At 72.0% G+C, this 82,933-nt stretch carries 81 protein-coding genes, 1 tRNA gene and 2 pseudogenes; 39 read left to right on the forward strand and 45 right to left on the reverse strand.

All coding sequences use genetic code 11. From position 1 onward, the window contains the following. Positions 1–115 precede the first annotated feature (115 nt). A pseudogene (locus KBB57_RS09725) lies at positions 116–681 on the reverse strand (IS630 family transposase); the annotation flags it as partial. A 254-nt stretch (positions 682–935) separates the two neighbouring features. On the opposite strand from KBB57_RS09725, the gene KBB57_RS09730 reads away from it, so the two are divergent. The 7 genes from KBB57_RS09730 (at position 936) to KBB57_RS09760 (ending at position 6,259) form a co-directional block, all read left to right on the forward strand. Then, positions 936–2,066, forward strand: coding sequence for an ABC transporter permease (locus KBB57_RS09730; RefSeq protein ID WP_290749256.1), 1,131 nt, complete (start codon positions 936–938; stop codon positions 2,064–2,066). Positions 2,067–2,116: 50 nt separating this feature from the next. Beyond that, positions 2,117–2,914, forward strand: coding sequence for an ABC transporter ATP-binding protein (locus KBB57_RS09735; RefSeq protein ID WP_290749422.1), 798 nt, complete (start codon positions 2,117–2,119; stop codon positions 2,912–2,914). 22 nt (positions 2,915–2,936) lie between these two features. After that, positions 2,937–4,637, forward strand: coding sequence for an MlaD family protein (locus KBB57_RS09740; protein WP_290749259.1), 1,701 nt, complete (start codon positions 2,937–2,939; stop codon positions 4,635–4,637). Next, positions 4,634–5,290: an ABC-type transport auxiliary lipoprotein family protein gene (locus tag KBB57_RS09745; protein WP_290749261.1), complete on the forward strand. Its 657-nt coding sequence runs from the start codon at positions 4,634–4,636 to the stop codon at positions 5,288–5,290. Before KBB57_RS09740 ends, KBB57_RS09745 begins: the two co-directional genes overlap by 4 nt. 291 nt (positions 5,291–5,581) lie before the next feature. Further along, positions 5,582–5,658: transfer RNA gene (locus KBB57_RS09750), tRNA-His, on the forward strand. Between the two features lie 129 nt (positions 5,659–5,787). Further along, entirely contained in the window at positions 5,788–5,973 is a 186-nt protein-coding gene (locus tag KBB57_RS09755) for a hypothetical protein (RefSeq protein WP_290749264.1), read from the forward strand. Positions 5,974–6,034: 61 nt separating this feature from the next. Continuing rightward, complete coding sequence (locus KBB57_RS09760) at positions 6,035–6,259, forward strand: hypothetical protein (RefSeq protein ID WP_290749265.1); 225 nt, start codon at positions 6,035–6,037, stop codon at positions 6,257–6,259. A gap of 177 nt (positions 6,260–6,436) precedes the next feature. Here the strand turns inward: KBB57_RS09760 and recF are convergent, their stop codons facing one another. Beyond that, positions 6,437–7,528, reverse strand: a complete 1,092-nt coding sequence (recF, locus tag KBB57_RS09765) for a DNA replication/repair protein RecF (RefSeq protein ID WP_290749267.1) — start codon at positions 7,526–7,528, stop codon at positions 6,437–6,439. Positions 7,529–7,551: 23 nt separating this feature from the next. Beyond that, entirely contained in the window at positions 7,552–8,670 is a 1,119-nt protein-coding gene (gene dnaN / locus KBB57_RS09770; protein ID WP_290749269.1) for a DNA polymerase III subunit beta, read from the reverse strand. Positions 8,671–8,868: 198 nt separating this feature from the next. On the opposite strand from dnaN, the gene KBB57_RS09775 reads away from it, so the two are divergent. After that, complete coding sequence (locus KBB57_RS09775) at positions 8,869–9,423, forward strand: hypothetical protein (RefSeq protein ID WP_290749271.1); 555 nt, start codon at positions 8,869–8,871, stop codon at positions 9,421–9,423. Here the strand turns inward: KBB57_RS09775 and dnaA are convergent. The 5 genes from dnaA to mutM all read right to left on the reverse strand — a co-directional run bounded on the left by dnaA (position 9,420) and on the right by mutM (position 13,963). After that, positions 9,420–10,811 (reverse strand): chromosomal replication initiator protein DnaA, encoded by a 1,392-nt coding sequence (gene dnaA / locus KBB57_RS09780; RefSeq protein WP_290749273.1) that lies wholly within the window; start codon positions 10,809–10,811, stop codon positions 9,420–9,422. The two genes, KBB57_RS09775 and dnaA, sit on opposite strands and share 4 nt — an antisense overlap. Before the next feature lie 462 nt (positions 10,812–11,273). Beyond that, the gene (gene rpsT, locus KBB57_RS09785; RefSeq protein ID WP_290749276.1) at positions 11,274–11,540 is read right to left on the reverse strand and encodes a 30S ribosomal protein S20; all 267 of its coding nucleotides are present in this window, start codon (positions 11,538–11,540) and stop codon (positions 11,274–11,276) included. A gap of 116 nt (positions 11,541–11,656) precedes the next feature. Beyond that, positions 11,657–12,433 carry an enoyl-CoA hydratase gene (locus KBB57_RS09790; RefSeq protein WP_290749279.1) on the reverse strand — a complete coding sequence of 259 codons (777 nt, stop codon included), beginning with the start codon at positions 12,431–12,433 and terminating at the stop codon, positions 11,657–11,659. A 56-nt stretch (positions 12,434–12,489) separates the two neighbouring features. Next, on the reverse strand, positions 12,490–13,086 hold the full coding sequence (locus KBB57_RS09795; RefSeq protein WP_290749281.1) for a Uma2 family endonuclease: 597 nt from the start codon (positions 13,084–13,086) through the stop codon (positions 12,490–12,492). Positions 13,087–13,117: 31 nt separating this feature from the next. Next, positions 13,118–13,963, reverse strand: coding sequence for a bifunctional DNA-formamidopyrimidine glycosylase/DNA-(apurinic or apyrimidinic site) lyase (gene mutM / locus KBB57_RS09800; RefSeq protein ID WP_290749284.1), 846 nt, complete (start codon positions 13,961–13,963; stop codon positions 13,118–13,120). A 69-nt stretch (positions 13,964–14,032) separates the two neighbouring features. Between mutM and KBB57_RS09805 the strand changes: the two genes are divergently transcribed. Continuing rightward, positions 14,033–14,779, forward strand: coding sequence for a class I SAM-dependent methyltransferase (locus KBB57_RS09805; RefSeq protein ID WP_290749285.1), 747 nt, complete (start codon positions 14,033–14,035; stop codon positions 14,777–14,779). 2 nt (positions 14,780–14,781) lie between these two features. Further along, positions 14,782–16,308 carry a 2-polyprenylphenol 6-hydroxylase gene (gene ubiB, locus KBB57_RS09810; RefSeq protein WP_290749287.1) on the forward strand — a complete coding sequence of 509 codons (1,527 nt, stop codon included), beginning with the start codon at positions 14,782–14,784 and terminating at the stop codon, positions 16,306–16,308. Between the two features lie 214 nt (positions 16,309–16,522). Here ubiB and KBB57_RS09815 read toward each other — a convergent pair whose 3' ends face one another. Further along, positions 16,523–16,756 (reverse strand): sulfurtransferase TusA family protein, encoded by a 234-nt coding sequence (locus KBB57_RS09815; RefSeq protein ID WP_290749288.1) that lies wholly within the window; start codon positions 16,754–16,756, stop codon positions 16,523–16,525. 162 nt (positions 16,757–16,918) lie between these two features. Here KBB57_RS09815 and KBB57_RS09820 point away from each other — a divergent pair, with 162 nt between their 5' ends. After that, positions 16,919–17,671: a cytochrome c biogenesis CcdA family protein gene (locus KBB57_RS09820; protein ID WP_290749289.1), complete on the forward strand. Its 753-nt coding sequence runs from the start codon at positions 16,919–16,921 to the stop codon at positions 17,669–17,671. A gap of 3 nt (positions 17,672–17,674) precedes the next feature. On the opposite strand, the gene KBB57_RS09825 is transcribed toward KBB57_RS09820, so the two are convergent. From KBB57_RS09825 to fumC, 4 genes are all read right to left on the reverse strand, one after another. Next, positions 17,675–17,902, reverse strand: a complete 228-nt coding sequence (locus KBB57_RS09825) for a ribbon-helix-helix domain-containing protein (protein WP_290749291.1) — start codon at positions 17,900–17,902, stop codon at positions 17,675–17,677. After that, positions 17,899–18,075 carry a DUF4169 family protein gene (locus KBB57_RS09830; RefSeq protein WP_290749293.1) on the reverse strand — a complete coding sequence of 59 codons (177 nt, stop codon included), beginning with the start codon at positions 18,073–18,075 and terminating at the stop codon, positions 17,899–17,901. Before KBB57_RS09830 ends, KBB57_RS09825 begins: the two co-directional genes overlap by 4 nt. Then, entirely contained in the window at positions 18,072–18,911 is an 840-nt protein-coding gene (locus KBB57_RS09835; protein ID WP_290749295.1) for a neutral zinc metallopeptidase, read from the reverse strand. Before KBB57_RS09835 ends, KBB57_RS09830 begins: the two co-directional genes overlap by 4 nt. A gap of 453 nt (positions 18,912–19,364) precedes the next feature. After that, positions 19,365–20,759 carry a class II fumarate hydratase gene (gene fumC, locus KBB57_RS09840; protein ID WP_290749297.1) on the reverse strand — a complete coding sequence of 465 codons (1,395 nt, stop codon included), beginning with the start codon at positions 20,757–20,759 and terminating at the stop codon, positions 19,365–19,367. Positions 20,760–20,872: 113 nt separating this feature from the next. Here fumC and KBB57_RS09845 point away from each other — a divergent pair, with 113 nt between their 5' ends. Continuing rightward, positions 20,873–21,283 carry a DUF3775 domain-containing protein gene (locus KBB57_RS09845; RefSeq protein ID WP_290749300.1) on the forward strand — a complete coding sequence of 137 codons (411 nt, stop codon included), beginning with the start codon at positions 20,873–20,875 and terminating at the stop codon, positions 21,281–21,283. 77 nt (positions 21,284–21,360) lie between these two features. On the opposite strand, the gene KBB57_RS09850 is transcribed toward KBB57_RS09845, so the two are convergent. Beyond that, complete coding sequence (locus KBB57_RS09850; RefSeq protein WP_290749302.1) at positions 21,361–21,900, reverse strand: DUF3035 domain-containing protein; 540 nt, start codon at positions 21,898–21,900, stop codon at positions 21,361–21,363. A 32-nt stretch (positions 21,901–21,932) separates the two neighbouring features. Next, a complete protein-coding gene (lspA, locus tag KBB57_RS09855) occupies positions 21,933–22,427 on the reverse strand; it encodes a signal peptidase II (RefSeq protein ID WP_290749304.1) in 495 nt (164 codons plus the stop codon). Between the two features lie 371 nt (positions 22,428–22,798). Between lspA and KBB57_RS09860 the strand changes: the two genes are divergently transcribed. After that, entirely contained in the window at positions 22,799–23,269 is a 471-nt protein-coding gene (locus tag KBB57_RS09860; protein WP_290749306.1) for a tellurite resistance TerB family protein, read from the forward strand. 14 nt (positions 23,270–23,283) lie between these two features. Here the strand turns inward: KBB57_RS09860 and KBB57_RS09865 are convergent, their stop codons facing one another. Next, positions 23,284–23,721, reverse strand: coding sequence for a nuclear transport factor 2 family protein (locus tag KBB57_RS09865; RefSeq protein WP_290749308.1), 438 nt, complete (start codon positions 23,719–23,721; stop codon positions 23,284–23,286). After that, positions 23,718–25,160: a D-alanyl-D-alanine carboxypeptidase/D-alanyl-D-alanine-endopeptidase gene (dacB, locus tag KBB57_RS09870; protein ID WP_290749311.1), complete on the reverse strand. Its 1,443-nt coding sequence runs from the start codon at positions 25,158–25,160 to the stop codon at positions 23,718–23,720. The genes KBB57_RS09865 and dacB overlap by 4 nt, the downstream gene beginning before the upstream one ends. Positions 25,161–25,367: 207 nt before the next feature. Here dacB and typA point away from each other — a divergent pair, with 207 nt between their 5' ends. The 3 genes from typA to hisN all read left to right on the forward strand — a co-directional run bounded on the left by typA (position 25,368) and on the right by hisN (position 28,649). Continuing rightward, positions 25,368–27,188 carry a translational GTPase TypA gene (gene typA / locus KBB57_RS09875; protein WP_290749315.1) on the forward strand — a complete coding sequence of 607 codons (1,821 nt, stop codon included), beginning with the start codon at positions 25,368–25,370 and terminating at the stop codon, positions 27,186–27,188. Positions 27,189–27,409: 221 nt separating this feature from the next. Continuing rightward, positions 27,410–27,781, forward strand: coding sequence for a helix-turn-helix transcriptional regulator (locus KBB57_RS09880; protein WP_290749318.1), 372 nt, complete (start codon positions 27,410–27,412; stop codon positions 27,779–27,781). Positions 27,782–27,848: 67 nt separating this feature from the next. Next, a complete protein-coding gene (gene hisN, locus KBB57_RS09885) occupies positions 27,849–28,649 on the forward strand; it encodes a histidinol-phosphatase (RefSeq protein WP_290749321.1) in 801 nt (266 codons plus the stop codon). A 280-nt stretch (positions 28,650–28,929) separates the two neighbouring features. Here the strand turns inward: hisN and KBB57_RS09890 are convergent, their stop codons facing one another. Further along, positions 28,930–29,880, reverse strand: a complete 951-nt coding sequence (locus KBB57_RS09890) for an alpha/beta fold hydrolase (RefSeq protein ID WP_290749323.1) — start codon at positions 29,878–29,880, stop codon at positions 28,930–28,932. Beyond that, positions 29,877–30,167, reverse strand: a complete 291-nt coding sequence (locus tag KBB57_RS09895; RefSeq protein WP_290749325.1) for an SCP2 sterol-binding domain-containing protein — start codon at positions 30,165–30,167, stop codon at positions 29,877–29,879. Before KBB57_RS09895 ends, KBB57_RS09890 begins: the two co-directional genes overlap by 4 nt. Before the next feature lie 66 nt (positions 30,168–30,233). On the opposite strand from KBB57_RS09895, the gene KBB57_RS09900 reads away from it, so the two are divergent. From KBB57_RS09900 to KBB57_RS09925, 6 genes are all read left to right on the forward strand, one after another. Continuing rightward, complete coding sequence (locus KBB57_RS09900) at positions 30,234–30,827, forward strand: hypothetical protein (protein WP_290749327.1); 594 nt, start codon at positions 30,234–30,236, stop codon at positions 30,825–30,827. 125 nt (positions 30,828–30,952) lie between these two features. Further along, positions 30,953–34,171, forward strand: a complete 3,219-nt coding sequence (locus KBB57_RS09905) for a helicase-related protein (RefSeq protein ID WP_290749329.1) — start codon at positions 30,953–30,955, stop codon at positions 34,169–34,171. A 9-nt stretch (positions 34,172–34,180) separates the two neighbouring features. Next, the gene (locus KBB57_RS09910) at positions 34,181–34,477 is read left to right on the forward strand and encodes an RNA-binding S4 domain-containing protein (protein ID WP_290749331.1); all 297 of its coding nucleotides are present in this window, start codon (positions 34,181–34,183) and stop codon (positions 34,475–34,477) included. A gap of 81 nt (positions 34,478–34,558) precedes the next feature. Then, positions 34,559–34,897 carry a ferredoxin FdxA gene (gene fdxA / locus KBB57_RS09915; protein WP_290749333.1) on the forward strand — a complete coding sequence of 113 codons (339 nt, stop codon included), beginning with the start codon at positions 34,559–34,561 and terminating at the stop codon, positions 34,895–34,897. Positions 34,898–35,175: 278 nt separating this feature from the next. Further along, entirely contained in the window at positions 35,176–35,691 is a 516-nt protein-coding gene (locus tag KBB57_RS09920) for a CarD family transcriptional regulator (RefSeq protein ID WP_290749335.1), read from the forward strand. Between the two features lie 215 nt (positions 35,692–35,906). Beyond that, positions 35,907–36,728: a VPLPA-CTERM sorting domain-containing protein gene (locus tag KBB57_RS09925; RefSeq protein ID WP_290749337.1), complete on the forward strand. Its 822-nt coding sequence runs from the start codon at positions 35,907–35,909 to the stop codon at positions 36,726–36,728. A gap of 57 nt (positions 36,729–36,785) precedes the next feature. On the opposite strand, the gene KBB57_RS09930 is transcribed toward KBB57_RS09925, so the two are convergent. After that, entirely contained in the window at positions 36,786–36,929 is a 144-nt protein-coding gene (locus KBB57_RS09930) for an entericidin A/B family lipoprotein (RefSeq protein ID WP_290749339.1), read from the reverse strand. A gap of 67 nt (positions 36,930–36,996) precedes the next feature. Continuing rightward, complete coding sequence (locus KBB57_RS09935) at positions 36,997–37,887, reverse strand: cation diffusion facilitator family transporter (RefSeq protein WP_290749341.1); 891 nt, start codon at positions 37,885–37,887, stop codon at positions 36,997–36,999. Between the two features lie 279 nt (positions 37,888–38,166). On the opposite strand from KBB57_RS09935, the gene KBB57_RS09940 reads away from it, so the two are divergent. Then, the gene (locus KBB57_RS09940) at positions 38,167–39,351 is read left to right on the forward strand and encodes an RsmB/NOP family class I SAM-dependent RNA methyltransferase (RefSeq protein WP_290749343.1); all 1,185 of its coding nucleotides are present in this window, start codon (positions 38,167–38,169) and stop codon (positions 39,349–39,351) included. A gap of 110 nt (positions 39,352–39,461) precedes the next feature. Continuing rightward, positions 39,462–41,702 carry an ATP-binding protein gene (locus KBB57_RS09945; RefSeq protein WP_290749345.1) on the forward strand — a complete coding sequence of 747 codons (2,241 nt, stop codon included), beginning with the start codon at positions 39,462–39,464 and terminating at the stop codon, positions 41,700–41,702. Positions 41,703–42,054: 352 nt separating this feature from the next. On the opposite strand, the pseudogene KBB57_RS09950 reads toward KBB57_RS09945, so the two are convergent. Both KBB57_RS09950 and KBB57_RS09955 read right to left on the reverse strand, forming a co-directional pair. Beyond that, a pseudogene (locus KBB57_RS09950) lies at positions 42,055–42,360 on the reverse strand (DUF488 domain-containing protein); the annotation flags it as partial. Between the two features lie 37 nt (positions 42,361–42,397). Continuing rightward, positions 42,398–42,970: an NADPH-dependent FMN reductase gene (locus tag KBB57_RS09955; protein ID WP_290749347.1), complete on the reverse strand. Its 573-nt coding sequence runs from the start codon at positions 42,968–42,970 to the stop codon at positions 42,398–42,400. A 204-nt stretch (positions 42,971–43,174) separates the two neighbouring features. On the opposite strand from KBB57_RS09955, the gene recA reads away from it, so the two are divergent. The 6 genes from recA to KBB57_RS09985 all read left to right on the forward strand — a co-directional run bounded on the left by recA (position 43,175) and on the right by KBB57_RS09985 (position 50,799). After that, complete coding sequence (gene recA / locus KBB57_RS09960) at positions 43,175–44,239, forward strand: recombinase RecA (RefSeq protein WP_290749349.1); 1,065 nt, start codon at positions 43,175–43,177, stop codon at positions 44,237–44,239. A gap of 274 nt (positions 44,240–44,513) precedes the next feature. Further along, positions 44,514–47,171, forward strand: a complete 2,658-nt coding sequence (gene alaS, locus KBB57_RS09965; protein WP_290749351.1) for an alanine--tRNA ligase — start codon at positions 44,514–44,516, stop codon at positions 47,169–47,171. A gap of 11 nt (positions 47,172–47,182) precedes the next feature. Continuing rightward, positions 47,183–47,473, forward strand: coding sequence for a DUF1330 domain-containing protein (locus KBB57_RS09970; protein ID WP_290749354.1), 291 nt, complete (start codon positions 47,183–47,185; stop codon positions 47,471–47,473). Positions 47,474–47,510: 37 nt separating this feature from the next. After that, entirely contained in the window at positions 47,511–48,476 is a 966-nt protein-coding gene (locus KBB57_RS09975) for a Gfo/Idh/MocA family oxidoreductase (RefSeq protein WP_290749355.1), read from the forward strand. A gap of 133 nt (positions 48,477–48,609) precedes the next feature. Next, on the forward strand, positions 48,610–49,251 hold the full coding sequence (locus KBB57_RS09980; protein ID WP_290749357.1) for a L,D-transpeptidase: 642 nt from the start codon (positions 48,610–48,612) through the stop codon (positions 49,249–49,251). Between the two features lie 69 nt (positions 49,252–49,320). After that, positions 49,321–50,799 carry a carboxypeptidase M32 gene (locus KBB57_RS09985; RefSeq protein WP_290749359.1) on the forward strand — a complete coding sequence of 493 codons (1,479 nt, stop codon included), beginning with the start codon at positions 49,321–49,323 and terminating at the stop codon, positions 50,797–50,799. Positions 50,800–51,295: 496 nt separating this feature from the next. On the opposite strand, the gene KBB57_RS09990 is transcribed toward KBB57_RS09985, so the two are convergent. The 5 genes from KBB57_RS09990 to KBB57_RS10010 are packed head-to-tail and all read right to left on the reverse strand — an operon-like array spanning position 51,296 to position 55,023. After that, positions 51,296–52,348 (reverse strand): AbrB family transcriptional regulator, encoded by a 1,053-nt coding sequence (locus KBB57_RS09990; RefSeq protein ID WP_290749361.1) that lies wholly within the window; start codon positions 52,346–52,348, stop codon positions 51,296–51,298. After that, positions 52,345–53,019, reverse strand: a complete 675-nt coding sequence (locus tag KBB57_RS09995) for a thiamine diphosphokinase (protein ID WP_290749363.1) — start codon at positions 53,017–53,019, stop codon at positions 52,345–52,347. The genes KBB57_RS09990 and KBB57_RS09995 overlap by 4 nt, the downstream gene beginning before the upstream one ends. Beyond that, on the reverse strand, positions 53,016–53,465 hold the full coding sequence (locus KBB57_RS10000) for a CreA family protein (RefSeq protein WP_367272673.1): 450 nt from the start codon (positions 53,463–53,465) through the stop codon (positions 53,016–53,018). The genes KBB57_RS09995 and KBB57_RS10000 overlap by 4 nt, the downstream gene beginning before the upstream one ends. Before the next feature lie 23 nt (positions 53,466–53,488). Next, positions 53,489–53,734, reverse strand: a complete 246-nt coding sequence (locus tag KBB57_RS10005; RefSeq protein ID WP_290749365.1) for a DUF2842 domain-containing protein — start codon at positions 53,732–53,734, stop codon at positions 53,489–53,491. Then, on the reverse strand, positions 53,731–55,023 hold the full coding sequence (locus KBB57_RS10010; RefSeq protein ID WP_290749367.1) for an adenylosuccinate synthase: 1,293 nt from the start codon (positions 55,021–55,023) through the stop codon (positions 53,731–53,733). Before KBB57_RS10010 ends, KBB57_RS10005 begins: the two co-directional genes overlap by 4 nt. A 130-nt stretch (positions 55,024–55,153) precedes the next feature. On the opposite strand from KBB57_RS10010, the gene KBB57_RS10015 reads away from it, so the two are divergent. Next, entirely contained in the window at positions 55,154–55,591 is a 438-nt protein-coding gene (locus KBB57_RS10015; RefSeq protein ID WP_290749369.1) for a universal stress protein, read from the forward strand. A gap of 111 nt (positions 55,592–55,702) precedes the next feature. After that, on the forward strand, positions 55,703–55,963 hold the full coding sequence (locus tag KBB57_RS10020) for a hypothetical protein (protein ID WP_290749371.1): 261 nt from the start codon (positions 55,703–55,705) through the stop codon (positions 55,961–55,963). 423 nt (positions 55,964–56,386) lie between these two features. Here the strand turns inward: KBB57_RS10020 and KBB57_RS10025 are convergent, their stop codons facing one another. The 4 genes from KBB57_RS10025 to KBB57_RS10040 all read right to left on the reverse strand — a co-directional run bounded on the left by KBB57_RS10025 (position 56,387) and on the right by KBB57_RS10040 (position 58,885). Continuing rightward, entirely contained in the window at positions 56,387–57,244 is an 858-nt protein-coding gene (locus tag KBB57_RS10025; RefSeq protein ID WP_290749374.1) for an amidohydrolase, read from the reverse strand. A 55-nt stretch (positions 57,245–57,299) separates the two neighbouring features. Next, positions 57,300–57,920: a ParA family partition ATPase gene (gene parA / locus KBB57_RS10030; protein ID WP_290749375.1), complete on the reverse strand. Its 621-nt coding sequence runs from the start codon at positions 57,918–57,920 to the stop codon at positions 57,300–57,302. A gap of 140 nt (positions 57,921–58,060) precedes the next feature. Beyond that, complete coding sequence (locus tag KBB57_RS10035) at positions 58,061–58,267, reverse strand: hypothetical protein (protein ID WP_290749378.1); 207 nt, start codon at positions 58,265–58,267, stop codon at positions 58,061–58,063. Between the two features lie 93 nt (positions 58,268–58,360). Next, positions 58,361–58,885, reverse strand: coding sequence for a hypothetical protein (locus tag KBB57_RS10040; RefSeq protein ID WP_290749381.1), 525 nt, complete (start codon positions 58,883–58,885; stop codon positions 58,361–58,363). Positions 58,886–59,026: 141 nt separating this feature from the next. Between KBB57_RS10040 and KBB57_RS10045 the strand changes: the two genes are divergently transcribed. Then, complete coding sequence (locus tag KBB57_RS10045) at positions 59,027–60,664, forward strand: alpha-glucosidase (protein ID WP_290749383.1); 1,638 nt, start codon at positions 59,027–59,029, stop codon at positions 60,662–60,664. Positions 60,665–60,812: 148 nt separating this feature from the next. Here the strand turns inward: KBB57_RS10045 and mtnK are convergent, their stop codons facing one another. Beyond that, positions 60,813–62,072: an S-methyl-5-thioribose kinase gene (mtnK, locus tag KBB57_RS10050; protein ID WP_290749386.1), complete on the reverse strand. Its 1,260-nt coding sequence runs from the start codon at positions 62,070–62,072 to the stop codon at positions 60,813–60,815. A gap of 319 nt (positions 62,073–62,391) precedes the next feature. On the opposite strand from mtnK, the gene KBB57_RS10055 reads away from it, so the two are divergent. The 4 genes from KBB57_RS10055 (at position 62,392) to KBB57_RS10070 (ending at position 68,756) form a co-directional block, all read left to right on the forward strand. Then, positions 62,392–63,447, forward strand: coding sequence for a sugar ABC transporter substrate-binding protein (locus KBB57_RS10055; RefSeq protein ID WP_290749388.1), 1,056 nt, complete (start codon positions 62,392–62,394; stop codon positions 63,445–63,447). Positions 63,448–63,514: 67 nt separating this feature from the next. Continuing rightward, on the forward strand, positions 63,515–64,972 hold the full coding sequence (locus tag KBB57_RS10060; protein ID WP_290749391.1) for a sugar ABC transporter ATP-binding protein: 1,458 nt from the start codon (positions 63,515–63,517) through the stop codon (positions 64,970–64,972). Between the two features lie 13 nt (positions 64,973–64,985). Continuing rightward, on the forward strand, positions 64,986–66,011 hold the full coding sequence (locus KBB57_RS10065) for an ABC transporter permease (protein WP_290749392.1): 1,026 nt from the start codon (positions 64,986–64,988) through the stop codon (positions 66,009–66,011). A gap of 294 nt (positions 66,012–66,305) precedes the next feature. Next, a complete protein-coding gene (locus KBB57_RS10070; protein WP_290749394.1) occupies positions 66,306–68,756 on the forward strand; it encodes a peroxidase family protein in 2,451 nt (816 codons plus the stop codon). Positions 68,757–68,855: 99 nt separating this feature from the next. Here KBB57_RS10070 and KBB57_RS10075 read toward each other — a convergent pair whose 3' ends face one another. The 8 genes from KBB57_RS10075 to tkt all read right to left on the reverse strand — a co-directional run bounded on the left by KBB57_RS10075 (position 68,856) and on the right by tkt (position 78,234). Further along, positions 68,856–70,178 carry a pyruvate dehydrogenase complex dihydrolipoamide acetyltransferase gene (locus tag KBB57_RS10075; RefSeq protein ID WP_290749397.1) on the reverse strand — a complete coding sequence of 441 codons (1,323 nt, stop codon included), beginning with the start codon at positions 70,176–70,178 and terminating at the stop codon, positions 68,856–68,858. Between the two features lie 10 nt (positions 70,179–70,188). Beyond that, positions 70,189–71,565 (reverse strand): pyruvate dehydrogenase complex E1 component subunit beta, encoded by a 1,377-nt coding sequence (locus tag KBB57_RS10080; RefSeq protein WP_290749400.1) that lies wholly within the window; start codon positions 71,563–71,565, stop codon positions 70,189–70,191. A 13-nt stretch (positions 71,566–71,578) separates the two neighbouring features. After that, positions 71,579–72,574, reverse strand: coding sequence for a pyruvate dehydrogenase (acetyl-transferring) E1 component subunit alpha (pdhA, locus tag KBB57_RS10085; RefSeq protein ID WP_290749402.1), 996 nt, complete (start codon positions 72,572–72,574; stop codon positions 71,579–71,581). Positions 72,575–72,671: 97 nt separating this feature from the next. Then, positions 72,672–72,989 carry a septum formation initiator family protein gene (locus tag KBB57_RS10090; RefSeq protein ID WP_290749404.1) on the reverse strand — a complete coding sequence of 106 codons (318 nt, stop codon included), beginning with the start codon at positions 72,987–72,989 and terminating at the stop codon, positions 72,672–72,674. Positions 72,990–73,050: 61 nt separating this feature from the next. Further along, on the reverse strand, positions 73,051–73,875 hold the full coding sequence (locus tag KBB57_RS10095; RefSeq protein ID WP_290749405.1) for a hypothetical protein: 825 nt from the start codon (positions 73,873–73,875) through the stop codon (positions 73,051–73,053). 179 nt (positions 73,876–74,054) lie between these two features. Continuing rightward, the gene (locus KBB57_RS10100; RefSeq protein ID WP_290749407.1) at positions 74,055–74,984 is read right to left on the reverse strand and encodes a class I fructose-bisphosphate aldolase; all 930 of its coding nucleotides are present in this window, start codon (positions 74,982–74,984) and stop codon (positions 74,055–74,057) included. A gap of 30 nt (positions 74,985–75,014) precedes the next feature. Further along, a complete protein-coding gene (gene pgk, locus KBB57_RS10105) occupies positions 75,015–76,205 on the reverse strand; it encodes a phosphoglycerate kinase (protein ID WP_290749409.1) in 1,191 nt (396 codons plus the stop codon). 10 nt (positions 76,206–76,215) lie between these two features. Further along, entirely contained in the window at positions 76,216–78,234 is a 2,019-nt protein-coding gene (tkt, locus tag KBB57_RS10110; protein WP_290749410.1) for a transketolase, read from the reverse strand. Positions 78,235–78,542: 308 nt separating this feature from the next. On the opposite strand from tkt, the gene KBB57_RS10115 reads away from it, so the two are divergent. Both KBB57_RS10115 and zapA read left to right on the forward strand, forming a co-directional pair. Beyond that, positions 78,543–78,797 (forward strand): hypothetical protein, encoded by a 255-nt coding sequence (locus KBB57_RS10115; RefSeq protein WP_290749412.1) that lies wholly within the window; start codon positions 78,543–78,545, stop codon positions 78,795–78,797. 1 nt (position 78,798) lies between these two features. After that, complete coding sequence (gene zapA, locus KBB57_RS10120; protein ID WP_290749413.1) at positions 78,799–79,230, forward strand: cell division protein ZapA; 432 nt, start codon at positions 78,799–78,801, stop codon at positions 79,228–79,230. A 270-nt stretch (positions 79,231–79,500) separates the two neighbouring features. On the opposite strand, the gene KBB57_RS10125 is transcribed toward zapA, so the two are convergent. From KBB57_RS10125 to purL, 4 genes are all read right to left on the reverse strand, one after another. Continuing rightward, complete coding sequence (locus tag KBB57_RS10125; RefSeq protein WP_290749414.1) at positions 79,501–79,959, reverse strand: GFA family protein; 459 nt, start codon at positions 79,957–79,959, stop codon at positions 79,501–79,503. After that, positions 79,959–80,333 carry a Grx4 family monothiol glutaredoxin gene (gene grxD / locus KBB57_RS10130; RefSeq protein WP_290749416.1) on the reverse strand — a complete coding sequence of 125 codons (375 nt, stop codon included), beginning with the start codon at positions 80,331–80,333 and terminating at the stop codon, positions 79,959–79,961. The genes KBB57_RS10125 and grxD overlap by 1 nt, the downstream gene beginning before the upstream one ends. Before the next feature lie 8 nt (positions 80,334–80,341). Then, positions 80,342–80,584 carry a BolA family protein gene (locus KBB57_RS10135; protein WP_290749419.1) on the reverse strand — a complete coding sequence of 81 codons (243 nt, stop codon included), beginning with the start codon at positions 80,582–80,584 and terminating at the stop codon, positions 80,342–80,344. Positions 80,585–80,729: 145 nt separating this feature from the next. Next, positions 80,730–82,907, reverse strand: coding sequence for a phosphoribosylformylglycinamidine synthase subunit PurL (gene purL, locus KBB57_RS10140; RefSeq protein ID WP_290749425.1), 2,178 nt, complete (start codon positions 82,905–82,907; stop codon positions 80,730–80,732). Positions 82,908–82,933: the final 26 nt, after the last annotated feature.

An 82,933-nucleotide genomic window follows, 5' to 3' on the forward strand; every position in this document is an offset into this window, starting at 1 on the left:
CTCAGTTCAAGCGCGAGGTAGACGGTGGACTCGGCTCCGGGAATGATCATCGACATCTGCGGCTCCATCGGATGTGAGGGGCCGTCATCATCCGCGGCGCCCCACCTCATAGCATCTGGAACCAGACTTCCAGCGGCCTGCCGCGCGCCGCCTCGGGCAGCGCGGCGGCTACCGCCTCGGGGAAGCTTTTTTAAAGCCCTCCTGGGCCGCGGGATCGGTCTTCGGATGCCGCGGGCGCACGGACAGCCGCCGGTAGCCGAGCGCCGCCAGGTACTTGCCGACCGTCCGCTCGTGGACCTTGACCCCGAACCGCTCCGCGATCCGCCGCTCGAGGTCCTGCCGCCGCCAGCGCACCACGCCGTCCACCGCGGGATCAGGGCCCGTCTCCACCCAGGAGGCGAGCTCGGCCATCTGCGCGGGCGAAAGCCGCCGCGGCTTCGTCCCACCCGCCAGGTTGGCGAGCCCGGCCAGCCCCTCGGTGTTGTAGCGGTGCACCCAATCCCGAAGCGTCTGCCGGTCCATCCCACAGGCCTCGGCCGCGGTCTTCCGGTCGACGCCCTCCAGCACCAGCGCGATCGCCAACATCCGCCGCGCCGCCTTCGCGTCCCGGCTCTTGCCCGCCGCCCGCCTCAGTTCCGCCGCTGTCAGATCCGTCCTCGTAACCCTCACCGCAGACGACATCCCCGCCTCCCCCTGCCTACATGCAGTGAGTCAGAGATCACCCCGCTTGGGAATCCCCCGAGAGTCAGTCAACGCGGCCGCTGGTATGAGAGCGCGCAACGGCGCGCAGGGGGTCCGCCTGCGCTTGTGCGGGCGGGGAGTCCGGCTCCGGGGCGCAAAGGCGCCCCGTCCTTCCTTCAAGACCAGGGCGCGGGGTTGCGGGCGGCGCGCGCCGGCGGCTAGGGTCCGCGCGAGCAGGACGGCGGCAGGAGCCGATGGCGGACGCGCAGGTGACGATCGAGGCCGCGGACGCGGCCGGCGGCGGTTCGGTCGTCCGCTTCGCCGGGCCGATGGTCGTCGCCGACGTCGAGGCGCTGCGCGACCGCGTCCGCGAACTCCCCCCCGGAGGCCCGGTCACCCTCGACCTCCGCGGCGCGAAGGAGATCGACACCGCCGGGGCCTGGCTCCTCGTCACCCTGCGCCGCCGCCTCGCCGCGGAGGGCGTCGAGACCCGCATCGAGGGGGCCGACGAGAAGCAGGCCCTCATCATCGACACCGTCGAGAAGGCCCTGCCAACCGAGCCCGCGCCGCAGCGCAAGGGCCATCCCTTCGTCGACTGGGTGGCCCGCCTCGGCGAGCACACCCACGCCCTCCTCACCGGCGCGGTCGAGATGACCGCCTTCGGCGGCGAGATCGTCGCCTGCCTCGGCGGCACGCTGGTCCGGCCCTGGCGGCTCCGCTTCACCGCCCTCGTCCATCACATGCAGGACGTCGGGCTCAACGCGGTGCCCATCGTCGTGCTGATGGCCTTCCTGATCGGCATCGTCCTGGCCTTCATGGGCGCGGTGCAGCTCCGCCAGTTCGGGGCCGAGGTCTTCGTCATCGACCTGATCGCCATCACGCTCCTGCGCGAGCTCGGCATCCTGATGACGGCGATCGTCGTCGCCGGCCGCACCGCCTCGGCCTACACCGCCGCCATCGGCTCGATGAAGCTCCGCGAGGAGATCGACGCGATGCGGACGCTGAGCCTCGACCCGATGGAGACGCTGGTCCTGCCGCGGGTGCTGGCGCTGGTGCTGACCCTGCCGCTCCTCGGCTTCCTCGCCAACATCGCCGGCCTCCTCGGCGGCGGGCTGATGTCCTGGAGCGAGCTCGGCATCTCGCCCGCGCTCTTCATCGCGCGGCTGCGCGACACCGGCGACGCCTGGACCTTCCTGACCGGCATGATCAAGGCGCCGTTCTTCGCCGTCGTGATCGGCCTCGTCGGCTGCTACGAGGGGATGAAGGTCGAGAAGAGCGCCGAATCCCTCGGCCAGCGCACCTCCGACTCGGTGGTGATCGCCATCTTCCTCGTCATCGTCCTCGACGCCGCCTTCGCGGTGTTCTTCATGGAGGTGGGGATTTGACCGACGCCTCCGCCCCGACCGACGCGGCGGCCGGCGGCGTGACGGGCGGCTTGGCCGACGCCCCCGCCCCCGCCGCGGAGCGCGAGGCCGTCATCAAGGTGCGCGGCCTCGTCACCCGGTTCGGGCCGGCGGTGATCCACGACGGGCTCGACCTCGACGTCTGGCGGGGCGAGGTGCTCGGCGTCGTCGGCGGCTCGGGCACCGGCAAGTCGGTGCTGCTCCGCGAGATCGTCGGGCTCCTGCGCCCCGCCGAGGGCTCGATCGAGGTCTTCGGCGTCGACATGCTCCACGCCGACGCGGCGCAGCGGCGGGCGGTCGAGACGCGCTGGGGGGTGATGTTCCAGGACGGGGCGCTCTTCTCCTCGCTCACCGTGCGCGAGAACGTCGAGGCCCCGATGCGGATCATGGCGCATCTCGCGCCCGACCTGCGTGCCGCGCTGGCGGAGCTGAAGGTCGCGCTCGTCGGCCTGCCGGCGAACGCCAACGACAAGTACCCGGCCGACCTCTCCGGCGGCATGAAGAAGCGCGCCGGCCTCGCCCGGGCGATGGCGCTCGACCCCGAGATTCTGTTCCTCGACGAGCCGACCGCTGGGCTCGACCCGATCGGCGCCAGCGCCTTCGACGAGCTGATCCGCTCGTTGCAGCAGGCGCTGGGGATCACCGTCTTCCTCGTCACCCACGACCTCGACACCCTGCACGCCACCTGCGACCGGGTGGCGGTGCTGGCGGAGAAGCGCGTCCTCGTCACCGGGACGATGGCGGACATGCTGGAAGTGGACCAGCCTTGGGTGCATGAGTACTTCCACGGGCCGCGCGCCCGCGCGGCGCTCGCAGGCGCGGCAGACTAGCGCGGGAGGCTAGGGAGCGGCCATGGAAACCCGGGCGAACTACGTCCTGATCGGCGCGGTGACGCTCCTCGGGGTGCTCGCGACCTTCGCCTTCTTCCTGTGGTACGCGAAGATCTCGGTCGACCGCCGCTTCGACTACTACGACATCGTGTTCGAGAGCGTGACCGGGCTCAGCCAGTCGGCCGACGTGCGCTTCAACGGCATCACCGTCGGGCGGGTGCTCGATATCGGCATCGACCCGACGGACGCCTCGCGGGTGCGGGTGCAGATCGAGGTGGCGGCCGGCACGCCGATCCGCTCGGACACGGTGGCGACGCTGCAGGTGCAGGGGGTCACCGGCGTCGCCTTCGTGTCGCTGTCGAACTCCGACCCGGACGCGCCGCCGCTGGAGCCCGACGAGAAGACCGGGACCTACACGATCCGCTCCGAGCCCTCGGTGCTCGACACGCTGCTCGACACCGCGCCGCGGCTGCTGAAGGAGGCGACCGAGCTCCTGCGCCAGCTGAGCTCGTTCACCGGGCCGGAGAACCAGGAGCGGGTGGCGAAGATCCTCGACAATGCCGCCAACGCCTCCGCCGGGCTCGACACGGCGCTGAAGGACTTCTCCTCGATCTCCGGCTCGGTGCGGACGGGAGTGGAGCAGATCGCCGGCTTCACCGACCGGCTCGCCGGCATCGCCGAGCGGGCGGAGACGACGCTCGCCACCGCCGAGACGACGCTGGAGAGCGCGCGGACGGCGTTCGAGGCCTCCAGGCAGACGCTCGCCTCGGGCACGGCGGCGCTCGACGCGGCGAAGGGCGCCTTCGCCCACGCCGACACGCTGCTGACCGAGAAGGGGCCGGCGGTGGTCGACGGCTACGGCGCGCTGGCGAGCGCGGCGACGGCGGCTGTGGAGGATCTGCGCGGTCGGGCCGGGCTCACGCTCAACCGGGTGGACGGCGCCGTCGACCTCGCGGCGGCGCGGCTGCGCGAGGCCGAGGGGCCGATCGCCGCGGCCGGGCCGATGATCGCCGCGGTCGAGGAGGCGGCGACCTCGGTCGACGAGCTCTTCGACGGCGACGGCGCGGCGATGGTCGCCGAGGCGAAGACCGCGCTCGAGACGGCGAACCGTCTCCTCGAGACCGACGCGCCGCTGATCCTCGCCGACCTGCGCACCGCCGCGGCGACGGTCAACCGCGTGGTCGCCGAGGTGGGCGCGGACGCGACCGGTTTCTCCGGCCGGCTCGACGGGCTCGCCGCCTCGGCCGGGACAACCCTCGCCGACGCCGGCGCCGCCTTCCGCAGCGCCAACGCCCGGCTCCAGGACATCGCGCCGGCCGTCCTCGCCGCCCGCGGCGCGGTCGAGGCCGCGGAGCGCGCCTTCGGCTCGGCCGACCGGGTGATGAACACCGACATCGAGCCGGTGGTGACCGACCTCCGCGCCGCGATCGCCCGCTTCGACACGGCGCTCGCCCAGGTGACCGACGACCTGCCGCAGATCACCGCGGAGGTCCGCGGCGCCGCCGAGAGCGCCAACCGCGCGGCGGGGCAGTTCGAGACCATCGTGGCGCGCAGCGCCCAGCCGGTGCAGGACTTCACCACCGCCGGGCTGCCGCAGTTCGCCCGCCTTGCGACGGACGCGCGGGCGCTCGTCGCCTCCCTCGAACAGCTCGTCAACCGCATCGAGCGCGACCCCGCCCGGTTCTTCCTCGGCGGCGGCCGGCTCCCGGAGTACTCGCGATGACCGACAAGGCGCACAAGGGGCGGGCGGGCGTCGCCGCCGGGCGGATCGCCCGCATGGGCGCGCTCGTGCTGGCGCTCGCCGCCACCGGGGGCTGCGCCGCGGTCTCGGCGCTCTCCAGCGCCTCGCAGCCGCTCGACGCCTACGCGCTGACCCCGCTCGCCGGCGCGAGCGGCGCGGCGCGGGGGAGCCGGCACATCGTCGTCGAGACGCCCTCGGCCTCGGGCGCGATCGCCACCGACCGCATCCTGGTCAAGCCCTCGCCGCTCCAGGCCGCGTACCTGCCGGGCGCGCGCTGGGTCGACCCGGTCCCGGTGATGGTCCAGACGCTGCTGGTGCAGTCGCTGCAGGCGAGCGGGGCCTTCCGCCTCGTCGGCCGGACGCCGCTCGGGCTCTTCCCCGACAACACGCTCCTGACCGAGATCCGCGCCTTCCAGGCCGAGCCGGACGGCGAGGCCTACCGGGTGCGCGTCGCCCTGACGCTGACGCTGATCCGCGACGTCGACGGGACCGTGCTCGCCAGTCGCAACGTCGAGCGCGCCGCCCTGTCGCCGACCGCCCAGCCCCTCGCCATCGCGGCCGCCTTCGACGCGGCGATGGGCGCCGCGCTGCGCGAGGCGGTCGCCTGGACCGCCGGCGGCGGCGCCGGGGCCTGAGCGCCGGGGTGCGAGGCGCGCCGCGCCGGCTGGCGTGTTCACGCGTGAATATTCATCAAGTCATTGATATCATTGAGGGCTATCTTGACGGAACCTTACCTGGCGCACGGCCCCACACCGGGGCCGGGCACCCTCGTGGCCATCGCCCACGATGCTTGCGCCCTCCCTGTCCGAACCGCTCCGCGTGGAGAAGGTTGACATGCGCATGGCAACCTGCGGCCTCGCCCGCGGCTCCCCGGCGCGCGGCGGGGCTTGCATTCCGGCAGGCCCGGAGATACGTGCATCGGCGGCGCCGACGTAGCTCAGTTGGTTAGAGCACCAGATTGTGGATCTGGGGGTCCCCCGTTCGAGCCGGGGCGTCGGTACCATTCAAATCAATCACTTGCCGCCCTCTCCGGCCTGAGCTGGAAAACTCGGCGCCGTTCGCGCAGCGCTTGAGGCGGTCGGCGTGGAGTCGGTTGTCGGGAACGGTGAACGGGTGAGGCCGGGAGAGAACCATGATGGATTGGCGTGGCCAGTCTGACGAGCAGGTTTTTGAAACCGGCGGTGAGATGCCGGGCTTGTTGAATGCATACGATCGCGGCCTTGAAATCAGTCGACGGCGGTTTCAGTTGGAGAAGGACGTAGCCGCGGCGCAAATTTCCGCCGCCAAGGCGCAAAATCTGCGGCCTTTCGGACAATGATCTCCGCAATAGCTGTTGCCGTCACCGTTGTTCTTACGGGGACAAGTCTGTGGATTAATTCATGGCGACCCTGATCCACAACGAGAGGACGAAGCTGACCGCCACGTTCATCAACGGCATGGCCTTGACGGTCTTCGCCGTCGGCGGGCTGGCGCCTTTCATCGCCGCCGCTTACGGGGCAGAGGGGCCTCGGCCGGTGCTGCTCCTCATGGCGCTTTATTGCCTGGGCGTGTCGTTCACCCTACATTATCTCGCACGGCGCGTTCTCGGAAAGCTGACGCCATGACTGGAATTGAGCTGACGCTGCTGATCTTCCCGACCGCCGCCCTCGCCCTCGGCGGGTTGGTCTACTGGCTCGCGACGCGCGAGGAGCGGCCGAGTCGCCGTCACCCCGCGGAATAGTCCGCACTCCGGCCGATCCCGGCCCCCGCGGGGGGCGGATCGCAATCACGCGAATGCGGCCTCACGCCGCCGCGATGCGCGAGGCGCCGTCGGCGTCCGCCACCGCGAGGCGCGGCGTCGAGGCGGGCAGCTCGGCGAAGAGCTCGGGGCCGGTGCCGGTCAGGAAGGCCTGCGCGCCCAGCCCGGCCAGCGCGGCGTAGAGCGCGGCGCGGCGGCCGGCGTCGAGATGGGCGGCGACCTCGTCGAGGAGCAGGATCGGCGCGGCCCCCGCGGCAGAGGCGACCGCGGCGGCGTTGGCGAGGGTCAGGCTGATCAGCATCGCCTTCTGCTCGCCGGTCGAGGCGAGGCGCGCCGGCATCGCCTTGGCCGCGTAGAAGGCGGCGAGGTCGTCGCGGTGCGGGCCGGTCAGCGTTCGCCCCGCGGCCATGTCGCGGCCCCGCCCGGCGCGCCAGGCGGCGGCCAGCGCCTCGGCGGTCTCCGGACCTTCCCGCTCCAGCGCCAGCTCGGCGGCGGGAAAGCCCTCGGCCCGCGGCGGGGCGGCGAGGAGCGCGAGCGCGGCGCGGCGGTTGGCGATCACCGCGGCGCCCGAGGCGGCCATCCGCGCCTCGATCGCCTCGAACCAGGCCGGGTCGCGCACCCCGTCGCGGATCAGCCGGCCGCGCTCGCGCAAGGCGCGGTCGTAGGCGGTCGCCGCCTCGGCATGGCCGGGGATCAGGCTGAAGGTGGCGCGGTCGAGGAAGCGGCGGCGCTCGGCGGCGGCGTCGACCCAGAGCCGGTCCATCGCCGGGGTGAGCCACAGCACCCGCAGCGCGCCGCCGAGCGCCGCCTGCGACGCGGCCTTGCCGTCGATCTCGACGCTGCGGCCGCCGCCCGCGCCGGCGGTGACGACCTCGCGCTGGCCGCCGAGGCCGGCGACCTCGGCCGCGACGCGCCAGCCGAGCGGGTCGCCGCCGCGCGCCAGCTCCTCGGCCCCGGCGCCGCGCAGGCCGCGGCCGGGCGAGAGCAGGGAGATCGCCTCGATCAGGTTGGTCTTGCCGGCGCCGTTCGGCCCGTGGATCGCCACCGGCCCGGCCGGGGGCAGGTCGAGGCTGGCCTCGGCATAGGAGCGGAAGCGCCGCAGCGCCAGCCGCCGGACCGCGAGGGCGGCCGCCACCGCCGCCCCTGCCGCGGCGGCGGTCAGACCCGCATCGGCATCACGACGTAGACGGCGCTCTCGTCGTTGCCCTCGCGCATCAGCGTCGGGTCGCCGGCCGAGTTGAACAGGAAGACCGCGTTCTCGCGGTCGACCTGGCCGGCGATCTCGAGGAGGTACTTGGCGTTGAAGCCGATCTCCAGCCGCTCGTCGGCATAGGCGACGGCCAGCTCCTCGTCCGCCGCGCCGCTGTCGGGGGCGTTGACCGAGAGGACGAGCCGGTCGTCCTCCAGCGCCATCTTGACCGCGCGGCTGCGCTCGGAGCTGACGGTGGCGACGCGGTCGACCGCCTGGGCGAACTCGGCGGCGTCGACCTCGAGCCGCTTGGCGTTGGCGGTCGGGATGACGCGGGCATAGTCGGGGAAGGTGCCGTCGATCACCTTCGACGTAAGGGTCACCTCGGGCGTGGCGAAGCGGATCTTGGTCTCGGAGACGGAGACGGCGATCTGCGCCTCGTCGTCGTCGAGGAGCTTGCGGAGCTCGCCCACGGTCTTGCGCGGCACGATGACCCCGGGCACGTCGGCCGCGCCCTCCGGCAGCGCCGCGTCGATGCGGGCGAGCCGGTGGCCGTCGGTGGCCACGCAGCGCAGCACCGGGCCGTCGGCCCCCTTGGCGGCGTGGAGGTAGACGCCGTTGAGGTAGTAGCGGGTCTCCTCGGTCGAGATCGCGAACTTCGCCTTGTCGAAGAGCCGGCGCAGCACCGGGGCGGGGCAGGCGAAGCTCGTCTGGTACTCGGCGCTCGCCATGAGCGGGAAGTCCTCGCGCGGCAGCGTCGCGAGCGAGAAATGCGAGCGCCCGGCGCGCACCTCGAGCCGGCCGGCGAGGCCGTCGTCGTGCAGCTCGACCATGGCGCCGTCGGGGAGCTTGCGGACGATCTCGTGGAGGGTGTGCGCCGAGACGGTGGTCGCGCCGGCGCGGGCGACCATGGCGGGGGCGCGCTCGACGACCTCGATGTCGAGGTCGGTGGCGCGGAAGCTCACCTGGTCGCCCTCGGCCTCGATCAGCACGTTGCCGAGGATCGGGATGGTGTTGCGCCGCTCGACCACCGATTGCGCGCGGCTCATCGCCTTCAGGAGGGCGTTGCGCTCGAGGCTCAGTTTCATGGGCTCACCCGTCAGCGAGAAGCGGCCCGCGGTTCCGTTCCGGTCGCGCGGGCCGTGACGTTAGCGAATTGCCCGGAAAGGGCAAGGGGCCGACCGGCGCGGATCGGGGCGCGGATGGCGGCGGCCGGCTTCATTGACCGGAATCGGGGCATGTGAGCTGATTGCGCATTTCCGGACCTCATTCTGCGGGAGACGCCCATGCATGCCATCCAGCCCATCCTCGTCGCGCTCCTCTGCGCCGCAGGACCGGCCGCGGCCGCGACGCTCGACTTCCACACCGCCTCGGGCCGGGGCGACGGCTACGTCGTCGACACGTCCAATCCGGCCGCGAGCCTGCCCTTCTCCTTCGTGATGGTCGGCAACGACCGCGAGACGGAGGCGATCGAGATCACCCGCTACTTCGCCACGGCCGGAGCGCGCGCCCTGCGGGTCTCCGGCGAGTACGCGTTCCTGAGCAAGGAATACGCCTCCGATCTGGAGATGTTCGGGTATTTCAACGGCGCGGACTACCGGCCGCTGACCACGATCGACTACGGGATCCGGACCCAGACCGGGGCCTTCGCCTTCCTCGTCCGGCCGAACGCCACGTTCGGCTGGTACGAGCAGTCGGTCTATGGCGGGGACGGCGGGGCCGTGGTCACCGTGGGCGCCTCGATCGTGCCCGTGCCGCTGCCGGGGGCGCTCTGGGCGGCGCTCGCCGGGCTCGGCGCGCTGGCCGCAGCGGCGCGGCCGTGGCGGCCCGGGCGCGCCTAGGCCTCCAGCATCCGGCGCAGGAGCTCGACGTCCTCGGCGATCTGGCTGTCGCTCTGGCGCAGCTCCTCGATCTTCCTCACCGCGTGGATCACCGTGGTGTGGTCGCGCCCGCCGAAGCGGCGGCCGATGTCGGGGAGCGACTTCGAGGTCAGCGTCTTGGCGAGGTACATCGCCACCTGCCGCGGCCGCGCCACCGCCCGCGCCCGCCGGGCGGAGAGCAGGTCGGCCATGCGCAGGTTGTAGTGGTCGGCGACCTTGCGCAGGATCTCGTCGATGGTGACCTTGCGCTCCGAGGCGCGCAGGATGTCGGCGAGGCATTCCTGGGTCATGTCGAGGTCGATCCGCCGCCCCACCAGCGAGGCGAAGGCGAAGAGGCGGTTGAGCGCGCCTTCGAGCACGCGGACGTTGGAGCTGATGCGCTGGGCGAGGAACTCCATCACCCCCGGGCCGATCGCCACGCCGGGATGCTCGGCGAGCTGCGCCTCGGCCTTGGACTGGAGGATCCCGAGGCGCAGCTCGTAGTCGGTCGGGTGCAGGTCGACGACGAGGCCCCATTGCAGCCGCGACTTGATCCGCTCCTCGAGCCCGTCGATCTCGCCGGGCGCGCGGTCGGCGGAGATGACGATCTGCTTGTGCTGGTCGATCAGCGCGTTGAAGGTGTGGAAGAACTCCTCCTGGGTCGAGTCCTTGCCGGAGATGAACTGCACGTCGTCGACCATCAGCATGTCGACGGAGCGGAACAGCTCCTTGAACCCGTGCATCTCCTTGAAGCGCAAGGCGGAGATGAAGCGGTACATGAACTGCTCGGCGGAGAGGTAGAGCACCCGCGCCGTCGGGTCGGCGTTGCGGACCTCCCAGGCGATGGCGTGCATCAGGTGGGTCTTGCCGAGGCCGACGCCGCCGTAGAGGAACAGCGGGTTGAAGCTCACCTGCCCGCGCTCGGCCACCCGCCGCGCCGCGGCATGGGCGAGCTCGTTCGGCTTGCCGACCACGAAGCTGTCGAAGGTGAAGCGCGCGTCGATCGGCGAGGTCGGCAGCTCGACGTCGCCGCCGGGATCGGCGGCGCGCGACTCGGCCGGGGGGGCCGACGGGGCGGCGGGACGCTTCGGCGTCGCGGGCCGCCCCGCGTCGGCGGCGGGCGCCACGCCGAACTCGAGGCGGGCGACCGCCTCGCCCTCCTGGAGCAGCAGCTGGCGGATCGTCTCGCCGTAGTTGCGCAGCACCCAGGTGCCGATGAAGCCGGTCGGGGCCTCGAACCGGCCGACGCCCTGGTCGGAGCCGAGATAGACCAGCGGCTCGATCCAGTTCCGGCAGGCGTCGGGTCCGAGCTGGGCGCCGAGTCGGCCGCGCAGCCGGTCCCATGTGTCGCCCGGCGTTCCGTCGCTCATGTGGGCCACGGCGGGAATCACGGCCAGACCGGGCGGAGGTCGTCAGCACACCAGGACGCGTATCCTATCCCAGCAACGTCCGACATCCGCCACTCTCCTCGTCCCTGTCGGTCCTGTTGACCGGACCATATGCCGACTCGCAAGGTCGGCGACTATAAGCGACAAGCCCATCGCGCCTTAAGCTACGAAGCGCCGCTATCGCACCAGAATCGTTCGGGAATGATCACGACACGGTCTGCCTTCTTCATTGGCTCGTCAAAGCCTGCACTGCCTTATTTGTTGCGCGGTGCTTCGCGAGGCTGCGTCGCGAGATTCGAACCGTCACGCCAGACCATAGCGAAGGGCGGCTGGCCGAACAACCGGACCGAAGGCGGAACATGTCCGGCGCCCCCCGAAACGCAAGAACGCGCCGAAGCCGGCGCGTTCTGTCGGAAGGTCGGACCCGCCTTGGCGGGGGGACGATCAGGCCTGGAGCGCCTTCACCCTGCCGGCGAGGCGGGAGATCTTGCGCGAGGCGGTGTTGCGGTGGGTCACGCCCTTGCTCACGCCGCGCATGATCTCCGGCTGGGCGACCTTGAGCGCCTCGGCGGCCGCCGAGAAGTCGCCGGTGGAGATCGCCTCCTCGACCTTGCGGATGAAGGTGCGGATGCGCGAGCGGCGCGCACGGTTGACGGCGGTGCGGCGCTCGGTCTGGCGCGCGCGCTTCTTGGAGGACGGCGAGTTTGCCATGTCGTTTCTTGTCCGGTCCGTATCATCGCGGGAAATCAGGCGCGGTCCCTACGCGCTCGCGGCGCCCGAGTCAACCGCCGCCCTGCCCGCGCCTGCGAAGCCGCGGCGGCGGCGCCTCACCTGCCGCGGAACTGCGGGCTGCGCTTCTCGACGAAGGCGGCCATGCCCTCGGCCTTGTCCTCGGTGGAGAAGAGCGCGTCGAAGAGCCGCCGCTCGAAGAGCAGCCCCTCGCGCAGCGTGGTCTCGAGGCTGCGGTTGACCGCCTCCTTGGTCGCCATGACGGCGAGCGGCGCCTTGGCGGCGATCTTGGCGGCCGTCTCCTGCGCGTCGCGCAGGAGATCCTTCGCCGGCACGACCCGACTGGCGAGCCCGGCGCGCTCGGCCTCGTCGGCGTCCATGAAGCGCCCCGTGAGGCACATCTCCATCGCCTTCGACTTGCCGACGAGCCGGGCGAGCCGCTGGCTGCCGCCCATGCCCGGGATCACCCCGAGGTTGATCTCGGGCTGGCCGAACTTCGCGGTGTCGGCGGCGATGATGAAGTCGAGCATCATGGCGAGCTCGCAGCCGCCGCCGAGGCAGTAGCCGGCGACCGCGGCGATGATCGGCTTTCGCACCCGGCCGATCGCCTCGGTCGGGGCGGTGAAGTAGTCGACCGCATACATCTCGGCGAAGCCCTTGGCCGACATCTCCTTGATGTCCGCGCCGGCGGCGAAGGCCTTCTCCGAGCCGGTCACCACCATGGCGCCGACGCTGCGGTCGGCGTCGAGGGCGCCGAGCGCGGCGGCGAGCTCGTCGAGCACCTGGGCGTTGAGCGCATTGAGCGCCTGCGGCCGGTTCAGCGTGACCGTGCCGACCCCGTCCGCGACCTCCACGACGATGGTCTCGTAGGCCATGCGCATCCTCCCCCGCTCGCTTTGCGCGGCCAGCAATAGCATCGCGCGGGGCGGGTTCAACCCTGCGGGGTGGGCTCCGGGTCCGGGTCGGGCTCGGGATCCGGCCAGAGCGCCGCGAGCGGGAAGGCGTGGCTGGCGAACGGCGCGGCCCGCACGTCCTCGCCGTCCTGCACCGCGGCGACGAGCGTCCAGAAGCCCTCGGCGAGGGCGAAGGCCTCGAGCGTGCGGGCGTCCGGGTCGACGAGCCACAGATGCCCGACCCCGTTCGCGCCGTAGATCGTCCGCTTCTCCGTCAGGTCGAACCGCCGCGTCCCCGGCGAGACGATCTCGCAGGCCCAGTCGGGCGCGAGGGTGAAAAACGGCGCGTCCGGATAGGCCGGCATCCGCTCCAGCCGCCACCCCGCCAGGTCGGGGACGACAATGTCCGGCCCGAGGTGAAGCTCCGGCTCGATGGCGAGCTGCCAGCCTCCGGGTTGGCCGAAGAACGGCCCGTCGAGCTGCCCGGCCATGCGGAAGCTCGCGCGCGCATGGCGCATCGGCGGCCGGGGGTGCAGGTGCAGGAGGCCGTTCGCCACCTCCGCGACCATGTGCGGGGGCGCATCGAGGACGTCCCGATAGGTCGCGGCGCGGGCGGGACCGGAATGCGCGGTCATGCCGTCACCCTAGCCCTTCCCCGGCCCGCTGTCACCGCTGGCAGGCGGGGCAGAAGAAGCTCGAGCGGCCCGACTGGACCACCCGGGCGATCTCGCCGCCGCAGCGGCGGCAGGGCTCGCCCTCGCGGCCGTAGACGGCGAAGCTGTGCTGGAAGTAGCCGAGCTCGCCGTCCGGCTGGCGATGGTCGCGCAGCGACGAGCCGCCGGCCTCGATCGCCTCGGCGAGGACGGCGCGGATGGCGGCGACCAGCCGCTCGGCCTCCTCGGCGGTCACCTCGCCGGCGAGGCGCAGCGGCGACACCCCCGCCCGCCACAGCGCCTCGCAGACATAGATGTTGCCGAGCCCCGCCACGGCGCGCTGGTCGAGGAGCACCGCCTTCACCGGCGCGAACCGGCCCGCCATCAGCCCCGCCAGCACGCGGGCGTCGAAGGCGTTGCCGAGCGGCTCCGGCCCGAGCCCGGCGAGGAGGCGGTGCGCCTCGACCTGCGCCGTCGGCGCGAGGTCCATGGCGCCGAAGCGGCGGGCGTCGTTGAAGGTCACGCGCGCCCCGCCCTCGACGTCGAGGATCACGTGGTCGTGCTTGCCCGGGGTGGCGAGATCATGATGGAAGGCGCCGAGGACCGCGCCCGAGACCAGCATCCGCCCCGACATGCCGAGATGGACGATCAGCGTCTCGCCGCGGTCGAGATCGGCGAGCAGGTATTTCGACCGCCGCCGCAGCCCGAGCACCCGCGCGCCGGTCAGCCGCGCCGCGAAGCCCTCCGGCAGCGGCCAGCGCAGGTCGGGGCGGCGGGCCTCGGCCCGGACGATCACCCGGCCGGCCAGCACGGGCTCCAGCCCGCGGCGCACCGTCTCGACCTCGGGCAGCTCCGGCACGATCCCTCCAGCGGTTGTCACCCGCGCGCCCGCGCTTATAAGCAGGGCGACGAGCTGACCGGAAGCCCCATGACCGAGCCCCGCACGACCCATTTCGGCTTCGAGACCGTGCCGGAGGACGAGAAGGCGGGCCGCGTCCACGGCGTGTTCTCCTCGGTCGCGCGCCGCTACGACCTGATGAACGACGCGATGAGCCTCGGCGTCCACCGGCTGTGGAAGGACGCGATGCTCGACTGGCTGGCGCCGCGGCCGGGGATCGCCGCGCTCGACGTCGCGGGCGGGACGGGCGACATCGCCTTCCGCCTGCTGCGCCGGGCCGCGGGCGCCCGCGTGACCGTGCTCGACCTCACCGAGGCGATGCTGGTCGAGGGCCGCGCCCGCGCCGCGGTGCTTCCCTTCGCCGACCGGCTCGACTGGGTGGTCGGGGACGCGATGCGGCTGCCCTTCCCCGACGGCGCGTTCGACGCCTACACGATCGCCTTCGGGATCCGGAACGTCACCCGGCCGGAGCAGGCGCTGGCCGAGGCGTTCCGGGTGCTGCGCCCCGGCGGCCGGCTCCTCGTGCTGGAGTTCAGCCGGGTCGCGCCGGAGGGGCTGCGGCGGCTGTACGACGCCTATTCCTTCAACGTGATCCCGCCGATGGGGCAGGCGCTCGCGGGCGACCGGGCGTCCTACCAGTACCTCGTCGAGTCGATCCGGCGCTTCCCCGACCAGGAGACCTTCGCCGGGATGATCCGCGACGCGGGCTTCGGCCAGGTCGGCTTCCGCAACCTCTCGATGGGGATCGCCGCGCTCCATTCCGGCTGGAAGCTCTGAGGTTGCGCGGCCCGCACAACCTCTGGCGGCTCATCCGCACCGGCGCGACCTTCGAGCGCACCGGGGCCATGGCGCAGGCGCTCGCCGCGCTCGACGCGCCGCCGGCGATCCGGGCGGTGGCCCGCGTGCTCGGCTGGCCGTTCCAGTGGCTCGGCCTGCGCGGCGACCCGTCGCAGCCGCCGGTGCTGCGGGCGCTGACCGCGCTCGGGCCGGCCTACATCAAGTTCGGCCAACTCCTCTCCACCCGGCCGGACATCGTCGGCCCGGAGCTCGCCCGCGAGCTGACCGTGCTCCAGGACAGCCTGCCGCCCTTCCCGATGGCCGAGGCGCGCGCGGCCATCGAGCGCGAGCTCGGCCAGCCGGTCGACGCGCTCTTCGCCGAGCTCAGCCCGCCGGTGGCCGCGGCCTCGCTTGCGCAGGTCCACCGCGCGACGCTGATCGCCACCGGCCGGCCGGTGGCGATCAAGGTGCTGCGGCCCGGCATCGAGCGGGCCTTCCTGCGTGACGTCGACGCCTTCTGGCTCGCGGCGCGCATGGTGGAGGTCTTCGCCCCCTTCACCCGCCGGCTGCGGCCGCGGGCGGTGATCGCGCATTTCGAGGGCGTGGTGCAGGGCGAGCTCGACCTGCGCATGGAGGCGGCCGCCGCGGCCGAGTTCGCCGCCGGCGCCGCCGACGACCCGGGCTTCCGGGTGCCCGCGGTGGTCTGGCCCGCCTCGGGGCGGCGGGTGCTGACGCTCGAATGGGTGGACGGCATCCCGCTCGGCGACGTGCCGGCGCTCGCGGCGAGCGGCGCCGACCTCGTGGCGCTCTCCGAGCGGATCATCCAGACCTTCCTGACGCACGCTCTCAGGGACGGGTTCTTCCATGCCGACATGCACCAGGGGAACCTCAAGCTCGGCCCCGACGGCGCGCTGGTGGCGCTCGACTTCGGGATCATGGGGCGGATCGACCCCTATACCCGCCGCGTCTACGCCGAGATCCTGATGGGCTTCCTGCGCCGCGACTATCGCCGGGTCGCCGAGGTGCATTTCGAGGCGGGCTACGTGCCGCGCGACCGCGACATGGCGGCCTTCGCGCAGGCGCTGCGCTCGATCGGCGAGCCGATCTTCGGCCAGGACGCCACGCAGATCTCGATGGCCCGGCTGCTCGCGCATCTCTTCGAGGTGACCGAGCGCTTCGGCATGGAGACGCGGACCGAGCTGATCCTGCTGCAACGGACCATGGTCGTGGTCGAGGGCGTGGCGCGCAGCCTCAACCCGGCGATGAACATGTGGGAGACGGCGCGGCCCGTCGTCACCGACTACATCGCCGCGAATCTCGGGCCCCGCGCCGCGGCGCGCGACCTCGCAGCGACGGTGCGCGTGCTGTCCCGGTTCGGCCCGCAGCTGCCGCACATGGCGGAGGCGGCGCTCGTCCGGCTCAACGCCCCGCCGCCCCCGCCGGAGCGCCGGCGCTTCCCCGGTTGGGCCTACGCGCTCGCCGGGGCGGCCGTCGGCGCCGGGCTGGTCGCGCTCGGGACGCTGCTCTGACCCGATCCGCCGGGGGAAGCGCCGGCCTCGGGGAGCCGCAAGGGCTCCCGCTCGGCCGGCGCTGACGACCGGCCGCCTTTGCGGCCGGCCGTCCGGAGCGGCCGCAGGCGGCCGCGAGTCCTTGTTTCCTCCCCGCCCTTTGGCGGGGAGGCGCCTGCTCGATAGATTTCAAGCCAGTATGAATGCCTGAAGGGGGATTGCTGCGCCGGAGCCGCTAAGCGCGGCGCCGGATCAGCCAGGCCCGGCGTCGGCCGTCCAGGCGCGTCTCGGCCAGGAGCGCGTGCCCCTGCTCGGCGCAGAAATGCGGCACGTCCACCACCGCCGCCGGATCGTCCGCCAGCAGCCGCAGCACGGCCCCCGGCGGCAGCGCAAGCAGGCGCTTGCGGGCGCGCAGCACCGGCAGCGGGCAGAGGAGCCCGGTCGCGTCGATCTCGTCGTCCCATTCCATGGGCGCCCGTCCGTCGTCCCATTCCATGGGCGTTTGCCCGTCGTCGCGGTCCATCGCCGCCGGCTACGCGGCCCGGCCGCCGCTGTCCACGCCAATGTGACGTGTGGCGGCGGTGACGCGCGCGCGCGCCTCGGCTAGGGTCGCGGCAAAACGCGGGGGCACATGTTCGGCATCGATCTCTGGGACGCCTCGCTCGCCCCCGCGCTGCTCGTCGCGGGCGTCGCCGGGCTCCTGTCGTTCCTGTCGCCCTGCGTGCTGCCGATCGTGCCGCCCTATCTCGCCTACATGGCCGGCGCCTCGCTCGACGACCTCGCCGCCGGGCGCGAGGCCGACCGTCGGGTGATGCGCACCGCCGTCTTCTTCGTGCTCGGCCTCTCCACGGTGTTCCTGCTCCTCGGCCTCGCCGCCTCGAGCCTCGGGCGCGCGCTGCTCGCCTGGCAGCGCGAGATGGCGATGCTCGCCGGCGCGGTGATCGTGCTCTTCGGCCTGCACTTCCTCGGCGTGTTGCGCATCCCGCTCCTCTACCGCGAGGCCCGGCTCGACGCGCCGCCGGCGAACGGCAGCGCCTTCGGGGCCTATGTCCTCGGCCTCGCCTTCGCCTTCGGCTGGACGCCCTGCATCGGGCCGGTGCTCGGGGCGATCCTGTCGCTGGCCGCGCAGGAGGCCTCCGTCGAGCGGGGGATGCTGCTGATGGGCGTCTACGCCGTCGGGCTCGGCGTGCCCTTCCTGCTCGTCGCCCTGTTCCTGCGCCAGGCGGCCGGCCTCCTCGCCGGGATGCGCCGGCACATGCGCCTGATCGAGCGCGCCATGGGGGCGCTTCTCCTCGTCGTCGGCGTGATGATGCTGACCGGCGCCTTCACCGACCTGTCGTTCTGGCTGCTCGAGACCTTCCCCGCGCTCGCCCGCATCGGCTGAGCGCTATTCCGCCGGCTGCGACAGCGCCCAGGCGAGCACGCGCACCCGGATCGCCGAGGCGAGGCCGGTCTCCGGGTTGCGGGCGGCGTCGATCTCGGCGGCGAGGGCGTTCAGCGGCTTGCCCTCGGCCGCCGCCATGGCGCGGAAAGCCTCCCAGAACGCCGCCTCGAGGCTGACCGAGGTTCGGTGGCCGTGCAGCGTGAGCGAGCGTTTCTCCGGGCGGCCGCTCACTCCTCCCGCCGGCTCTGGTCGAGCCGGCGGGCCGCGAGCGCCGCCTCCGCCTCGCGGCGCTCGCGCTCGGCGCGGCTCTCGCCCGAGGCGGCCGCCTTCACCGCCGCGTCGGCCCGCTCGGCCGCCCGCTTGCGCTGCTTGCGCGCCGTGCGCAGGTTGACGACCCCGCTCACAGCGCCCGCGCCTTGAAGGTGTCGCACTGGCCCGGGTCGCCGGTCTCGTAGCCGCGGTAGAACCAGGTCTGCCGCTGCTCCGAGGAGCCGTGGGTGAAGCTGTCCGGCACCGCCACGCCCCGGCTCGCCTTCTGCAGCGCGTCGTCGCCGATCCGCGCGGCGGCGTTCATCGCCTCGGCCACGTCCTGCCGGCCGACGTTGAAGATGTCCTGCGCGCCGCGCGCCCACATCCCCGCGTAGCAGTCCGCCTGCAGCTCGGTGCGGACGGAGAGCGCGTTCGAATCCCGCTCGCTCATCCGGCTGCGCGCCTGATGGACCTGCCCGAGCGTGCCGAGCTCGTTCTGCACGTGGTGGCCGACCTCGTGGGCGATCACGTAGGCGGCGGCGAACTCGCCGCCCGCGCCCATCTGCTGGTCGAGCACGCGGAAGAAGTCCATGTCGAGATACACGGTCTGGTCGTTCGGGCAGTAGAACGGCCCCATCGCCGCGTTGGCGCCGCCGCAGGCCGAGCGCGTCACTCCGCTGTAGAGCACCAGCCGCGGCTCGGTGTAGGTGAGCCCCGATTGCTGGAAGATCGGCCCCCAGACGTCCTCGGTGCCGGCGAGCACCGTGGCGACGAAGGCCTCGTTGTCGTCGCCGATCTCGTTCGGCCCGGCCGGCGCTTCGGTGCTCACCGAGCCGCCGCCGAGGAACGGGGTCACGTCCACGCCGAAGAACACGCCGATGAGCAGGACGACGATCAGCCCGAGCCCGCCGATGCCGCCCGTCCGCACCATGCCGCCGCGGCCGCGGCGGTCCTCGACGTTGGTGCTCATGCGCCGTCCGCGCCAGTCCATCCCGCGCCTCCCCTGCCGGGACCGGTCGCTCCGGCCCCCTTTGGGGGAAGTATGGGAGGTCCGGCGCGGATGTCACGCCGGATCGCGTCGTGCCGGGCGCGCCGGCTGGCAGGGTCGATTTGACCGCGGGATCGGCGGGCGTGGGGGGGTGTCGCCGTGATCCGGAGAGGCGCTGCAAAATCTTCGTCGCGTTGGCGGCTTCTCACCGAAAATCGGCGAGCGCCCGGCTGTTCGAGATTTGCGCGCAAATATATTTCGAAATATTTTGAATATGAACGGTGAAAACCATTGCATCTTTATCAGCGCCGCATTTCGCAGCGCCGTTCGACTCGCTTTGAGGTTGCGCCGTCCCCGCCCCATCCACTCCGCGCCGAGCCGGGAGACATGCGCATGTCTCCCGGCGGGCGCCGTCGCGGGAAGGACCTTGCCGCTCGGAAGGCTCAGGACCCCGCGTCAGTCGTTGGGGTGGACCATGTCCTCGGGCCGGACCACGCGGTCGAAGGTCGCCTCGTCGACGAAGCCGAGGCGGATCGCCTCCTCCTTCAGCGTCGTGCGGTTCTTGTGCGCGGTCTTGGCCACCTTGGTGGCGTTGTCGTAGCCGATCGTCGGCGCGAGCGCGGTGACGAGCATCAGGCTCTGCGCCATCAGCTCGCCGATGCGCTCCTCGTCCGCCTGGATGCCGACGACGCAGTTGTCGGTGAAGGAGGCGGCCGCGTCGCCCATCAGCTGCATCGCCTGCAGCACGTTGTAGACGATCATCGGCTTGTAGACGTTGAGCTCGAAATGGCCCTGGGAGCCGGCGAAGCCTACGGCGGCGTCGTTGCCCATCACCTGGGCGCAGGCCATGGTCAGCGCCTCGGCCTGGGTCGGGTTGACCTTGCCCGGCATGATCGAGGAGCCGGGCTCGTTCTCCGGCAGGATCAACTCGCCGAGGCCGGAGCGCGGGCCGGAGCCGAGGAGGCGGATGTCGTTGGCGATCTTGAAGAGGCTGACCGCGACGACGCGGATCGCCCCCGACATCTCCACCATGGCGTCGTTGGCGGCCAGCGCCTCGAACTTGTTCGGGGCGGTGACGAAGGGCAGCCCGGTCAGCTCGGCGATCTTGGCGGCGATCCTCTCGGCGAAGACCTTGCGGGTGTTGAGCCCGGTGCCGACCGCGGTGCCGCCCTGCGCCAGCGGGTAGATGTTGTGGAGCGCCGCCGTGACGCGCTTGATGCCCTGCTCGACCTGGAAGGCGTAGCCGCCGAACTCCTGCCCCAGCGTCAGCGGCGTCGCGTCCTGGGTATGGGTGCGGCCGATCTTGATGATGTGGGCGAAGGCCTCGGCCTTCTCGACCAGCGCGGCGTGGAGCTTCTGCAGGCCGGGCAGCGTCACGTCGCGGGCGGTGATGGCGGTGGCGATGTGCATCGCCGTCGGATAGGTGTCGTTCGACGACTGGCCCATGTTGACGTGGTCGTTGGGGTGGACGGGCTTCTTCGAGCCCATGACGCCGCCCAGCATCTCGATGGCCCGGTTCGAGATCACCTCGTTGGCGTTCATGTTCGACTGGGTGCCCGAGCCGGTCTGCCAGACGACGAGCGGGAAGTGGTCGTCCCACGTGCCGGCGACCACCTCGGCGGCGGCGGCGACGATCGCGCGGCCGATCGTCGGGTCGAGGTCGCCGAGCTCCATGTTCACCTCGGCGGCGGCCTGCTTGATGACGCCGAGCGCCCGGCGCATCGCCACCGGCTGATGCTCCCAGCCGATCGGGAAGTTCTGGATCGACCGCTGGGTCTGCGCGCCCCAGTAGCGGTCCGAGGGAACCTCGAGCGGGCCGAAGCTGTCGGTCTCGGTGCGTGTCGCCGTCATCTCTCATCCTCGCTGGACTCGCTGCGCGGCCCTTCTAGCGCCCTCGGCCGGCCCTTGCCATGCCTGCCGGCCCGTCGCATCCTGCGGGCCGCGAGCGACGATGGCGGGAGGCCATGGACGAGATCACCCTCAGCCCGGAATTCCTGCGCAGCCTGATCCTGAAGCTGCGCGCGCTGATGGCGCAGGAGGAGATGGTCTCGCCCGATTCCGGCTCGAACCCCTCGGACGACGAGCGCACCGCCACGCTGCAGGAATCGCCCGACAACCTGACCCGCGCCGAGATCGAGGCGCAGGTCGACGACCTCGAGCCCGACCAGCAGGCCGAGCTCGTCGCGCTGATGTGGATCGGCCGCGGCGACTTCGAGGCCGAGGAATGGGCCGAGGCGCTGGCGATGGCGGTCGACCGGGCCGAGGGCGACGCCGCCGACTACCTGCTCGCCCACCCGCACGTCGCCGACTACCTCGACGAGGGCGTCGACAAGCTCTTCGACGGCTCCGACCTGATGGAGACGGGCGAGTACTGACGCCGGAGGCGTCTCCAGCTACTGACGCCGGAGGCGTCTCCGCTACGGACGCCGGGGGCGTTCTCCGCGGACGCGCTTCAGTCCACCCGCGGCGGCGCGGCCGGGACCCGCACGCCGTGGTCGCGCAGCAGGACGAACTGCGCGTCCGCGTCGAGGCGCATGTCCTCGTAGATCGACCAGTCGGGCGAATCCTTGTGCGCCCAGCGCTCCAGCAGCAGGCCGCGGTTCTCGTCGCGGTAGGTCGCGTCCTCGACGGCGAGCCGCGCGCGGATCTGCGGATCGACCGGCCCGGCCCGCGCCACCAGCGCCGCCGCGCTCGCCGTCCCCGCCGGCTGCTCGCGCCCGGTCAGCGCCGCCACGGCCTCGATGTCGGGATTGGGGTCGACGAGGTTCGCCGCCCCCGGCGTCGGCGCCGGCAGCGCCGCGAGGTTGGTCGGCATCTCCAGCGGCTTCGTCGGCAGCACCAGGAACTCGTCGGGGCTCGACCCCACCCCGGCGCTGCGCAGCGCGCCGGCGAGGCCGCCCCCCTGGCAGGCGGAGAGCGCGCAGGCCGTCGCCGCCAGCGCTGCCGCGCCGGCGATCCTCCGCCACCGCCTCTCTCGACCGATCCGGATCATCGCGGCGCTTCTAGCCCGGATCGCGGCCGCCGTCACGCCCTCTCGCGCCCCCGCGCGCCGTCTCCGGGGAAGAGGATGAGCAGGACCACGCCGACGAAGATCGCCGCGTCGGCGACGTTGAAGGCGAAGGGATTGTCGATCCCGCAGCAGCTCATGTTGAGGAAATCCGCGACCGCGCCCCAGTGCAGCCGGTCCCAGACGTTGCCGAGCGCGCCGCCGATCACCGCGCCCGCCCCGATCGCCGCCGGCCAGCCCCGGTCGCGCCGCGCCCAGGCCGCGAGCGCCGCCACGATGACCAGCGCCAGCCCGACCAGCCAGGCCCGTCCGCCGTCGCCGAAGTCGAGGAGCCCGAAGTTCACCCCGCGGTTCCACGCCATGGTGAGGTTGAGGTACGGGTCCGCCACGGCGATCCGCCCGCGCTCCGCGAGGCCGAGCCCCTCGACGACCCAGAGCTTGCTCGCGCGGTCGACGCCGAGGACGGCGGCGGCGACGCCAAGCGTCCGGACGAGGCTCGGGGTGAGGATCAAGGCGCCGGGCTCCGCTCGCTCGTGCCGGCGCGACCCTAGCCCCCCGCCCGACCGGCCACAACCCCGCCCCGGGCGATCACCCGGGGCCGGAGGGCGCCCCCCGGGATCGTCGGAGCGCCTTTGCGCTCCGGAGTCGGTCTCCCCACCCGCGCAAGCGCGGGCGGGGCCCCTGCGCGCCGTTGCGCGCCGTTATCCCCACCCCCCCTTCCCATGGGCGGGGGAACCTACACGATAGGTCAGGGGAAGAAGGAAGAGGAAAGAAGGGGAAAGCGGCGCGGCAGGAGCCCGTCCGGCGACTTCCGCGGGGCTCGCCGCCGCCGCCGCGGGCGCCGCCCTTGCCGCGCTCCCCGCCGGCCCATATACCGGGCGCCATGTCCGAGACCGCGCTGAACCCCGCCGACCCGCTGCTCGCCTCGTTCTCGGCGCAGGACGCGCTCGTCGCCATCATGGTCGGGGCCTCCGCCTCCGACGAGAACATGACGACGAACGAGCTCCTGTCGATCGCCCGCATGGTCGACACCCTGCCGGTCTTCGGCGGCTACGACCGCGACCGGCTGCGCACCGTCAGCCAGACCGTGTTCGACCTCCTGACCGAGGAGGACGGCCTCGACGCGCTCTTCGGCCTCGTGCGCGACGCGCTGCCGGAGGAGCTCTACGACACCGCCTACGCGCTCGCCTGCGACGTCGCCGCCGCCGACGGCCACGCCTTCCAGGCCGAGCTGCAGTTCCTGCTCGAGGTCCGCCACGAGCTGCGCATCGACCGCCTGCACGCCGCCGCCATCGAGAAGGGCTCCGCCGCCCGCCACCGCCGCCTGCCGACGGAGCTTCCGGGCGCCGGCTGACGGAGGGGCGGGCCTCAGGGCCCGTCGAACGCGATGAAGCGGATGATCCGCCAGGCGCCGTCGGGATCGCGCCGGAACACGTCGAGCCCGCGCTCGAGGCTCGTCTCGGTAGCGCTCGCCGCCTCGGCGGTCAGCGTCCAGTCGAGCCGCACGATCGCGTGCCCGTCCAGGACCAGCACCTCGTGGATGTCGACCGCATAGGCGAGGCGGACGCCCTCGCGCGCCAGCGCGGCGGCCAGCCGCGCGCAGACCGCCGCCTTGCCGGCGTCGGGCGCGCCCTCGACCACGGAGACGAGATCGTCCGCGAAGAGATCGCAGACCGTGTCCGCATCGCGCGCGTTGAAGGCGGCCGCCCAGCCCTCGAGGCGCATGCGGATCGCCGCCTCGTCGGAGGCCACGTCCGCCCGGGCCGCCGACGCGGCGACGGCGAGCGCCAGCGCCGCCCGGATCATCCGAGCGCGATCCAGCGCCGGAGCAGCGCCTGCTCCTGCGCCCGGGCGCGGCGGGCGAAGGCGTCGCTGCCCGGCGGGTCGGCCAGCGCCTCCGGCGGGATCGCCGCCCGCGCCTCGAGGTCGGCGGCGAGGATCGCGAACGCCCGTCGCCGCTCCCCCGGCCCCTCGATATAGCCGGCGAGCGCCGAGACGAAGTCGAGCGTCCCGGTCTTCGCCACCACCCTTACCCCCGGCGTCTCCGCCGGCTTGCCCTCGGCGTCGTGCAGCGGCCGCTCCTTCAGCATCGCCGGCAGGCCGGCCGGCGTGGCGGCGACGAGGAGCCGCGCCATCGCCTCCGGCGCGATCGTCGAGCGCGCCGTCAGCCCGGAATGGTTGGCGAGCGCCAGCCCGTCGAGCCCGTAGCGCGCCCGCGCCCATGCCGCCATCGCCGCCGCCGAGGCCGCGAGCCCGCTCGCGTCGCCGCCCGCCGCCCGCGTCGCCGCGAGGCCGACCACCTCGGCCGTCAGGTTGGTCGAGTATTTCAGCATGTCGACCAGCATCTCCCCGAGCGGCGCGCTCTCGCGCCGCGCCAGCGTCTCGCCGGCCGCCGGCGCGGCGCCGACCTCGGGCGCCGGCAGCGCCAGCCCCGCCTGCGCGGCCAGCGACCGGAACGCCTCCCCGGCATAGCGCGCCGGCGCCCGCACCGGCAGCCAGATCGAGCCGCGGCCCGCCACGCTCCCGGGCGCGAAGGCCCAGACCTCGCGCTCCGCCTCCAGCACGAGCCGCGGCGGCCCGGCCCCGCCGACCTCCGCGGCGATCGAGGGGAACGTGGCCTCGAAGCGGTTCCCCGGCGCGCTCAGCCGCAGCGCCGGCCCCGCCTTGCCCGGCTCCCAGGCGAGGAACACCCGGTTGAAGTTGAGGTTCAGCCCGGAGATCGCCGGATTGTAGGCCGCGGCCGCCGGCTGGCCCGCCTCGATCTCCGCGAGCTCCGGCGGCGGCGCGGCGACGGCGAGGAGCCGGCCCGTCACCTCCGAGAGCGCCGCCCGCGCCGCGGCGGCCATGTCGCCGAGCGCGTCGGTGTCGAGGAGCGGATCGGCCCCGCCGACCAGCGCGAGATCGCCGTCGAGCCGCCCTCCCGCGACGGGCCCCAGCGCCGCGAGCCGCGTCGCGAAGCGATGCCCCGGCCCCAGCCGGTCGAGCGCGTAGAGCGCGGTCAGCACCTTGATCGTCGAGGCCGGCGGCCGCGCCTGACCGGCCTGCCACGCCTCGATCACCGCGCCGCTCCCGGCGTCGGCGATGGCGAAGCCGGTCACCGGCCCGAGCTTCGAGCGCGACAGGATGGCGTCGAGCGCCTCCGGCGCCGTCACCGCCCGCGCCGGTCGGCACAAAGCCGCGGCGGCCATCCCCCCGAGGGCGGCGCGGCGGGTGAGACGGAGGCCGGGCGGAGGCAGGGCGCGCATGGGCAGGACTATGCCGCAAGGTCCGGCCGCGATCCAGTCTCGGCCCGTTTCGCCTGTGGATGAATCTGTGGGCAAGTTTTTTCTATTTCAATATCAAATACTTGAGCTGTGTCACAAGTTGTGGCGCTCGGCCAGCGGCCCGCCGCGGCGTTGCCTTTCCCGCCGCGCGCCTCTAAAGGCCGGGCGACCCGTTCCCAGGAAGCCCCGATGGATATCCGCAACATCGCGATCATCGCGCATGTCGACCATGGCAAGACCACGCTCGTCGACGCGCTGCTCAAGCAGTCGGGGGCGTTCCGCGAGAACCAGGCCACCGTCGAGCGGGCGCTCGACTCGAATGACCTCGAGCGCGAGCGCGGCATCACCATCCTCGCCAAGGCGACCTCGGTCGACTGGGAGGGCCACCGCATCAACATCGTCGACACCCCCGGCCACGCCGACTTCGGCGGCGAGGTGGAGCGCATCCTCGGCATGGTCGACGGGGTGCTGCTGCTGGTCGACGCGGCCGAAGGCCCGATGCCGCAGACGAAGTTCGTCACCGCCAAGGCGCTCCGTCTCGGGTTGCGGCCGATCGTGCTCCTCAACAAGGTCGACCGGCCCGACGCCGAGCCGGACCGGGCGCTGAACGAGGTGTTCGACCTCTTCGTCACCCTCGACGCCGACGAGCACCAGCTCGACTTCCCGGTGCTCTACGCCTCGGGGCGGGCCGGCTGGGCCGACGCGGAGCTCGACGGGCCGCGCAAGGATCTGACCGCGCTCTACCGGATGATCCTCGACCACGTGCCGGCCCCGAAGCAGCTCGCCCATGCCACCGAGCCCTTCTCGATGCTCGCCACCACGCTCTCCGCCGACCCCTACCTCGGCCGGCTGCTGACGGGCCGGATCGAGACCGGCACGGTGAAGGCCGGGCAGATGGTCCGCGCGCTCTCCCGCGACGGCGCGGAGGTGGAGCGGTTCCGCGTCTCCAGGGTCCTCGCCTTCCGCGGCCTCGCCCGCCAGCCCATCGACGCCGCCGAGGCCGGCGACATCGTCAGCCTCTCCGGCATGTCGAAGGCGACGGTCGCCGACACCATCGCCGACTTCGCCGTCGCCGACCCGCTGCCCGCCCAGCCGATCGACCCGCCGACGATCTCTGTCACCTTCGGCATCAACGACAGCCCGCTCGCCGGCCGCGAGGGCGACAAGGTGCAGTCCCGCGTCATCCGCGACCGGCTCCTGCGCGAGGCCGAGTCCAACGTGGCGATCCGCGTGACGGATTCCCCCGACGGCGACGCCTTCGAGGTGGCGGGCCGCGGCGAGCTCCAGCTCGGCGTGCTGATCGAGAACATGCGCCGCGAGGGCTTCGAGCTGTCGATCTCCCGCCCCCGCGTGCTCTTCCGCGAGGAGGGGGGCGAGCGGCTGGAGCCGATGGAGGAGGTGACCGTCGACGTCGACGAGGAATTCTCCGGCGTGGTGGTGGACAAGCTCAGCCAGCGCAAGGGCGACCTCGTCGAGATGCGCACCGGCGCCGGCGGCAAGACCCGGATCGTCGCCCACGTGCCCTCGCGGGGCCTGATCGGCTACCACGGCGAGTTCCTGACCGACACCCGCGGCACCGGCGTGCTCAACCGGGTGTTCCACGGCTGGTCCGCCTACCGCGGCGCCATCCCGGGCCGCCGCAACGGCGTGCTGATCTCGATCGAGGACGGCGTCTCCGTCGCCTACGCGATCTTCAACCTCGAGGACCGCGGGCGGTTCTTCATCGGCTCGGGCGAGCCGGTCTACCAGGGCATGATCCTCGGCGAGCACAGCCGCGACAACGACCTCGAGGTGAACCCGCTCAAGGGCAAGAAGCTCACCAACATCCGCGCCGCCGGCAAGGACGAGGCCGTCGTCCTGACCCCCCCGGTGCGGATGAGCCTCGAGCAGGCGATCGCCTATATCGAGGACGACGAGCTGGTCGAGGTGACGCCCGCCAGCATCCGCCTGCGCAAGCGATTTCTCGATCCGCACGAGCGCAAGCGCCAGTCGCGGCAGGCCGCCTCCTGACGTTTGCATTTTGCGAAAGAGTTTTGCAATTCACGGCAGGGTTGTGTTTGCGGTTTGGGACGGCCCCTGTTATTCGCCCTCAGGTTGTTTCGATCGGCAGCTTCCGCCGCTCGGAAAACCTCAGATTGAACTCGCGGGACGCCCATCGCGTGACGTGCGAAAGTTGGCACGAAACATGCATCGGGTAAGGCAGCGACAGAATGCGGACATGGAGCTTTCCGATGAGACACCCGGTCGACGTGCATGTAGGCAAGCGGGTCCGGCACCGGCGCTGGATGGTGGGGATGACCCAGCAGCAGCTCGGCGACATCGTGGGCATCAAGTTCCAGCAGATCCAGAAGTACGAGACGGGGATGAACCGCATCTCCGCCTCCCGGCTTTGGGACATCGCGCAGGCGCTGGACGTGTCGATCAGCTTCTTCTTCGAGGGCTTCGACGGCGAGGCCGAGGCGCCGGCGGCCGCCGAGGCGCAGCGGGGGGACCTGCTGGCGGACAAGGAGGCGCTGGAGCTGGTGCGGTCGTACTACTCGATCCCCGAGGCGCAGCGGCGGCGGCTGTTCGACCTTGCCCGCGTGCTGAGCGACGTGGCCTGAGGGGCGCGGGGCGCAAACTGATCGCTGCGGGCCGGATGGCCGCGAGGGCCGTCCGGCAGGCGAGCGCATGAATTTTTCAGACGATCTCACCGCGGAGTTGTGGCGCACGGCCGAGGCGCTTGCCGATATTGCGGCGGAGCACTCGTTGCCGCTGTTCCGGAGCCGGGGGCTGGCGGTCGAGGACAAGGGCGTCGGGCGGTTCGACCCGGTGACCGAGGCGGACCGGGCCGCGGAGGCGGCGATGCGGGCGCATCTCCGGGCGGCGAGGCCGCAGGACGGGGTGCTGGGCGAGGAGTTCGGGCCGACGGAGGGGACCTCCGGGCTGACCTGGGTGCTCGACCCGATCGACGGGACAAGGGCCTTCCTGAGCGGCGTCCCGAGCTGGGGCACGCTGATCGGCCTCGACGCCGGCGCGGGGCCGGTGCTGGGGGTGGTCGACCAGCCCTATATCGGCGAGCGCTTCATGGGCGGGCTCGGCCGGGCCGTGCTGCGGCGGGGCGGGAAGGAGCGGGCGCTGGAGACGCGGGCGTGCCGGGGGCTCGGCGACGCGGTGCTTTTCTCGACGTTTCCGGAAGTGGGGACCCCGGCGGAGCGGGCGGGGTTCGAGGCGGTGCGCGACCGGGTGCGGCTGACCCGCTACGGGCTCGACTGCTACGCCTATGCGCTGGTGGCGCTGGGGCAGGTGGACCTGGTGATCGAGGCCGGGCTCTTCGCCTATGACGTGCAGGGGCCGCAGGCGGTGATCGAGGCGGCCGGGGGGGTGGTGACCGACTGGCAGGGGAGGCCGGCCCACCGGGGCGGAAGGGTGCTCGCGGCCGGGGATCGCAGGATCCATGCCGAGGCGCTGGAGCTGCTGAGCCGGGCCTGAGGGGCGCGGCGGCAAACGTCCCACGGTGGGACATGGTCAAGTCTTTGAAACTAATCACGAATAAAAAGTTGGTAATTTTGTTGCGCGGAAGAGCCGCCTGCGGTGGCGTCGTCCCGGCGCCAGCTTCGCGGACGATCGCGGCGGACGGCCGGGCGGGATGGCTTCGGAGGCGCCCTCGTTCCGGACAGTTCCTCGGCAGTTTCGGCGCTCCTCGATATCGGGGCGGCGGCACGGATGCGGCGGCGTCCCGCATCGGGAGAGGCGATCCGGCGGTGGGAGATCAGCCGGTGCGGCGGGCGGCGGGGGTGGGGAGGAAGGCGTCGATCTCGTCCCAGACGGCGGCCAGGATCTCGGGGCGCTCCATGAAGATCTCGTGGCGGGCGCCGTCGAGCTCGACGAGGCGGCCGGCGCGCATGGCGCGCATCTGGGTGCGGATGACGCTCGCCGAGACCACGCGCTCCTCGGAGCCGAGGAAGGTGAGGACCGGCAGGCTCGGCAGCGGCGCGACGTAGAGGCGGGCCATCTCCTCGAGCGCGGCGCGGGTCCATTGCACGTTGGGGCCGCCGAGCGACAGCTCGGGATGGGCGGTGATCTGGGCGACGCACCAGGCGAAATGCTCGGGATCGGAGGTGAGCGCGTTGGCCTCGAAGGCGACGGAGAGCGCGGTCGGGCGCGGGCTCGCCCCGGGCGTCAGGCGCAGGCCGAGGCCGAAGGCGCTGGCGAGCCGGGTCATCTTGGCGGTCAGCTCGCGGGTCGCGGCGCGCATCTGCAGGTGCCACATCGGCGCGGAGAAGATCGCGGTGGCGAACTCGGAGCGCTCGAGCAGGGTGCGCAGGCCGATGCAGGCGCCCATGGAATGCGCGATCATGTGCCGGGGCCCGGGGAGCGCGGCGACCTCCGGGTGGGCGAGGAGCGCTTCGACGTCGTCCTGGTAGCGGCGGAAATCCTCGACATGGCCGAGATGCGGCGTGAGCGGGTGGCGCTGCGAGAGGCCCTGCCCGCGCCAGTCGATCACCGCGACGGAGAGGCCGCGCTCGACGAGCCGGCCTGCGACGCGGCCGTACTTCTCGACGAACTCGGTGCGGCCGGGAAAGACGACGGCCGTGCCGGCCTCGCCGCCAGGCCAGACGGCGGCGCGGAGCCGCGTCCCGTCGGCTGCATTCATCCAGAACGCCCGCGCGCCTTCCGGCGCGTCGGCGACATCGGAATAGAACGGCGCGGGCTCGCTCATGCCAGGATGCTGCCGAGCCTCATCGCCAGCCCCATGTCGCCGTCGACCTTGAGGCGGCCGCTCATGAAGGCGGCGGTGGGGTCGAGCTCGCCGTCGAGGAGCGCGCGGAAGGTGTCGACGTCGGCGGTCAGCGTGCAGTCGGCCTCCTCGTCGCCGGCGCGGGCGCCGTCGGCGTCGAGGATCAGCGCGCCCTCGTCCTCGAAGACGAACTTGACGGAGCCGTCGAGGCCCTCGCCGCCGAGCTTCGCGTTCAGCGCCGCGACCGCGCCCTCGATGACATCGCTCATGGCTTTTCTCCGCTTGGCGGGGCGCAGCCCCTCGCATTTCTCCGGGCGATGCCTAATCTAGTCGGCATGCGCGGGTTAAAAAAGCGGTCCCGGTCCATTCCGGCCAGTCTGGTCGCGGCCTTTCTCGCGGGCGCCCTCGCCGCGCCGCCGGCCGCCCTCGCCCAGTCGCAGGCGGCCGAGCGGGCCGAGAAGCTCGACGTGCTCCTCGCCGAGCTGGCCGAGCCGGGCCGCGAGGACTGGTCGAGCATCGAGACCGAGATCCAGCGGCTGTGGTCGCAATCGGGCTCGCCGGCGATGGACCTGCTGCTCCGCCGCGGCGAGGAGGCGATGCAGGCCGAGGACTACGGCGCCGCGGTCGAGCATTTCAGCGCGCTGATCGACCACGCGCCGAGCTTCGCCGAGGCCTGGAACGCGCGGGCGACGGCGTTCTTCTACATGGACGAGTATTCGCTGTCGCTCGCCGACATCGAGCGGACGTTGGCGCTCAACCCGCGGCATTTCGGGGCCCTGGAAGGGCTCGCCGCCATCTTCGAGGCGATGGAGCAGCCGGAGCTCGCGCTCGACGCGACGCGCGCCGCCCTTGCCATCAACCCCAACCGTCCGAGTTTGCAGGAGACGCGGAAGCGTCTCGAGCGCGAGACGGGCGCGACCGAGCTCTAGAGCGGACGGCCCCGGCGCACCCGGGCCGTCCGCTCTAGAGTCTTGAATTGCGCAATGTCTTAATCACCGGACGATTCCGTCCGGTTGGACATTGCTCCAGGCCCGCCGGTTCGAGAGGAAGACGAATGCTGGACACGCCCGCCCGGGTCACGGCGATGCTCGGGCCGACCAACACCGGCAAGACGCATTACGCGATCGAGCGGATGCTGGCGCATCGCACCGGCGTCATCGGCCTGCCGCTGCGGCTGCTCGCGCGCGAGGTCTACGACCGGCTGGTCGAGCTGCGCGGGCCGTCGGTGGTGGCGCTCGTCACCGGCGAGGAGCGCATCGTGCCGGCGCGGGCGGCCTACTGGGTCTGCACCGTCGAGGCGATGCCGGTGGACATCCTGCCGGAGTTCCTCGCGGTGGACGAGATCCAGCTCTGCGGCGACCCGGACAGGGGGCATGTGTTCACCGACCGGCTGCTGAACGCGCGGGGACTGTCGGAGACGCTGTTCCTCGGGTCGGACACGATGCGCGGCCGGATCGGCAGCCTCGCGCCGGGGGCGCAGTTCCTGCGGCGCGAGCGGTTCTCGAAGCTGAGCTGGACAGGCCCGCGCAAGCTCAGCCGGATGCCGCCGCGGAGCGCGGTGGTCGGGTTCTCGGCCGAGGACGTCTATGCGATCGCCGAGCTGATCCGGCGGCAGAAGGGCGGCGCGGCGGTGGTGATGGGGGCGCTCAGCCCGCGGACGCGCAACGCGCAGGTGGCGCTCTACCAGAACGGCGACGTCGACCATCTGGTGGCGACGGACGCCATCGGGATGGGGCTCAACCTCGACATCGCCCATGTCGCCTTCGCCGGGACGGTGAAGTTCGACGGGCGGCGGCACCGGGCGCTGGCGCCGGCCGAGCTGGCGCAGATCGCCGGGCGGGCGGGGCGCTACACCGCGGACGGGACCTTCGGGGTGACCGGCGAGGCGGAGCCGCTCGACCCGGAGGTGGTGGAGGCGATCGAGAGCCACCGCTTCCCGCCGCTCCGGCGGTTGCAGTGGCGGAGCTCGCGGCTCGACTTCGGCTCGACGGAGGCGCTGGTGGCGAGCCTCGAGGCGCCCTCGGAGCATCCCGACCTCGCGCGGGCGCGCGAAGCGGACGACGTGGCGACGCTGAAGGCGCTGATGGAGGTGGGCGACGTCGCCGGCAAGGTGCGCGACGCCCGCGACGTGCGGCTGCTCTGGGACGTGTGCCAGCTGCCGGACTTCCGCAAGGTGTCGGCGTCGGAGCATGCGCGGCTCTGCGCGCGGCTGCACGGGTTCCTGCACGGCGGCGGGCGGGTTCCGACGGACTGGCTCGCCGGGCAGATCACCCGCATCGACCGGACCGAGGGCGACATCGACGCGCTGTCGAAGCGACTGGCCTTCATCCGCACCTGGACCTATGTGGCGCAGCGCCGCGGCTGGGTGGACGACGCGGACCATTGGCGGGGGGAGACCCGTGCGGTAGAAGACCGCCTGTCCGACGCGCTGCATGCGCGGTTGACGCAGCGGTTCGTGGACAGGCGCACGTCGGTGCTGATGCGCCGGCTGAAGCAGAGGGAGACGCTGGTGGCGAAGGTGTCCGACAACGGCGAGGTCACGATCGACGACCAGTTCATCGGTCGTCTCGACGGCTTCCGGTTCCGGCTGGATCCCGCGGCCGACCCCGACGCGGCGAAGACGTTGCGGGCGGCCGGGGTGGCGGCGCTGGCGCCGGCGCTGTCGCTGCGGGCGGACCGGTTCTATAACGCCCCCGATCCCGAGATCGACGTGACCGAGCAGGGCGGGCTGATGTGGGGCGAGCATGCCGTGGGGCGGCTCGTGGCGGGCGCGGATGCGCTGTCGCCGCAGGTGACGCCCTTCGTCGACGAGGACGCGGCTCCGGAGATCGCCGAGAAGGTGCGGCGGCGGCTCGGGCACTGGATCGACCGCAAGGTGGCCGCGCTCTTTGCGCCGCTGATCGCGATGCGCGACGACGAGGCGCTGACCGGGATGGCGCGGGGGATCGCGTTCCGGCTGGTCGAGGGGATGGGCGTGCTGCCGCGGCCGGCGGTGGCCGACGACGTGAAGGCGCTCGACCAGGACGGGCGGTCGAGCCTGAGGAAGCACGGGGTGCGGTTCGGGCAGCACACGCTCTTCCAGCCGCTGATGCTGAAGCCGGCGCCGACGCGGCTGAGGCTGGTGCTCTGGGGGTTGAAGGAGGGCTTGGACGAGATCCCGTCGCCGCCGCCGCCGGGGCTCGTCACGGTTCCGGCGCTGCCGGGGGCGCCGGCGGGGTATTATCCGCTGGCGGGGTATCGGCTGGCCGGCGACCGGGCGGTCCGCATCGACATGCTGGAGCGGCTGGCAGACCTGATCCGGGCCTTCGACCCACGGGCCGGGTTCGAGGCGACGCCGGAGATGCTGTCGATCACCGGGCTCGGGCTCGACCAGTTCGCGAAGCTGATGCAGGGGCTGGGCTACGTGGCGACCCCGGGCGTGCGGCCGAAGCGCCGCCCTGCGCCCGAGGCGGCCGTGCCGCCTGACGCGGCGGCCGATGCGGGCGCGGCGGCGGAGCCGGCCTCCGGGCCGGTGGTGGAGGCGGAGGCCGCGGGAGCGGCCGGGCCGGCTGAGGCCGAGGCGGCGGCGGCTGAGTCGGTGGCCGAGGAGCCCGAAGAGGCGGCGGTCGAGGCTGCGGAAGCAGTGGAGCCCGAGGCGGCGGCGGGCGAGGTCGCGGGCGACGTGCCGGCGGTCGAGGTTGATGCCGAGGAGGCCGAGGCGGTGGTCCCGGAGGGGCAGGCCGCGGTCGGGGCTGGAGAGGGCGACGTGGCGGTCGAGGCTGCGGAAACGGTGGAGCCCGAGGAAGCGGCGGAGGTCGCGGGCGACGTGCCGGCGGTCGAGGTTGCTGCCGAGGAGGCCGGGGCGGCGGTCCCGGAGGGGCCGGCGGCGGGCGAGGGCGCGGAGGCGGCGCCGGCGGCGGTCGGGGCCGGAGAGGGCGACGCGGCGGGCGAGGGCGGGGAGACGGAGGCGTTCTACACCTTCGTGCGGGCGCCGCGGCGGCGGCCGGAGCGGCCGCATGGCGGCGAGCGGCGCGGCGGCGGCGAGGGGCAGAAGGCGCGCGACGGCGAGGGGCCGCGCGGGCCGAAGCGGCGCGAGGGCGAGCGCAACGCGCGGCCGCCGCGGCGCGACGAGGAGGAGCGCAAGAAGCGCGGCGGCAAGGGCCGCCCCGACGAGGGCGGCGAGCGCGAGCGGGGGCCGAAGCCCGCCGCGGCGGCGCGCCCGCCCAGGCCGGAGAAGCCGATCGACCCGGACAACCCCTTCGCCGCGCTGATGGCGCTGAAGCTCCGGGGCTGACCGGGCGGCATGCAGCCGGGGCCGTCGATCCGCCTCGACACGTGGCTGTTCCAGGCGCGGTTCTGCAAGACGCGCGGCGTGGCGGCGCGGCTCGTCGCCGGCGGGGCGGTGCGGGTCAATGGCGCGCGGGTGCTGAAGCCTGCCCACCCGGTCCGCGTCGGCGACGGGCTGAGCTTTCCCCAGGGCGACGCGGTGCGCGTGCTGCGGGTGCGAGGGCTCGGGACGCGACGGGGACCGGCCGAGGAGGCGCGGCTTCTCTACGACGAGGTCGGCTCCGCGTCAAAAGGCGCCGCGCCGGGGCCTTGAACCCGCCCGGCGGGCTGATACATAGCCCCCGTGAAGCGTGACAGGCTTCGCGGTACCGAGAACACGTTCGGGGGTCGCGCGATGACCTATGTCGTCACCGAGAACTGCATCGCCTGCAAGTATACCGACTGCGTCGAGGTGTGCCCGGTCGACTGCTTCTACGAGGGCGAGAACATGCTCGTCATCCACCCGGACGAATGCATCGATTGCGGCGTGTGCGAGCCGGAATGCCCGGCGGACGCCATCCGGCCGGACACCGAGCCCGACATGGAGAAATGGGTCGAGTTCAACCGGAAGTATTCCGAGATGTGGCCGGTTCTTGCCAGCCGCCGCGACCCGCTTCCCGAGGCCACGGAGCGCGACGGCGAGGGCGGCAAGCTCGAGAAGTACTTCTCCGAGGCCGCCGGCGAGGGCGGCTGAGGCCGCCGCAGGCCCGTCCCCGGCCGGGACGGGCGCTCGCGGAAACGTTTCCCCGCGGGAGCCGGATCCGGTTATTCCTTCCATCCGGCGCATTTTTGTGCTATGCACAAGGTCCACGAATGGACCGGGGTCTATGGCCGACTGAGAAAGCTGGCCTGACAACAGAACGCCCAAGCCACGACCGAGTGCGACGCGCCGCCGAGGCGGCCGACCGGTAAGTGCGCAGCAGAGCGTCGAACGAGCAACCTCGGCGCGGTCAGAAGGAAGCGACGCGCAATATGAGCAAGGTGAAGAAGCCTTCGGAGTTCCGTCCGAACGATTTCGTCGTCTACCCGGCGCACGGCGTCGGCCGAATCATCTCGATCGACGAGCAGGACGTCGCCGGCATCCGGCTGGAGATGTTCGTGATCTCGTTCGAGAAGGACAAGATGACCCTGCGCGTTCCGATCGCCAAGGCCGCTACCGTCGGTATGCGCCCGCTCTCCTCGGCCGACATCGTCGGCAAGGCGATGGAGACGCTGAAGGGCCGCGCCCGGGTCAAGCGCGCGATGTGGTCGCGCCGGGCGCAGGAATACGAGCAGAAGATCAACTCGGGGGATCTCATCTCGATCGCCGAGGTGGTGCGCGACCTGCACCGCAACGACGACCAGCGCGAGCAGAGCTATTCCGAGCGGCAGCTCTACGAGGCGGCGCTGGAGCGGCTGACCCGCGAGGTCGCCGCGGTGGACGGCATCGAGGAGGTCAAGGCGCAGCAGCGCGTCGACGAGGTCCTCGGCGGCCGCGCCGCCGCCTGATCGTTCCCTGACGACGGAACACGACCGCCGGCCCTCGGGTCGGCGGTTTTTTCATGCCCGCCGCGCGCGGCTCGCGATCTGGAGGGAGACACGCGGATCCCCCGTTGGAATCACACGAAACCGTGATAACGTGGCGACGAAGTTCGGCTGCTGATTACCTGGCGATCACGTTGCGGGGAACCTGCGCCCGGGACGGGCTATTCGGGGGATGGAGAATGCGTGCCGTATTTGCTGCGCTCACCCTGTGCTTCGCATACGAGCCGGCCCATGCGACAAGCTTCGTCTCGGCCGGGTCCTTCGTGGATGTCTTGACGGCCGGCGGCCCGGTCTCCGAATCCGACTTCCAGTTGACCTTCGACACGATCAACGAAGGCCGGTCCCGTGCGACCGCGGTGGGCGTCGTGGCGGACGGGGTCGGTATCGCCTCGGGCGCCTTCGCGAATGCGGAAACCGGCAGGTTCGGCTCGTCGATCTCGAAGGACGCGAGCGACGCCGCGCCGGGAGAGGTCAGCGGCGGCGGCGGCTTTGGCTCGACCCTGACCTTTGCGGGCAGCGGTCAGGTTCGGTATCGGCTCGACTTCCGCTACAAGTGGGACGTGAAGCCCGCGCCGGCCGCCGCGACGCCCGGCTTCTTTTCCAACGCCCTGGTGCAGATCGTCGACCAGCAAGGCATGATCGTCAGGCAGGACGAGTTCGTGTTCGAGCCATGGTTCGAGTCGACGGCCGAGCCGACGTCGGGTTTGCTCAAATCCTACGTCGAGGTCGTCATGGACGTCGCCGACGGGGATCGCTTCGACTGGGTCGTCGGGGGCGATACGATTCTCGGCCCCGGGGCGTGGGGCGCGCTGGGGATGAAGGGGCGCGCCTCCGTCTGGGCGAGCGACGGCGTTGCGATCGCCTTCGAAGATCCGGAGTTCATGACGAGAGCGACCCCGGCGCCGGTGCCGCTGCCTGCCGGCGGATGGCTGCTCATGGGCGGAGTGGCGACGTTCGGCGTCTTCCGCCGCCGGCTGCGGCGTTCGAGCTGCGGCGGCTGACCCTCGGACCTGCCGGGAAGAGGCTTCGCCGCCTCCGGTTCTGACTGCCGGCGCGCGCTACATCTTGGCCTGTGCGTCGTCGGCGGTGTCGCTGATCGCCTCGCCGCCCGACTTCAGATCCTGGCCGACGCCGCTCATCGTGTTGCAGGCGGCGAGGAGGCCGAGGAGCCCGGCGAGGAGGAGGGTTGTGAAGGCGCGCATTTCTCGTTCTCCCGAACCACAGGTTTTCCCGGGTGAAACGCCGGCCGGCGCGGCCGGTTCCTGCCGGTCAGAGCACGGGCACGCCGCCGTTGTGCTTCGCCTTGAAGTCGGGCTCGACATGGATGACCGGCCGGACGCCGGCGATGTCGCGGCGCAGCGCCGCCTCGATGCGGTCGCAGATCGCGTGCGATTCGGCGACGGTCATCTCGGCGGGGACCACGAGGTGGAACTCGACGAAGACCGCGCTGCCGGCCTGGCGGGTGCGCACGTCGTGGGCCTCCAGCGCGCCCTCGGCCTCGGCCGAGATGACCGCGCGGATCGCCGCCAGCGTCTCGTCGGGGACGGCGGCGTCCATCAGGCCGCCGAGCGAATCGCGGATCACCGTCCAGCCCGACCAGAGGATGTTGAGCGCCACCGCGGCGGCGAGGGCCGGGTCGAGGATCGCCCAGCCGGTCAACGCCGCGAGCACGATGCCCGCGACCACCCCGACCGAGGTCACCACGTCGGCGGCGAGGTGCCGCCCGTCGGCGACCAGCGCCGGCGAGCGCCGCCGGCCGCCGAGCCGGATGAGCAGGAAGGCCCACGTGGCGTTGACCGCCGTGGCGACGAGGCTGATCGCCACGCCCTTGAACGGCGCATCCGGCATCCGCGGCGCGAGGAAGCCGCCCCAGGCCTCGCGCAGGATCATCAGCGCCGCGACGACGATGAGCACGCCGGCGAAGACCGCGCTGAAGTACTCGACCTTGTGGTGGCCGTAGGGGTGGTTGGAATCGGCCGGCTGGAGCGAGAGGCGGACGGCGAGGAGCGTCGCGACGGCGGTCGCCACGTTGACGAGGCTCTCGAGCGCGTCCGAGTAGAGCGCGATCGAGCCGGTGATGGCGAAGGCCAGGTACTTGAGCCCCAGCGTGGCGAGGCTCACCACGATGCTGCCGATGCCGAGGCGCAGGGTCAGGTCCATCTCGCGCCCCTCCGGTCCGCGTCGCGGCCTGCGGCTTAGCATCCCGGGGGTATGCGCGCAACCGATTGAAAACATTGCAAACAGTTCTCATTCGCAGGCGCAGCGGCCTGCGCGCGGCGGGGGATCCGTGGCGGCGGGCGGCGCTCCCGGGATTTCAAGCTGATTCCAAGGGATTGGCCCGTCGGCCCGGCCGGCGGCGGCTGCGGGGATCCGCCGGCGGGCGGCGTGGCGCAGGCATGGGTTGCCAGGGGCGGGGTTTTCCGGGCAGAAGCCGCCGCGATGACCCCCGCCGCCCGCCTCTCCGCCGCGATCGAGCTCTTCGACGCGACCCTCGCCGGCGAGCCCGCCGAGCGGGCGCTGACGCGCTGGGCGCGGGCGAGCCGGTTCGCGGGCTCGAAGGACCGCGCGGCGGTGCGCGATCTCGTCTACGACGCGATCCGCCGGCGGCGCTCGCTGGCCTGGGCGGGCGGGGCGGAGACCGGGCGGGCGATCCTGCTGGCGCAGCAGGCCGCCGAGGGGGTGGATCTCGAGGCGCTCTGCACCGGCGAGGGGCACGATCCCGCGCCGCTGACCGCGGAGGAGCGGGCGCGGCTGGCCGCGCCGCCGGCGGGCGCGCCGGATCCGGTCCGGCTCGATTATCCGGACTTCCTCGACGCCAGCCTGCGGGCCTCGCTGGGGGCGGATTTCGAGCCCGTGCTGGCGGCGATGCAGGCGCGGGCGCCGGTGGATTTGCGGGTGAACACGCTGAAGACGAACGTCGGCGCGGCGCTGGTGGCGCTCGCGCGCGACGGCGTGTCGGCCGAGGCGCAGCCGCTCGCGCCGAACGCGCTCCGGGTGGTGGAGAACCCGCGCGCCGTGGCGTCGAGCCGGGCCTATACGCAGGGCATGGTCGAGCTGCAGGACGTGTCGAGCCAGCTCGTCGCCGCGCTGGCCGGGGCGCGGCCGGGGATGGTGGCGCTCGACTATTGCGCGGGCGGGGGCGGCAAGACGCTGGCGCTGGCCGCGGCGATGCGGGGCGAGGGGCGGCTGCTCGCCTGGGACGCCAATCCGCGGCGGATGGCCGATCTGCCGGAGCGGGCGCGGCGCGCCGGCGCGGTGGTGCAGGTGCTGGAGCCGGCCGGGTTGGCGCGGCTGGGACCGGTCTGCGATCTCGTGCTGGTGGACGCGCCCTGCTCGGGGACCGGGGCGTGGCGGCGCAAGCCGGAGGGGAAGTGGCGGCTGACCGAGGCGGAGCTTGCGTCCTATCCGCCGCTGCAGGACGGCATCCTCGACGGCGCCGCGCGGGTGGTGAAGCCGGGGGGCGCGCTGGTCTATGCGACCTGCTCGCTGCTCGCGGTGGAGAACGAGGCGCGGGCGGCGGCGTTCGCGGCGCGCCACCCGGGCTGGAAGGCCGAGGGGACGCGGCGGCTGAGCCCGCTCGACGGCGGCGACGGGTTCTTCGTGGCGCGCTTCCGGGCGCCGTGAGCGCACAACCGCCGCCGGTTTCACCCGCACTGAACATTACCTATGGTTGAGTTGGCCGGAATCGGCTAGTCTCGGCGCCCGTGTGTCGGCGGATGGACGGGACGGCGGACGTGAGCGACGAGACGCAGAACCTGATCGACGGCCGCGCGGGCGGCTTCGCCCTGGCGGCGACGGGCCTCCTCGCCGGGGCGGCGGTGGCGGCGGCGGGCGGCGGCGTGGCGGCCCCCGCCGGAATCGCTGCGGCGGTGCTGATCTTCGGCGGCTACGTCGCCGCGCAGCGCGTGGGGCTCGTCGAGAGCGGAAGCGCGGGCCGGCGCGGGCTGCCGCAGTTCGAGGCCTGCGCGGAGCCGGTCTTCGTCACCGACTTCCAGGGCCGCGTCGCGGCGCGAAATCCCGTCGCGGAGCGCATGGCGGCGTCCGGGCCGCTGCTCGCGCCGTGGTGCGAGGACCCGCGGGCGAGCCTCTACCGCCTGGCCCGCGAGGCCCGCGCCAACGGCGTCGCCGCCGAGCCGGCGCTCGACCCCGGCCAGCGCGTGGTGGCGACCCGCCACGGCCGCCGCAGCCTGCTCTGGCGGATCGAGCGGCTGCCCGGGACGGCGACGCCGGGCCTCGCCGGGGCGGGGGCGCCCTGGCTTCGAATCGACGCCGAGGGCCGCATCCTCGCCGCCAACGCCGCCGCCGAGGCGCTGGCCCCCGGCGCGACGCGGGTCGAGGCGCTGGTCGCCGACCCGCCGCTTCGCGCCGACGGCGTCCACTCGCTGGCGAGCTCCGGCCGCGCCGCCCGCGCCGTGGTCATGCCGGGCGAGGACGGCACGCGCGACGTGCTGCTGATCCCGCTCGACGTCGCCGAGGTCTCGGGCCTCGTGCCCGACCACTTCCTCGAGGACCTGCCGGTGGCGCTCGCCCGGCTGGAGACGACCGGCCGGCTCACCTACGCCAACACCGCGGCGCGGGCGCTGCTCGGGCCGCGGGCCGAGCCGGGCGCGAACATCGCCGAGCTGATCGAGGGGCTCGGCCGCCCGATCGCCGAGCGCCTCGCCGACACGCTGCGCGGCCGCGCCCTCGGCCGCTCCGAGGTCGCCCGCGGCATGGTCGACGGCCAGGAGATCTTCCTGCAGGTCGCCTTCACCCGCACCATGCTCGACGGCGCCCCCTCGCTCCTCGCCGTGCTCTCCGACGCGACCGAGCTGAAGACGCTGGAGGCGCAGTTCGTGCAGAGCCAGAAGATGCAGGCCGTGGGCCAGCTCGCCGGCGGCGTCGCCCACGACTTCAACAACCTGCTGACCGCGATCAACGGCCATTGCGACCTGCTGCTGATGCGCCACGACGTCGCCGACGTCGAGCATGGCGACCTGATGCAGATCCGCCAGAACGCCAACCGCGCCGCGGCGCTCGTCCGCCAGCTCCTCGCCTTCTCGCGCAAGCAGACCCTGCGTCCCACGATCATCAACTTGCAGGACACGCTCTCCGAGCTCACCCACCTGCTGAACCGGCTCCTGACCGACAAGGTCACCTTGCGCATCTCGCACGGGCCCGACCTCTGGCCGGTGCGCGTCGACGAGCGCCAGATCGAGCAGGTGATCATGAACCTCGTCGTCAACGCCCGCGACGCCATGCCGCGCGGCGGCGAGGTGCGCATCGCCACGCGCAACCTGCGGCTGGAGCAGGATCTGCACCGCGACCGGGCGGTGGTGCTGCCCGGCGACTACGTGGTGATCGAGGTCGCCGACAGCGGCACCGGCATCCCCGAGGGCAAGCTCAACAAGATCTTCGAGCCCTTCTACACGACGAAGCAGGTCGGCGAGGGCACCGGCCTCGGCCTTTCGACCGCCTACGGCATCGTCAAGCAGACCGGCGGCTTCATCTTCGCCGACAGTCCGCCGGGGCAGGGCGCGGTCTTCACCATCTACCTGCCCGCCTACGACAAGGTCGAGCCGGCGGCCGCGCCGGAGCCGGAGCCGCGCCGTCCGCGCGACCTCACGGGCCGCGGTCTCGTACTGCTGGTCGAGGACGAGGATCCGGTGCGGAGCTTCGCCGCGCGGGCGCTGCGCCTGCGCGGCTACACCGTGCTCGAGGCGGGCTCGGGCGAGGCGGCGCTGGAGATCCTCGCGGATCCCGGCCTCCACGTCGACATCATGCTCTCCGACGTGATCATGCCCGGCCTCGACGGCCCGGCCTGGGTGCGCGAGGCGCAGAAGGCGCGGCCGGGGACCAAGGTGATCTTCATGTCGGGCTATGCCGAGGACGCCTTCGTCGGCGGCGACAGCGGCGTCCCGGGCGCGGGGTTCATGCCCAAGCCCTTCACGCTCAACGAGCTGACCCAGCGGGTGAAGGAGACGCTGGAGGGGTGAACGGGGCCCGGCGTCGCCGGCTCGTCCGTCGGGGTCGGGCGGCTCGCTTCGCCCCGGGATCGTGCGCACCGGCGTGCTCTTCCGCGCCCCCTTGCCCGCCGCCGCCTGACGCGCGCTTCTCCACAGTCGCCAGGCGCGCCGATGCCCCCCTTGCGACGCCGCCCTGGCCCCGGCGCGATCGCCGGGGCAGGGCAATGGGCGGGGCGCTGCGCCGAGGCGATCGCCGGCAGGACGCCGCCCCCGGAACGGACCCGGCCCCGCCGCGGACGGGCGGCGCCGCGCCGGATCGCGCGGGCGTCCCGGCCACAGGCCGGCACCCGCAGGAGGGCGCCCCGCCCCGCCCCCCGCCCGGCTACCTTGCCAGCCGCTCCTCCAGCGCGTCCCGCAGCACCACGGCGTTGTTGTGCTCCAGGTCGTGCGCCGCGTAGAGCAGCGTCGCCGGACCGGCCTCCGCCCGCGCGAGCAGCGCGTCGAAGGGCCCGGGGCTCGCCGCGATCTCCGCGAGGTAGCGGCGGCGGAACTCGTCCCAGCGCGCCGGATCGTGGCCGAACCAGCGGCGGAGCGCGTCGCTCGGGGCCACGTCCTTCGCCCATTCGTCCATGCCGAGCCGCGCCTTGGCCACGCCGCGCGGCCAGAGCCGGTCGACGAGCACCCGCCAGCCCTCGTCCTCGCCCGGCGGAGCCCGATCCGCGCCATCACGCGGGCCGCGGCAGGGCCGTGTAGACGCGCTCGACGAAGGCGGCGAACTCGTCGATCCAGCTCTTGAGGAACTTCTCGGTGTCCGGGTTGGTCACCTCGCCCTCGTCGGTGATCAGGCCCGGCTTGAATTGCAGGTAGGCCTCCATCGTGGTCATCAGCGGCGCGCCGCAGAAGTTGAGCACGCCGCGCAGGCTCTGCTGGGCGAGCGCGGTGCCGATCATGCCGGGCGAGGTGCCGATCACCCCCGCGGGCTTGCGCGAGAAGGCGTTCTGCCCGTAGGGGCGCGTCCCCCAGTCCAGCGCGTTCTTGAGCCCGCCGGGGATCGAGCGGTTGTATTCCGGCGTGACGAACACGAAGGCCTCCTGTGCGGCAAGCGCCTCCTTGTAGGCGCGCGCCGGGGCGGGGAAGTCCTTGTCGTAGTCGTAGGAGTAGAGGGGCAGGTCGGCGAAGCCGATCTCGGTCATCACCAGCTCGGCCGGGGCCAGCCGCACCAGCGCGCGGGCGAGCTTGCGGTTGATCGACCCCTTGGCGAGGCTTCCGACGAGATAGCCGACGCGATAGTTGGACATGGCGTTCTCCTTGCTGCCGGCGCGAGTATGGCGCGGAAGCCGCGGTTCACCAAACGTTAGGGTTTCGCGCCGAGCGTCGGGCGAGCCTTGAAGATTTGCGTTGCAATGTTCCTGTTTTTCCCCAAGTGTGGGGAGCGAGAACAAGGCATGAACGGTCTGCCCGGATTGCCGCGATCCGACAGGTGTGGAATATAGGGGCACGAGATGAGCTCTCCCGTGGTGGACTTCTCCGAAAGACGCGGCATGGACAAGCAGAAGGCGCTGGAATCGGCGCTGGCGCAGATCGAGCGCAGCTTCGGCAAGGGCTCGATCATGCGGCTCGGCGCGACGCCGGCGCTCGACATCGAGGCGATCTCGACCGGCTCGATCGGCCTCGACATCGCGCTCGGCATCGGCGGCCTGCCCAAGGGGCGGATCATCGAGATCTACGGGCCGGAAAGCTCGGGCAAGACGACGCTGGCGCTGCACGTGCTGGCCGAGGAGCAGCGCGCCGGCGGCGTCTGCGCCTTCGTCGACGCCGAGCACGCGCTCGACCCGGCCTATGCGAAGAAGGTCGGCGTCAACATCGACGAGCTGCTGATCAGCCAGCCCGACACCGGCGAGCAGGCGCTCGAGATCACCGAGACGCTGGTGCGTTCCGGCGCGGTCTCGGTGGTGGTGGTCGACTCGGTCGCGGCGCTGACGCCGAAGTCCGAGCTCGAGGGCGAGATGGGCGAGGCGCAGGTCGGCGCCCAGGCCCGGCTGATGAGCCAGGCGATGCGCAAGCTCACCGCGGCGATCTCGCGGTCGAACTGCATGGTGATCTTCATCAACCAGATCCGCATGAAGATTGGCGTGATGTTCGGCAGCCCCGAGACGACCTCGGGCGGCAACGCGCTGAAGTTCTACGCGAGCGTGCGGCTCGACATCCGCCGGATCGGCGCGATCAAGGACCGCGACGAGGTGGTGGGCAACTCCACGCGCGTGAAGGTGGTGAAGAACAAGGTCGCCCCGCCGTTCCGGCAGGTCGAGTTCGACATCATGTACGGCGAGGGCATCTCCAAGCGCGGCGAGCTGATCGACCTCGGGGTCAAGGCCGGCGTGGTGGAGAAGTCGGGGGCCTGGTACTCCTTCGCCGACCAGCGCATCGGCCAGGGGCGGGAGAACGCCAAGACCTTCCTCAAGGACAATCCCGACATCGCCTGGGCGATCGAGGACAAGATCCGCGCCGCCCACGGCCTCGACTTCGGCATGACGGCCGAGGAATCGGCCGAGGTCCTCGACGACTGAACCGCCTTCGGAGGGAGGCCGGCCTCGGGGGCATCGAGCCCCCCTCGTCCGGGCGGCGGCGCGAGAAGCGCCCCCGCCAAGCCCGCGTCCGCGGACCGGATTGCGGGAAGATCGTGATATATGTTTCAATAGCTTAATCAGCGTCCCGCTGTGGGACGCTGCGCGGGCGCGCCTCCGCCGAGCGTGGACAGCACCGGGCGGCGGCGCTAACGGTAGCGAAACCGACGGGCCGCCTCGCTGCGGACCGGTCATTCCTGCGCGAACGGAAGAGCCCATGGCGAGCCTGAACGACATCCGATCGACCTTCCTCGACCATTTCGCGCAGAACGACCACCGGGTGGTCGAGAGCTCGCCGCTGGTGCCGCGCAACGACCCGACGCTGATGTTCACCAACTCGGGCATGGTGCAGTTCAAGAACCTGTTCACCGGGCCGGAGCACCGCGACTACGTCCGCGCCACCACCAGCCAGAAGTGCGTCCGCGCCGGCGGCAAGCACAACGACCTCGACAACGTGGGCTACACGGCGCGGCACCACACCTTCTTCGAGATGCTGGGGAACTTCTCCTTCGGGGACTATTTCAAGGAGAGCGCCATCCCCTACGCCTGGGACCTGCTGACCCGCGGGTTCGGGCTGCCGAAGGACAAGCTCCTCGTCACGGTCTACCACGACGACGAGGCGGCGGCGGCCCTGTGGCGCAAGGTCGCCGGCCTGCCGGAGGAGCGGATCATCCGCATCGCCACCTCGGACAATTTCTGGATGATGGGGCCGACCGGCCCCTGCGGGCCGTGCTCGGAGATCTTCTACGACCACGGGCCGGGCGTGGCGGGCGGGCCGCCGGGGAGCCCGGACGAGGACGGCGACCGGTTCATCGAGATCTGGAACCTCGTCTTCATGCAGTACGAGAGCCACGAGGACGGCTCGCGCACGCCCCTGCCGCGGCCGTCGATCGACACCGGCATGGGGCTCGAGCGCGTCGGCGCGGTGCTGCAGGGCAAGCACGACAACTACGACACCGACCTGATGCGGGCGCTGATCGAGGCGACGGCGCATGCGACGAACGCCGACCCGGACGGGCCGGGCAAGGTGCATTGCCGGGTGATCGCAGACCACCTGCGCTCGACGTCGTTCCTGATCGCCGACGGGGTGCTGCCCTCGAACGAGGGCCGCGGCTACGTGCTGCGCCGGATCATGCGCCGCGCCATGCGCCACGCGCACCTGCTCGGCGCGCAGGACCCGGTGATGTGGCGGCTGGCGCCGGCGCTGGTGCAGCAGATGGGCCAGGCCTTCCCGGAGCTGGTCCGGGCGCGGCCGCTGATCGAGGAGACGCTGCAGCTCGAGGAGACCCGGTTCAAGACCACGCTCGACCGTGGGCTGAAGCTCCTCGACGACGAGGTCGGCCGCCTGCCCGAGGGCGGCGCGCTGCCCGGCGAGGCGGCGTTCCGGCTCTACGACACTTACGGCTTTCCGCTCGACCTGACCCAGGACGCGCTGCGCGAGCAGGGCCGCGCCGTCGACGTCGCCGGCTTCGAGGCGGCGATGGCGGAGCAGAAGGCCCGCGCCCGCGCCGCCTGGGCGGGCTCGGGCGAGGCGGCGGAGGGGGCGATCTGGCTGACGCTGGCCGAGCGGCTCGGGCCGACGGAGTTCCTCGGCTACGACACCGAGACCTCCGAGGGCCAGGTCGCGGCGCTCGTCCGCGACGGCGCCGAGGTCGACGCGGCCGAGGCGGGCGAGACCGTCCAGATCGTGCTGAACCAGACGCCGTTCTACGGCGAATCCGGCGGCCAGGTCGGCGACGCGGGCACGCTGCGCACCGACGCGGCGAAAGTGGCGATCACCGACGTGAGGAAGCGCGCCGGCCTCTTCGTCCACGAGGGACGCGTCGAGAGCGGCCGGCTCGTGCGCGGCGCGGCGGCGGAGCTTGCGGTCGACCACGAGCGGCGGAGCGCCATCCGGGCGCATCACTCGGCGACCCACCTGCTGCACGAGGCGCTGCGCCGGACGCTCGGCGACCACGTCGCCCAGCGCGGCAGCCTCGTCGCGCCGGACCGGCTGCGCTTCGATTTCACCCACGGCAGGGCGATGACCCCGGCGGAGCTCGCGGCGGTCGAGGCCGAGGTCAACGCCTTCGTGCGGCAGAACACCCAGGTCGACACCCGCATCATGACGCCCGACGCCGCCGAGAAGATCGGCGCCCGGGCGCTCTTCGGCGAGAAGTACGGCGAGGAGGTGCGGGTCGTCTCGATGGGGACCAGCCCCGGCTCCGGCGTGGGGCCGCGCGGCGAGACCTATTCGCTGGAGCTCTGCGGCGGCACCCATGTGTCGCGCACCGGCGACATCGGCGCCTTCCGCCTGACCTCGGAGACCGCCTCGGCGAGCGGCGTGCGGCGCGTCGAGGCGCTGACCGGCGAGGCGGCCCGCGCCCATACCGCGGGCGATATCGCCGCGCTCGCCGAGGCGGCGGGCCTGCTGCGCGCCCGCCCCGACGAGCTGGCCGAGCGCATCCGGGCGCTCCTCGACGAGCGCAAGGCGCTGACGCAGGAGGTGGCCGACCTCCGCCGCAAGGCGGCGCTCGCGCGCGGGGGCGGCGGCGAGGCGGCGCCCGAGACGGTGAAGGGCGTGAGCTTCCTCGCCCGCGCGCTGACCGGCGTCTCCGGCAAGGACCTGCGCGGGCTGATCGACGAGCACAAGGCGCAGCTGAAGTCCGGCGTGGTGCTGCTCGTCGCCGACACCGGCGACCGGGCCGCGGTGGCCGCGGGCGTCACCGCCGACCTGACGGGCCGGATCTCGGCGGTCGACCTCGTGCGGGTCGCGGCCGAGGCGCTCGGCGGCAAGGGCGGCGGCGGCCGGCCCGACATGGCGCAGGCCGGCGGCGCGGACGCGAGCAAGGCCCCCGAGGCCATCGCCGCGGCGCGGGCCCTGCTGGAAGCCTGAGGAGAGAGAAGATGCCAGCCTACTGGATCGCGCATGTCAGCGTGACGAACGACGAGGCCTATGGCCGCTACGCGAAACTCGCCGGCCCGGCGATCGCGGCGCATGGCGGGAAATTCCTCGCCCGCGGCGGGGCCCATGTGCAGCTCGAGGGCAGGGACCGGGCGCGCAACGTCGTGGTGGAGTTCCCCGACATCGCCGCGGCCGAGGCGTGCTATCGCTCCGAGGCCTACCAGGCGGCGCTGGCGCATGCGAAGGGCGCTTCGGAGCGCGACCTCGTCGTGGTGGCGGGCGTCGAGGGCTGAAGAACGGGCCGAACGGCCGACGACAGGGAGAGACTGCATGGAACGGGTCCGCTGGGGCATTCTCGGCGCGGGCAAGATCGCCCGGGAATGGGTGGCGCCGGCGCTGCATTCGAGCGCGCGGGGCGACCTCGTCGCGGTGGCGAGCCGCACGCCGGGCAAGGCCGAGGCGCTGGCCGCGCCCTATGGCGCGCGGACGCACGCAAGCTACGAGGCGCTGCTCGCCGACGAGGGCGTGGACGCGGTCTACATCCCGCTGCCGAACGGCGACCACGTGACCTGGACGGCCAAGGCGCTGACCGCCGGCAAGCACGTGCTCTGCGAGAAGCCGATCGCGCTCGATGCGCGCGAGATCGACGGGCTGATCGCGCTCCGCAACCGCACCGGCCTCGTCGCCGCCGAGGCGTTCATGGTGACGCATCACCCGCAATGGATCCGCGCCCGCGAGATCGTCCGGGGCGGCGGGATCGGCCGGCTGAGGCAGGTGCAGGGGGCGTTCTCGTTCTTCAACGACGATCCCGACAACATCCGCAACATGCCCGAGCTCGGCGGCGGCGCGCTGCGCGACATCGGGGTCTATCCGTGCGTGACCACGCGGTTCGTCACCGGGGCGGAGCCGGTCTCGGTCGCGGCCGAGATCGACTGGCACCGGGGGATCGATGCGACGGCGCGGGTGCAGGCGACGTTCCCGGACTTCCGGCTCGACTTCTACGTGTCGATGCGGATGGCGCTGCGGCAGGCGATGACCTTCCACGGCGACAAGGGCTGGCTTTCCGTCCATGCGCCGTTCAACGCCGGGGCCTATGGCGACGCGGTGCTGGAGCTGCGCGGCGGCGACGCGGTGGCGACGCTGGAGCGGTTTCCGCGGTCGGACCAGTACCTGGCGCAGGCGGAGGCCTTCAACGCCGCGGTGCTCGACGGCGCGCCCTATGCCTGCCCGCTGGAGTTCTCGCGGGGGAACCAGGCGATGATCGACATGATCTACGCGGCCGCCGGGCCGGCCTGACCCCCTCCGCGGATTCAGCCCCCCGAAAGCCCCCGTGGCTAACCGTCGGAGGCCGGCGCGAATCGGCGCGCCGGCGGCCTCCCTTGCGGGGGCGGTCGATTCGGTGCAGCCTATCCACAGGGGGAACCGTGAGATGACGGGACGGGGACTGGCCGCGACGCTGCTCGCGGCGCTGCTGACAATGGGGTGCGTGCCGGAGGACGTCGCGGTGACGACGCCGCCGCCGGAGATCACGCCCGTGGATCCGGCGGTCTATGCGGCGCGGAACGACGGCGGGCGGATGCTGGCGGCGATCGACGTCGCGGCGTTCCACCCGGCGCTGCTGCGCAACCGCGTGCCCTACGCCACGACCGAGGCGCCGGGGACGATCGTCATCGACACCAAGGGGCCGTTCCTCTACCTGGTCGAGCCCGACGGGATGGCGACGCGCTACGGGATCGCGGTCGGGCGCGAGGGCTTCGGCTGGACGGGCGCGGGCTATGTCGCGCGGACGGCGCGCTGGCCGGGCTGGACGCCGCCGCCGGAGATGATCGCGCGCGATCCCTCGCTGGCGAAATGGGCGGGCGGGATGCCGGGCGGGCCGCAGAACCCGCTCGGGGCGCGGGCGCTCTACATCTATTTCGACGGGCACGATTCCGGCTATCGCATCCACGGGACCAACCAGCCGAAGTCGATCGGCTGGGCGGCGTCGTCGGGCTGCTTCCGGATGCTGAACCAGGACGTGATCGACCTCTACGAGCGGGTCGAGACCGGGGCGAGGGTCGTCGTCATCTGACCGCGGGGCCTCGGGACAACGCCGTTTCCCGGTGCTAGACGGGGCGGCGCAACCGAGGAGCCCCTGCCCGTGACCACAGCCGCCCTGAACGACCACCTGCGCCGCATCGCCGCGATGGAGCGGGTGGCGCGCCTGCTCGGCTGGGACATGGAGACGCAGATGCCGCGGCGGGGGGCGGCGCAGCGGGCGGAGGAGGCCGGCGCGGTGGCGCGGGCGCTGCACGCGCTGGAGGCGGACCCGGCGCTCGCGGAGGCGGCGGAGGCGGCCGAGGCGGCGGGGCCGGACGCGGCGACGGCGGTGCAGGTGGCGGAGGCGCGGCGGATCCACGGGCGGGCGACGCGGGTGCCGGCGGCGCTGGCGGCGGAGCTGGCGGCGACCTGCGCCGAGGCGCAGACGGTGTGGGAGCGGGCGCGGGCGGCGCGGCTTTTCGCGGATTTCGCGCCGGCGCTCGACCGGGTGGTGCGGCTGAAGCGGAACGAGGCGGCGTGCCTCGCGCGCGAGGGGGTGAGCGGCTACGACGCGCTCCTCGACGAGCACGAGCCGGGGATGACGGCGGCGGCCGCGGCGGAGCTGTTCGGGGCGCTGCGGCCGGGGCTGGTGGATCTGCGGGGGCGGATCGCGGCGAGCGGGGTCGAGGCGCCGCGGCTGGAGGGGCGGTTCCCGAAGGAGCGGCAGATCGCGCTGTCGCGGAAGATCGCGGGGGCGCTCGGGTACGAGTGGGAGGCGGGACGGATCGACCTCGCGGCGCATCCCTCGTGCTCGGGGACGCTCGGGGACGTGCGGATCACCACGCGGGTCGACGAGGCGGACCCGCTCGGCAGCATCTACAGCACGATCCACGAGATGGGCCATGCGCTCTACGAGCAGGGGCTCGACCCGGAGACCGGGCTGACGCCGGCGGGGCAGTTCGCGTCGATGGGGGTGCACGAGAGCCAGTCGCGGCTCTACGAGAACCAGATCGGGCGGAGCCGGGCGTTCGCGGAGTGGCTCCATCCGCAGATGGTCGAGGCCTTCGGGGAGCTGTCGCTCGACGGGCCGGACGCGCTCTTCCGGGCGGTGAACCGGGTGGAGACCGGGTTCATCCGCACCGAGGCGGACGAGGTCCACTACAACCTCCACGTCATGCTGCGCTTCGATCTCGAGCGGGCGCTGCTGGCGGGGGATCTCGACGTCGACGGGCTGGAGGCGGCGTGGGATGACCGGTTCGAGCAGGATTTCGGAATGCGGCCGCCGGACGCGGCGCAGGGGGCGCTGCAGGACGTGCACTGGTCGTTCGGGGCGTTCGGGTACTTCCCGACCTATACCTTCGGCAACGTCTATGCGGCGGCGCTGGACGGGGCGCTGCGGGCGGAGGTGGGGGACCTCGACGCGCGGGTGGCGACGGGGGACCTCGGGCCGGCGCTGGAGTGGCTGCGGCCGCGGATCCACCGGCGGGGGCGGATGCTGCCGCCGGGGCGGCTGATCGCCGAGGCGGCGGGGCGGGAGGCGCGGCCGGAGGCGCTGGTGGCCGCGCTCCGGGCGAAGTTCGAGCCGCTCTACGGGTTGTAGGCCGGCCGAGCAGCTGGCGGCCGCGCGGCGGGGCGCAGGCGTGTTCACGCGTGAATATTAGCCAAGCCATTGATTCTATTGAAACGCAGGAATCGTTTTGCGCCTGTTCCTCGCTTGTCCGCGTGACACGACTCCAGCGCCGTGCGCCCTCACGGCCAATCGCCCGTGGTGCTTTTGGGCGAGATCAGAGCAGATGCGAACGGGCGGTATCTCGATGATATTTTTTGTGCGCAAGTATATTTCTAAATATTTTGAATATAAACGGTGAAAATCATTGCACAGTTATCAGCGCCGCATTTCGCGGCGTCGTTCGACTCACTTGAAGCTTGCGTCCTCTCTGCCCCGACCGCTCCGCGTCGAGCAGGTTGACATGCGCATGTCAACCTGCGGGAGCCGTCGCGAGGCGAGACGCCGCCGCCGGTCGATCCTTGGAGCGTGGCCCTGTCCGCGGCGGCCCTGCGCCGGACCGATTGCCGGGCGCGCTCGCCGGGGCGGGTCAGGGGCGGGGGGCGATGAGGCGGTCGTAGAGGAGGGGGGCGAGCGAGACGGTCAGGATGATGCGGGCGAGGTGGTGGACGATGACGAAGGCGGGCTCGATGCCGAGGGAGATCGCCACGAGACCCATCTCGGCGATGCCGCCGGGGGAGAAGGCGAGGAAGATCGCCGAGGCGGTGGCCGGTACGAGGCGGTCGAGCCCGAGCGCGAAGGCGCCGGCGAGGCCGACCGAGACCGCGGTGGTGACGAGGGTGAGGCCGAAGCCGCGGACGAGGTCGCGATGGGCGACGCCGGAGAAGCGCAGGCCGAGCATCGAGCCCACCACCATCTGCGCGACGTGGACGACGAGCACGGGGACCTGCGCCGCCGAGAGGCCGGAGAGGTGCAGCGCGGCGCTGGCGAGGAACGGCCCGAGCATCACCCCGGCCGGCATGCGCACCCGCACGGCGAGGAGCGCGCCGCCGAGGGCGCAGAGCAGCAGCAGCGCCGCGTCGACGGGGCCGGGCAGGCCGGCGGCGTCGGGCGCGTGCGGGGGGCGGCCCTCGGCGGTGGCGACGAAGGTGAGGATCAGCGGCACCGCCGCGACGGCGATGGCGATGCGGGTCAGGTGCATCGTCGCCATCGTCGCGGTGTCGCCGCCGCGGGATTCGCCGAGCAGCACGGAATCGACCAGCCCACCGGGGCTGGCGGCGAAGAACGCCGTCGGCCGGTCGAAGCCGCCGAGCCGGCGCAGGACGGCGTAGCCGGCGAGCTGCGTCAGCACGACGAAGACCGCGACGCCGATCAGGCTCGGCCACCAGCGCGCGGCCTGGTCGAGGATCTGCGGGGTGACGGTCGCGCCGACGCCGACGCCGATCACCGGGGTGAACACCGGCCGGCTCCAGGCCGGCATCCGCGGCGCGACGCCGAAGGGCGCGAGGCCCGCCATCGCCGCGGCGGCCGAGGCGATCATCGGGCCGAGGAGCCAGGGGAGCGGCGCGCCGATCGCCACGGCGGCCGGCGCGGCGGGCGCGGCGATGGCGATGGCGAGGAGAATCCCGGGCGAATTCCTCACGGCAGCTCCGCAAGGAGGCAGTCGATGACCCGGGGGAGCGTCTCGACGGGGAGGATCACCAGCATCGCGGGGCCGTCGAAGGCGAGGCGGAGCGGGCCGCCGGTGGCCTCGTTGGAGGTGCCGATGCGGGCGTCGGGGGCGAGCGTGCGGCCGGCGACCGTCCAGCGCAGGCCCTCGCAGGCGAGGCCGGTGGCGGGCGCCATCGGGAAGAGCGAGACGCGCATCCCGGCGGGCAGGTCGAGCGCGAGGCGGGGCGGACAGCGGAACGCGAGATCCTCGCCGCCGATCAGGATGGCCGGGGGCGCCGGCCAGCGCACCAGCGCGTTCATCGCGGCGAGCTGGTGGTCGATGCGGCCGTGCAGGAAGCCGAGGCCGAGGACGAGCGGCGCGCGGATGGCGGCGAGGCATTTCTCGAGGTCGGTGGTGTCCTGGTCGTCGCTCGGGTGGATGGCGACGCCGCGGGCGGCGAGGGCGGCGAGGTCGCGGACCGAATCCATGTCGCCGATCACCGCCGCGAAGTCGCGCCCGCCCGGCAGCGCCAGGTCGCCGCCGCCGTCGGCGGCGACGGCGAGCGGCGCGAGGGCGAGCGCCTGCGCGAGCTGCGCCGGATCGACCGGGCCGCCGCCGACCAGCGTGACCGGCGCGTCCGAGCTGACGAGGGGGGCGCTCAACTCCAGGGCGCGATGGCGACGGCCGAGATGGCGTTCTGCGGCGAGCCGTCGATCAGCTTGTCGGAATACGTGAGGTAGACGAGCACGTTCCTCGCCTCGTCGAAGAAGCGCACCACCTGGATGCGCTTGAAGAGCACGCTGGCGCGGCGGCCGAACACCTCCTCGCCGTCCTCGAGCTCGCCGCGGAAGTGGATCGGCCCGACCTGGCGGCAGGCGATCGAGGCGTCGGAGGTGTCCTCGGCGAGCCCGAGCGAGCCGGAGATGCCCCCCGTCCGCGCCCGGCTGACGTAGCAGGCGACGCCCTCGACCTTGGGGTCGTCGAAGGCCTCGATGACGATGCGGTGGTTGGCGCCGAGGATCTTGAAGGCGGTGGTGACCTCGCCGACCTCCTCGGCCGGGGCGGCGCCGCAGGCGCCCCAGGCGATCGCGGCCGCCGCCGCCAGCATCGTCGCGCGCATGTCCGTCCTCCTCAGCGTCCCTTGCCCGGCCCGTCGGGGTCGTCGTCCGGGTCCTCGCGTCCCAGGCCGAGGAACACGGCGCGGAACGGCAATGCCCAGATGATCCCGAGCGCCACGTAGATCAACAGCTCGACCGCGACAGGGGGCCGGTCGAAGAGCCCGACCAGCGTCGTCGCGGCGGCGATGTAGAGCGGCAGCCCGACGAGGAGGATGACGAGCGCCCAGCGGACGCGCGCCTTGCGGGAGAGCCGCCTCACGCCGCGAAGGGGTCGGTGACGAGGATGGTGTCCTCGCGCTCCGGGCTCGTCGACAGCATGGCGACGGGGCAGCCGATCAGCTCCTCGATGCGGCGGACATACTTGATCGCCTGCGCCGGCAGGTCGGCCCAGGAGCGGGCGCCGGCGGTGGTCTGCGACCAGCCCTTCATCGTCTCGTAGACCGGCTTCACCCGCGCCTGCTGGGCGGCGGCGGTGGGCAGGTGGTCGATGCGCTGGCCGTCGAGCTCGTAGGCGACGCAGATCCTCAGCTCCTCGAAGCCGTCGAGCACGTCGAGCTTGGTCAGCGCGATGCCCTTGGCGCCGGAGGTGGTGCAGGTCTGGCGCACGAGCACCGCGTCGAACCAGCCGCAGCGGCGCTTGCGCCCGGTGACGGTGCCGAACTCGTGGCCGCGCTCGCCGAGGCGCTGGCCGATCTCGTCGGTCAGCTCGGCCGGGAAGGGGCCCTCGCCGACGCGGGTGGTGTAGGCCTTGACGATGGCGAGGACGAAGCCGACCGCGCCCGGGCCCATGCCGGTGCCGGCCGCGGCCATGCCGGCGAGCGTGTTCGAGGAGGTGACGTAGGGGTAGGTGCCGAAGTCGATGTCGAGGAGCGCGCCCTGGGCGCCCTCGAAGAGGATGCGGCGGCCCTGGCGGCGCTTGGTCTCCAGCGTGCGCCAGACCGGGCCGGCGAAGGGCAGGATCCGCGGCGCGACCTCGATGAGCTTCGCGCGCAGCTCGTCGCGGTCGAAGGGCGGCGCGCCGAGGCCGCGGCGGAGCGCGTCGTGGTGGGCGAAGAGCCGGTCGAGGCGGGTGTCGAGCGTCGCCTCGTCGCCGAGGTCGGCGACGCGCACGGTGCGGCGGCCGACCTTGTCCTCGTAGGCCGGGCCGATGCCGCGGCCGGTGGTGCCGATCTTCGCCGCGCCGGCGGCCTCCTCGCGCAGGCGGTCGAGGTCCTGGTGGAGCGGCAGGATCAGGGGCGTGTTCTCGGCGATCATCAGGTTTTTCGGCGTCACCTCCACGCCGAGCTCGGCGAGCCGGCCGATCTCGGCCAGCAGCGCCCAGGGGTCGAGCACCACGCCGTTGCCGATGACGCTGAGCTTGCCCGGCCGGACGATGCCGGAGGGGAGCAGCGACAGCTTGTAGACCTTGCCGTCGACGACGAGGGTGTGGCCGGCGTTGTGGCCGCCCTGGAAGCGGGCGATGACGTCGGCGCGCTCGGAGAGCCAGTCGACGATCTTGCCCTTGCCCTCGTCGCCCCACTGCGCGCCGACGACCGCGACGTTGCCCATTGGTGTCCCCCGGCCTTTGTCCGCGGCGGGTTATATCGGCGCGGCCCGGCGGCGGGAACCGGAAATCGGCCGGGTGGATCCGCGGGCGCGGATCGGGCATGACGGAGCGGCAGGACCGGAGGGGCATCGCATGTTCAGGCATCTCGTCATCCCGACCGACGGGTCGGATCTCGCCACCGCGGCGGTGGACCGGGGCGTGGAGCTCGCGGCGCAGATCGGGGCGCGGATCACCTTCGTGACGGTGATCGAGCATTTCCACCTGATCGCCTACAGCCCGGCGCAGATCGCCGAGAGCGTCGAGGCCTACAACGCCGACACCGCGAAGCGCGCCGCCGAGATCCTCGCCGGCGCCGAGGCGAAGGCGCGGGCGGCGGGGGTGGAGGCGTCGTCGCTGGTGCGGCGGTCGGACCATCCTTACGTCGAGATCAGCGCGGCGGCGGACGAGGTCGGGGCGGACCTGATCGTCATCTCCTCGCACGGTCGGCGCGGGGTGACGGCGATGGTGCTGGGGAGCCAGACCTCGAAGCTGCTTTCCACCACTACCCGGCCGGTGCTGGTCATCCGCTAGGGAGCGCGCTGCCTGCCTCGACGGGCGACGGCGAGGGATCGCGTCGCGTCTCTCGTCGCTCACGGCTTCGGACCTGCGAGGATCGCTCCCGAGCCCTCCCGCGGCGGCCGCGTGCTGGTCGCCTTCGACGACGCGGCGATGCTGGCGCGCCGGCTGCGCGCGGCGGCCGGGGTGTTCCGCCTGTCGCCCGCGCAGACCCGGCTGGCGCTGGGCCTCCTCGAGGGCCGCGACCTTGGCGCGATCGCCGCCGGGGCGGGGGTCAGCGTCAACACGCTGCGCACCCAGCTCCAGCGCATGTTCGACAAGACCGGCGCGCGCAGCCGCGCCGCGCTGGTCGGGCTGCTGCTCGGGACGGACGCGCCGGCGGGGTAGCGGGTCGTGGCGGAGGGGTGATCTGTGTTCATGGGTGAGCGGTGGGGCCGGGTGGTTTGAGGTTGATCCGGCCAGTAGTTTGTTGATCTGGAGATATGCTGGCTGATTGTGAGATTTTTGAATTTGCGCGCGAATATATTTCGAAATATTTTGAATATGAACGGTGAAAATCATTGCATCGTTATCAGCGCCGCATTTCGCGGCGCCGTGTGACTCACTTCGATGTTCCGCCGTCCCCGCCGCTAACGCTCCGCGTCGAGCCGGGTGACATGCGCATGTCACCCGGCGGGCGCCGTCGCGGGACGGACCTCGCCGCTGGGGAGGGGCGGCGACGCGGGGAGGGAAGGTCGGGAGCTGAACAGCCGAAGCTGGTATCACCCGGCGGGCGCCGTCGCGGTAAGGGCTTGCCGCTGGGGAAACCCCTCAGGCGTCGATGCGGTAGGCGCGGAGCGCGGTGTCGCGCCAGAAGGCGCGGCGTTCCGTCTCGCTGGCGGCGGCGAGGATGTCGTCGAGGATCGCCACCCATTCGGGGTAGCGGTGGGTCAGCTCCGAGACCGTCCAGTCGCTGCCGAACATGCAGCGGTCGGCGCCGAAGGCCTCGAGCGTGCGCTCGACCCAGGGGCGGATCGCGGCCGGCGTCCAGCTCGACGGGTCGGCCTCGGTGATGACGCCGGAGACCTTGCAGACCACGTTCGGCAGCGCCGCCATCGTGGCGATCCCGCTCCACCAGGGCTCGCGCATCCCGTGGCGGATGTCGGGCTTGCCGATGTGGTCGAGGATGAAGGCGACCTCGGGGCAGCGGCGCACGAGCTCGATCGCGTAGGCCATCTGCCAGTGCTTGATGCAGATGTCGAAGCTGAGCCCGTGGCGGGCGAGGCGGCGCACCCCGTCGAGGAAGTCGGGCGTGAGCACGACGGAGGGATCGGCCTCGGTCTGGATCAGCCGGCGGACGCCGCGGACGGCGGGCAGCTCCGCCAGCGCCTCGAGCGTCGGCTCGACGCGGGCGCCGAACTCGACCGGGGCATGGGCGACGATGGCGCCGAGGCGGGGGTCGCCCGCGGCGATCCCCTGCGCCCAGCGCGCCTCGGCGAGCCCGTGGCCGGCGTCGACCGCCACCTCGGCGAAGACCAGCCGCTCGACCGCGACCGGCCCGCGGGCGGCGTCGAAGTCGGCGAGGCCGTGGCTGCGGTTGATCGCCGGGGCGCCCGCGAGCCAGCCGATCTCCACCTCGGCGAGGTCGTAGAGGTGGACATGGGCGTCGACGATCGGAAAGTCGGGCATGGCTCTCTCCCCCCGGGGTCGCGCCGGCGGCGCGCCCTTGCGTGCGGTCCGCGCGTCAGGTGGCGAGCGCGGCCTCGACCTCGTCGCGGAGCGCGGCGATCTCGGCCGCGGCGGCGGAGCGGCGGGCGAGCTCGGGGGCGGTGCGGCCGGTGAGCACCGCCTGCGAGAACGCCACCCGGTTGCCGAGGCGCGTGGTCATCAGCTGCGCCTGCGCCTCGCCGAGCGCGGCGATCGCCTCCTCGACCGAGCCGGAGCGCGGCGGGAAGCGGTTGAGCAGGATGCGGAGCGGGGTCTTGAGGCGGCGCGTGGTGTCGATGACGCTCGCGGTCGCCCAGACGTCCATCACCGAGGGCTGGCACGGCGCGATGACGAGGTCGCTCTCGCGCACCGCGGCGTCGAGCAGGTTCGACGCGGCGCCCGGGCAGTCGACCAGCACGAAGTCGTGGCTGCGCTTCGCCGCCTTCATGTCGGCGGCGGCGCGGTAGTCGCGGCTCTCGATGAGGTCGACCCTGGGGTCGGCGCGCAGCCCGGCCCAGCGGGTCAGCGAGCGCTGCGGGTCGAGGTCGATCAGCGCCACCCGACGCCCCGCCTCGCTCCAGGCGGCGGCGAGATGGGCGAGCACCGTGGTCTTGCCGGCGCCCCCCTTCTGCTGTGCGAAGGTGATGATGCTGCCCATGTCCCGCCCTTCTCCTTCTGGTTGTTGCGCGGCACTCTAGGCGAATCGCCCGGGATGAAAAGGCGGACAGTCAAAATCCGGTCGCTCGCCTTGCGGGCAGGCGACCCCGGTCCGTGGCAGGCGACGATAGACGGACGAGATCAGGCGATCTCGCGCTTTCGCGGGGCCGGCGCCGTGAGGCGCGTGCCGCCGACGGCCTCGCCGAAGCCCTCGGAGAGGGCGTCCGGCGCCACCGAGGCGCTGACGGCGCGACGCGCCTGCACGGATCGACGCCAGAAATAGCCCGCCAGCGCCAGCATTGCGGCCGGCCCGACGATCGCGGCAAGGATGTCCTGCGACACAAGCATGGTTCAGCGCCTCCGCTGGTTACTCTAGTCCTTCCCCACCAATAATCCAACGTCCGTGAACGAAGGATGCGCGCCCACGGCGTGGCTCGCCTCCTACCAGGCCACCCGCGGGGTCGGCCAGCTGCCGTCGATCAGGGCCACGAGCCGCGCGAGCGCCGCGGCGCGGAAGAGCTCGCCGGCGGCGGCCGTCTTGCCGCGCTCCACCTCGGCGCTGCCCGCGACAGTGACGCCGAAGCCGATCACCAGCAGGACCGCGGTCCATACGCCGAAGGCGTGGATCCCGGAGGTCGCGCCGAACACGAGGACGCCGATGCCGACGAGGCGCACCGCCTCGCTCGCGCCGGCCGCGACCGCCTCCTGCCTGCGGGCGCTGCGCTCCAGCAACAGGACGGCATCCGTGGCCCGGTCCCGGATCGCCGCGAGCGTCTGCAGCGCCCCGGCGTCGCGCAGGCGCTGGATCAGCAACACGCTCGCGGGACCGTCCTCCGCGACGACCTGCACACTCGCGAACACGGCGTCGAGATCCGTCAGGTCCCATGGATCGATGCCCGCGGCGAGCGACCGGGCCAGGCGCCTGCGCTCTGCCGATCCCGGAATGGATGCGAGGTCGATCGCCAATGCGGGTCTCCCGGCGCCGTTCATCAGGCAGCATCGACCGGGCCGGTCTGCGCCGCAAGACGTCGCCGCCTGTCGGGAGAGATGGCGCGCGACGGGAACGCCGGTCTATAGAAGGACGGAAATCGGCCGCGGGAGAACCCGATGACGGAGTGGTGGCGCGGGGCGGTGATCTACCAGATCTACCCCCGGTCGTTTCAGGATTCGAACGGCGACGGGGTGGGGGACCTGCCGGGGATCGTCGAGCGGCTGGAGCATGTGGCGCGGCTCGGGGCGGATGCGGTGTGGCTGTCGCCGATCTTTCCCTCGCCGATGGCGGACATGGGCTACGACGTCTCCGACTATACCGGCGTCGATCCGCTGTTCGGGACGCTCGCGGATTTCGACCGGCTGGTCGGGCGGGCGCATGCGCTGGGGCTGAAGGTCGTCATCGACCAGGTGCTGAGCCACACGTCCGACCAGCATGTGTGGTTCAAGGAGAGCCGGGCCGATCGCGACAACCCGCGGGCGGACTGGTATGTCTGGGCCGATCCGCGGCCGGACGGCGGGCCGCCCAACAACTGGGCCTCGGTGTTCGGCGGGCCGGCGTGGGAGTGGGACACGCGGCGGCGGCAATACTACCTGCACAACTTCCTCGCGAGCCAGCCGGACCTCAACTTCCACACCCCGGCGGTGCAGGACGCCGTGCTGGAGGTGCTGCGGTTCTGGCTGGAGCGCGGCGTCGACGGGTTCCGCTTCGACACGGTGAACTACTACTTCCACGACAGGAAGCTGCGCCCGAACCCGCCGGCGGCGCGCGACGCGGCGCTGCCGCCGGTCAATCCCTACGAGATGCAGGAGCACCTGCGCGACAAGACCCAGCCGGAGAACGTCGGCTTCCTCAAGCGGATCCGCACGCTGATGGACCACTACGAGGCGCGGACCACGGTCGGCGAGGTCGGCGAGAGCGGGGCGCGGGCCATCGAGATCATGGCCGACTACACCCGCGGCGCGAAGCGGCTGCACATGGCCTATTCCTTCGAGCTTCTGGGCGCGCCCTTCACGGCGCGGCATTTCCGCAAGGCGGTGGAGCGGTTCTACAAGGCGGCGCCGGACGGCTGCCCGTGCTGGAGCTTCTCCAACCACGACGTGATCCGTCACGCCAGCCGCTGGCTCCCCCACGCCGCCGACGCGGACGCGCTGGCGCGGCAGGCGGCGGCGCTGCTGCTGTCGCTGCAGGGCTCGGTCTGCCTCTACCAGGGCGAGGAGCTCGGGCTGCCGGAGAGCGAGCTGGAGCTGGAGGAGCTGACCGACCCGCCGGGGATCCGCTTCTGGCCGGAATACAAAGGCCGCGACGGCTGCCGGACGCCGATGCCCTGGGACGGCGAGAGCGCCAATGCGGGCTTCAGCGCCGGCAAGCCGTGGCTGCCGGTCAAGGCGCCGCAGGCGGCGCGGCACGTCGCCGGGCAGGAGGCCGACCCGGGCTCGGTGCTGGCGTTCTATCGCCGGATGCTCGCGTTCCGCCGGTCGCGGCCGGAGCTGGTCGGCGGGGGGACGCGGTTCTTCCGCGCCGACGAGCCGGTGCTCGCCTTCCTGCGGCAGGGCGAGGGGTCGGGCCTCGCCTGCGTGTTCAACCTCTCGGCGGAGACGCGGGCGGTGCGGGTGAAGGGCCTCGCGCTCTCCGCCGACGACCCGAGCCAGGCCGCGGGCCTCCTCGACCGCACGCTGACGCTCGGCGCGAACGGCTTCGCCTTCCTCGCGCCGACGGGCGAGGGCGAGCCGCGGGTGAGCTACCGGGGCTGAAAGGGAGATGGAAACCCGCATGTCCAAAGGCGCGTTGCACGCGTGATACCGGGATCAAGTCTTTGTAATAAAATACGAAACTCGGAGGCGTCAATCCTTTGTCAATGAAGGTTTACTTCCTGCCTGCGGCCTGGGAGGCGGTGGGGCGTCAGCTTCCGGCGGCCTCCTCGCGGCGGGCGAGGGCGCAGACCTCGGCCATCGTGGCGATGGCGTGGCGGCCGTGGACCAGCGCGCGGCCGAGGCGGAGGGCGGGGGCCTCGCAGGCCGCCCGCCGGGCTTCGCCGGCGATGGTCTCGAAGTCGGCGTTGTGGGCGAGGCCGAGGATGCGGCGGTGGATCTCCACCCCGCAGAAGCCGAGCGCGTCGGTCCAGATGGCGGAGAGGCGCTCGGCGAGCGCGCGCTCGGCCGCCTCGGGCTGGCCCTGGTCCTCGTAGAGCGCCGCCGGGTAGAGGATGCCGCGCCGCTCGCTCCGCCAGAGCCGCGCGAACTCCGCGGCGAACACGTCCCAGATTTCCGCCGCCACCCCGAGGATCCAGTCGCGGTAGGCGTCGCGCTCGCCCGGCGCGCCCTCGTGGCCGGATTGCGCGTGATAGGCCATCAGGAAGTTGGCGATCAGCATGCCGACGTCGAAGCCCATCGGGCCGTAGGAGGCGAATTCCGGGTCGATCACCGAGATCCGGTCCCCCACCGCCATGATCGAGCCGGTATGCAGGTCGCCATGCAGCAGCGCCTCGGCGTTCGAGGTGTAGGCCCATTTCAGGTGCTGGGCGGCGATCTTCAGGCCCGCATCGGCGCGCAGCTCGGCGACCAGCGCCTCGAGCCCGGGCGTGTGCCGGTTGAGCGGCGCGTGCCAGTACGGATCGGTGAAGACCAGCGCCTCGGTGATGTCCATCAGCGCCACGTTGCCGGCGAAGAGCGCCACGTCGGCCTTCTTCTCCGCGGTCGGCATCGAGAGGTCGGAGGAGCGGAACAGCGTCCGCGCGCAGAAGAGCCCGAGGAACTCGCCGAGGCCGGGATGCTCGACCCCGGCGATCAGGCTCTTGCGCAGGATCACGTGGTCCTCGAGGAAGTCCATCACGAGAAGCGCCTGCCCGCGGTCGAAGTGGTGGACGACCGGGACCGACCCGGGCGCGCGCGCCGCCTGCCGCGTGAGCGCGTTCCACTCGAACCACGAGCGCTCCAGCGGCAGCGGCCAGCTCTCGCCGACCAGCCGCACGTAAGGAAGCGCCTGCTTGGCGATCGCCTTGCCGGCGGGTCCGCTGACGATGAAGACGAGGTTGAGGTTGCCGTCGCCGACCTCGACTGCCCGCCACGCCGCCGGATCCGGACCGATCAGCGCGGCGAGCGCCGGGAGGGCGCCGAGCCGCGCGGGAATCGTCTCGGGGGTGAGGGGGGCGTAGGGTTCCATGGCGCTCGCGGGGGCTCGGGTGGACGGGCGCCGAGGCTCGCCCCGGCGCCGGCGCGTTGTCAATCCGCTCGGGCGGGGGGATCGGGCGCGGATCGGCGGCGGCGCGCGGCGCCGCGCCGGTGGAAACGTTTAAGCAACCTCTCCGAAAGGCCAGAATCCGCGTTGACCCGCGCCGCCGGCCGGTGATTTACTCCGCGTCGGCGGCGCGAAAAGCCGTCGGTGACCAAGGGGCGCGAAGGCCCCGCTCCCAGGGAGGATTGCATGAACCGTGTCTCGACGCGGCCTGTCCGCTTCGCCGCCAGCGGGCGAGGGTGAGGCCATGACCGACAAGATCGTCCGCGACGACGCGGCCCTTCAGGAGATCGGCGAGGTCGGCGCCTCCCGCCGCGACGCGCTCCGGCTGTTCGGCGCGGGCTCCGTCGCCGGCGCGCTCCTCGCCAGCGCGGGCTTCAGCCCGGCGCTCGCCCAGGAGCTGAACGCCGCGTCGAAGCCGCTCAAGGCCGCGTTCTCGAACGCCGGCCTCCAGGCGACCTGGTGCGCGCAGGGCAAGCAGGCCGCCGAGGCCTGGGGCAAGCTGATGAACGTCGAGATCACCTGGTTCGACGGCGAGCTCGCGGCCACCAAGCAGCGCGCCGCCATCGACAACATGGCCTCGCAGCCCTGGGACTTCGTGGCGATCCAGAGCTTCGGCATCGGCACGCTGACCGACCCGGTCAACCGCATGATCGAGGCCGGCATCCCGGTCGTCGCCATGGACACGCTGATCGCGCCGCCGGGCACCATCGACATCACCACCTTCATCGCGCCCGACAACGTGATGATGGGCGCCGTCGCCACCGAGGCGCTGATGAAGTCGATCGGCGGCAAGGGCAACGTGGTGATGACCCAGGGCGCGCTCGGCCATTCGGGCGCGCAGGGCCGCGCCAAGGGCTTCCAGCAGGTCGTCGCCAACTACCCGGACGTGAAGGTCCTCAACGAGGAGCCGGCCGACTGGGACGTGACCAAGGTCGCGCGCATCTGGGACTCGGTCCTGACCCAGAACCCGGAGATCGCCGGCGCCTTCTTCCACAACGACGACATGGCGCTCGCCGCCTTCAACGTCATCAAGTCGAAGCAGCGGGAGGGCATCAAGCTCGCCGGCGTCGACGCGATGCCGCCGGCGGTGAACGCGGTCATCGACGGGGTGATGGTCACCACGGTGCGCAACCCCTCCTGCCGCATCCATGGCTGGTCGGTGGCGGCGGGCGTGGCGGCGGTCGCGGCGGGCGGCAAGGCGCAGGCGGGCATCCCCGTCTCGATCCTCGCCGACGGCCCGGTGGTCACCGCCGAGACCGCCGAGGGCCAGCTCTGGCTCCAGAAGCAGTTCCTGATGTAGTCGTCAGGTGCCCGACCAGGCCGCATACGGGGGCGGCGCGCAGCCGCCCCTTCTTGAGTTGTCCGCAGTGTCGAAGTCCTTCGGCGGCGTCGCCGCGCTGCGCGACGTCGATTTCGAGCTCCTGGCCGGCGAGATCCACGGCCTCGTCGGCGAGAACGGCGCCGGCAAGTCGACGACGATGAAGATCATCGCCGGGGTGCATACCGACTACGAGGGCGTGATGCGCATCGACGGCCGCGAGGTCCGCCTGCGCTCGCCGCGCGACGCGCTCGCCGAGGGCGTCGGCATGGTCCACCAGGAGCTCTCGACCGTCGCCGACCTCTCGGTGGCGGAGAACGTCTTCCTCGGCGCCCACCCGCTCACGGCGATGGGCACGGTCGACTGGGCCCGCATGAACGCCGAGGCCCGGCGCCAGATCGCCAGCCTCGGCCTCGACATCGACCCGCGCACCCGCATGGGGGCGCTGCCCGTCGGCCTCCAGCAGCTCGTCGAGCTCAGCCGCGTGCTGTTCTCCGGGGCGCGCATCCTCATCCTCGACGAGCCCACCTCGGCGCTGTCGCCGCCGGAGGTCGCCCGGCTCTTCGAGGTGCTCCGCCGCCTCAAGGCCGAGGGCAAGGCGGTGGTGTTCATCTCGCATTTCCTCGACGACGTGCTGGCGATCTCCGACCGGGTGACCGTCTTCCGCAACGGCCGCAAGGTGGTGACGGAGGACGTGGCCAATCTCGACAAGGCGGCGGTCATCGGCCACATGATCGGCCGCCACATGGCCGAGATGCACATGGGCGAGGCCGCCGACCTCGCCGGGGACGACAGCCGCCCGGTGGCGCTCGAGGTCCGCGACGCCAGCCTCGGCCGGGCGCTGGACCATTTCTCCATCAGCCTGCGCAAGGGCGAGATCACCGGCGTCTACGGTTTCATGGGCTGCGGCCAGATCGAGCTCGCCCGGGCGCTCTTCGGCAAGCTGAAGCTCTCCGGCGGCGAGGTGGCGCTCGACGGCGCCCCGGTGCGGCTGCGCACCACCTCGGCCGCCCGCGGCGCCGGCATCGCCTTCTTGCCCGAGAACCGGCGGATGATGCTGTTCCGCACCGAGCCGGTCTACAAGAACGTCTCGATCGCCATCCTCGACCGCATCTCCCGCGTCCTGCTCCGCCCCGGCCGCGAGCGCGAGATCGCCGCCGGGCACGTCCGCGACCTGCAGATCCGCCCGCCGAAGCCCGGCATCCCGCTCGGCTCGCTCTCCGGCGGCAACCAGCAGAAGGTCGCGCTGGCGAAGTGGCTGACCTTCCTGCCCAAGGTGCTGATCCTCGTCGAGCCCACCCGCGGCATGGACGTCGGCGCCAAGGAGGACGTGATCCGCATCCTGAAGTCGCTGCGCGACCGCGGGGTGGCGATCCTCGTCCTCTCGACCGAGCCCGAGACCATCCTGACGCTGGCCGACCGCGTCACGGTGATGCGGCGCGGCGCGGCGAGCGCCGAGTTCGCCTCCGGCCGCATCACCAAGTCCGACCTCCTCGCAGCCGCCTGACGGGACGCGCCCCATGACATCGACCGACGACATCGCGAGGCAGGGCGGCGGCGTGCGGCGCTTCCTCGCCGACCAGCTCCGCAACATCGCCCCCGTGTTCACCCTGATCGTGCTGGTGGCGTTCTTCTCCTTCGCGAGCCCGTCCTTCTTCACCGTGGTCAACGCGATGAACATCGCGAGCCAGGTGTCGATCACCGGGATCATCGCCGTCGGGCTGACCTTCGTGATCCTGACCGCCGAGATCGACCTCTCCGTCGCGGCGATCGCCAACGCGATCGGCATCACGGTCGCCTATTTCACGCTCCAGCCCGACTACGTGAACATCGCCAACCTGCCGCTGCCCGGCGTGATCGCGGTGGTGCTGACGCTGCTCTCCTGCTTCGCCTTCGGCTGCCTGACCGCCTTCGGCGTGACCCGGATCGGCATCCCGTCCTTCATCATGACGCTGGCGGTGATGCAGATCGCCAACGGCGTCTCGGCGCTGCTGGTGCGCGGCCAGATCGCCTACAACTTCCCCGACATCGTCCACTATCTCGGGGCGACGTCGATCTTCGGGGTGCGCTGGACGATCATCGTCTGCCTGATCTTCCTCGGCGTCGCGCATTTCGTGCTGACCTACACGCGCTTCGGCCGCTACGTCTACATGGTGGGCGGCAACCGCGAGGCGGCGGAATATTCCGGCGTCAACGTCCGCGCCATCATCGCCGCGGTGATGATCATCTCCGCCATGTGCGCCGGGGTCGCCGGGATGCTCGGCGTCGCCTATTTCGGCTCGGCGCAGCAGAACCAGTTCGACACGTTCCTGCTCGACGCGATCGCGGCGGTGGTGGTCGGCGGCACCTCGCTCTTCGGCGGGCGGGGGGGCATCGGCAACACCATCGTCGGCCTGCTCGTGCTCGGCGTGCTGAACAACGGGCTCGACCACGTGCAGATCGACAGCTTCCTCAAGATCCTGATCCGCGGGCTGATCCTGCTGACGGCCCTCGTCGTCAACGTCTACGCCCAGGTGCTGCGCGAGACCGGACCGCAGACCGACTGAGGCCGCGAATCACGCCGCCGTGAGGCCGCCGCGGACGCGCGCCGCGGCAGTTCTCATCCGGATTATAGGTGCAGCGCAACACAACCGCCCCGAGTATCGGCGAGCATTATCGGCGGTGTTCTGCCTGATCTCCATGCAATGACCGCATGCCATCGGCGACAACCCGCCGAAACGCTTTACGCATCAAGGGTCGTTAACTAAGCTTCCCGGACCGAGGGAGGGGTTTCTTCGGCACAATCGGACTGCGCACGTGGTGATTTCACCGCGCAGTTTCTGCTGTCGTGGGGGAAAACAATGAGCGTATACGAGGGCTATTACAAGTATCAGGATTACTATGGGTCCTATCTCGACTGGCTGGACACGCTCGAGGCGCGTGATCCGTCGGGACACGGCAACAATCTCGCCCATGACGACTGGGGCGCCGCGCACAGCTACTTCCTGCGCGCGACGGAGAACAGCTACCCGGACGCCCAGGGGTTCACCAACTGGCACCTGCCGGTGCAGCGCACGAACGGACCGCCGTTCAACGGCCCGTTCAACGTCGGCGACATGCCGCAGCCGCGGGCGATCAGCGACGCTATCCACGCCCAGGACACCGATATCCCGAGCGCGGTCGGCCTCAACCAGTACTTCCAGTTCTTCGGCCAGTACCTGACCCACGACTTCGCCGAGGCGGCGCTCGTCGGTCCCGCCGTGCCGGCCGACCCGATCGATCCCGCGCCGCTCTTCGTCGACGGACTGCCGTTCCCGTTCGCCCGGACCCCGCAGAAATACATCGACGACGACAACGACCCGAACACCGCCGACGTCGCTGTGCACGTCGACCAGGACGGCGACGGCGTCATCGAGCGGAACCAGCCGAACGACGAGACCTCATATCTCGATCTGTCGCAGACCTATGGCAGCTCGCAGGGGATCGAGCACCTTCTGCGCGCCAACGCGCCCGGCGGCGGCAAGTCGGCCAAGCTCCTGATGGGGGCCTCCGACAACCTGCTGCCGACCTATCAGGAGGTCGCCGACCACCACGGCCTCGCCGTCAACGACGTGATCGCCGTTCTCGACGGCAACGCCTTCGGCGTCTCGCCGTCGAGCTTCGCCGCCGGCGACAACCGGGCGAACCAGCAGACCCATCTGCTCTCGCAGCAGCTGCTCTGGGCGCGCAACCACAACTGGCATGTCGACCAGCTCGAGGCGAAGTATCCGACCTGGACGCAGGAGCAGCTCTTCGAGGCGGCCCGCGCGCTCAACGAGGCGGAGTGGCAGCACATCGTCTACGCCGAGTACATGCCGAAGCTGATCGGCGCGCAGGCGCTCTCCGCCTATTCCGGCTACCACGCGGACGTCGACGCCACGGTGATCAACGAGTTCACCACCGTCGCCTTCCGCTTCGCCCATTCGGCCTCGCCGCAGATCATGCCGATCCTCGACGAGGACGGCTCGGTCGCGACCATCGTCACCACCGATGCGAGCAACCCGACGGTGACCGGGCCGCTGAACCTCGGCCTCGCCTTCCAGCTCGGCGCCAATGGCGTGCGCAACAACGACGCGGTCGACGCCATCGTCCGCGGGCAGCTCACCGGCCTCGAGCAGGAGATCGACCGGTTCGTCGTCGACGGCAACCGCAACGCGCTGTTCGGCCCCGCGGTCAACGGCGACCTGACGGTGTTCGACATCCAGCGCGCCCGCGACCACGGCGTCGGCCTCTACAACAAGCTGCGCGACGGGCTCGGGCTCGACACCTACGACGACTTCGACGACTTCGGCGCCGACAACAACGTCGACGCCGCGACGCTCCTGAAGCTCAAGCAGCTCTACAACACCGGCGCGGACGGCGACGGCGACGGCGTCAAGGACGTCGACGGCATAGACCGGCTCGACTCGCTGATCGGCGGCCTCCTGGAGAAGGACGCCCCCGGCTCGCAGCTCGGCGAGATGATGACGATCCTCAACGTCATGCAGTTCGAGAACTTCCGCGACGGCGACCGGCTGTTCTACCTCAACCGGTTCAAGGACCATCCCGACCTGATCAAGATGATCGAGTCGAGCTCGCTCTCCGACGTCGTGGCGCGCAACACCACGATCGACCACGTCTATCGCGACGCCTTCGTCTCCAGCACGCGGATCGGCGGGACCGACGGCAACAACTCCAACATCAACGGCACCAACGGGCTCGACCTGCTGATCGGCTTCAAGGGCAACGACAAGCTCTATGGCAAGAAGGGCGCGGACGACATCTACGGCGACGACGGCAACGACCAGGCCTGGGGCGGCGCCGGCAACGACATGATCTGGGGCGGCAAGGGCAAGGACAAGCTCTACGGCGAGGCCGACCACGACTACCTCGACGGCGGCGACGGCAATGACGAGCTGCGCGGCGCCGCCGGCGACGACTTCCTGTTCGGCGGCAAGGGCAAGGACAAGCTCTACGGCTCGAAGGGATACGACTACCTCGACGGCGGCGAGGGCAACGACCAGTTGCGCGGCGAGCAGGGCCGGGACGTCTTCGCCTTCGGCAAGAACGCCGGCGACGACACCGTCTACGACTTCACCAAGAGCGACAAGCTCGACCTCTCGGCGCTCGACTTCTTCACGGTGCAGGACGTGCGCGAGGCCAGCCACCGGTCGGGGTCGCACACCATCATCGACCTCGACGACTACGGCGCCTCGGTCCGACTGATGAACGTCGGCTGGAAGCTCGGCTCCGCCCAGCTGATCCTCGCCGACGACGGCGACTACTACATCTGAGCGCCAGCTCACGAACGGGAACGGCGGCCCCGACCGGGGCCGCCGCTTTCATTTGCGCCACCTGAGACGGGCGCGCCGCCGGGGCGCGCCCGTGGTTTCTCAGGCGAGCATCCCCATCGGATGCTCCACGTAGTCCTTGAGCTTGGCGAGGAACTCCGCGCCCAGCGCCCCGTCGATCACCCGGTGGTCGACCGAGAGCGTCACCGACATCACGGTGGCGATGACGATCTCGCCGCCCTTGACCACCGGCTTGGTCACGCCCGCGCCGACCGCGAGGATCGAGGCGTGCGGCGGGTTGATCACCGCGTCGAAGTTCTCGATCCCCATCATCCCGAGGTTCGAGATGGCGAAGCTGCCGCCCTGGTACTCGTGCGGCGCGAGCTTGCGGTTGCGCGCGCGGGCGGCGAGGTCCTTCATCTCCGCCGAGATCGCCGACAGCGTCTTCTTGTCGGCGTCGCGGATCACCGGGGTGAAGAGCCCGCCCTCGATCGCCACCGCGACGGCGACGTCCGACGGCTTCAGCTTCAGCACCCGGTCGCCGGCCCAGACCGCGTTGCAGTCCGGCACGGCCTGGAGCGCCAGCGCGCAGCCCTTGATGACGAAGTCGTTGACCGACAGCTTCACCCCGCGGCCTTCCAGCTCCTTGTTGAGCTGGCCGCGGAACTTCAGCAGCGCGTCGAGCTCGATCTCGCGGCGCAGGTAGAAATGCGGGATCGTCGACTTGGCCTCCGAGAGCCGCGCCGCGATCGTCTTGCGCATCCCGTCGAGCTTGACCTCCTCGAACTCGCGGTCGGCGTAGATCTTCTTCACCGCCTCCGCGTCCGGCCCGGCCGGGGCCGCAGCCTTGGCGGCCGCCGCCGGCGCCGCAGCGGCCGGAGCCGCCGCCGCCGCCGCCGCGGGCGCCGCCCCCGGCTTCGCGCTCTCGACGTCGACCTTGACGATGCGGCCATGCGGGCCGGAGCCCTTCACCGCCGCGAGGTCGAGCCCCTTCTCCCTGGCGATCCGCCGCGCCAGCGGCGAGGCGAACACCCGCTCGCCCGACGCGGCCGCCGGCGCAGCCGCCGCCGGAGCCGCCGCGCCGTTCGGCTTCGCGGCCGGCGCCTCGGCCGCGGCCGGAGCGGCCGCCGCCTTGGCGCCGCCGCCGCCCGCGGGCGCGGCCGAGATCGCCGAGGCGTCCTCGCCCTCCTCGAGCAGGACGGCGATCACGTCGTTGACCTTCACGCCCTCCGTGCCCTCGGGGACGACGATCTTGCCGAGGACGCCTTCCTCGACGGCCTCGAACTCCATCGTCGCCTTGTCGGTCTCGATCTCCGCCATCACGTCGCCGGAGGAGATCTTGTCGCCCTCCTTCTTCAGCCAGCGGGCGAGCGTGCCCTCCTCCATGGTCGGCGAGAGGGCGGGCATCAGGATGTTGATCGGCATCGCCGGCTCCTCAGCGGTAGGTGACGGCCTTCACGGCCGCGATCACTTCGGGAACCGTCACCAGCGCGAACTTCTCGAGGTTCGCTGCATAGGGCATCGGCACGTCCTTGCCGGCGACGTTGATCACCGGCGCGTCGAGGTAGTCGAACGCCGCCTGCATGATCGTCGCCGAGACGTAGTTGCCGACGGAGCCCTGCGGGAAGCCTTCCTCCACCGTGACGCAGCGGTTGGTCTTCTGCACCGAGCGGATCACCGCGGCGGTGTCCATCGGCCGCAGCGTGCGCAGGTCGATCACCTCGGCCTCGATCCCCTCCTTGGCGAGCTCGTCCGCCGCGGCGAGCGCATAGGACATGCCGATGCCGAAGGAGACGATGGTCACGTCCGAGCCCTTGCGGGCGATCCGCGCCTTGCCGATCGGGACGGTGAAGTCCTCGATGTCCGGCACCTCGAAGCTGCGCCCGTAGAGGATCTCGTTCTCGAGGAAGATCACCGGGTTGTTGTCCCGGATCGCGCTCTTCAGGAGCCCCTTCGCGTCGGCCGCCGTGTAGGGCATGCAGACCTTGAGGCCGGGGATGTTGGAGTAGAGCGCCGCCCAGTCGTGGCTGTGCTGCGCCGCCACCCGCGCCGCGGCGCCGTTCGGGCCGCGGAACACGATCGGCGAGCCCATCTGGCCGCCCGACATGTAGAGCGTCTTGGCCGCCGAGTTGATGATGTGGTCCATCGCCTGCAACGCGAAGTTGAAGGTCATGAACTCGACGATCGGCCGCAGCCCCGCGAAGGCCGCGCCGACCGCCATGCCGGTGAAGCCGTGCTCGGTGATCGGCGTGTCGATGATCCGCCGGGCGCCGAACTCGTCGAGCATGCCCTGGCTGATCTTGTAGGCGCCCTGGTACTCGCCGACCTCCTCGCCCATCAGGAAGACGTCGCCGTCGCGGCGCATCTCCTCGGCCATGGCGTCGCGCAGCGCCTCGCGCACCGTCTGGGTCTTCATCGCCGTGCCGGCGGGAACCTCGGGCTCCGGCTCCGGCTCGGGCGCGGCCTTCGGCTGGCTCGCCGGCGCCGCGGCGGGGGCCTGCTTCGGCTCCTCGACGGCCGCCGGCGCCTCGGCCTTCGCCGCCGGCGCCGCGATCGCGGAGGCGTCCTCGCCGTCCTCGACCAGCACCGCGATCGGGGTGTTGACCTTCACGCCCTCGGTGCCCTCGGGGATCAGGATCTTGCCGACGGTGCCCTCGTCGACGGCCTCGAACTCCATCGTGGCCTTGTCGGTCTCGATCTCGGCGAGGATCTGGCCCGAGGCGACCTTGTCGCCCTCCTTGACCAGCCATTTCGCGAGGGTGCCCTCTTCCATCGTCGGCGAGAGGGCCGGCATCAGAATCTGCGTCGCCATAATCCAGCCCCCCTCAGGCGTACACGTCGGTCCAGAGCTCGGATTCGGCCGGCTCGGGGCTGTCCTGCGCGAATTGCGCCGATTCGTTGACGATCGCCTTGATGCTCTTGTCGATCTCCTTGAGATCGTCCTCGGTCGCCAGCGACCCCGCCATCAGCATGTCGCGGACATGGTCGATCGGGTCGCGCTCCTCGCGCATCTTCTGCACCTCCTCGCGGGTCCGGTACTTGGCCGGGTCCGACATCGAGTGCCCGCGATAGCGGTAGGTGTTCATCTCGAGGATGTACGGCCCCTCGCCGGCGCGACAATGCGCGGTCGCCTTCTCGCCCGCCGCCTTGACCGCCAGCACGTCCATGCCGTCGACCGGCTCGCCCGGGATGCCGAAGGCCGCGCCGCGGGTGTAGAGCGCCGGCGTCGACGAGGCGCGCTTGAGCGAGGTGCCCATCGCGTACTGGTTGTTCTCGATCACGAAGATGCAGGGCAGCTTCCAGAGCGAGCACATGTTGAAGCACTCGTAGATCTGGCCCTGGTTCGAGGCGCCGTCGCCGAAATAGGCGAAGCTCACCGCGTCGTTGCCGCGGTACTTGTTGGCGAGCGCGAGGCCGGCGCCGATCGCCGCCTGGGCGCCGACGATGCCGTGGCCGCCGTAGAAGCGCTTCTCGGCCGAGAACATGTGCATCGAGCCGCCCTTGCCGCGGCTGTAGCCGCCCGAGCGCCCGGTCAGCTCGGCCATGACGCCTTTCGGGTCCATGCCGCAGGCGAGCATGTGGCCGTGGTCGCGGTACGAGGTGACGCGCTGGTCGCCTTCCTTCGCGCTGGCCTCCAGCCCGACCACGACGGCCTCCTGGCCGATGTAGAGGTGGCAGAAGCCGCCGATCAGGCCCATGCCGTAGAGCTGGCCGGCCTTCTCCTCGAAGCGTCGGATCAGCAGCATCTCCTGGTAGTACTTGAGCAGGTCTTCCTTCGAGGCATTGGGTATCTTCGCGGTCGCGCGGCGCGCAGTCGCCATCGGCTTTCCCCCGGGTCTCTTTATGGTTTAGCGTTAAACCACAGCGATTATAGCCCCCCGAAACCGGGATGGAAGCCCTGTAATCGCTTGCAGCGATTCAGCGAATGAGGATTTCGTCCGGTCGCCCGAGACCGAGGACGCGGCGGGCCTGCTCGTCGAGCAGCTCGAGGTCGAGGCTGCCGCTCGACAGCCGCTCGGTCTTGTTGGCGATGGCCGCGCGGGCGGCGCGCAGCTCGGCCAGCTCCGCGGTCAGCCGCTTCTCCTGCGCCTCGATCTGGAACAGCCGGAACAGGCCGTGCTCGCCCTGCAAGGCGGCGAAGGTCAGGTAGCCCATCAGCGCGATGGTGACGACCGCGAAGACCGAGCCGGCGACGGCGCCGCGCTTCGGCTCGCTTTCGGAATGGATTCCAGCCATTTGGCCCCGGACGTTCGATCGCCCGGGGACTATGGCCCAATTCCGTGCGCTTGTGAATCCCCTAAAGGGTTAACGAGATCGGGCCGCCCGGCCGCGCGCCCCGGACCCCGAGCAGCGCCGCGCCGAGGCCGCCGAGCAGCAGCAGCCCGCCGGCCGGCAGCGGCACCGGGGCGACGAGGAACCGGGGGTCGTCGAAGGTCAGCGCGACGCCGTCATGCGCGACGTAGGACAGCACCCCGTCCAGCGTCCCGGAGCCGTAGGCGACGCCCGAGAGCCACGTGTAGACGTAGCCGGTCAGCGAATAGGCGGTTCCAGACTGGACGACGGCCGTGTATTTCAGGCGCCTGGAAGTCGTGCCGGTCGGGGGAAGGTCCGGCGGGTTGAAGTCGGCGTCATAGGCGGTGTCGACGATGTGCTGCTCGTAGTGAGTTCCGCCGTTCGACGTGATCTCCATGATCGCCTCCTGATAGAGGCGGTTCTCGTAGTCCAGTCCGGGCGCGTCCTGCACGTCCCAGGCGCCGGAGAGGTCGAAGTAGAAGTCGACCGAGCCCGACTTGCTGGCGGTGAAGCTGGAAGCGGCGTACGCGGCGCCTTCGGCGTCACCGGCGCCGCCGTTCTTGAGGCCGAACGACGTGAGCTTGCCGGTTCTCGCGTCGGCTGACGCGGAAGCCTCGGCCGAGCCGCCGGGCGCGGAGAAGCTCGACGCCACCGAGACGCTCCGCCCGCCGACATTCGTGTCCCGAATGATGCCGTCCCTGGGATCGGAACCGGCGCCGTGGACGCCGGCGTTGCCGTAGGTGCTGAGGAACGCCGCGTAACACGGCATGGCGGGCCAGGCGAATGCGACGGAAAGCAGCGCAAGGTCGCGGAGCGAGACAATTCTCATGGACGGCCCCTCCTCACGAAATGGTGTTCGTAAAGCTTGGATTGCGGCCGGCGACGCGTCAACGCTTTTTGTCGACAATCCGCGCAAGGACGTCACCCCCGGGGCCGAGGGGGTGACGGGTCATTACCCGCGCACGTGAAATCAATGGCTTAGCGAGTTTTCACGCGTGAACACGCGCCTCAGTCGCGGCCCTTGTAGATGTCGACGAGCTTGCCGAGCATCGCCATCGCATCGGCGCGGCTGCGCTGGAAGGTGTTCCGCCCGATGATCGAGCCGTTGCCGCCGCCGTCGCGGATCGCCCGGGCGTCCTCGTAGACCGCGTCGGAGCCCTTGGCCGCGCCGCCGGAGAACACCACGATCCGCCGCCCGCCGAAGGCCGCGTCCATGCAATGCGCCACGCGCTTCGCCTGGGTCGAGACGTCGATCTTGCGCTCCTGATAGACCTTCTTCGCCTCGGGCAGCATCAGGTGGTCGGTCGACAGCTTGATCTTGATGACGTGCGCGCCGATCAGCGCCGCGATCTGCGCGGCATAGGCCGCGACGTCGATCGCCGTCTCGCCGTCCTTGGTCACCGCCTCGCCGCGCGGATAGGACCAGATCACCGTCGGAATGCCGACCGAGGCGGCCTCGGCGCGCATCTCGACGATCTCCTCGTACATGTCGAGCTGCGCGTCCGAGCCCGGATAGATGGTGAACCCGATCGCCGCGCAGCCGAGCCGCAGCGCGTCGTCGACCGAGGCGGTCACCGCCTGGTTCTTGCCGGCGGTGTCCGACATCAGCGAGTTGGCCGAGTTCGCCTTCAGGATCGTCGGGATCTGCCCGGCGAAGGTGTCGGCCCCCGCCTCCAGCATCCCGAGCGGCGCGGCATAGGCGTTCAGGCCCGCGTCGATCGCGATCTGGTAGTGGTAATGCGGGTCATAGGCCGGCGGGTTCGGCGCGAAGCTGCGCGCCGGCCCGTGCTCGAAGCCCTGGTCGACCGGCAGGATGATCATCTTGCCGGTGCCGCCGAGCCGCCCCTCCATCAGCATCCGGCAGAGGTTCCCCTTCACGCCGGGGTTCTCGCCCTCGTAGTTCGCCAGGATCTTCTGGACGGTGCGGCTGGCCTTCATGGAGCGGTCCTTTCTGACTCGGAAATCGGATTACTGGTCGAGCGCCGCGACGCCGGGCAGGGTCTTGCCCTCCAGCCATTCGAGGAAGGCGCCGCCGGCGGTCGAGACATAGGTGAAGTCCGCCGCCGCGCCGCTGGAGTTGAGCGCCGCCACCGTGTCGCCGCCGCCGGCGACCGACAGCAGCCGCCCCGCCCGGGTCAGCGCCGCGGCCTGCCGCGCCGCGGAATCGGTGGCGAGGTTGAAGGGCGGAATCTCGAAGGCCCCGAGCGGGCCGTTCCAGACGAGCGTCCGCGCCCCGGAGAGCACCGTGGCGATCCGCGCGATCGACTCGGGGCCGGCGTCGAGGATCATCGCGTCCGGCGGGCAGGCGCTGGCCGGCACGGTGTCGTTCTCGGCGCCGGCCTTGAACTCGCGCGCCACCACCACGTCGACCGGCAGCACGATCTCGCAGCCCGCCGCCGCCGCCTTCGCCATGATCTCGCGCGCCGTGTCGGCCATGTCGTGCTCGCAGAGCGACTTGCCGACGTCGATCCCCTGCGCGGCGAGGAAGGTGTTGGCCATGCCGCCGCCGATCACCACGGCGTCGACCTTGTCGATCAGGTTGCCGAGGAGCTCGAGCTTGGTCGAGACCTTGGCCCCGCCGACCACGGCCACCACCGGCCGGTCGGGCTTCGCCAGCGCCTTCTCCAGCGCCTCGAGCTCCGCCTGCATCAGCCGTCCGGCGCAGGAGGGCAGCAGCCGCGCGACGCCCTCGGTCGAGGCGTGCGCCCGATGCGCCGCCGAGAAGGCGTCGTTGACGTAGACGTCCCCGAGCCTCGCCAGCGCCGCCGCGAACTCGGGGTCGTTCTTCTCCTCGCCCTTGTGGAAGCGGGTGTTCTCCAGCAGGAGCACGCCCCCCGCCGGCAGCGCCGCCACCGCCGCGGCGGCCGCGTCGCCGACGCAGTCCTCCGCGAAGGCCACGTCGACGCCCAGCGCCCCGGAGAGCGCCGGCAGCACCTGCCGCAGGCTCATCTCCGGCACGACCTTGCCCTTCGGCCGGTCGAAATGCGCCAGCAGCACCGGCTTGCCGCCCTTGGCGAGGATGTCCTTCACGGTCGGGACGATGCGCTCGATCCGGGTCGCGTCGGTGACGCGGCCCGCCTCCATGGGCACGTTGATGTCGACCCGGGCCAGGATGACCTTGCCGTCGAGGTCGATGTCGTCGAGCGTCTTCCAGGCCATACGCGCCCCCTCAGAGCAGGCTTTCCGCCTTCGCCGCCACCGCCTCGGCGGTGATGCCGAAATGCGGGTAGAGCGCCTCGATCGGCCCGGAGGCGCCGAAGCCGGTCATGCCGACGAAGCCCGCCTTGCGCCCGTCGCCGCGCTCGTCGCAGAGCCAGCGGTCCCAGCCGAAGCGCAGCGCCGCCTCGACGCCGACGCGAACCGGCCCGCGCGGCAGCACCTTGCGCCGATAGGCCTCGTCCTGCTGCTCGAAGAGCTCCCAGCAGGGCATCGACACCACCCGCGTCCAGATCCCCTTGGTCTGCAGGATCCGGCGCGCCGCCATGGCGATCTCGACCTCCGAGCCGGTCGCCATCAGGATCACCCGCGGCCGCCCGTCGCCCTCGGCGAGGATGTAGCCGCCGCGGGCGCTCAGGTTCGCCCGCGAATGCTCGACGCGCAGCGTCGGCAGGTTCTGCCGGGTGAGCGCCAGCACCGACGGCGCGCCCGTCGAGGAGAGCGCCAGCTCCCAGGCCTCGGCGGTCTCGACCACGTCGGCGGGCCGGAACACGTTGAGGTTCGGGATCGCCCGCAGCGCCGCGAGATGCTCCACCGGCTGGTGCGTCGGCCCGTCCTCGCCGAGGCCGATCGAGTCGTGGGTCAGCACGTAGACGACCCGGATCCCCATCAGCGCCGACAGCCGGATCGCGCCGCGGGCGTAGTCGGAGAAGACGAGGAACGTGCCGCCATAGGGGATCGCGCCGCCGTGCAGGGCGATGCCGTTCATCGCCGCCGCCATGCCGTGCTCGCGGATGCCGTAGTGGATATAGCGCCCGGCGCGGTTCTCCGGGCTGAACGACCCGAGGCCCTTGGTCAGCGTGTTGTTCGAGCCGGTCAGGTCGGCCGAGCCGCCGAGCGTCTCCGGCGCGGCGGCGTTGACCACCTCGAGCGCCATCTCGGAGGCCTTGCGCGTCGCGACCTTCGGCGCCTTCTCGGACTGCTCCTTGCGGTAGGCGGCCAGCGCCTTGGCGAGGCCCTTGGCCGGCTCGCCGGCGGTCACCCGCCGGAACTCCGCCCGCTTGCCGGCGGGCAGCTTCTCGAGCCGCGCCTCCCACTCGGCGCGCGCAGCGGCGCCCCGGCTGCCGATCCTGCGCCAGGCGTCGGCCACGTCCTTCGGGATCTCGAACGGCCCGGCGCCCCAGCCGTAGATCTCGCGGGTGCGGGCGATCTCCTCGGCCCCGAGCGGCGAGCCGTGCGCGGCGTGGCTGTCCTGCTTGGTCGGCGCGCCGAAGCCGATATGGCTGGTGCAGCGCACGAAGGCCGGCCGCGCGCTCGCCGCCGCCTCGGTCAGCGCCCGGTCGACGTCCTCGGGGTCGTGGGCGTCGCAGGCATGCGTGGACCAGCCGGAGGCGGCGAAGCGCGCCATCTGGTCGGTCACGTCCGAGAGCGCGACCTTGCCGTCGATCGAGATGCCGTTGTCGTCCCACAGGACGATCAGCCGGTCGAGCTGCTGCTTGCCGGCGAGGCCGATCGCCTCCTGGCTGATCCCCTCCATCAGGCAGCCGTCGCCGGCGATCACCCAGGTGCGGTGGTCGACCACCTTGCGCCCGAACCGCGCCGCGAGGCTCTCCTCGGCGATCGCCATGCCGACGGCGGTGGCGATGCCCTGGCCGAGCGGGCCGGTCGTGGTCTCGATCCCCTCGGCATGGCCGTATTCCGGGTGTCCCGCCGTGCGCGAGCCGAGCTGGCGGAACCGCTTCAGCTCGTCGATGGTCATCTGGGCGTAGCCGGTCAGGTGCAGAAGCCCGTAGATCAGCATCGAGCCGTGGCCGGCCGACAGCACGAAGCGGTCGCGGTCCGGCCAGTGCGGGGCGCTGGCGTCGAACTTCAGGTGCTTGTCGAAGAGCACGGTCGCCACGTCGGCCATGCCCATCGGCATTCCGGGGTGGCCGGACTTCGCCGCCTCGACCGCGTCCATCGCCAGCACGCGCAGGGCGGCGGCGCGACGCCAGTGCTCGGGGTGACGTTCACGGAGAGCGGGGATGTTCACCAGGCGGACCTCCCATTGGCGCACGGTCTTCAGGCCGCGGCGAAAACTCGGCCGCACCATTAGCAGCCCATCCCCTTGGGTCAAGGCGGATTTCCCGCGGCGGGCGCCCTCCTTCCGGTGGAGGCGGGACGCGCCGCGAGCTTGCCCCGGCTGTGAGCCGCGCCCCGCAACGGACTGGCGGATCTGCGCATCCTCGCGCCGTCGCGGGCGGTTGGCGCCGCAGGGCCGCGCGGGGGCGCGCGGCCCGGATTGCATTGTCCGGGAGCGGCGCCTAAAACGGGCGGGACCAAGGGTCAGGGACGCAGGCGATGACAGAGACCACACCCCTCGACGCGCGGATCGCGGCGGCGGTCGGGCGGCTCAGGGCGGCGCTCGACGCGCGCGACGCGCGCGCGGCCCCGGACCCGGACGTGGCGGGGATCGAGGCGCGGGTGCGCGAGCTGGAGGCCGAGAACGCCGAGCTGCGCGACGAGCTCGAGCGGCTGAGGGTCAAGCGCGACCGCGACGTGGCGGCGCTCGACGAGCTGATCGCCCAGCTCAAGCCGCTGATCGAGGAGGTCTGAGATGCCCGAGCTGACGATCGAGATCGGCGGCCGCGCCTTCGAGGTCGCCTGCGAGCCGGGGCAGGAGCCCTCGCTCGCCCGCGCCGCCCAGCTCCTCGACGCCGAGGCGGTCAAGGTCAGCGACAGCACCACCGAGCGGCGGATGCTGCTCCTCGCCGGGCTCCTGCTCGCCGACACGATGACGGCCCTCGAGGACCGCTACGCCGCGCTGGAGGACCGCCTGCGCCAGGCCGAGGAGCGCGCCCGCATCGCCGAGGCGAAGTCGGCGATGCTGGCGGCGAACGCGCTGAAGCTCGAGACCCAGGCCACCCACGTGATCGACCCCGCCGAGCTCGACGAGCTCCGCGACGAGAAGGACGCCGCCGTCGCCCTGCTCGCCGAGCTGGTCGAGGAGGTCGAGGCGCTGGCCGAACGCGCCGAGGCCGCCGCCTGACCGTTGTGGCCTGACCCCCGCCGCAGCGGGGGGAAGCGCCGTCCTCGGGGACCCGCAAGGGGCCCCGCTCGGCCGGCGCTGTCGCGCGGCCTGCCTGCGGCGGCCGCCCTCTTCCCGGGACCGGCGCCATCCGTCGCGGCCCGCCCCGGCCGGCGGGGGGAAGCGCCGTCCTCGGGGACCCGCGAGGGGTCCCGCTCGGCCGGCGCTGTCGGGCGACCGCCCGGGGGCGGACGCCCTCCGGGACTGCGGCGCCGTCGGGGCCGGGGGCCGTCAGGCGCTCCGGGCGGCGAAATCGGCGAGAAGGCGGGGGAAGTCCGCGTCGGGCGGGAAGCCGGGGTAGCGGTGCGGGGCAGGGGTCTCCGCCCAGGGCAGGCGCTCCGCGGTCCAGGTCTCGACGAAGGGCGTGAACCAGGACGGGTCGTCGAGCATCGTCGGGCGGAGGTTGACGATGTCGACCCCGCCCGCCTCGAAGCGGGTGAACATCCAGCTCAGGCAGTCGGGGCAGAAGTGGTGGTGCGGATACCCCTTGAGGCCGCCGAGGACCGGCGCGCCTGCGGTGACGCGGAAGGCGGCGGCGGGGAAGGCGGCGCTGAGCGAGAAGGCGCTCGAGCTCATCCGCTGGCAGCCCGTGCAGTGGCAGGCCATGGTGACGAGGGGCGGCGCGGTCACCTCGAGGCGGACCGCGCCGCAGCGGCAGCCGCCGGCGGCGGGGAGCCGCGGCAGCGCCATCAGGCGTTGGCCGCGCGGATCTTCTCGGCGGCGTCGCGGTCGTAGGCGACGCCCTTGGCCTCGAAGAGCGCGTCGAGCTCGCCCGAGAGGGTCATCTCGGTGACGATGTCGCAGCCGCCGACGAACTCGCCCTTCACGTAGAGCTGGGGGATGGTCGGCCAGTCGGAGAACGACTTGATGCCGTTGCGGACGCCCTCGTCGGCCAGCACGTTCACGTCCTTGTAGGCGACGCCCATGTAGTTGAGGACGCCGGCGACGCGGCTGGAGAAGCCGCATTGCGGCATCTGGGCGGTGCCCTTCATGAACAGGACGACATCGTTGGCGTCGATGTCTGCCTTGATCGCCGCGTGGGCGGCGTCGGTGGTGTCGATCATGTCTCTCCCTACTCCGGAGCCCGGGTCGTCAGCGCCAGCGCGTGCAGCTCGCCCCGCGACCCTTCCATCTTGCCCTTGAGCGCGGCGTAGACCAGCTGGTGCTGGCGCACGCGGTTGAGGCCGCGGAACGCCTCGGCCGTCACGGTCGCCGCGTAGTGGTTGCCGTCGCCGGCGAGGTCGGTGATCTCCACCTCCGCCCCGGGAAAGGCCGCGCGGATCAGTCGCTCGATCTCGACGGCTTCCATGGCCATGGCGGGAGGTCCGGCTCGTTGCTCGCCCAAAAATCTAGTCGCCGCGCCGGGGAGCCGCAAGGGCGGCGGCGCCGTTCACGCGGGGAAATTGCCCAAGCCGTTGATTTTGCGTAAGGCGATGCGCGGTCACGCGCCCGTCCGCACGCTACCCCAGCAGCGCCGGCAGCGCGCCCTCGTGCAGCGCGCGCAGCTCGGCGAGCGGGATCGCCGCGGCGCCGAGCCGCAGCGTCGTCCCGAAGGCGCGCCCGACCGGCCTGAGCGGCACGCCGGCGGCGCCCGCCCGGGCGAGGAGCGCCGCCGTCGCCTCCGGCGCGCAGGCGAGGAGGTAGCGGCCCTGGTCCTCGCCGAAGAACCAGCCGGCCGGCTCGACGTCGGCGTCGGAGACGATCTCCATCCCCACGCCCGCCGCCAGCGCCATCTCGGCCGCGGCGAGCGCCAGGCCGCCGTCGCCGAGGTCGTGCGCCGCGGCGACGAGCCCGGCGGCGTTGGCCGCGCGCAGGAGCTCGCCCGCCGCCCGCTCGGCGGCGAGGTCGACCGGCGGGGCCTCGCCCTCGACCCGGCCGAGAACCTCGGCGAGGAGCGCCGACTGGCCGAGATGGCCCCGCGTCTCGCCGAGGAGGAGCAGCCGGTCGCCCTCGCGCGGGGCCATGCGCAGCACGAGGTCCGCCGAGGGCAGCAGCCCGACCGCGCCGATCGTCGGGGTCGGCAGGATCGCCCGTCCCTCGGTCTCGTTGTAGAGGCTGACATTGCCGGAGACGACCGGCATGTCGAGCGCCGCGCAGGCCTCGGCGATGCCGCGGATGCAGCCGACGAGCTGGCCCATGATCTCCGGCTTCTCGGGATTGCCGAAGTTGAGGTTGTCGGTCACCGCGAGCGGCAGCGCGCCGGTGGCGCAGAGGTTGCGCCAGGCCTCCGCCACCGCCTGCGCCCCGCCGCGCCGCGGGTCGGCCTGGCAGTAGCGCGGCGTCACGTCGCTGGTGAAGGCGACGGCCTTGTCCGTGCCGTGGATCCGCACCACGCCCGCGTCGGAGCCGGGCGTGACCACCGTGTCGGCCAGCACCATGTGGTCGTACTGCGACCAGACCCAGGCGCGGCTGCAATAGTTCGGGCTCGCGACCAGCGCCTTCAGCGCCGCGGCGACGTCGATCTCCGGGATCGGGCCGAGCGGCGGCGGGGGCGGGGTCTCGACCCAGGGGCGGTCGTATTCCGGGGCCTCGCCGGACAGCGCCTTGAGCGGCAGGTCGGCCTTCACCTCGCCGTGGTGCAGGATCACGAAGCGGTCCTCGGCTATCGTCTCGCCGACCACGGCGAAGTCGAGGTCCCACTTGTCGAAGATCGCCCGGGCCTCGGCCTCCTTCTCCGGGCGGAGCGTCATCAGCATGCGCTCCTGGCTCTCGGAGAGCATCATCTCGTAGGCGGTCATCGCCTCCTCGCGCACCGGCACGCGGTCGAGGTCGAGGCGGATCCCGAGGCCGCCCTTGTCGCCCATCTCCACCGCCGAGCAGGTGAGGCCGGCGGCGCCCATGTCCTGGATCGAGATCACCGCCCCGGAGGCCATCAGCTCGAGGCAGGCCTCGAGCAGGCGCTTCTCGGTGAAGGGGTCGCCCACCTGGACGGTGGGGCGCTTCTCCTCGATCGTCGCGTCGAACTCGGCCGAGGCCATCGTCGCGCCGCCGACGCCGTCGCGGCCGGTCTTGGCGCCGAGATAGACCACCGGCACGCCGATTCCGGAGGCGGCGGAGTAGAAGATGCCGTCCGCCTCGGCGAGGCCGGCGGCGAAGGCGTTGACGAGGCAGTTGCCGTCATAGGCGGGGTGGAAGCGCAGCTCGCCCCCGACGTTCGGCACCCCGAAGGCGTTGCCGTAGCCGCCGATCCCCTCGACCACGCCGTGGACGAGGCTGCGGGTCTTCGGGTGGTCCGGCGCGCCGAAGCTGAGCGCGTTCATCGCCGCGATCGGGCGGGCGCCCATGGTGAAGACGTCGCGCAGGATGCCGCCGACGCCGGTCGCCGCCCCCTGGTAGGGCTCGATGTAGGAGGGATGGTTGTGGCTCTCCATCTTGAAGACGAGCGCCAGCCGCTTGCCGTCCGGCCCCTCGCCGATGTCGACGACGCCGGCGTTCTCGCCGGGGCCCTGGATCACCTGCGGCCCGGTGGTGGGGAGTGTGCGCAGCCACTTCTTCGACGACTTGTAGGAGCAGTGCTCGTTCCACATCGCCGAGAAGATCCCGAGCTCGGTCAGGGTGGGCGCCCGCCCGATCAGCCGGAGGATGCGCGCGTATTCGTCGGGCTTCAGGCCATGGGCGGCGACGAGCGCGTCGGTGATCTCCGGCTCGCGGGCCTGTGCTGGGG

It is taken from the genome of Amaricoccus sp. (genome assembly GCF_017993425.1).
Taxonomy (GTDB): Bacteria; Pseudomonadota; Alphaproteobacteria; order Rhodobacterales; family Rhodobacteraceae; genus Amaricoccus.

Excerpts from the sequence above, each read along its gene's own strand:
- KBB57_RS10010 (WP_290749367.1), bottom strand. The coding sequence starts at position 55,023 with ATGGGCAACGTCGCGGTCGTCGGCGCGCAGTGGGGCGACGAGGGCAAG.
- KBB57_RS09835 (WP_290749295.1), bottom strand. The coding sequence starts at position 18,911 with ATGGACTGGCGCGGACGGCGCATGAGCACCAACGTCGAGGACCGCCGC.
- KBB57_RS10075 (WP_290749397.1), bottom strand. The coding sequence starts at position 70,178 with ATGCCGATCAACATCCTGATGCCCGCCCTCTCGCCGACCATGGAGGAG.
- KBB57_RS09900 (WP_290749327.1), top strand. The coding sequence starts at position 30,234 with ATGCGCGGGTTAAAAAAGCGGTCCCGGTCCATTCCGGCCAGTCTGGTC.
- KBB57_RS09925 (WP_290749337.1), top strand. The coding sequence starts at position 35,907 with ATGCGTGCCGTATTTGCTGCGCTCACCCTGTGCTTCGCATACGAGCCG.
- KBB57_RS10015 (WP_290749369.1), top strand. The coding sequence starts at position 55,154 with ATGTTCAGGCATCTCGTCATCCCGACCGACGGGTCGGATCTCGCCACC.
- KBB57_RS09745 (WP_290749261.1), top strand. The coding sequence starts at position 4,634 with ATGACCGACAAGGCGCACAAGGGGCGGGCGGGCGTCGCCGCCGGGCGG.
- KBB57_RS10115 (WP_290749412.1), top strand. The coding sequence starts at position 78,543 with ATGACAGAGACCACACCCCTCGACGCGCGGATCGCGGCGGCGGTCGGG.
- KBB57_RS09820 (WP_290749289.1), top strand. The coding sequence starts at position 16,919 with ATGTTCGGCATCGATCTCTGGGACGCCTCGCTCGCCCCCGCGCTGCTC.
- dnaN (WP_290749269.1), bottom strand. The coding sequence starts at position 8,670 with ATGAAACTGAGCCTCGAGCGCAACGCCCTCCTGAAGGCGATGAGCCGC.
- grxD (WP_290749416.1), bottom strand. The coding sequence starts at position 80,333 with ATGATCGACACCACCGACGCCGCCCACGCGGCGATCAAGGCAGACATC.
- pdhA (WP_290749402.1), bottom strand. The coding sequence starts at position 72,574 with ATGGCGACTGCGCGCCGCGCGACCGCGAAGATACCCAATGCCTCGAAG.
- KBB57_RS09955 (WP_290749347.1), bottom strand. The coding sequence starts at position 42,970 with ATGTCCAACTATCGCGTCGGCTATCTCGTCGGAAGCCTCGCCAAGGGG.
- recA (WP_290749349.1), top strand. The coding sequence starts at position 43,175 with ATGAGCTCTCCCGTGGTGGACTTCTCCGAAAGACGCGGCATGGACAAG.
- KBB57_RS10000 (WP_367272673.1), bottom strand. The coding sequence starts at position 53,465 with ATGCTGGCGGCGGCGGCCGCGATCGCCTGGGGCGCCTGCGGCGCCGCC.
- KBB57_RS10125 (WP_290749414.1), bottom strand. The coding sequence starts at position 79,959 with ATGGCGCTGCCGCGGCTCCCCGCCGCCGGCGGCTGCCGCTGCGGCGCG.
- KBB57_RS10035 (WP_290749378.1), bottom strand. The coding sequence starts at position 58,267 with ATGCTTGTGTCGCAGGACATCCTTGCCGCGATCGTCGGGCCGGCCGCA.
- KBB57_RS09755 (WP_290749264.1), top strand. The coding sequence starts at position 5,788 with ATGATGGATTGGCGTGGCCAGTCTGACGAGCAGGTTTTTGAAACCGGC.
- alaS (WP_290749351.1), top strand. The coding sequence starts at position 44,514 with ATGGCGAGCCTGAACGACATCCGATCGACCTTCCTCGACCATTTCGCG.
- fdxA (WP_290749333.1), top strand. The coding sequence starts at position 34,559 with ATGACCTATGTCGTCACCGAGAACTGCATCGCCTGCAAGTATACCGAC.
- zapA (WP_290749413.1), top strand. The coding sequence starts at position 78,799 with ATGCCCGAGCTGACGATCGAGATCGGCGGCCGCGCCTTCGAGGTCGCC.
- KBB57_RS09795 (WP_290749281.1), bottom strand. The coding sequence starts at position 13,086 with ATGACCGCGCATTCCGGTCCCGCCCGCGCCGCGACCTATCGGGACGTC.
- KBB57_RS09940 (WP_290749343.1), top strand. The coding sequence starts at position 38,167 with ATGACCCCCGCCGCCCGCCTCTCCGCCGCGATCGAGCTCTTCGACGCG.
- KBB57_RS10045 (WP_290749383.1), top strand. The coding sequence starts at position 59,027 with ATGACGGAGTGGTGGCGCGGGGCGGTGATCTACCAGATCTACCCCCGG.
- KBB57_RS09790 (WP_290749279.1), bottom strand. The coding sequence starts at position 12,433 with ATGGCCTACGAGACCATCGTCGTGGAGGTCGCGGACGGGGTCGGCACG.
- KBB57_RS09905 (WP_290749329.1), top strand. The coding sequence starts at position 30,953 with ATGCTGGACACGCCCGCCCGGGTCACGGCGATGCTCGGGCCGACCAAC.
- KBB57_RS09890 (WP_290749323.1), bottom strand. The coding sequence starts at position 29,880 with ATGAGCGAGCCCGCGCCGTTCTATTCCGATGTCGCCGACGCGCCGGAA.
- typA (WP_290749315.1), top strand. The coding sequence starts at position 25,368 with ATGGATATCCGCAACATCGCGATCATCGCGCATGTCGACCATGGCAAG.
- KBB57_RS09920 (WP_290749335.1), top strand. The coding sequence starts at position 35,176 with ATGAGCAAGGTGAAGAAGCCTTCGGAGTTCCGTCCGAACGATTTCGTC.
- KBB57_RS10135 (WP_290749419.1), bottom strand. The coding sequence starts at position 80,584 with ATGGCCATGGAAGCCGTCGAGATCGAGCGACTGATCCGCGCGGCCTTT.
- fumC (WP_290749297.1), bottom strand. The coding sequence starts at position 20,759 with ATGACGGCGACACGCACCGAGACCGACAGCTTCGGCCCGCTCGAGGTT.
- KBB57_RS10090 (WP_290749404.1), bottom strand. The coding sequence starts at position 72,989 with ATGGCTGGAATCCATTCCGAAAGCGAGCCGAAGCGCGGCGCCGTCGCC.
- mtnK (WP_290749386.1), bottom strand. The coding sequence starts at position 62,072 with ATGGAACCCTACGCCCCCCTCACCCCCGAGACGATTCCCGCGCGGCTC.
- KBB57_RS09975 (WP_290749355.1), top strand. The coding sequence starts at position 47,511 with ATGGAACGGGTCCGCTGGGGCATTCTCGGCGCGGGCAAGATCGCCCGG.
- KBB57_RS10080 (WP_290749400.1), bottom strand. The coding sequence starts at position 71,565 with ATGGCGACGCAGATTCTGATGCCGGCCCTCTCGCCGACGATGGAAGAG.
- KBB57_RS09910 (WP_290749331.1), top strand. The coding sequence starts at position 34,181 with ATGCAGCCGGGGCCGTCGATCCGCCTCGACACGTGGCTGTTCCAGGCG.
- KBB57_RS09980 (WP_290749357.1), top strand. The coding sequence starts at position 48,610 with ATGACGGGACGGGGACTGGCCGCGACGCTGCTCGCGGCGCTGCTGACA.
- KBB57_RS09775 (WP_290749271.1), top strand. The coding sequence starts at position 8,869 with ATGCATGCCATCCAGCCCATCCTCGTCGCGCTCCTCTGCGCCGCAGGA.
- KBB57_RS09930 (WP_290749339.1), bottom strand. The coding sequence starts at position 36,929 with ATGCGCGCCTTCACAACCCTCCTCCTCGCCGGGCTCCTCGGCCTCCTC.
- KBB57_RS09935 (WP_290749341.1), bottom strand. The coding sequence starts at position 37,887 with ATGGACCTGACCCTGCGCCTCGGCATCGGCAGCATCGTGGTGAGCCTC.
- KBB57_RS09760 (WP_290749265.1), top strand. The coding sequence starts at position 6,035 with ATGGCGACCCTGATCCACAACGAGAGGACGAAGCTGACCGCCACGTTC.
- KBB57_RS10055 (WP_290749388.1), top strand. The coding sequence starts at position 62,392 with ATGACCGACAAGATCGTCCGCGACGACGCGGCCCTTCAGGAGATCGGC.
- KBB57_RS09880 (WP_290749318.1), top strand. The coding sequence starts at position 27,410 with ATGAGACACCCGGTCGACGTGCATGTAGGCAAGCGGGTCCGGCACCGG.
- KBB57_RS09850 (WP_290749302.1), bottom strand. The coding sequence starts at position 21,900 with ATGATCCGGATCGGTCGAGAGAGGCGGTGGCGGAGGATCGCCGGCGCG.
- KBB57_RS10025 (WP_290749374.1), bottom strand. The coding sequence starts at position 57,244 with ATGCCCGACTTTCCGATCGTCGACGCCCATGTCCACCTCTACGACCTC.
- hisN (WP_290749321.1), top strand. The coding sequence starts at position 27,849 with ATGAATTTTTCAGACGATCTCACCGCGGAGTTGTGGCGCACGGCCGAG.
- KBB57_RS09740 (WP_290749259.1), top strand. The coding sequence starts at position 2,937 with ATGGAAACCCGGGCGAACTACGTCCTGATCGGCGCGGTGACGCTCCTC.
- KBB57_RS09730 (WP_290749256.1), top strand. The coding sequence starts at position 936 with ATGGCGGACGCGCAGGTGACGATCGAGGCCGCGGACGCGGCCGGCGGC.
- KBB57_RS09805 (WP_290749285.1), top strand. The coding sequence starts at position 14,033 with ATGACCGAGCCCCGCACGACCCATTTCGGCTTCGAGACCGTGCCGGAG.
- KBB57_RS10065 (WP_290749392.1), top strand. The coding sequence starts at position 64,986 with ATGACATCGACCGACGACATCGCGAGGCAGGGCGGCGGCGTGCGGCGC.
- KBB57_RS10095 (WP_290749405.1), bottom strand. The coding sequence starts at position 73,875 with ATGAGAATTGTCTCGCTCCGCGACCTTGCGCTGCTTTCCGTCGCATTC.
- KBB57_RS09865 (WP_290749308.1), bottom strand. The coding sequence starts at position 23,721 with ATGATCCGGGCGGCGCTGGCGCTCGCCGTCGCCGCGTCGGCGGCCCGG.
- KBB57_RS10070 (WP_290749394.1), top strand. The coding sequence starts at position 66,306 with ATGAGCGTATACGAGGGCTATTACAAGTATCAGGATTACTATGGGTCC.
- pgk (WP_290749409.1), bottom strand. The coding sequence starts at position 76,205 with ATGGCCTGGAAGACGCTCGACGACATCGACCTCGACGGCAAGGTCATC.
- KBB57_RS09860 (WP_290749306.1), top strand. The coding sequence starts at position 22,799 with ATGTCCGAGACCGCGCTGAACCCCGCCGACCCGCTGCTCGCCTCGTTC.
- rpsT (WP_290749276.1), bottom strand. The coding sequence starts at position 11,540 with ATGGCAAACTCGCCGTCCTCCAAGAAGCGCGCGCGCCAGACCGAGCGC.
- KBB57_RS09970 (WP_290749354.1), top strand. The coding sequence starts at position 47,183 with ATGCCAGCCTACTGGATCGCGCATGTCAGCGTGACGAACGACGAGGCC.
- dnaA (WP_290749273.1), bottom strand. The coding sequence starts at position 10,811 with ATGAGCGACGGAACGCCGGGCGACACATGGGACCGGCTGCGCGGCCGA.
- KBB57_RS10100 (WP_290749407.1), bottom strand. The coding sequence starts at position 74,984 with ATGAAGGCCAGCCGCACCGTCCAGAAGATCCTGGCGAACTACGAGGGC.
- parA (WP_290749375.1), bottom strand. The coding sequence starts at position 57,920 with ATGGGCAGCATCATCACCTTCGCACAGCAGAAGGGGGGCGCCGGCAAG.
- KBB57_RS09895 (WP_290749325.1), bottom strand. The coding sequence starts at position 30,167 with ATGAGCGATGTCATCGAGGGCGCGGTCGCGGCGCTGAACGCGAAGCTC.
- KBB57_RS09815 (WP_290749288.1), bottom strand. The coding sequence starts at position 16,756 with ATGGAATGGGACGACGAGATCGACGCGACCGGGCTCCTCTGCCCGCTG.
- KBB57_RS09845 (WP_290749300.1), top strand. The coding sequence starts at position 20,873 with ATGGACGAGATCACCCTCAGCCCGGAATTCCTGCGCAGCCTGATCCTG.
- dacB (WP_290749311.1), bottom strand. The coding sequence starts at position 25,160 with ATGCGCGCCCTGCCTCCGCCCGGCCTCCGTCTCACCCGCCGCGCCGCC.